General features: G+C 67.7%; 102 protein-coding genes, 2 tRNA genes and 1 pseudogene. 63 read left to right on the top strand and 42 right to left on the bottom strand.

Annotated elements, in window-relative coordinates; all coding sequences use genetic code 11:
• The first annotated feature begins 391 nt into the window (after positions 1 to 391).
• The 9 genes from ahpC to gabT all read left to right on the top strand — a co-directional run bounded on the left by ahpC (position 392) and on the right by gabT (position 15,024).
• The gene (ahpC, locus tag V5F48_RS06685; RefSeq protein ID WP_394108215.1) at positions 392 to 955 is read left to right on the top strand and encodes an alkyl hydroperoxide reductase subunit C; all 564 of its coding nucleotides are present in this window, start codon (positions 392 to 394) and stop codon (positions 953 to 955) included.
• A gap of 153 nt (positions 956 to 1,108) precedes the next feature.
• Entirely contained in the window at positions 1,109 to 2,698 is a 1,590-nt protein-coding gene (gene ahpF / locus V5F48_RS06690) for an alkyl hydroperoxide reductase subunit F (protein WP_394258072.1), read from the top strand.
• Between the two features lie 58 nt (positions 2,699 to 2,756).
• Positions 2,757 to 3,665: a LysR substrate-binding domain-containing protein gene (locus V5F48_RS06695; protein WP_394258073.1), complete on the top strand. Its 909-nt coding sequence runs from the start codon at positions 2,757 to 2,759 to the stop codon at positions 3,663 to 3,665.
• 362 nt (positions 3,666 to 4,027) lie between these two features.
• Entirely contained in the window at positions 4,028 to 5,923 is a 1,896-nt protein-coding gene (locus tag V5F48_RS06700; protein WP_394258074.1) for an autotransporter assembly complex protein TamA, read from the top strand.
• Positions 5,924 to 5,931: 8 nt separating this feature from the next.
• Positions 5,932 to 10,227, top strand: a complete 4,296-nt coding sequence (locus tag V5F48_RS06705; protein ID WP_394258075.1) for a translocation/assembly module TamB domain-containing protein — start codon at positions 5,932 to 5,934, stop codon at positions 10,225 to 10,227.
• A gap of 198 nt (positions 10,228 to 10,425) precedes the next feature.
• A complete protein-coding gene (locus V5F48_RS06710) occupies positions 10,426 to 11,706 on the top strand; it encodes an efflux RND transporter periplasmic adaptor subunit (RefSeq protein WP_394258076.1) in 1,281 nt (426 codons plus the stop codon).
• Positions 11,703 to 12,929, top strand: a complete 1,227-nt coding sequence (locus V5F48_RS06715) for an ABC transporter permease (protein WP_394258077.1) — start codon at positions 11,703 to 11,705, stop codon at positions 12,927 to 12,929. The genes V5F48_RS06710 and V5F48_RS06715 overlap by 4 nt, the downstream gene beginning before the upstream one ends.
• Positions 12,922 to 13,647, top strand: coding sequence for an ABC transporter ATP-binding protein (locus V5F48_RS06720; RefSeq protein WP_394108221.1), 726 nt, complete (start codon positions 12,922 to 12,924; stop codon positions 13,645 to 13,647). The genes V5F48_RS06715 and V5F48_RS06720 overlap by 8 nt, the downstream gene beginning before the upstream one ends.
• A gap of 90 nt (positions 13,648 to 13,737) precedes the next feature.
• Complete coding sequence (gabT, locus tag V5F48_RS06725) at positions 13,738 to 15,024, top strand: 4-aminobutyrate--2-oxoglutarate transaminase (RefSeq protein WP_394258078.1); 1,287 nt, start codon at positions 13,738 to 13,740, stop codon at positions 15,022 to 15,024.
• Positions 15,025 to 15,143: 119 nt separating this feature from the next.
• On the opposite strand, the gene V5F48_RS06730 is transcribed toward gabT, so the two are convergent.
• From V5F48_RS06730 to V5F48_RS06750, 5 genes are all read right to left on the bottom strand, one after another.
• A tRNA-Asn gene (locus V5F48_RS06730) sits at positions 15,144 to 15,219 on the bottom strand.
• Between the two features lie 125 nt (positions 15,220 to 15,344).
• Entirely contained in the window at positions 15,345 to 17,207 is a 1,863-nt protein-coding gene (locus V5F48_RS06735; protein ID WP_394258079.1) for an ABC transporter ATP-binding protein, read from the bottom strand.
• A 211-nt stretch (positions 17,208 to 17,418) separates the two neighbouring features.
• Positions 17,419 to 17,492 (bottom strand) — tRNA-Cys (locus tag V5F48_RS06740).
• 16 nt (positions 17,493 to 17,508) lie between these two features.
• Positions 17,509 to 18,591, bottom strand: coding sequence for a glycosyltransferase family 2 protein (locus V5F48_RS06745; RefSeq protein WP_394258080.1), 1,083 nt, complete (start codon positions 18,589 to 18,591; stop codon positions 17,509 to 17,511).
• Positions 18,592 to 18,938: 347 nt separating this feature from the next.
• Positions 18,939 to 19,379 (bottom strand): group III truncated hemoglobin, encoded by a 441-nt coding sequence (locus V5F48_RS06750; protein WP_394108225.1) that lies wholly within the window; start codon positions 19,377 to 19,379, stop codon positions 18,939 to 18,941.
• Between the two features lie 484 nt (positions 19,380 to 19,863).
• Here V5F48_RS06750 and V5F48_RS06755 point away from each other — a divergent pair, with 484 nt between their 5' ends.
• The 5 genes from V5F48_RS06755 (at position 19,864) to V5F48_RS06775 (ending at position 27,627) form a co-directional block, all read left to right on the top strand.
• Complete coding sequence (locus V5F48_RS06755; RefSeq protein WP_394258081.1) at positions 19,864 to 20,526, top strand: protein-L-isoaspartate O-methyltransferase family protein; 663 nt, start codon at positions 19,864 to 19,866, stop codon at positions 20,524 to 20,526.
• 200 nt (positions 20,527 to 20,726) lie between these two features.
• Positions 20,727 to 22,076 (top strand): TolC family outer membrane protein, encoded by a 1,350-nt coding sequence (locus V5F48_RS06760; protein WP_394108227.1) that lies wholly within the window; start codon positions 20,727 to 20,729, stop codon positions 22,074 to 22,076.
• 180 nt (positions 22,077 to 22,256) lie between these two features.
• On the top strand, positions 22,257 to 23,189 hold the full coding sequence (locus V5F48_RS06765; RefSeq protein WP_394258082.1) for a PopZ family protein: 933 nt from the start codon (positions 22,257 to 22,259) through the stop codon (positions 23,187 to 23,189).
• Between the two features lie 243 nt (positions 23,190 to 23,432).
• The gene (locus tag V5F48_RS06770) at positions 23,433 to 26,225 is read left to right on the top strand and encodes a valine--tRNA ligase (RefSeq protein ID WP_394258083.1); all 2,793 of its coding nucleotides are present in this window, start codon (positions 23,433 to 23,435) and stop codon (positions 26,223 to 26,225) included.
• Positions 26,226 to 26,694: 469 nt separating this feature from the next.
• Positions 26,695 to 27,627 carry a tetratricopeptide repeat protein gene (locus V5F48_RS06775; RefSeq protein WP_394258276.1) on the top strand — a complete coding sequence of 311 codons (933 nt, stop codon included), beginning with the start codon at positions 26,695 to 26,697 and terminating at the stop codon, positions 27,625 to 27,627.
• A 7-nt stretch (positions 27,628 to 27,634) separates the two neighbouring features.
• Here V5F48_RS06775 and V5F48_RS06780 read toward each other — a convergent pair whose 3' ends face one another.
• Entirely contained in the window at positions 27,635 to 28,039 is a 405-nt protein-coding gene (locus V5F48_RS06780) for a GFA family protein (protein WP_394258084.1), read from the bottom strand.
• 7 nt (positions 28,040 to 28,046) lie between these two features.
• A complete protein-coding gene (gene xth / locus V5F48_RS06785) occupies positions 28,047 to 28,835 on the bottom strand; it encodes an exodeoxyribonuclease III (RefSeq protein ID WP_394258085.1) in 789 nt (262 codons plus the stop codon).
• Between the two features lie 167 nt (positions 28,836 to 29,002).
• Between xth and V5F48_RS06790 the strand changes: the two genes are divergently transcribed.
• Together V5F48_RS06790 and V5F48_RS06795 are read left to right on the top strand one after the other, a co-directional pair.
• Positions 29,003 to 30,409 (top strand): MBOAT family O-acyltransferase, encoded by a 1,407-nt coding sequence (locus tag V5F48_RS06790; protein ID WP_394258086.1) that lies wholly within the window; start codon positions 29,003 to 29,005, stop codon positions 30,407 to 30,409.
• Positions 30,410 to 30,421: 12 nt separating this feature from the next.
• Positions 30,422 to 31,588 carry an alginate O-acetyltransferase AlgX-related protein gene (locus V5F48_RS06795; protein WP_394258087.1) on the top strand — a complete coding sequence of 389 codons (1,167 nt, stop codon included), beginning with the start codon at positions 30,422 to 30,424 and terminating at the stop codon, positions 31,586 to 31,588.
• A 115-nt stretch (positions 31,589 to 31,703) separates the two neighbouring features.
• Here the strand turns inward: V5F48_RS06795 and V5F48_RS06800 are convergent, their stop codons facing one another.
• Positions 31,704 to 32,078 (bottom strand): HesB/IscA family protein, encoded by a 375-nt coding sequence (locus V5F48_RS06800; RefSeq protein WP_394258088.1) that lies wholly within the window; start codon positions 32,076 to 32,078, stop codon positions 31,704 to 31,706.
• Between the two features lie 151 nt (positions 32,079 to 32,229).
• On the opposite strand from V5F48_RS06800, the gene V5F48_RS06805 reads away from it, so the two are divergent.
• The 3 genes from V5F48_RS06805 to V5F48_RS06815 all read left to right on the top strand — a co-directional run bounded on the left by V5F48_RS06805 (position 32,230) and on the right by V5F48_RS06815 (position 37,158).
• Positions 32,230 to 33,435 carry a deoxyguanosinetriphosphate triphosphohydrolase gene (locus V5F48_RS06805; protein ID WP_394258089.1) on the top strand — a complete coding sequence of 402 codons (1,206 nt, stop codon included), beginning with the start codon at positions 32,230 to 32,232 and terminating at the stop codon, positions 33,433 to 33,435.
• 35 nt (positions 33,436 to 33,470) lie between these two features.
• Positions 33,471 to 35,231: an arginine--tRNA ligase gene (argS, locus tag V5F48_RS06810; RefSeq protein ID WP_394258090.1), complete on the top strand. Its 1,761-nt coding sequence runs from the start codon at positions 33,471 to 33,473 to the stop codon at positions 35,229 to 35,231.
• A 109-nt stretch (positions 35,232 to 35,340) separates the two neighbouring features.
• Positions 35,341 to 37,158: an SPOR domain-containing protein gene (locus V5F48_RS06815; RefSeq protein WP_394258091.1), complete on the top strand. Its 1,818-nt coding sequence runs from the start codon at positions 35,341 to 35,343 to the stop codon at positions 37,156 to 37,158.
• Positions 37,159 to 37,236: 78 nt separating this feature from the next.
• Here the strand turns inward: V5F48_RS06815 and V5F48_RS06820 are convergent, their stop codons facing one another.
• Entirely contained in the window at positions 37,237 to 38,130 is an 894-nt protein-coding gene (locus V5F48_RS06820; protein ID WP_394258092.1) for an ATP-binding protein, read from the bottom strand.
• A 209-nt stretch (positions 38,131 to 38,339) separates the two neighbouring features.
• Here V5F48_RS06820 and V5F48_RS06825 point away from each other — a divergent pair, with 209 nt between their 5' ends.
• On the top strand, positions 38,340 to 38,981 hold the full coding sequence (locus V5F48_RS06825; protein ID WP_394108239.1) for a hypothetical protein: 642 nt from the start codon (positions 38,340 to 38,342) through the stop codon (positions 38,979 to 38,981).
• Positions 38,982 to 38,987: 6 nt separating this feature from the next.
• Here V5F48_RS06825 and V5F48_RS06830 read toward each other — a convergent pair whose 3' ends face one another.
• The 11 genes from V5F48_RS06830 to V5F48_RS06880 form a co-directional block, all read right to left on the bottom strand.
• Entirely contained in the window at positions 38,988 to 39,824 is an 837-nt protein-coding gene (locus V5F48_RS06830) for a sulfite exporter TauE/SafE family protein (protein ID WP_394258093.1), read from the bottom strand.
• A gap of 143 nt (positions 39,825 to 39,967) precedes the next feature.
• Positions 39,968 to 40,960 carry a tRNA dihydrouridine(20/20a) synthase DusA gene (gene dusA, locus V5F48_RS06835; RefSeq protein ID WP_394258094.1) on the bottom strand — a complete coding sequence of 331 codons (993 nt, stop codon included), beginning with the start codon at positions 40,958 to 40,960 and terminating at the stop codon, positions 39,968 to 39,970.
• Between the two features lie 327 nt (positions 40,961 to 41,287).
• Positions 41,288 to 42,586, bottom strand: coding sequence for an MFS transporter (locus V5F48_RS06840; RefSeq protein ID WP_394258095.1), 1,299 nt, complete (start codon positions 42,584 to 42,586; stop codon positions 41,288 to 41,290).
• A complete protein-coding gene (locus V5F48_RS06845) occupies positions 42,583 to 42,936 on the bottom strand; it encodes a PadR family transcriptional regulator (RefSeq protein WP_394258096.1) in 354 nt (117 codons plus the stop codon). The genes V5F48_RS06840 and V5F48_RS06845 overlap by 4 nt, the downstream gene beginning before the upstream one ends.
• A 309-nt stretch (positions 42,937 to 43,245) precedes the next feature.
• Positions 43,246 to 44,163 (bottom strand): SMP-30/gluconolactonase/LRE family protein, encoded by a 918-nt coding sequence (locus V5F48_RS06850; RefSeq protein WP_394258097.1) that lies wholly within the window; start codon positions 44,161 to 44,163, stop codon positions 43,246 to 43,248.
• A 27-nt stretch (positions 44,164 to 44,190) separates the two neighbouring features.
• Complete coding sequence (locus V5F48_RS06855; RefSeq protein WP_394108245.1) at positions 44,191 to 45,183, bottom strand: LacI family DNA-binding transcriptional regulator; 993 nt, start codon at positions 45,181 to 45,183, stop codon at positions 44,191 to 44,193.
• Positions 45,184 to 45,274: 91 nt separating this feature from the next.
• Positions 45,275 to 46,084, bottom strand: a complete 810-nt coding sequence (locus V5F48_RS06860; RefSeq protein WP_394258098.1) for an NAD-dependent epimerase/dehydratase family protein — start codon at positions 46,082 to 46,084, stop codon at positions 45,275 to 45,277.
• A gap of 20 nt (positions 46,085 to 46,104) precedes the next feature.
• On the bottom strand, positions 46,105 to 47,214 hold the full coding sequence (locus V5F48_RS06865) for an ABC transporter ATP-binding protein (protein WP_394258099.1): 1,110 nt from the start codon (positions 47,212 to 47,214) through the stop codon (positions 46,105 to 46,107).
• Positions 47,215 to 47,250: 36 nt separating this feature from the next.
• Entirely contained in the window at positions 47,251 to 48,117 is an 867-nt protein-coding gene (locus V5F48_RS06870) for a carbohydrate ABC transporter permease (protein WP_394258100.1), read from the bottom strand.
• Entirely contained in the window at positions 48,114 to 48,968 is an 855-nt protein-coding gene (locus V5F48_RS06875; protein ID WP_394258101.1) for a carbohydrate ABC transporter permease, read from the bottom strand. Before V5F48_RS06875 ends, V5F48_RS06870 begins: the two co-directional genes overlap by 4 nt.
• A gap of 115 nt (positions 48,969 to 49,083) precedes the next feature.
• The gene (locus tag V5F48_RS06880) at positions 49,084 to 50,388 is read right to left on the bottom strand and encodes an ABC transporter substrate-binding protein (protein ID WP_394258102.1); all 1,305 of its coding nucleotides are present in this window, start codon (positions 50,386 to 50,388) and stop codon (positions 49,084 to 49,086) included.
• 635 nt (positions 50,389 to 51,023) lie between these two features.
• Between V5F48_RS06880 and V5F48_RS06885 the strand changes: the two genes are divergently transcribed.
• The 8 genes from V5F48_RS06885 (at position 51,024) to V5F48_RS06920 (ending at position 57,752) form a co-directional block, all read left to right on the top strand.
• Complete coding sequence (locus V5F48_RS06885) at positions 51,024 to 52,289, top strand: alpha-hydroxy acid oxidase (RefSeq protein WP_394108251.1); 1,266 nt, start codon at positions 51,024 to 51,026, stop codon at positions 52,287 to 52,289.
• Positions 52,290 to 52,326: 37 nt separating this feature from the next.
• A complete protein-coding gene (locus V5F48_RS06890) occupies positions 52,327 to 53,052 on the top strand; it encodes a molybdate ABC transporter substrate-binding protein (RefSeq protein ID WP_394258103.1) in 726 nt (241 codons plus the stop codon).
• Positions 53,053 to 53,080: 28 nt separating this feature from the next.
• The gene (locus V5F48_RS06895; RefSeq protein WP_394108253.1) at positions 53,081 to 53,743 is read left to right on the top strand and encodes an aspartate/glutamate racemase family protein; all 663 of its coding nucleotides are present in this window, start codon (positions 53,081 to 53,083) and stop codon (positions 53,741 to 53,743) included.
• Positions 53,744 to 53,980: 237 nt separating this feature from the next.
• Positions 53,981 to 54,925, top strand: coding sequence for a dihydrodipicolinate synthase family protein (locus tag V5F48_RS06900; RefSeq protein WP_394258104.1), 945 nt, complete (start codon positions 53,981 to 53,983; stop codon positions 54,923 to 54,925).
• Between the two features lie 49 nt (positions 54,926 to 54,974).
• Positions 54,975 to 56,255, top strand: a complete 1,281-nt coding sequence (otnK, locus tag V5F48_RS06905; protein ID WP_394258105.1) for a 3-oxo-tetronate kinase — start codon at positions 54,975 to 54,977, stop codon at positions 56,253 to 56,255.
• Between the two features lie 70 nt (positions 56,256 to 56,325).
• Complete coding sequence (locus V5F48_RS06910; RefSeq protein WP_394258106.1) at positions 56,326 to 56,508, top strand: class II aldolase/adducin head domain-containing protein; 183 nt, start codon at positions 56,326 to 56,328, stop codon at positions 56,506 to 56,508.
• A 44-nt stretch (positions 56,509 to 56,552) separates the two neighbouring features.
• Positions 56,553 to 57,344: a hydroxypyruvate isomerase family protein gene (locus V5F48_RS06915; protein WP_394258107.1), complete on the top strand. Its 792-nt coding sequence runs from the start codon at positions 56,553 to 56,555 to the stop codon at positions 57,342 to 57,344.
• A gap of 18 nt (positions 57,345 to 57,362) precedes the next feature.
• Positions 57,363 to 57,752 carry a recombinase family protein gene (locus tag V5F48_RS06920; RefSeq protein WP_394258108.1) on the top strand — a complete coding sequence of 130 codons (390 nt, stop codon included), beginning with the start codon at positions 57,363 to 57,365 and terminating at the stop codon, positions 57,750 to 57,752.
• Between the two features lie 17 nt (positions 57,753 to 57,769).
• Here V5F48_RS06920 and arsJ read toward each other — a convergent pair whose 3' ends face one another.
• From arsJ to pstS, 4 genes are all read right to left on the bottom strand, one after another.
• Positions 57,770 to 59,044 carry an organoarsenical effux MFS transporter ArsJ gene (arsJ, locus tag V5F48_RS06925; RefSeq protein WP_394258109.1) on the bottom strand — a complete coding sequence of 425 codons (1,275 nt, stop codon included), beginning with the start codon at positions 59,042 to 59,044 and terminating at the stop codon, positions 57,770 to 57,772.
• The gene (locus tag V5F48_RS06930; RefSeq protein ID WP_394258110.1) at positions 59,044 to 60,084 is read right to left on the bottom strand and encodes an ArsJ-associated glyceraldehyde-3-phosphate dehydrogenase; all 1,041 of its coding nucleotides are present in this window, start codon (positions 60,082 to 60,084) and stop codon (positions 59,044 to 59,046) included. Before V5F48_RS06930 ends, arsJ begins: the two co-directional genes overlap by 1 nt.
• 69 nt (positions 60,085 to 60,153) lie before the next feature.
• Entirely contained in the window at positions 60,154 to 61,041 is an 888-nt protein-coding gene (locus V5F48_RS06935; protein ID WP_394258111.1) for a metalloregulator ArsR/SmtB family transcription factor, read from the bottom strand.
• 45 nt (positions 61,042 to 61,086) lie between these two features.
• Positions 61,087 to 62,115 (bottom strand): phosphate ABC transporter substrate-binding protein PstS, encoded by a 1,029-nt coding sequence (gene pstS, locus V5F48_RS06940; protein WP_394258112.1) that lies wholly within the window; start codon positions 62,113 to 62,115, stop codon positions 61,087 to 61,089.
• A 347-nt stretch (positions 62,116 to 62,462) separates the two neighbouring features.
• Here pstS and V5F48_RS06945 point away from each other — a divergent pair, with 347 nt between their 5' ends.
• Together V5F48_RS06945 and pobA are read left to right on the top strand one after the other, a co-directional pair.
• Complete coding sequence (locus tag V5F48_RS06945) at positions 62,463 to 63,002, top strand: MarR family winged helix-turn-helix transcriptional regulator (RefSeq protein ID WP_394258113.1); 540 nt, start codon at positions 62,463 to 62,465, stop codon at positions 63,000 to 63,002.
• A gap of 487 nt (positions 63,003 to 63,489) precedes the next feature.
• Positions 63,490 to 64,662 carry a 4-hydroxybenzoate 3-monooxygenase gene (gene pobA, locus V5F48_RS06950; protein ID WP_394258277.1) on the top strand — a complete coding sequence of 391 codons (1,173 nt, stop codon included), beginning with the start codon at positions 63,490 to 63,492 and terminating at the stop codon, positions 64,660 to 64,662.
• Positions 64,663 to 64,759: 97 nt separating this feature from the next.
• Here the strand turns inward: pobA and pcaQ are convergent, their stop codons facing one another.
• Entirely contained in the window at positions 64,760 to 65,674 is a 915-nt protein-coding gene (gene pcaQ, locus V5F48_RS06955) for a pca operon transcription factor PcaQ (RefSeq protein ID WP_394258114.1), read from the bottom strand.
• Positions 65,675 to 65,896: 222 nt separating this feature from the next.
• Here pcaQ and pcaC point away from each other — a divergent pair, with 222 nt between their 5' ends.
• Genes pcaC through pcaG form a run of 3 tightly spaced genes read left to right on the top strand, consistent with a single transcriptional unit; the run spans position 65,897 to position 67,585 of the window.
• Positions 65,897 to 66,277, top strand: a complete 381-nt coding sequence (gene pcaC, locus V5F48_RS06960; RefSeq protein WP_394258115.1) for a 4-carboxymuconolactone decarboxylase — start codon at positions 65,897 to 65,899, stop codon at positions 66,275 to 66,277.
• A complete protein-coding gene (pcaH, locus tag V5F48_RS06965) occupies positions 66,270 to 66,995 on the top strand; it encodes a protocatechuate 3,4-dioxygenase subunit beta (protein ID WP_394258116.1) in 726 nt (241 codons plus the stop codon). The genes pcaC and pcaH overlap by 8 nt, the downstream gene beginning before the upstream one ends.
• Positions 66,995 to 67,585, top strand: coding sequence for a protocatechuate 3,4-dioxygenase subunit alpha (gene pcaG / locus V5F48_RS06970; RefSeq protein ID WP_394258117.1), 591 nt, complete (start codon positions 66,995 to 66,997; stop codon positions 67,583 to 67,585). The genes pcaH and pcaG overlap by 1 nt, the downstream gene beginning before the upstream one ends.
• Before the next feature lie 279 nt (positions 67,586 to 67,864).
• Here pcaG and V5F48_RS06975 read toward each other — a convergent pair whose 3' ends face one another.
• On the bottom strand, positions 67,865 to 68,971 hold the full coding sequence (locus V5F48_RS06975; protein ID WP_394258118.1) for an alpha/beta hydrolase: 1,107 nt from the start codon (positions 68,969 to 68,971) through the stop codon (positions 67,865 to 67,867).
• 315 nt (positions 68,972 to 69,286) lie between these two features.
• On the opposite strand from V5F48_RS06975, the gene V5F48_RS06980 reads away from it, so the two are divergent.
• Both V5F48_RS06980 and V5F48_RS06985 read left to right on the top strand, forming a co-directional pair.
• Entirely contained in the window at positions 69,287 to 70,123 is an 837-nt protein-coding gene (locus V5F48_RS06980; protein ID WP_394108268.1) for an aldo/keto reductase, read from the top strand.
• Between the two features lie 125 nt (positions 70,124 to 70,248).
• Entirely contained in the window at positions 70,249 to 70,794 is a 546-nt protein-coding gene (locus V5F48_RS06985) for a carboxymuconolactone decarboxylase family protein (RefSeq protein ID WP_394258119.1), read from the top strand.
• A gap of 118 nt (positions 70,795 to 70,912) precedes the next feature.
• Here the strand turns inward: V5F48_RS06985 and V5F48_RS06990 are convergent, their stop codons facing one another.
• The 3 genes from V5F48_RS06990 to cobS are packed head-to-tail and all read right to left on the bottom strand — an operon-like array spanning position 70,913 to position 72,857.
• Positions 70,913 to 71,635 (bottom strand): TIGR02281 family clan AA aspartic protease, encoded by a 723-nt coding sequence (locus V5F48_RS06990; protein WP_394258120.1) that lies wholly within the window; start codon positions 71,633 to 71,635, stop codon positions 70,913 to 70,915.
• A gap of 4 nt (positions 71,636 to 71,639) precedes the next feature.
• Positions 71,640 to 71,903, bottom strand: a complete 264-nt coding sequence (locus V5F48_RS06995) for a DUF1289 domain-containing protein (protein ID WP_394258121.1) — start codon at positions 71,901 to 71,903, stop codon at positions 71,640 to 71,642.
• Between the two features lie 60 nt (positions 71,904 to 71,963).
• Positions 71,964 to 72,857 (bottom strand): adenosylcobinamide-GDP ribazoletransferase, encoded by an 894-nt coding sequence (cobS, locus tag V5F48_RS07000; RefSeq protein ID WP_394258122.1) that lies wholly within the window; start codon positions 72,855 to 72,857, stop codon positions 71,964 to 71,966.
• Between the two features lie 334 nt (positions 72,858 to 73,191).
• Here cobS and V5F48_RS07005 point away from each other — a divergent pair, with 334 nt between their 5' ends.
• The gene (locus tag V5F48_RS07005; protein ID WP_394108273.1) at positions 73,192 to 73,488 is read left to right on the top strand and encodes an FAD assembly factor SdhE; all 297 of its coding nucleotides are present in this window, start codon (positions 73,192 to 73,194) and stop codon (positions 73,486 to 73,488) included.
• Between the two features lie 36 nt (positions 73,489 to 73,524).
• The gene (gene mfd / locus V5F48_RS07010; protein ID WP_394258123.1) at positions 73,525 to 77,031 is read left to right on the top strand and encodes a transcription-repair coupling factor; all 3,507 of its coding nucleotides are present in this window, start codon (positions 73,525 to 73,527) and stop codon (positions 77,029 to 77,031) included.
• A 128-nt stretch (positions 77,032 to 77,159) separates the two neighbouring features.
• Here mfd and V5F48_RS25215 read toward each other — a convergent pair.
• The 3 genes and pseudogenes from V5F48_RS25215 to groES form a co-directional block, all read right to left on the bottom strand.
• Positions 77,160 to 77,300, bottom strand: a pseudogene (locus V5F48_RS25215) (DUF1236 domain-containing protein); the annotation flags it as partial.
• Between the two features lie 879 nt (positions 77,301 to 78,179).
• On the bottom strand, positions 78,180 to 79,811 hold the full coding sequence (gene groL, locus V5F48_RS07020) for a chaperonin GroEL (protein WP_394108276.1): 1,632 nt from the start codon (positions 79,809 to 79,811) through the stop codon (positions 78,180 to 78,182).
• A gap of 68 nt (positions 79,812 to 79,879) precedes the next feature.
• On the bottom strand, positions 79,880 to 80,194 hold the full coding sequence (gene groES, locus V5F48_RS07025) for a co-chaperone GroES (protein WP_394108277.1): 315 nt from the start codon (positions 80,192 to 80,194) through the stop codon (positions 79,880 to 79,882).
• A 386-nt stretch (positions 80,195 to 80,580) separates the two neighbouring features.
• On the opposite strand from groES, the gene V5F48_RS07030 reads away from it, so the two are divergent.
• The 7 genes from V5F48_RS07030 (at position 80,581) to tgt (ending at position 85,514) form a co-directional block, all read left to right on the top strand.
• Complete coding sequence (locus V5F48_RS07030; RefSeq protein ID WP_394108278.1) at positions 80,581 to 80,868, top strand: usg protein; 288 nt, start codon at positions 80,581 to 80,583, stop codon at positions 80,866 to 80,868.
• A 116-nt stretch (positions 80,869 to 80,984) separates the two neighbouring features.
• Complete coding sequence (locus tag V5F48_RS07035) at positions 80,985 to 81,566, top strand: DJ-1/PfpI family protein (RefSeq protein ID WP_394108279.1); 582 nt, start codon at positions 80,985 to 80,987, stop codon at positions 81,564 to 81,566.
• Positions 81,567 to 81,801: 235 nt separating this feature from the next.
• Positions 81,802 to 82,173: a ribbon-helix-helix domain-containing protein gene (locus V5F48_RS07040; protein WP_394258124.1), complete on the top strand. Its 372-nt coding sequence runs from the start codon at positions 81,802 to 81,804 to the stop codon at positions 82,171 to 82,173.
• Between the two features lie 127 nt (positions 82,174 to 82,300).
• Complete coding sequence (locus tag V5F48_RS07045; protein ID WP_394258125.1) at positions 82,301 to 82,903, top strand: exopolysaccharide biosynthesis protein; 603 nt, start codon at positions 82,301 to 82,303, stop codon at positions 82,901 to 82,903.
• Between the two features lie 42 nt (positions 82,904 to 82,945).
• Positions 82,946 to 84,034 carry a tRNA preQ1(34) S-adenosylmethionine ribosyltransferase-isomerase QueA gene (gene queA / locus V5F48_RS07050; protein ID WP_394258126.1) on the top strand — a complete coding sequence of 363 codons (1,089 nt, stop codon included), beginning with the start codon at positions 82,946 to 82,948 and terminating at the stop codon, positions 84,032 to 84,034.
• A complete protein-coding gene (locus V5F48_RS07055; RefSeq protein ID WP_394030470.1) occupies positions 84,031 to 84,360 on the top strand; it encodes a hypothetical protein in 330 nt (109 codons plus the stop codon). Before queA ends, V5F48_RS07055 begins: the two co-directional genes overlap by 4 nt.
• 8 nt (positions 84,361 to 84,368) lie before the next feature.
• Positions 84,369 to 85,514, top strand: a complete 1,146-nt coding sequence (tgt, locus tag V5F48_RS07060; protein ID WP_394258127.1) for a tRNA guanosine(34) transglycosylase Tgt — start codon at positions 84,369 to 84,371, stop codon at positions 85,512 to 85,514.
• Positions 85,515 to 85,588: 74 nt separating this feature from the next.
• On the opposite strand, the gene V5F48_RS07065 is transcribed toward tgt, so the two are convergent.
• Entirely contained in the window at positions 85,589 to 85,879 is a 291-nt protein-coding gene (locus V5F48_RS07065; protein ID WP_394258128.1) for a GIY-YIG nuclease family protein, read from the bottom strand.
• A gap of 227 nt (positions 85,880 to 86,106) precedes the next feature.
• Between V5F48_RS07065 and V5F48_RS07070 the strand changes: the two genes are divergently transcribed.
• From V5F48_RS07070 to thiL, 11 genes are all read left to right on the top strand, one after another.
• Positions 86,107 to 87,279 carry an isovaleryl-CoA dehydrogenase gene (locus tag V5F48_RS07070; RefSeq protein ID WP_394258129.1) on the top strand — a complete coding sequence of 391 codons (1,173 nt, stop codon included), beginning with the start codon at positions 86,107 to 86,109 and terminating at the stop codon, positions 87,277 to 87,279.
• Positions 87,280 to 87,641: 362 nt separating this feature from the next.
• Entirely contained in the window at positions 87,642 to 88,661 is a 1,020-nt protein-coding gene (gene exbB / locus V5F48_RS07075; RefSeq protein ID WP_394258130.1) for a tonB-system energizer ExbB, read from the top strand.
• A 6-nt stretch (positions 88,662 to 88,667) separates the two neighbouring features.
• Entirely contained in the window at positions 88,668 to 89,165 is a 498-nt protein-coding gene (gene exbD, locus V5F48_RS07080; RefSeq protein ID WP_394258131.1) for a TonB system transport protein ExbD, read from the top strand.
• Positions 89,162 to 89,995 (top strand): TonB family protein, encoded by an 834-nt coding sequence (locus tag V5F48_RS07085; RefSeq protein ID WP_394258132.1) that lies wholly within the window; start codon positions 89,162 to 89,164, stop codon positions 89,993 to 89,995. The genes exbD and V5F48_RS07085 overlap by 4 nt, the downstream gene beginning before the upstream one ends.
• Positions 89,996 to 90,169: 174 nt before the next feature.
• Positions 90,170 to 91,483, top strand: coding sequence for a serine hydroxymethyltransferase (gene glyA / locus V5F48_RS07090; RefSeq protein WP_394258133.1), 1,314 nt, complete (start codon positions 90,170 to 90,172; stop codon positions 91,481 to 91,483).
• Between the two features lie 95 nt (positions 91,484 to 91,578).
• Complete coding sequence (gene nrdR, locus V5F48_RS07095) at positions 91,579 to 92,106, top strand: transcriptional regulator NrdR (protein ID WP_394108290.1); 528 nt, start codon at positions 91,579 to 91,581, stop codon at positions 92,104 to 92,106.
• Positions 92,103 to 93,254: a bifunctional diaminohydroxyphosphoribosylaminopyrimidine deaminase/5-amino-6-(5-phosphoribosylamino)uracil reductase RibD gene (gene ribD, locus V5F48_RS07100; RefSeq protein WP_394258134.1), complete on the top strand. Its 1,152-nt coding sequence runs from the start codon at positions 92,103 to 92,105 to the stop codon at positions 93,252 to 93,254. The genes nrdR and ribD overlap by 4 nt, the downstream gene beginning before the upstream one ends.
• A gap of 1 nt (position 93,255) precedes the next feature.
• Positions 93,256 to 93,867, top strand: coding sequence for a riboflavin synthase (locus V5F48_RS07105; protein WP_394258135.1), 612 nt, complete (start codon positions 93,256 to 93,258; stop codon positions 93,865 to 93,867).
• 59 nt (positions 93,868 to 93,926) lie between these two features.
• Positions 93,927 to 94,427: a 6,7-dimethyl-8-ribityllumazine synthase gene (gene ribH, locus V5F48_RS07110; protein WP_394258136.1), complete on the top strand. Its 501-nt coding sequence runs from the start codon at positions 93,927 to 93,929 to the stop codon at positions 94,425 to 94,427.
• On the top strand, positions 94,424 to 94,927 hold the full coding sequence (nusB, locus tag V5F48_RS07115) for a transcription antitermination factor NusB (protein ID WP_394108294.1): 504 nt from the start codon (positions 94,424 to 94,426) through the stop codon (positions 94,925 to 94,927). Before ribH ends, nusB begins: the two co-directional genes overlap by 4 nt.
• Before the next feature lies 1 nt (position 94,928).
• Positions 94,929 to 95,939 carry a thiamine-phosphate kinase gene (thiL, locus tag V5F48_RS07120; protein ID WP_394258137.1) on the top strand — a complete coding sequence of 337 codons (1,011 nt, stop codon included), beginning with the start codon at positions 94,929 to 94,931 and terminating at the stop codon, positions 95,937 to 95,939.
• 18 nt (positions 95,940 to 95,957) lie between these two features.
• Here thiL and V5F48_RS07125 read toward each other — a convergent pair whose 3' ends face one another.
• Positions 95,958 to 96,395, bottom strand: coding sequence for an EamA family transporter (locus V5F48_RS07125; RefSeq protein WP_394258138.1), 438 nt, complete (start codon positions 96,393 to 96,395; stop codon positions 95,958 to 95,960).
• A gap of 68 nt (positions 96,396 to 96,463) precedes the next feature.
• Here V5F48_RS07125 and V5F48_RS07130 point away from each other — a divergent pair, with 68 nt between their 5' ends.
• The 4 genes from V5F48_RS07130 to V5F48_RS07145 all read left to right on the top strand — a co-directional run bounded on the left by V5F48_RS07130 (position 96,464) and on the right by V5F48_RS07145 (position 101,788).
• Entirely contained in the window at positions 96,464 to 96,694 is a 231-nt protein-coding gene (locus V5F48_RS07130) for an AbrB/MazE/SpoVT family DNA-binding domain-containing protein (protein ID WP_282639237.1), read from the top strand.
• Positions 96,695 to 96,704: 10 nt separating this feature from the next.
• Entirely contained in the window at positions 96,705 to 97,109 is a 405-nt protein-coding gene (locus V5F48_RS07135) for a type II toxin-antitoxin system VapC family toxin (protein WP_394258139.1), read from the top strand.
• Between the two features lie 98 nt (positions 97,110 to 97,207).
• Positions 97,208 to 100,660, top strand: coding sequence for a DNA polymerase III subunit alpha (dnaE, locus tag V5F48_RS07140; RefSeq protein ID WP_394258140.1), 3,453 nt, complete (start codon positions 97,208 to 97,210; stop codon positions 100,658 to 100,660).
• A 99-nt stretch (positions 100,661 to 100,759) separates the two neighbouring features.
• A complete protein-coding gene (locus tag V5F48_RS07145; RefSeq protein WP_394258141.1) occupies positions 100,760 to 101,788 on the top strand; it encodes an AI-2E family transporter in 1,029 nt (342 codons plus the stop codon).
• On the opposite strand, the gene V5F48_RS07150 is transcribed toward V5F48_RS07145, so the two are convergent.
• Both V5F48_RS07150 and queF read right to left on the bottom strand, forming a co-directional pair.
• The gene (locus tag V5F48_RS07150; RefSeq protein ID WP_394258142.1) at positions 101,775 to 102,800 is read right to left on the bottom strand and encodes a hypothetical protein; all 1,026 of its coding nucleotides are present in this window, start codon (positions 102,798 to 102,800) and stop codon (positions 101,775 to 101,777) included. The genes V5F48_RS07145 and V5F48_RS07150 overlap by 14 nt on opposite strands.
• A gap of 164 nt (positions 102,801 to 102,964) precedes the next feature.
• The gene (queF, locus tag V5F48_RS07155) at positions 102,965 to 103,417 is read right to left on the bottom strand and encodes a preQ(1) synthase (RefSeq protein ID WP_394258143.1); all 453 of its coding nucleotides are present in this window, start codon (positions 103,415 to 103,417) and stop codon (positions 102,965 to 102,967) included.
• Between the two features lie 241 nt (positions 103,418 to 103,658).
• Between queF and eno the strand changes: the two genes are divergently transcribed.
• Positions 103,659 to 104,942 (top strand): phosphopyruvate hydratase, encoded by a 1,284-nt coding sequence (eno, locus tag V5F48_RS07160; protein ID WP_394108302.1) that lies wholly within the window; start codon positions 103,659 to 103,661, stop codon positions 104,940 to 104,942.
• 54 nt (positions 104,943 to 104,996) lie between these two features.
• On the opposite strand, the gene V5F48_RS07165 is transcribed toward eno, so the two are convergent.
• The 6 genes from V5F48_RS07165 to hemB form a co-directional block, all read right to left on the bottom strand.
• Positions 104,997 to 106,034 carry a 3-hydroxyacyl-CoA dehydrogenase NAD-binding domain-containing protein gene (locus V5F48_RS07165; protein WP_394258144.1) on the bottom strand — a complete coding sequence of 346 codons (1,038 nt, stop codon included), beginning with the start codon at positions 106,032 to 106,034 and terminating at the stop codon, positions 104,997 to 104,999.
• Positions 106,035 to 106,137: 103 nt separating this feature from the next.
• On the bottom strand, positions 106,138 to 106,821 hold the full coding sequence (locus V5F48_RS07170) for a MarC family protein (protein ID WP_394108304.1): 684 nt from the start codon (positions 106,819 to 106,821) through the stop codon (positions 106,138 to 106,140).
• 21 nt (positions 106,822 to 106,842) lie between these two features.
• Positions 106,843 to 107,592, bottom strand: a complete 750-nt coding sequence (locus V5F48_RS07175; protein WP_394258145.1) for an arginyltransferase — start codon at positions 107,590 to 107,592, stop codon at positions 106,843 to 106,845.
• An 80-nt stretch (positions 107,593 to 107,672) separates the two neighbouring features.
• Positions 107,673 to 108,218, bottom strand: a complete 546-nt coding sequence (locus V5F48_RS07180) for an RDD family protein (protein ID WP_394108306.1) — start codon at positions 108,216 to 108,218, stop codon at positions 107,673 to 107,675.
• Positions 108,219 to 108,371: 153 nt separating this feature from the next.
• Positions 108,372 to 109,637 (bottom strand): threonine ammonia-lyase, encoded by a 1,266-nt coding sequence (locus V5F48_RS07185; RefSeq protein ID WP_394258146.1) that lies wholly within the window; start codon positions 109,635 to 109,637, stop codon positions 108,372 to 108,374.
• 22 nt (positions 109,638 to 109,659) lie between these two features.
• Complete coding sequence (hemB, locus tag V5F48_RS07190) at positions 109,660 to 110,709, bottom strand: porphobilinogen synthase (RefSeq protein WP_394108308.1); 1,050 nt, start codon at positions 110,707 to 110,709, stop codon at positions 109,660 to 109,662.
• Positions 110,710 to 110,924: 215 nt separating this feature from the next.
• Here hemB and V5F48_RS07195 point away from each other — a divergent pair, with 215 nt between their 5' ends.
• The 3 genes from V5F48_RS07195 to V5F48_RS07205 are packed head-to-tail and all read left to right on the top strand — an operon-like array spanning position 110,925 to position 113,140.
• Positions 110,925 to 111,995: an enoyl-CoA hydratase/isomerase family protein gene (locus V5F48_RS07195; protein ID WP_394258147.1), complete on the top strand. Its 1,071-nt coding sequence runs from the start codon at positions 110,925 to 110,927 to the stop codon at positions 111,993 to 111,995.
• The gene (locus V5F48_RS07200) at positions 111,992 to 112,423 is read left to right on the top strand and encodes a DUF6163 family protein (protein ID WP_394108310.1); all 432 of its coding nucleotides are present in this window, start codon (positions 111,992 to 111,994) and stop codon (positions 112,421 to 112,423) included. Before V5F48_RS07195 ends, V5F48_RS07200 begins: the two co-directional genes overlap by 4 nt.
• Positions 112,424 to 112,474: 51 nt before the next feature.
• Positions 112,475 to 113,140 (top strand): O-methyltransferase, encoded by a 666-nt coding sequence (locus tag V5F48_RS07205; RefSeq protein ID WP_394258148.1) that lies wholly within the window; start codon positions 112,475 to 112,477, stop codon positions 113,138 to 113,140.
• Positions 113,141 to 113,311: the final 171 nt, after the last annotated feature.

The raw sequence follows: 113,311 nt of genomic DNA on the forward strand, positions 1-113,311 counted from the left end.
CACGCGGGAGAGGGGGCGACGGCGCTGAGTTTCAAGCGGATGTAAATCCTCCCAGCCGTCATCCCCCGGCTTGACCGGGGGATCCATGGAGTGGCCGGGGCAGCGCTGCGCTGGCCGGGTGCCAAGCTAGCCGCTGTGGGACCGCGCCATCGTCTTTCCTGGCGATAATCGTGCGCAAATGTCGCACCGCACCTTTGGCTGCGCTCCCGCTCCCCCGGCCCCCCTGTTTCACGGGCTTTCGCCGCGAAATGAAGCGGTTGGGCGCTTTAATGATAGCTAAAATCTATCGATATCGACAATCTTATCTATTTCATTTATCCATAGCTCGGCCCTATGTTGCGTCGCGAAGGCCAAGGCCTCTCGCACCGCAACAGCCACCCAAGGAATTGCCATGTCCCTCGTCAATACTCCGGTCAAGCCTTTCAAGACCACCGCTTTCAAGCAGGGCAAGTTCATCGACGTGTCCGAGGCCGACCTTGTCGGCAAGTGGTCCGTGTTCTTCTTCTACCCGGCCGATTTCACATTCGTCTGCCCCACCGAGCTGGGCGACCTTGCCGATCACCACGACGATTTCGCCAAGCTCGGCGTGGAGATCTATTCCGTCTCCACCGATACCCACTTCACCCACAAGGCGTGGCACGATTCGTCCGAGACCATCGGCAAGGTGCAGTACGCCATGCTCGGTGACGCCAACGGCACCATCACCACCAATTTCGAAGTGATGCGCCCGGGCCTCGGCCTCGCCGATCGCGGCACCTTCATCGTGGACCCCAACGGCATCATCCAGGCCGTGGAAGTCACCGCGGAGGGCATCGGCCGCGACGCCTCCGAGCTTTTGCGGAAGATCAAGGCTGCGCAGTACGTCGCCTCCCATCCTGGCGAGGTATGCCCGGCCAAGTGGCAGGAAGGTGAGGCGACCCTCGCCCCCTCGCTCGACCTCGTCGGCAAGATCTGAGGCACGCGTTCGGGTCCTTCCATTGGGAAGGACCCATCCTCTCCGCCGCGCGTCCTGCGCGTGGCGGATCTGGGGTGGCATCTTACGCGCGTCCCGCGCGCGGCGGATGCGGAGCCCCTTGTTGTTTTCCAAAGCATTCGTCGGAGAATTGCCATGCTCGACACAGCCATGAAGACCCAGCTCAAGGCGTATCTGGAGCGGCTGGTTCGACCCGTCGAAATCACCGCATTCGTGGATGATGGCGCGAAGTCCAGGGAGATGCTGGAACTGCTCTCCGACATCACCGACTGCTCGGCCAAGGTCTCCGTCGCCGAGCGCCGCGATGGCGATGCCGCCGGCGCCCGCGTGCCCTCCTTCGCCCTGTCGAGCCCCGGCGAGAGCATCGCGCTCACCTTCGCCGGCCTGCCCATGGGCCACGAATTTACTTCGCTCGTGCTGGCGCTGCTGCAGACCGGCGGCTATCCGCCCAAGCTCGAGCCGGAAGTCATCGAGCAGATCGAGGCGCTGGACGGCGACTTCGTCTTCGAGACCTATTTCTCCCAGTCCTGCCAGAACTGCCCGGACGTGGTGCAGGCCCTCAACCTCATGGCCGTGCTGAACCCGAAGATCCGCCATGTGGCCATCGACGGCGCCCTGTTCCAGAAGGAAGTGGACGCCCGGCAGGTCATGTCGGTGCCCACCGTCTATCTGAACGGCGAAGTGTTCGGGCAGGGCCGCATGGGCGTCGAGGAGATCGTCGCCAAGCTGGACACGGGCGCTGCCGCCCGCGACGCCAGGCGCATGGCCGAGATGAACCGCTTCGACGTGCTGGTGGTGGGCGGTGGCCCTGCCGGCGCCACGGCGGCCATCTATGCAGCGCGCAAGGGCATCCGCACCGGCGTTGCCGCCGAGCGCTTCGGCGGGCAGGTGCTGGACACCATGGCCATCGAGAATTTCATCTCCGTGCCCTACACCGAGGGGCCGAAGCTTGCCGCCGCGCTGGAGCAGCACGTCCGCGAGTATGAGGTGGAAATCCTCAATCTCCAGAAGGCGGTGAAGCTGGTGCCCGGCGCCGACATCGTCGAGGTGGCGTTCGCCAACGGCGCGAGTCTCCGCTCCAAGACCGTGATTTTGGCCACCGGCGCCCGCTGGCGGCAGATGAACGTGCCGGGCGAGGACACCTATCGCAACAAGGGCGTGGCCTACTGCCCCCATTGCGACGGCCCGCTGTTCAAGGGCAAGCGCGTGGCGGTGATCGGCGGCGGCAATTCCGGCGTGGAAGCGGCCATCGACCTGGCCGGCATCGTCGCCCATGTGACGCTGATCGAGTTCGACAGCGCGCTGCGCGCCGACGACGTGCTCCAGCGCAAGCTCAAGAGCCTGCCCAACGTCACCATCCTCACCTCCGCCAAGACCACCGAGGTCACCGGCGACGGCCAGAAGGTGAACGGTCTCGTGTACGAGAACCGCAACACCGGCGACAGCGTGAAGGTGGAGCTGGAAGGCATCTTCGTGCAGATCGGCCTTCTGCCCAACACCGAGTGGCTGAAGGGCGCGGTGGAATTGTCCCCCCGCGGCGAGATCGTGGTGGATGCCCACGGCCAGACCTCGGTGCCCGGCGTGTTCGCCGCCGGCGATTGCACCACGGTGCCCTACAAGCAGATCGTGATTGCCCTGGGCGAAGGCGCCAAGGCCTCGCTGTCCGCCTTCGATCACCTCATCCGCTCCAGCGCGCCGAAGGAAGAGGCGGTGAAGGCCGCGTGACCGGCCGGGCACGCCACTTCATCTTCCTCCGGGCGACCTCCCACGGGGGCCGCCCGCGATGACCCTGCGCGAACTGCAATATCTCGTCGCCTTGGCCGACCACCGCAATTTCCGGCGGGCGGCCGAGGCGTGCCTCGTCAGCCAGCCCACCCTCTCCACCCAGCTGCGCAAGCTGGAGGAGGAATTGGGCGTGCCGCTGGTGGAGCGGGCGCCGCGACGTGTCATGCTCACCCCCGCCGGGCGCGAGGCGGTGGAGCGGGCGCGCCGCATCCTCGACGAGGTGGAGCAGTTGAAGGAGGGCGCCCGCCGCAGCTGCGCGGCGGAGGCCGGCACCCTCAAGCTCGGCGTGTTCCCGACGCTGGGGCCCTATCTTCTGCCCCATGTGGTGCCGCTGATCCGCGCCCGCTTCCCGGACCTGGAGCTGTTGCTGTTCGAGGAGAAGAGCGCCGCGCTCATCTCCCGGCTGAACTACGGCACGCTGGATGCCGCCTTCCTAGCGCTGCCGGTGCACGACAGCCAGTTCCATAGCGAATTCCTGTTCGAGGAACCCTTTCTCCTCGCCGTGCCGGGCACCCATGCCCTCGCCACCCGCGACAAGCTCTCCATCACCGAGCTGTCGCGCTACAATCTGATGCTGCTGGAAGACGGCCATTGCCTGCGCGACCAGGCGCTGGACGTGTGCCAGATGGCCGGGGCGCGGGAGAAGTCGGAGTTCCGCGCCACCAGCCTTGAGACCCTGCGCCAGATGGTGGCGGCGGGCGTGGGCATGACGCTCCTGCCCATGCTGGCGACGCGCAATCCGGCCCAGCCGGCCGAGAACATCCATCTCTTGGAATTCAGCGATTCCAAGCCCAGCCGGCAGATCGCCCTGCTCTGGCGCAAGACCTCCGCCATGGGCCGGCTGCTGGCCGAGGTGGCGCGGGTGTGCCGCGCCCTGCCGCAGGAATTGCTGGCGCCCCGGCACTGACCTGCGGCCGCGCGCGCTTCTGCCCCCTTCAGGACAACGCGATGGGTTCGTGGCCCGCCGCGATGCGCGTGTCCAGAAGCGCGCCGGTACGGGCCAGCACCGGATCGGCGGCGGCCACCACATGGGAATTCACCAGCTTCAGGTTCCCGCCCCTTGCGGCGATGCGTGGTAATTGCTTAAGGCTAAATGGCGTACAGGGTGGCGTAAGGGCAGCCCATCGTGTAGGCTAACCCGTGATAAAATAATCATATCTTCACCGTAGCAATGGCTTAAACTGAGGGCGTTGGGCAGGGCTGGTGACGATATCTGCTGCATATTATTGGACCCGGCTGCGTCCGTTACTGCTTGCAGCCGTGGCTGTAATGCTCTCGGCTGTGCCGTCGCATGCGCAGAGCGACGATTTCTTCGGTTCGATCGCCGCGTTGTTCAATCCGAATGCGACCTCCCGCCAGACCCCCGTCATCGATGCCACGCCCTATACTTTGAACATGGAGGTGCAGGGCGGCGACGGCGGCCTGAAGAGCGCCATTACCCAGGCCTCGAACCTTGAAAGCCTGAAGGATCGCCCGCCCTCCGGCGCCGCCGGCCTGGTGCGCCGCGCGCTCTCCGATTTCGAGCGCATCACCGCCGCGCTCTATGGGGAAGGGCGCTATGGCGCCAGCATCCGCATCACCGTCGCCGGCATGGCGCCCAATGCGCCCAACATCTTCGACGTGGTGGAGCGGGCCCGCAAGGCCGGCCCGGTGCCGGTGCGGGTGGATGTGGACCCCGGCCCGCCCTTCGTCTTCGGCGACATCCGCATTCTCGATGCCTCGACCCGCCGCCCCCTCGCCGACGGCCCGAGCCTGCGCGCCCTGGGCCTGGAGCCGGGCGAATCGGCGCGGGCCGATCGCGTTGTCCGCGCCGAGGCGGTGCTGGTGGATTTCTGGCGCGAGCGCGGCCACCCCTTCGCCCGCCTTACCGGCAAGGACGTGGTGGCCGACCATGCCACCCACCGGCTCAACGTTACCCTCCTGATCGAGACCGGGCCGGTGGCCACCTTCGGCACTTTCACCGTCTCCGGCGCCGACTTCCTGCCGCCGAACTTCATCGAGGATCGCGTCGAGATCCCGCCCGGCACGCCCTATTCGCCGGATCGGCTCACGCGCCTGCGCAAGCGCCTGTTGACCATTCAGGCCATCGCCAGCGTGCGCCTCCGCGAGGGCGAGCGGCTCGATGCCCAGGGCAGGCTGCCCATCTTTATCGAGGTGCGCCCGCGCGATCCGCGCTATGTGGGCTTCTCGGCCAAGTATTCCAGCACCGACGGCTCGTCCATCAACGGCTTCTGGGGCCACCGCAACCTGTTCGGCGGCGGCGAGACCCTGCGGCTGGACGCCTCCGTGTCCTGGTTCGGCGGGGTGCCGGAGGCGGTGCCCAATGCCGACCCGTTCGGCTACAAGCTCGCCGCCAGCTTCGTGAAGCCCGGCATCTGGACCGCCCAGGACGACCTGATCGTCAATGCCGCCATCCTGCGCGAGGTGACCAACGCCTATGTGCGCGAGGGCGTGGTGGCGCTCCTCGCCGTGCGCCACCGCTTCGACGACCAGCTGTCCATGCAGGTGGGCCTCGACTTCGAGGACGGGCAGGTGGAGGACACCACCGGCACCTACAACGCCCTCGTTACCGGCATTCCCGTCGATATCTTCTACGACACCACCGACAATGCGCTCGATGCCTCCCGCGGCATCCGCCTCAACGCCACGGTGGAGCCCTTCGCCTATCTCGGCGACAGCGGCGCCGGCCCGGTGATGCTCAAGGCCGCGCTGTCCGCCTATCACGCCTTCGACGACGACCGCCGCATCATCCTCGCCGGCCGGGTGGCCGCTGGCAGCCTGGTGGGGGTCGGCGACCTCTACGACGTGCCGCCGCAGCGGCGCTTCTATGTGGGCGGCGGCGGCTCGGTGCGCGGCTACGATTTCCAGTCGGCCAGCCCGCGCAATGCGTTCGGCCAGATCGTGGGCGGCCTCTCCTTCTTCGAGGCTTCGGCGGAAGTGCGCGTGCGCATCACCGATACCATCGGCATCGTGCCCTTCTTCGACATGGGCTCGGCCTTCGCGAGCGAGTATCCGGACTTCAACGGCCTGAAATACGCGGCGGGCATCGGCCTGCGCTACTACACGCCCATCGGGCCGCTGCGGCTGGATTTCGCCGTTCCGCTCAATCCCGGCCCCGACGACGGGTCCTTCGGCGTTTACGTCAGCCTGGGGCAGGCCTTCTGATGGCAATCATGCGCACCCTCGCCAAATGGACCGGCCTCGCGCTCGCGGGCGTGCTGGTGCTGCTCGCCGTGGCGTTCGGCGCCATCCAGACCCCGCCGGGCAAGGCGCTTCTGGCCCGCGTGGGCTCGGCGCTCGCCTCCTCCGGCGGGCTGGGCGTCGAGGTCTCCGGCATCACCGGCTTCGTGCCGGCCACCATGGCGGTGGCGCGCATCCAGCTCTCCGATGCCAGGGGTCCCTTCGCCGAGGTGGAGAACCTGAGCCTCGACTGGAACCCCCTGTCGCTTCTTTTCGGCACCCTCGACATCAATGCCGCCGGCGCCACCCGCGTCGCGCTCCAGCGCAAGCCCGAACTGCCGCCGGCCCCCCCGGAAACCCAGAGCGCCAGCAGCAGCGGCGGGGGCTTCGCCCTGCCGGTGCGGGTCGGGCGCTTTTTCCTCGACGAGATCGTCATCGACGAGCCGGTGCTCGGCCATGCCGCCGTGCTGTCGCTGGTGGCCACCGCCGAGCTGCGCGCGCTGGAGCGGGGCCTGTCCGGCGCCTTCAATCTCAAGCGGCGGGACCAGCCGGGCAGCCTCACCGGCCGTCTCGGCTATGTGCCGCAGACCGAGCATCTCGACCTCGACATCACCGCCGAGGAGCCGGCGGGCGGCCTCGTGGCGCGGGCCGCCGGAATCGCCGACCTGCCGGCCATCACGGCGACGCTCAAGGGCGTGGGGCCGCTGGACGCTTGGGACGGCCGTCTCGACGTTGCCGCCGGCGCGGCCGCCAAGGTCAATGGCACGGCCGAAGTCCGGGCAACCGGGGCAGGGCGGCGCGTGAGCTTCACCGCCGAGGCCGATATCGCCCGGCTGCTTCCGGCCCAGATCGCGCCCCTGCTGGAGGGCGGCTTGGAACTCGCCGGGGCCGCCACCGTGGACAAGGCCCGGCGCATCGCTATCGAGAGCGCGACCGCCCGTGCGGTCGGCTTCGGCGCGGGTGTGCATGGCACCGTGGATGCGGGCGCCATGACCGCCGATCTCGTGTTCGGCCTCAAGGCCGGCGAGGCGGCCCGCTTCGCCGCGCTCGCGCCGGGGATCACCTGGAAGGCGGCGGGGGTGGACGGCACCCTGAAGGGCGCGTTCGCGGCCCCGGTCCTGTCCGCCCGCGCCACGGCCGAGGGCCTGAAGGGCGCCGGCTATGGCGCCGCCACCGTCGAAATCAACGCCGCCACCCTCCCGGATGCCGCTCGGAACCTTGCCTTCACCCTCGACGGGCGGGCGGACGGGCTTTCCGCCGACGACCCCAAGGTGGCGCAGGCGCTGGGCCGCACCGCCCGCTTCCATGTGGCCGGCACCCAGCCCAAGGGGCGGGCGCCGTCCGTCACCGCAGCCACCGTGGAGCTGGCCGCCCTCACCAGCCGCTTCAGCGGCAATGCGTCGGCGGAGAAGATCGCCGGCACGCTCAAGCTGGACAAGCTCGATCTCGCCGCCTTCTCCCCCCTCGCCGGTCGCCGGCTGGCGGGCACGGCGGCGCTGGACGCCACCATCGACGCCAGCGGCGATCTTTCCCGCGTGGATGCCACCATCACCGGCGGCAGCAAGGACGTGGCCACCGGGATCGCGGCGGTGGACGGCCTGTTCGGCGGCGCCACGACGCTTTCCGCCAAGCTGGCGCGGGACGGGCAGAACGCCATCCGTGTCGACCGCTTCAACCTCGCGTCCGACAGCCTGACGGTGACCGCCGACGGCACCATCTCCCGCACCAGTGCCGATCTTGCGGCCAAGCTCGCGCTGGTCGATGTGGCCAAGCTCGATCCCCGCGTCTCCGGCGCGGTGACGGGCGAGGCGGCGTTCCGCGGCAGCCTCGATAATCTCGGCCTCACCGCGCGGCTGCTGATGCCCGCCGGCACGGCCATGAAGCAGAAGGTGGAGGGCCTGAGCCTCGCGGTGACGGCCTCCGACCTCACCGGCAACCCTGCGGCGCAATTCACCCTCGACGGCCGCGTGGCCGGCAAGCCCGCCACCGGCTCGGGCGCCTTCGCGACGCTGGCCGACGGGGCGCGACAGCTGAAGGACCTTGCAATCGCCATCGGCTCGGTCTCGGCCAAGGGCGACGTGCGGCTCGATGGGAAGGGCCTCGTGGACGGGACGCTTACTGTCGCCGCCGGCGACCTGAATGATCTCTCGCCCCTCGCGCTCACCGAGCTGGCCGGGCGGCTCAATGCCGATGTGCGTCTCGACGCCACCGGCGGGCGCCAGCGCGTGGCGGTGAAGGCGGATGCGGCCAATGTCTCTGCCGCCGGGCAAAGCGTGGGCAGCGCCCGCATCGATGCCACCGTGGTGGACCCCACCGGCGCGCCGGTGCTGGACGGCACGGTGCGGCTGCGCGCGGTGAATGCCGGCGGCATGGACATTTCCCAGGCCAACCTCACCGCCACCGGCGCGGCGGCGGGCAATGGCGCGGCGGGAACCAGCCTCAATCTCGATGCCGTGGTCAATGGCGCGACCCTCACCACCGCCGGCCTCCTGACCCCGCGCGACGGCACCATCGGCTTCCGTCTCGATCGCCTTACCCTGGCGCGTGGCGGCACCAGCATCACCAATGCCGCGCCGGCCAATTTTCGCTGGTCTGGAGATACCCTCGCCATCGATCGGCTGACGCTCACCACGCGCGGCGGCAGCGCCAGCGTGTCCGGCCGGGCCGGCTCCGCGCTGGCGCTCGACGTGACGCTCACCACCCTGCCGCTGGCGCTGGCGGACCTCGCCGCCCCCGGCCTGGGGCTGGCCGGCACGCTCTCGGGCACCGCGCGGCTCGACGGGCCGGCGGCGGCGCCCACCGGCACCTATTCCCTCACAATTGCCCGGGTCAGTACCCGGGACCTGTCGGCCAACGGCATCGGCCCCCTCGATGTCCGCGCCGATGGCCGGTTCGCGGATGGGCGGGTGAGCACGCGGACGACCGTCACCGGGCGCTTCCTGTCGGACTTCACCCTCACCGGCTCGGCGCCCTTGGGCGCGGGCGACCTCGACCTTGCGATCCGGGGCGCGCTGGACCTTGGGCTCGCCAATCCCATGCTCGCCACTTCCGGCGCACAGGTGCGCGGGCGCGCGGCCATCGATGCCACCGTGCGCGGCACCGCCGCCGCGCCGCGGGCGGGTGGCACGGTGCGCATCTCCGGCGCCCGCTTCGATGATGGCGTGAACGGGGTAAACCTCTCCAACATCGAGGGCGTGATCACCGGCACGGATCGCTCGGTGACGCTGTCTTCCCTCACCGCGCGCACGCCCAACGGCGGCGGCCTCTCGGCGCGCGGCACGGTGGCGCTGGACCCGGCGCAGGGCTTTCCCGGCCGCATCGACGTGGACCTCACCAATGCCGGCCTCGTCAACAGCGACCTCATGCGCCTCGTGGCCGAGGGGCGGCTGGCGGTGGAAGGGGCGTTCGCCAACAATCCGCGCCTCACCGGCCGGATCGTGGTGCGCCACCTGGATGTCAATATTCCCGATCGCCTGCCCGGCGGCGGGGCCGCGCTGAACGTGCGGCACGTCAATGGCGGCCGTAACTGGAACGTCAGCACCAACCGGCCCGGCGGCAAGGCGGGCGCCACCGCGCCGCGCCGGAGCAATGCCGGCATGGCTCTCGACCTCACGGTCTCGGCGCCGAACAATGTGTTCGTCCGCGGCATGGGGCTGGAAGCCGAGCTGGGCGGCGACCTCAAGGTGGGCGGTACCACCGCCAGCCCGGCCACGCTGGGCGGCTTCGAGATGCGGCGCGGCACCTTCGACGTGCTCGGCCGGCGGCTGAATTTCACCCGCGGCAAGATCACCTTCAACGGCACCACGGACCCGGACCTCGACTTCGTGGCGGAAACCACCGCCAACGACATCACCGCGCAGATCCTGGTCACCGGGGCGGCCTCGCGCCCCGACGTGACCTTCAGCTCCACCCCCACCTTGCCCCAGGACGAGGTGCTCTCGCGCCTCATGTTCGGCCGCTCCGCCGGCTCGCTCACCGGCGCCCAGGCGCTGCAGATCGCCCAGACCATCGCGCAATTCTCCGGCGGTTCCGGGGTGCTCGACCAGATGCGGCGCTCGCTGGGCGTGGACAGCCTGGACGTGGGCACCAATGCGGCCGGCACCGGCGGCCAGGTGGGCATCGGCCGGCGCCTCAACGACCGCATGTACATGGGGGTGCGGCAGGGCACCACGCCCGGCTCCAGCCAGGTCACGGTGGACATGGACATCACCAAGAACATCCGCCTGCAGGGCGCCACCGGCGCCGACGGCTCGGCCGAGGTGGGCGTCGGCGCCCAGTGGGATTATTGAGCGCGCCGGGCGGGGGAAGGCGTGGCCGGATCGCGGTCGCGCATCCGTCCTATTGCTACGCTCAAGTTGAGCCATCGCCTTTAAGCGGTCAGCAATGCAGACCATGATGGTGCGACTCGCACCGCTGCAGGCTGGCGTCCAGCCTGCCGGGATGTGAGCCGCGTGCGTGCCGCCACGCCGGAACCGGTCAGGGATCAAGTGGATCAGCCCCTCCCCGCCGCCAACACCGTGTCGCGCGATCCCTCGAAGGACGCGGGACGCGGCGGCTTCATCTGCGTCCTGTGGCGCCTTAAGTGGCGGATCGCGGCCCTCGTGCTGGTTCTGGCCGGGGTGGCGTGGGGGCTGCTGCGCTGGTTCGCGGGGCCGGAGGTGGTGGTCTATCCGGTGGTGCAGGCCGAGCTGGTGCGCACCGTGGTTGCCACCGGCCATGTGGAAACGCCCTACCGGGTGGACATCGGCAGCCAGATCACCGGCACCGTCAAGGACGTGCTGGTGGAGGAGGGGCAGAGCGTGCGGGAGGGCCAGCCGCTGGTCGCCCTCGACGGCACCGAGCTCAACTCGGCGGTGGTGCAGGCCGAGGGGGCGGTGGCCCAGGCCGATGCCCGCATGCGTCAGCTGCGCGAGCTGTCCCGGCCCGCCGCCGAGGAAGCGCAGAAGCAGGCCCGCGCCAACCTGGAAAATGCCCAGACCGCCTTTGATCGCGCCAACAAGCTCGCGAAATCCGGCGCCGGCACCCAGGCCACGCTGGATGAGGCCACCCGCGCGCTCAATGTGGCCATGACCCTGTCGCGTACCGCCGAACTGCAGGTCTACACCACCAGCCCCGGCGGCAGCGACTACGTGATTGCCGAGACCCAGCTCAGCCAGGCCAGGGCCAACCTTGCCACCGCCCATGCGCGGCTTGGCTACGCCACCATCACCGCGCCGCGCGACGGTGTGCTCATCACCCGCAGCGTGGAACGCGGAAGCGTCGTGCAGGCGGGCAAGACGCTGCTGGTGCTGGCCCCGGCCGGCGCCATTCAGCTGGTGGTGCAGATCGACGAGAAGAACCTGAGGCTGCTGAAGCTCGGCCAGGACGCCGTCGCCTCCGCCGACGCTTATCCGGACCAGAGGTTTCCCGCCAGCCTCACCTATATCAACCCCTCCGTGGACATCACCCGCGCCTCGGTGGAGGTGAAGCTCACGGTGCCCGATCCGCCGGCCTATCTGCGGCAGGACATGACCGTGTCCGTGGACATCGCGGTGGATCGCCGGCCGGATGCGGTGGTGGTCGCCGCGCGGACCGTGCACGCTCCCACGGCGGCGGCGCCGTTCGTGCTGGTGGCGCGGGACGGGCGCGCGCGGGAACAGAAGGTGCGCCTCGGCCTGTGGGCCGGCGATCAGGTGCAGGTGCTGGAGGGGCTCACCCCCGGCGAACAGGTGCTGCCCGTGGCCTCGGGCGTGCGCGCCGGCCAGCGCATCCGGCCGGTGCCGCGATGAACCGCTGGCTGCCGTTCGAATGGATCGCCGCCCTGCGCTTCCTCGGCGAAGGCCGCATGCAGACCGCCTTCATCCTCGGCGGCATCACCATCGGCGTGGGCGTGATCGTGTTCATGTCGGCCATGCTGGCGGGGCTTCAGGCCAATTTCATCAAACGGGTGCTGACCTCCCAGCCCCAGATCCAGCTGCTGCCGCCGGACGAGGTGGCGCGGCCGCTGCGCTTCGAAAAGGGCGTAATCGAGGGCGCGGTGGTGCAGAAGCCGTCCCAGCGCATCCTCTCCATCGATCAGTGGCAGTCCATCGCCGTCGCCATGCGGGCGCGGCCCGACGTGGTGGTGGTGGCGCCCACGGCGTCCGGCTCGGCCCTGGCGGTGCGGGGCGATGCCAGCCGCAGCATCTCCGTCACCGGCATGGAGCCGGAGCAGTATTTCCGCATCGTGCGCGTGCCCGACTATCTGGTGGCGGGGGAGGTGCGCCTCGGCACCGACGACATCCTGGTGGGCACCGAGCTGGCGAAGGACCTCGGCGCCGGGGTGGGCGACAAGCTGAACGTGACCACCGCCAATGGCGGCGGGCGCATCCTCACCATCACCGGCATCTTCGATTTCGGCAACAAGGCCGCCAACGCGCGCAACACCTATGTGGCCCTGCGCACCGCCCAGAGCCTGCTCAACCTCATCGGCGGCGCCACCACCATCGACATGACCGTGACCGATACCTATGCCGCCGATACCATCGCCCGCGACATCGCCGCCGTGGTGCCGGTGGAGGCGGACAGCTGGATCACCACCAACGCCCAGTTCTTCACGGCGGTGCGGGCCCAGCAGACCTCCAACACCCTGATCCGGCTGTTCGTGGGCATATCGGTGGCCTTCGGCATCGCCGCCGTGCTGGTGGTGTCGGTGATCCAGCGCTCCAAGGACATCGGCATCCTGCGGGCCATGGGTGCCTCCCGCGGGCGGATCCTGCGGGTCTTTCTCATCCAGGGCGGGGTGCTCGGCCTGGTGGGCTCGGTGCTGGGGTCGGCGGCCGGCGCGGGCTCGCTGGTCCTCTGGCATCGCCTGTTGCGGCAGGTGGACGGCTCGGAGCTGTTCCCGCTGATCCTGGAGCCGAGCCTGTTCCTGGCCGCGGCATTGCTGGCCACCTTGACCGGCGTCGTCGCCGGCCTCGCCCCGGCGCTGCGCGCCGCCAGCATCGATCCGGTGGAGGCGATTCGTGGCTGACGTGCTGGCCCTTGAGGCGATCCGCAAATCCTACGCCATCGGCACGGCGGTGGAGACCGAGGTGCTGCACGGCATCGACCTCACCGTGCGGGCCGGCGAGTTCGTGGCCCTCATCGGCCCCTCCGGCTCGGGCAAGAGCACGCTGCTCAACATCATCGGCCTTCTGGACAGCCCCACGTCCGGGCGCCTTGCGGTCGCCGGGGCGGATACGACGCAGCTCGATGACGCCGCGCGGACCCGGCTGCGTGGCCACGCCATCGGCTTTGTATTCCAATACCATTACCTGATCTCGGCCTTCACAGCGGCCGAGAACGTGATGATGCCCATGCTGGTGGACCAGGGCCGGGCCGACCGGCGGATGGAGCAGCGCGCCGACGAGCTGCTGGAGTGGGTGGGCCTGAGCCGATGGCGCAACAACCGCGCCACCAACATGTCCGGCGGCCAGCAGCAGCGCGTCGCCATCGCCCGGGCCCTGGCCATGGAGCCGGCCCTTGTGCTCGCCGACGAGCCCACGGGAAACCTCGACACCGCTTCCGCCGACAGCGTGTTCGCGCTGTTGCGCCGGATCAACGCCGAGCGGGGCACCACCTTTCTCGTGGTCACCCACAACATGGCCCTCGCCGAGCGCTGCGACCGTATCGTCGAATTGGTGGACGGCCGGATCAACGCCGAGCGCGCCGGACGCACGCCCGAACCGGGAGCTGTTTCCGCAGGCTGAAGCCGGGGGATAGCGGGTGCCACCCGATCTATCCCATTCCCGCGGAACGCGATCACGTCTTATCCTGAGGCAACGATAAGGAGGAGCGCCATGTCCGAGAACGCCGCGCTGCAAGCCCGTCGAACCAAGGCCATTCCCCGGGGCATCGCCACCGCCTTTCCCGTGTTCGCGCAGAAGGCGGAGGGGTCGGAGGTCTGGGATGCCGACGGCACCCGCTACATCGATTTCGCCGGGGGCATCGCCGTCCTCAACACCGGCCACCGTCATCCGAAGGTGCTGGCGGCGGTGCGCGCGCAGCTCGACGCCTATACCCACACCGCGTTCCAGATCGTGCCCTACGAGCCCTATGTGGCGCTATGCGAGAGGCTGAACGCCATCGCCCCCTTCACCGGCGCGGCGAAATCCATCCTGTTCTCCACCGGCGCCGAGGCGGTGGAGAATGCCGTGAAGATCGCCAAGGCCGCCACCGGCCGCACCGGCGTCATCGCCTTTTCCGGCGGCTTCCACGGCCGCACGGCGCTGACCATGGCGCTCACGGGCAAGGTGCTGCCCTACAAGAAGAAGTTCGGCATCTCCCCGCCCGGCATCTTCCATCTTCCGTTCCCCTGCGCCGACCATGGCGTGAGCGTCGCCGACACGCTCAAGGCGCTCGACTATCTGTTCCGCGCCGATATCGGCCCGCAGGACGTGGCGGCCATCATCATCGAGCCGGTGCAGGGCGAGGGCGGCTTCCTGCCGGCGCCGGCGGAGCTGCTGGTGGCCCTGCGCCAGACCTGCGACGCGCACGGTATCGTATTGATCGCCGACGAGGTGCAGACCGGCTTTGCCCGCACCGGCCGCATGTTCGGCATCGAGCATTCCGGGGTCGAGCCGGACCTCGTCACCGTGGCCAAGTCGCTGGCCGGCGGCTTTCCCCTCTCGGGCGTGATCGGCCGCGAGGCGATCATGGATGCCGCCGAGCCCGGCGGCCTCGGCGGCACCTATGCCGGCAATCCCATCGCCTGCGCTGCGGCCCTCGCCGTGCTGGACGTGATCGCCGACGAGAAGCTGATCGAGCGCGCCAACGTGATCGGCGAGCGCATCAAGGCGGCCCTCGCCCGCATGGCCCTGCGCAACGATGGCGTGGCCATCGGTTCGATCCGGGGACCGGGCGCCATGGTGGCCTTCGACGTGGTGAAGAAGCGCGGTACCGTCGAGCCCGACGCCGATGCCGCCAAGCGCGTGACCCAGGCGGCGCTCGCCGACGGGCTGATCCTCATATCCTGCGGCGTCTACGGCAACACCATCCGCCTCCTGAACCCGCTGACCATCCCGGACGCCCTCCTCGACGAGGGGCTCGGCAAGCTGGAGCGGGCGCTGGTCGCGGCCGCAGCCTGAACGGGGGGCGACGATCGGAAGTGGGGTGGCGAGGCCGGAGGACCCGGTTGCACCTGAAACGCCGCACGGCCGAGCCTTCGCTCCGCTGGCGCCCCGTGGCGTGCTGTATCGGGTGGAAATGGCTCCCTGAGCAGGACTCGAACCTGCGACCATTCGATTAACAGTCGAACGCTCTACCAACTGAGCTATCAGGGACCGTGGGTCTCGCGACCGAGGCGGCGATATAGCAACCGCTTGCCCGCTTGTGAAGTCGAAACGCGCATTTTCTGCGCCCGCATTGCCGCACCCGGTTCGTGAACCGGGTGCAAAGCCTTGCGGCGTCAGGCGTGGAGACGCGCGCTGCCGGTCTCGCCAAGATTGTCCACAGGCGCGTCGGCGCTGTCCGCACCTGCCTGCTGCTGCTGCTCATGCGCGAATTGGGCGAAATAGAAGCCGTAATAGCGGCCGCGCCGGGCGATCAGCTCGTCATGGGTGCCGTATTCCACCACGCGGCCGTGCTCCACCACGCAGATCTTGTGGGCGCGCACCACGGTCTGCAGGCGGTGGGCGATGACGATGGTGGTGCGCTGGTGCTGCAGCTCGTTCAGCGCCCGCTGCACCAGGGCTTCCGATTCGGAATCGAGGGCGGCGGTGGCTTCGTCCAGCAGCAGGATGGGCGCGTTCTTCAGGAAGGCGCGGGCGATGGCGATGCGCTGGCGCTGGCCGCCGGAAAGCTGGGCGCCATGTTCGCCCACCGGCGTGTCGTAGCCGTTCTCGAAGCCCATGATGAAATCGTGGGCGTGGGCCGCGCGCGCCGCCGCGACGATCTCCTCGTCGGAGGCGCCGGGCCGGCCGAAGCCGATATTGTCCTTCACCGTGCCGGAGAACAGGTAGACGTCCTGGCTCACCAGGGCCACGTTGGCCCTGACCGACGAGCGCGTCACGCTGCGGGCATCGATGTCGTCGATGAGCACGGCGCCGCCCTGCGGATCATAGAAGCGCTCGATGAGGTTGATGATGGTGGTCTTGCCGCCGCCCGACTGGCCCACGAGGGCCGTGGTCTGGCCGGGCTCGGCCACCAGGTCCAGGCCGCGCAGCACGCTCTCGCCGGGGCGATAGCCGAACACCACCTCGCGCAATTCCACCCGGCCGCGGGGGCGGGGCAGGGCGGGGACGCCTGGAGCATCGCGGTCGGGCGCGGGGGCGTCGAGCAGCTCGAACAGCATGCGCGCGCCCATGACGTGGCTCGCGAGGTCCACATGCACGCGGGCAAGCCGCTTGGCCGGCTCATAGGCCAGCAGCAACGCGGTAAGCACCGAAAAGAACTGGCCGGGCGAGCGGCCCAGCTCGATCACATTGTAGCCGGCGTAGAGCACCACGCCGCCGATGGCGAGGCCGCCCAGCGTCTCCATGAGCGGGCTGGACTTGGCCTGGGTGCGCACGAGGCGGTTGGAATTGGCTTCCACGTCGTCGATGAACTTGTGGGTGCGCTCGCGCATCACCGGCTCAAGGGTATAGGCCTTGACCGTGCGCACGCCCTGGATCGCCTCCATGGCGATGGAGGACAGCTGCACCCCCGAGCGGAAGCCGGAGGTGAAGAGCGTCTTGGTCTTCTTGATCAGCTTGCGGGTGCCGATGACCGCCGCGGGCATCACCACCAGGGCGATGACGGCCAGGAACGGGTCCTGCACGATGGCCACGGCCGCCAGCATGACCAGGGACAGGGCGTCGCGCCCGATGCTGGTGATGATAAGGTCCAGCGCGCCGCGCGCGCCGTTGGCGCCGGCTGAGAAGCGGCCGGTGATCTCGGCGGTGTGGTGCCTGGCGAAATAGGACGCGTCCTGCATCAGGATCTGGTCGAACGCGCGCTTCTGGTTGTCGGCGACGATGCGGTTGCCCACCCGCGCCATGGTGATGCTCTGGCCGTAGGCGGACGCCCCCTTGACGATGGACAACAGCATGACGGCGCCGGACACCGCCCACACCGCCTGCGGCGTGGGGGCGACGAAGATGGCGTTCACCGCGTCCCGCATCAGATAGGCGAGCAATGCCGTGCAGGCGCCCATGAGGCCCATGAACACGAAGGCCAGAGCATAGCCCTTCCAGTGGGTGCGACCGTCCGAAAGGAGGAGGCGGCGCAGCACCGTCCTGGTCTCGTCCTTCGCGGCGCCCTGGCTCTGGCTCGGGGGGGCTTTTGCACTCATGCCTGTCTCCGGCGGCCAAAGGAACGGGCCGCATAGGGTTCATCAACCGCCGCCGCCTGCGCAAGTCAACGGTGTGTGGTATCCTGATATTGTGTCGCCGTGGCGAGAAGGCCCGGAACCGCCGCTTCGGCGGCGTCTGTGGCACGCAAGCCGCGCTCGGGCGCTGGCGGCGATGCCTCGGGACCAAGACTTGGGAATGGTCGGCGGGAAGTGGAGGCCACGCCCGGAATCGAACCGGGGTGCACGGATTTGCAGTCCGCTGCGTAACCACTCCGCCACGTGGCCTCACGAAGGCGCGTTCTTAAGGTGTTACCGCGGCGGGCGCAAGCAGAGCCTTCAGCTTGTCCCCGGTCCATTTATGCATGTCCTCCAGCTCCCGCTGCTCCCGCAGGACGTCGCGCGCCACATGGCGCATTGCGCGTCGCGACAGGGAACGGACAGGGGTGAGGAGTGTGGCCTCGACGACCGGGTGGACCCGCCGCATCCTGCGTTGCGCCTTGGGAGACATGGCTGGAATCACCTGTTGGATATCGCCCCAGGTGCGCAGCAGGCGTTCGGTATCCCCGGATCGGGAGGCGACCATGAACTCGCTCGTGAGGAGGCCAAGGAAACGCGGCGCAATGGCATCCCGACTGAGGAAAAGCCCGATGAGCGGGTCATCGGGAAACATCTCCACCAGCTTGCCGAAATAGATCATGCGCGAGCGCGCCATGCGCGGGCTGTAGGAGGTCGAGCCGGAATAGATGCGCCAGCGCGACACGGCCACGTTGAGGTAGATGCTGCGCATGCCGAGCGCGAACATCCGCACGAACAGGTCGTCGTCCTCGTAGCCGGACAGCCGTTCGTCGAACAGGCCGGCATCGATCATGGCCTGCTTCGACGCCAGGGTCGCCCCGGGCAGGATGAACATGTCGTGCCGCAAGCAGTCGCCGAGCGACCGCTTGGGCTGCGGCGACACGATCTGGCTCAGGCACCCCTGCATGAACAGGCGCCCCTTCCTGTCGATCAGATCGAGGTTGCCGTAGACGAAGCCCAGGCGGCGCACTTGGCCCTGCGTGAACGGCCGCTTGAGGATTTCCAGATGTTCCTCGTACCAGGCATCGTCCTGGTCGAGGAACGCCACGTGGCTGCACGTGGTGTGGCGGATGGCGAGGTTGCGCGCCGACGACTGGCCGCCATTCGCCTTGCGCAGCAAGGTGATGGGGTGATGGAGGGCCATCTCCTCGACGATGGCGGGGCCGTCGTCGGTGGATCCATCGTCCACCACGATGATTTCGTCCGCGGGCTCCGTCTGGCCGAGGACGCTTTCCAGCGCCTCCCGGATGAAGGGGGCCCCATTGTAAAGGGGAATGACCGCCGAAACGGTGATCGCATTGTTTCGCATATTGCCGCCCTGACAGCGTGTTACACGTTATAATTGTATAAAGTGTAAGGTATCAGGATAGCAACGGGTGGACCCGGACCAAATGCCGCAATGAAATCGGTTTCATGAATGGGTTTATTTTTAAGGGCTTACGGAGGGCGTCGGGTCTCGCCGCCGGCGGTGGGACCGCAACTGGCTGATGGTGGTCGTTCAACCCCTAGTCATATCGGGTGACAGCTCGGAGGGCCGGAGCGGGCGCACAGCGGGGCGGCCGCACCTGAGGGCGGCAGGAGCCAAAGCGCAGCAGGAGCCAAAGCGCCGGCAGGGTCGGGCGGGGATTGAGGCGCAGAGCCAGAAGCGGCGCCGACCTACCGGACGGGCGGCATGCGCGTGATGTCCTCGCCGGTGTGGAAGCCGATGGCGAGGCGGAAGGAATGGGCCATGCGTTCGGCATGGGCGATGGCCGCCTGGGCCGCGTCCGGCGGCAGCACCTCCAGCGCCGTGGGGCGGAACAGGGCGAGCCAGCGGGCGAACTGCGCCTCTCCGGCGTCCGATCCCAGCGCGAGGTGCGGCGGCAGGGGGCGGCCGTCGTAGCGTCCCGACTTCAGCAGCACGGAGGACCAGAAGTCGCACATCTTGGCGAGATGCACGGGCCAGGCATCGGCGGCAATGCGTCCGGAAAAAATGGGACCAAGCACCGCGTCCTCGTGCACGCGATCGTAGAAAAGGTGAACGAGCCGGCGCACGGCCTCCTCGTCAAGGCCGGCGGGGGCGGGACCGGCTGCGGCCGGGGGAAGGGAAGCGTCCATCCTGCGGGTCTCCCTGCGTCCTTCTTGGCTGCCTTCTCTTGGCTGCCTCCATTTGGCCGCCTTCACCAGCGACACGCGGCAGGGCGTCGCCCAGCGGGCGTCCGGCCGATGCGGGTTCAAGCCGGGGCAGGGGGCCAACCTGGCAAGGGGCCAACCTCCACCCGCAGCGGGTGCGGAACCATGCGACTTGCGGCCACATCGTCCGTCCCGCGACCGTCCCCGAGGTGTGGAGCGCCTTGCAAAAGGGGCGGCAATATGGCTCTTGAGCCGGGCGGTACAGGTATTCCGAACCCCATCGGCCTGCCGACCGCGCCAGCGCCCGATCCGGGCGGATCGTCTGGCGATCCGGTCGGCAGGAGGGTGTTCCATCAAGAGTTTCGGCACGGAGCCGCCGCCCGGGACGTTTCGGCCGGGCCGGTCCGGGCGTGGCACCCGAGTCCGAGCGGCAACGGAGCCTTCTAAAGTATTTGGCCGGAGACGCATCATGATCGATTTCGTCGAGCTTCGCCGCGGCATGGTGGACGGGCAGGTCCGCACCAACAATGTCACCGATCCGCGCATCGTTGCCGCCATGCTGGAGATTCCGCGCGAGAAGTTCGTGCCGGCGCAGCTGAAGTCGCTGGCCTATATCGACGACGATCTGGCGCTCACCTCCGGCAATGCCCCGCGCTATCTCATCGAGCCCATGATTCTCGCGCGCCTTGTGCAACTCGCCGACGTGCAGGAGCATGAGCACGTGCTCGATGTGGGCACCGGCACCGGCTATTCGGCCGCCGTGCTGTCGCGCCTCGCCCAGCAGGTGGTGGCCGTGGAGGAGGATGCCGGCCTCGCAGCGATCGCCAATACGACCCTCGCCGAACTGGGCGTCGCCAACGTGGCGGTGATGCAGGGGCCGCTGAACGCCGGCTGGGCCGCCGAGGCACCCTACGACCTCATCCTGCTCAACGGAGCGGTGGACGAGGTGCCGGCGAACCTCTTCGCCCAGGTGAAGGAAGGTGGCCGAGTCGTCGCCGTGGTGGGCCATGGGGGCGCCGGACAGGCCAAGGTGTTTACCAAGGTCGCGGGTGCCATGAGCGAGCGGGTGGCCTTCAACGCCGCCGTGCCCGCGCTTCCCGGCTTCAAAGCCGCGCCACGCTTCGTTTTCTAGGCACCTGTGGCGCGATTGCCGCGCTGACCCGAAAACGTCCGGGAGATCGAACCGGTCGGTTCCCGATTGCGAGCAGTGCAGATATCTTTCGGACAAGTTACCGCGCGGCATGAGTCGCTGCAGCTCGTCTGCATGCTGCGTCGGACCGGGAGATTGGGATGTCGGTTGCGAGACTCGTTCGCCGAAACGGATATGCAATTTTGGCGGGGGCCAGCATCATCGCGCTCGGCATGGGGAGCGCGTCCAGCCAGTCCCTCGATGCCGCTCTCGCCATGGCCTACGTCAACAATCCCACGCTGAATTCGCAGCGTGCGGGGACCCGGGCGGTGGACGAGAGGGTGCCGCAGGCACTCTCGGGCTATCGGCCGACCCTGGGGGCCACGGCATCGGCCGGGCCGGAGGCCTACCGCTACCAGCCCACGGGCAGCACCACGACCAGTGGCACGGCCTGGCCCCGCCAGTTCGCCCTGACCGCGGCCTATACCCTGTTCAACGGCTTCACCACCGCCAACCAGACCCGCACCGCCGAATCGCAGGTGCGTGGCTCGCGGGAGACGCTGCGCAACACCGAGCAGTCGGTGCTGCTGAATGGCGTGACGGCCTATATGAACGTCATCCAGGCCATTGCCCTGCTGGACCTTCAGCGGAAAAGCCTCGCCGCCTTCGAGCAGGAACTGCGGGCCACCCGTGACCGGTTCAACGTGGGCGAGGTGACGCGCACCGACGTGGCCCAGGCCGAGGCTCGGGTTGCCGATGCGCAGTATCAGGTGAGCCAGGCCGTCGCGAACCTCTCCTCGGCCCGTGCGGTGTACCGGCAGGTCATCGGTGTCGAGCCGGGCAAGCTGTTCAACCCCCGCTCCATCGAAACCATGCTGCCCGGCAAGGTCGATCGCGTGATTTCGAGTGGGCTGACCCAGCACCCGGCCATCAAGGCATCGGAATTTGCCGTGGATGCCGCGGTTTTCCAGGTGAAGGTCGCCGAAGGCGCGCTGCTGCCGAACCTGAGCCTTCAGGGCCAGCTCTCGCAGGCCTATGATTCGAGCATCGGCGTCGAGCGGGTTGGGACGGCCGCTGCCACCCTCAACCTTTCGGTTCCGATTTACCAGGGCGGCGTGGAGTACGCGAACATCCGCCAGGCAAAGGAACTGCTGTCGCAGGCGCGGATCGACGTGGACGTGAACCGCGACGCCATCCGCGCCCAGGCGGTTCAGTACTGGGGCGCGCTGGAGGCTGCCAAGGTGCAGATCCAGGCGGCGCAGGCGTCCGTTGCCGCCAACACGCTGGCGCTGGAAGGCGTGCGCGAGGAATGGCGCGTGGGCCAGCGCACCACCACCGACGTGCTGAACGCGCAGCGCGACCTCACCAATTCCCAGTCCGCCCTCGTGGTGGCGCAGCGGGACCGTGTGGTGGCCGCCTATTCGCTGGTCTCCATCATCGGCCGGCTCGATGCGATTTCGCTGGGGCTGAAGGTGGACGTCTACAATCCCCAGGTGCACTACAATCAGGTGCGTGACAGCTGGGCCGGCGTTCGCACGCCCGACGGAAAGTAGCCCTCAAAATAACGCTGCATTCGGGTGTGACGGGCTCTTTTGCAGCCCGATTTCCGGGTCAATACTTGCCTTCGCGTTTGGCGATTCTCGCCCGCCGGTGCGGCTGCACGGATAGGTGCGCCGGGACGCTTTCGGCCGAGGTCGAACATGGCTGCGATCCCAAAGGTGCAAGAGCCGTCAATGGAAGACATTCTCGCCTCCATCCGTCGCATCATGGCGGATGACGACGTGCCACCCGCCGCTGCGCGCCCGGCGCCCGAGCGGGCGGCCCGGCCCGGGCACATGGACCGCCGCAGGCCTGAGGCCCCCGAACCCGTCGCGGCCGAACGCGACGCCCCCGAACCCGACGCAGCCGAGCGTCCGGTTCGCCGCGCCGAACCCCGGGTCCAGGACCCGCGCGACGCCGGGCGCCGCGAGGGTCCCTCGCGTGCCGCGGCCGGCGACGGGCAGATGCGCGCCCGCGCCCGCATCGACCTTGAGGAGCTGAGCGAGCATTTGACCAACGAGACCCACGCGGGCGATCTGCCCGAAAGCGATCAGCACGACGCCCCACCGCCCGCCCACAGGCGTCCGCCCCATGGCCAGGCGGTCAACGGGCAGATGCCGCCGGAGCCGTCGGGCCGGGAGCGTGGCCGGACGCCCGACACCGGGCAGCGCGTGGTCCGGGAGTTCGAGCGGCGGGGCGCAACCCCCGCCGATCCGGAGCGCTTCGATGCGCCGCCTGCTGCCCGCCCCGCCCGCCTTGCCGAGCCGCCGGCCCCGGAGCATCGCGCCGGCCCGCGCAGTGAGGATCGCGCTGCGCATATGGCGCGGCGCGCCGCATCACCCGTTGCCGAGGAAGCCGCCGCCATGGATGCCCAGCCCGACGCCGACGACCGCGGCGAAGCGGTTCGCCGCCGCGATCTGCTCTCGCCGAATGTGGATGACGTGGTGGCCGCGGCCTTCCAGTCGCTGGGCGACCTGCTGCTGCCGCAGAAGCAGCGCACCATTGAGGATCTGGTGAAGGAGATCCTGCGGCCCATGCTGAAGGATTGGCTGGACCAGAATCTGCCGTCCATCGTGGAGCGGCTGGTGCGCGCCGAGATCGAGCGGGTGGCGCGCCGCCCGCGCTGACGTCCCCCTGACGCCATTTGCTTGCTTTGGTCTCAGGCCGCCGGCGCCAGTCGCCCGGCGGCCTTTTCGTCGCCGCCGCGCTTGGAAGCGGCACCAGGCGAAGGCGCTTCGCGCCGCGTGGTTGACGCCGGCCTCCCGGAACGGCTTTAACGCCCGCTGACCTGTCCCGTCCGTTGCGGAGGCAAGGCCGGTCGCGACGTGCGTTCCCGCACTCCGCCCGGCGCCATCCGCGGAGCCTGTTTCATGCTGGAAAAAGTCTTCGACCCCGCCGCCGTGGAAGAACGCATCGCCGCCCAGTGGGAAGAGGCCGGCGCGTTCCGGTGCGGCCGTCCCGAGCGCAAGGACGCCGAAGGCTTCTCCATCGTCATCCCGCCGCCGAACGTCACCGGCTCCCTGCACATGGGCCACGCGCTCAACAACACGCTGCAGGACGTGCTGGCGCGGTTCGAGCGCATGCGCGGCAAGGACGTGCTGTGGCAGCCGGGCACCGACCATGCGGGCATCGCCACCCAGATGGTGGTGGAGCGCCAGCTCGCCGCCCAGAAGCTGCCGGGCCGGCGCGACATGGGCCGCGTGGCCTTTGTCGAGAAGGTGTGGACGTGGAAGGCCGAATCCGGCGGCACCATCGTCAACCAGCTGAAGAAGCTCGGCGCCTCCTGCGACTGGTCGCGCGAGCGCTTCACCATGGACGAGGGCCTCAGCCGAGCCGTGCTGAAGGTGTTCGTGCAGCTCTATCGCGAGGGGCTGATCTACAAGGACAAGCGCCTCGTGAACTGGGACCCCAAGTTCCAGTCCGCCATCTCCGATCTCGAAGTGCTGCCGGTGGAGGTCAAGGGCAACCTCTGGCACCTGCGCTATCCCATCGAGGGCGAGAAGGACCGCTTCATCACCGTGGCCACCACCCGTCCCGAGACCATGCTGGGCGATACGGCGGTGGCGGTGCACCCCGAGGACGAGCGCTATCGCGACCTCATCGGCGAATATGTGATCCTGCCGCTGGTGGGCCGGCGCATTCCCATCGTCGCCGATGAATATTCCGACCCCGAGAAGGGCTCGGGCGCGGTGAAGATCACCCCGGCGCACGATTTCAACGACTTCGAGGTGGGCAAGCGTCATTCCCTGCCCATGATCAACGTGCTGGATGCCGAAGCGCGCATCGACCCGCAGGGCATCCTGGACGACTATGCCGAGCGTCCCGAGGCCTATGTGGACGCGCCCGACGCCGCCGGCCAGCTCTCCCACCTGAAGGGGCAGGACCGCTTCGCCGCGCGCAAGCAGATCGTGGAACTGCTGACCGGCCTTGAACTGCTGGAGCAGATCGAGCCGCACACCCACATGGTGCCCCATGGCGACCGCTCCAACGTGGTCATCGAGCCGTGGCTCACCGACCAGTGGTATGTGGACGCCAAGACCATGGCCCAGCCGGCGCTGGCGGCGGTGCGGGAGGGGCGCACCAGCTTCGTGCCGAAGAATTGGGAGAAGACCTATTTCGAGTGGCTGGAGAACATCCAGCCCTGGTGCATTTCCCGCCAATTGTGGTGGGGCCACCAGATTCCGGCCTGGTACGACGCCTTCGGCAATGTCTTCGTCGCCATGGACGAGGACGAGGCCTTCGAGCAGGCGCTGGCGCACAATGTGGGCAATGAGTCGCTCTCGCCCGAGGACGCCCAGGCGCTGATCGACGATGCCGACAAGCGGGCCGGCTTCCTCACCCGCGACGAGGACGTGCTCGACACCTGGTTCTCCTCGGCCCTGTGGCCCTTCTCCACCATGGGCTGGCCGGACGAGACCGCCGAGCTGAAGAAGTTCTACCCCACCAGCGTGCTGGTGACGGGCTTCGACATCATCTTCTTCTGGGTGGCCCGGATGATGATGATGGGCCTGCACTTCATGGATGGCGAAGTGCCGTTCAAGGATGTCTACATCCACGCCCTCGTCCGCGACGAGAAGGGGGCGAAGATGTCGAAGTCCAAGGGCAACGTCATCGACCCGCTGGACCTGGTGGAGAAATACGGCGCCGACGCCCTGCGCTTCACACTGGCCGCCATGGCGGCCCAGGGGCGCGACATCAAGCTCGCCACCGGCCGCGTGGAGGGCTACCGCAACTTCGCCACCAAGCTCTGGAACGCGGTGCGCTTCGCCCAGATGAACGGCTGCGTGCGGGTGGAGGGCTTCGACCCGGCCAAGGTGGAAGGCACCCTCAACCGCTGGATCATCGGCGAGGCCGCCCGCGCCTGTGCCGAGGTGTCAGAGGCGATCCTGGCCTACCGCTTCAACGAGGCGGCCGCCGCCATCTACCGCTTCCTCTGGAACGTGGTGTGCGACTGGCACCTGGAACTGGCCAAGCCCCTGCTCTCCGGCCCCGACGGCCCGGCCAAGGATGAGGCCCGGGCCACCACGGCCTATGTGCTGGACGTGGCCATGGCGCTGCTGCACCCCTTCATGCCCTTCCTCACCGAGGAATTGTGGGCCGAGACCGGCAAGGACGGCCCGCCGCGCGAGAGCCTGCTGGCGCTTTCCCCCTGGCCGGACCTCTCGGGCCTGGAAGCCCCCGACGCCGAGGCCGAGGTGGGCTGGGTGGTCGACCTCGTCACCGAGATCCGGTCCGTGCGCGCCGAGATGAACGTGCCGGCTGGGGCGCAGGTGCCTTTGGAGCATGTTTCGCCGAGCCCTGAGGTCAAGGCCCTCGCGATTAAGTTTGATGAACCTCTTCGACGCATTGGACGCCTCAGCGCAAATAACGTGGTGACCACCGCATCAGCTGGGTCCGTCCAAATGGTTGTTCGCGGCGATGTAGCAACGCTGCCGCTGGCCGGCGTGGTGGATCTTGCCGCCGAACTCGGCCGCCTGAGGAAGGAAGAGGCTAAGCTCGACCAGGAGGTGGCCCGCATCGACGCCAAGCTCGGCAATGAGAGCTTCGTCGCCCGAGCGCCGGAAGAGGTGGTCGAGGCCGAGCGCGAGAAGCGCGAGGAATATCTCAACCGCAAGGACAAGGTCCGCGCCGCCATCACCCAGCTCTCGGGCGGGGCGGCCTGAGACCGTATTGCGACGGGGGCCAGGCCCCCGTCCTTCAAGAGGTCGGCCGTGGAGTGTGGCGTCTTTGCCACGCTCCAGCGCCGCCACATCGCCCGATATAGTGTTCGCGCAAAGGAACCGGGTGGCTTCCGGTCTCAATATTGTGACAGCGAAGACACACTCCCGAGCCTTTGAAGTTGCTGCCCCGGCAGGGGCCCCAAGGTGCCGCGAAGCCGCCACAAAACCCCAGTGAAACAGAAAGCAACGCGCGACGTGAGCGTAGCTCGGAAAGTGTTTCCGAACGCCGCGCCTGGGGTGGGTCCTTATGGACGGACGTTGCATTCTCGAACGGGTGGCGCCGCTGGGCGTCGCGGAGCTTCGCTCCGGGCGACGCCTGAGGGAACGCTCGACAGGTTGCCGCTCCAACGCCGCGGCTCGGCCTTTCCACGGCCCCGATATTGCCGCCACGCTCCGGCACCTTCCCTCCATCATGATTTTGGGCGGCACAACGAAGATCACATATGCGGGCCGCGCGGCCGGGCGCCTCGGGCGGTCGGCGGGCGCGCGGCGCGCGTGCGCCGTCGTGCTCGCGGGGGCCGTGGCGGCGTGCCTTTCGGTGCCGCTGGCGCACGCCTTCGACGGCACGGCGCAGACGCTCCAGCCCTACGAGACCCAGCCGATGACGCCGCCGGCCAACGTGCCGCTGGCGCCCGCCGTGCGCCCCGTGGACGAGGCCTTCCGCACCGGGGCACAGGCCCTGCGTGCCGGCCAGACCGCCAAGGGCATCGACGCCCTCGGCTATGCCGCCGCCCAGGGCCACGCCATGGCCCAGTGGAAGCTCGGCCGCATCTATGCCGACGGCGATGGCGTGAAGCGCGACGACGCCAAGGCGTTCGACTATTTCTCCCGGATCGCCAACACCCATGCCGAGGACTATCCCGGCACGGCGCAATCGCGCTTCGTGGCCAATGCCTTCGTGGCGCTGGGCTCCTATTACCTTGTGGGCATTCCCTCCGCGGGCGTGAAGCGCGACGCCGGGCGGGCGCGGGACATGTTCTCCTACGCCGCCTCCTATTTCGGCGATGCGGATGCCCAGTACCATCTGGGCAAACTCTATCTGGACGGCGTCGGCGGCCCGCGCGATGCGCGCAATGCCGGCCGCTGGCTGACTCTGGCCTCGCAGAAGGGCCAGTTCCAGGCGCAGGCGACGCTGGGCCAGCTGCTGTTGCGAGGCGACGATGGGGTGCCGCGCCAGCCGGCGCGCGGCCTCATGTGGCTCACGCTGGCGCGGGATGCCGCGGTGCGGCCCGAGGACAAATGGGTGGTGGCGCTCCAGGAGGAGGCCTTCGCCGACGCGACGCCGGACGAGCGTGAAAAGGCGCTCGCCTACCTCGAGACGTGGCTGAAGACCGCCAAAAGGTGAGGCGGTCTTACTCCTCCCGCTCCGCCGTGTGGCGGGGCAGGCCGGCGCCGAGCCCGGCCGTCATCTTGAGTGCCGATTGCGTCCAGATGTGATGGCTGGGCACCACGGCGTCTGGATCGTCCAGCGTGCCGAGGGTCACGTCCACCCCGGCTTCCTTCGCCATGTCGAACAGGATCGGGCTGCCGCAAGCGCCGCAGAACAGGCGCGTCACGCCCGGCGAGGATGAGAATCGCGCCGGCGTGCCCGCCGTCACCTCGAAATCCGCCCGCGCCACGGTGAGCCAGGGCAAGGCGGCGGAGCCCGAGGCGCGGCGGCACATGGTGCAATGGCACCAATAAGCGCTCTGGATGTGGCGCGCCCGGTAGCGCAGGTGTCCGCACAGGCAGCCGCCGGTGAGCGATCCTTCCCACATGGCCGGCTCACGCCGCGATGGCGAAATCGGCCCAGACCGGCACATGGTCGGACGGCTTCTCCCAGGCGCGCACATGCTTGTCGATGCCGGTGGCGATGAGCTTGTCCGCCGCCTGGGGCGAGAGCAGCAGGTGGTCGATGCGGATGCCCATGTCGCGCTGCCACGCCCCCGCCTGGTAATCCCAGAAGGTGTAGAGCCGCCCTGCGTCGGAGGTGGCGCGCAGGGCATCGGTGAGCCCGAGATGGGTCAGGGACCGGAACGCCGAGCGGGTGCGCGGCAGGAACAGGGCGTCGTTGACCCAGGCCGAGGGGTCAGCCGCGTCGCGCGGCTCGGGGATGACGTTGAAGTCGCCGGCGAGGATCAGCGGCTCCTCCAGCTTCAGCCGGTCGGCGGCAAAAGCCTGAAGGCGCGCCATGAAGCCGAGCTTGTAGGGATATTTCTCCGTGTCCACTGGATTGCCATTGGGCAGGTAGAGGCAGGCGACGCGCACCACGCCGCCCTTCACCGACACCACCGCCTCGATGAAGCGGGACTGCACGTCGGTCTCGTCGCCGGCGAGGCCGTGGGTCACATCCTCCAGCGGCAGGCGGGAGAGCAGGGCGACGCCGTTGAAGCCCTTCTGCCCGTGCACTGTCACGTTATAGCCGAGCGCCTCGAATGCCTCCTTCGGGAAGGCTTCGGTCTGGCACTTGATCTCCTGGAGGCAGACGATGTCCGGCCGCGTCTCGCCCAGCCAGCGCACGGCGTGGTCCAGCCGCTGGCGGACGGAATTGACGTTCCAGGTGGCGATGCGCATGGGGCGGGCTCCTTCGGTGGCGGAGGATACCCCGGTGCCGCCGGGAGGCAATGGCCGTTCCAGCCGGCGCGCCTCAAATCAGGCCAAGGGCTGCGACGGCAAGGGTTGCGATGGCGGGCAAAGAATGGCAGGAACGCCCTCTTGTCCTTCAGTGGCGGCGCAGTGGCATGACGTTCGCGTCCATCGAGTTTCTGTTCTACTTCTTCCCGTTGTTCCTTGCTGCATATTTCTCCGCGAAGTCCATCACGACGCGGAATTATATCTTTCTGGCCTTCTCCCTCGTATTCTATTCTGTAGGCTATACGCCGCATATCCTCATTCTGCTGGCGTCGGTGGCGATCAACTTCGTGCTCGCCCGTGCCATCGATGATCGCGACGGCGCGCCGCGCCAGCGGCTGCTCATCTATGGCGTCGTCTTCAACCTGTTGCTGCTGGGCATCTTCAAATACACCGGCTTTTTGGTGGAGAACGTCAACGCGCTGATCGAGCCCCTGGGCGCCACGCTGCCCATGCCGCGAATCTCGCTGCCGCTGGGCATCTCCTTCTATTCCTTCCACGCCATTTCGTACCTTGCCGACATCTACAAGCGGAAGGTGCGGGCCAATCACGATCCGGCGCAGTTCGCGCTCTACATGTGCATGTTCCCGCAGCTCGTGGCCGGACCCATCGTGCGCTACGCCACGGTGGCGAAGCAGTTGTCCCAGCGGCGGACCACCATGGGGCGGTTCTCCGCCGGGGCGCGCCTCTTCGTCATCGGCCTTGCCTGGAAGGTGCTGATCGCCGACGAGGTGGCGCGGCTCGCGGACGGGGTGTTCGACACCACCACCCATCCCACCTTCGTGGAGGCCTGGCTCGGGCTCTATGCCTATACGGTGCAGATCTATTTCGACTTCGCCGGCTATTCCACCATGGCGGTGGGGCTCGGCGTGATGGTGGGCTTCGTGCTGCCGCGCAACTTCCGCGTGCCCTATACCGCCCACTCCATGACCGATTTCTGGCGGCGCTGGCACATGAGCCTGTCCGCCTTCCTGCGCGATTATCTCTACATCCCCCTCGGCGGCAACCGGCGCGGGGAGATGCGCACCTACCTGAACCTTTCCGTCGTCTTCCTGCTGTGCGGCCTGTGGCACGGGGCGAGCTGGAATTTCGTCATCTGGGGCGCGCATCATGGCGCCTTCCTCATCATCGAGCGCGCCTTCCTCGGCCGCTGGCTGAAGCGGGCGCCAGGCGCGGTGGCCCATCTTTATACGGTGCTGGCGGTGATGCTGGGCTGGGTGTGGTTCCGCGCCGACAGCCTCGGCGGCGCCACGGATATGTTCTCCGGGCTTGTCGGCCTCAACGGCTTCAGCCGGACCTCGCTGGCGCTGGGCTTCGGGTTGACGCCGCTCGCCCTTGCGGCGCTGGTGGTCGGCGGGCTCATCGGCTTCTTCCGCTGGCCGCGCTGGAAGGCGCTGGCCGGGCAGGGGGCCTTCGCGGTGGTGGCTGACTTCGCGTTCGTCGCCGTGCTGATGCTGGCGAGCGTGGCGTGGGTGGGTGGCACCACGGCAACGCCCTTCCTCTATTACCGGTTCTGAGGAGGCGCCGCCGTGACCCTGCTCTCGCGTCCGCGCCGCTACATCGGCCTCCTCGTCGCCGGCCTGTTCGGCTTCCTGCTGGTGTCCAACCTCATCCCCGATCCGCTGGCCTCCGGCCAGTGGCGGGTGCCGATCCCCGACAGCTTCAGCTGGAGCCAGAGGCTGAACTACAAGTTCCGCAACATCGGCATCTACCTCCAGGACAATTTCGGCTTCCGCGCCACTTTGCCCATCCTGCGCCGGGATCTGCGCGAGGCGCTCGGCTCCCCCGACAGCCGGCCGTTCTATACCGGTCGCGACGGCCAGCTGTTCTGGGGTCGCGAACAGACGCCGGCCCAGTCGGCGGGCGCGCTGGTGCGTACGGCCAATGTGGAGCGTTTCGTGACCATGGTGGGGGAGATGCAGCGGGTGCTGGCGCCCGCGGGCACCCGCATCGTGGTCGCCATCCCGCCCAACGCCCAGTCGGTGGAGATGGAGGCGCTACCCGAATGGTACGGCGCGTTGAACTACCCCGTCACCGAATATGACCTCGCCCTCGCGGGCCTGAAGGCGGAGGGCGTCACCGCCGTGGATCTGCGGGCGGTGCTGAGGGCCAGCCCGAGGCCGCGGTATCTGATGACCGATACCCACTGGACCAGCCGGTCCGGCGTGCTGTCCTTCAATGCGGTGATGGTGGCGGCGGGGCATCCGGACTGGCAGGTGGACCCGGCCGCGGTATTGGGACCGCCTGAGCCGACGGCGCGCGGCGATCTGCTGCGCACCACCCGCCTGCCGCCGAAGATGAAGGAGCAGGAGGAGCCCTTCAGGATCAAGGACCGTGCCGCCGCGCCGCGTTTGGATCCGGCGCTGAAGCACCACAACGAGCACGCGGCCTTCAGGTCGCTGGCGTATGATTACGCACCCACCGGCCAGCGGGTACTGATCCTCGGCGATTCCTTCACCGGCGGAGCGTGGCCGCGCCTGTTCCTGAATGCGGATGTGAGCGTGGTGGCGTGGATGCACGAATCCCGGCGCGTCACCGGATCATGCGACTTCAATTTCGACGATGTGAAAAACTTCGCCCCGGACCTGATCATCATGGCCCGGACCGAGCGCTTCTTCCCCTGCTACGGCGACGACTGGCCGGCCGGCCTGCCAAGGCCCTGGTCCCATGCCGTGCCGAAGAACGTGGCGCCGTGACGCTGTGCCCGGCGGCCAATGCCCTCGCGGTCAATGCCCTGGAGGAAGCACGACGCAAAGACCGACCGCCCACCCGGACACGCCGGGTGGTGACGCCTGCGAGACGCAAGAGCCCTCAGACCCCGAAGCTGGACCCGCAGCCGCACTTGGCGGTGGCCATGGGGTTCGAGATCTTGAAGGCGGAGCCCATCAGGTCCGCCTTGTAGTCGAGCTGGGAGCCCTTGATGTAGTCGATCGAGATGCGATCGACGACGATCTTGGCGCCTTCCTTCTCGATGACGAGGTCGTCCTCGCCCTGCTCGCGTGTCACATCATACTTGTAGGAAAAGCCAGAGCAGCCGCCGCCTTCCACGCTGATGCGCAGGAAGGTGCCCGCGGGCTCAGGAGAGAGGATCTGGCAGATGCGGCGCGCGGCGGCATCGGTCACGGTGAATTCGGTTTCGATCGCCGGGAGGTCGGCGGCCGGGGTCGGGGCGAGTGTTGTTTCCATGATATCGACTTTACGAATTGAAGCTGGCAATGGCCCATAAGGTAAGTCCAACGGCCCCCGAGTTAAAGGGCGGTGTCGGAAAAACGTCGGCGAGGCTGTCCCATCCGGCGGCCAGCGTCGGCTGCATGGGGTGGATGGGGAGGGGGCGAACATGGCGGTGAGCGGCGCGCGGCCCTTGGTATCGTGGGCCTGCGACGCGGAAATGGCGCGTGGCCGGCTGGTCCCTGAAGGGGAGATGCCGCCGCGCAGCCCGTTCCGGCGCGATTGCGACCGCATCATCCATTCCACCGCCTTCCGGCGGCTGAAGCAGAAGACTCAGGTCTTCATCTTCAACGAGGGCGACCACTACCGCACCCGTCTCACCCACACGCTGGAGGTGGTGCAGGTGGCACGGTCCATCGCCCGCGCGCTGGGGCTCGACGAGGATCTGGCGGAGGCCCTGGCGCTGGCCCACGACCTTGGCCACCCGCCGTTCGCCCATGCGGGCGAGCGGGCGCTGGATGCCTGCATGGCCGGGCAGGGCGGGTTCGACCACAACGCCCAGTCGCTGCGGGTCGTCACCCGCATCGAGCGGCGCTATGCCCAGTTCGACGGCCTGAACCTCACCTGGGAGACGCTGGAAGGCATCGCCAAGCACAACGGCCCGCTCACCGGCCGGGACGGCCGCGGCATCGGCCGCTACCTCGGCGGCCTGCCCCACGCCATCGAGGTGCATTGCGCCCAGCAGGACCTGGAATTGTGGAGCCACGCGTCCGCCGAGGCCCAGGCGGCCGCCATCTCCGACGACATCGCCTATGACGTGCACGACCTCGACGATGGCCTGAGGGCGCGCATGTTCACCCTCGACGAACTCGCCGGCCTGCCGCTGGTGGGCGAGGCGTTGGCGGAGGTGCGCGGGCTCTATCCCGGCCTCGGGGTGGCGCGGACGGTGAACGAGGTGCTTCGCCGCGTCATCACCCGCCTCATCGAGGACGTGGTGACCGAGGGCACGAGGCGCGCCGAGGCGGCGGGGGTGGCTTCGGCGGCAGACGTGCGCGCGCTCGACCATCCGGTCATCGCCTTTTCCGACGCCATGAAGCAGAAGGAAAAGGCGCTCAAGGCCTTCCTCTTCGCGCGCATGTACCGCCACGAGCGGGTCAACCGGGTGATGGCGGAGGCGCAGGGGGTGCTGCGCGACCTGTTCGGCCATTTCATCGCCAACCCCAAGGACATGCCGCCCTCCTGGCACGACGACCTCGACCAGCTCGACGCCCGGCGGCTCGCCCGCCGCGTGACCGACTACATCGCCGGCATGACCGACCGCTACGCCCTCGACCAGCACGCCCGCTTCTTTGACTTGACGCCGGACTTGCGTTAGGCGCCGGGCCAAGCAACCCGATTGGACCCCGCCCCATGAACGTTTACGCGATCTTCGCCGATCACGTGCGCGAAGCCGTCGCCGCCCTCGTCGCCGAGGGCTCCATTGCCAAGGACCTCGATCTTGCCCGCGTGGTGGTGGAGCCGCCGCGCGACGCGACCCACGGTGATCTGGCCACCAACGCCGCCATGGTGCTGGCCAAGGATGCCGGCCTGAAGCCGCGCGACCTCGCCGAGGCCATCGCCGGCAAGCTTCGCGCGGTGGCGGGCGTGAAGAAGGTGGATGTGGCCGGTCCCGGCTTCATCAACATCGCGCTGGACGGCAGCTTCTGGCCGGTGGTGCTCGCCGCCGTGCTGGAGCAGGGGCTGGATTTCGGCCGCTCGGCGCTGGGCGCGGGCGAGAAGGTGAACGTGGAATACGTCTCCGCCAACCCCACCGGCCCCATGCATGTGGGCCATTGCCGGGGCGCGGTGTTCGGCGACGCGCTGGCGCGCCTCATGGACTTCGCCGGCTTTGCCGTAACCAAGGAATATTACATCAACGACGCCGGCGCGCAGGTGGACGTGCTGGCCCGTTCCGCCTTCCTGCGCTACCGCGAGGCGGTGACCGGGGAGCCGGCGGACATTCCGGACGGGCTCTATCCGGGCGACTATCTCGTGCCCGTGGGCCAGGAACTGGCGCGGATGCACGGCGGCGAGTACATGGCGGCGCCGGAGAGCGCATGGCTGCCGATCTTCCGCAGCTTCGCCATCGGCGCCATGATGGTGATGATCCGCGAGGACCTTGCGGCGCTGGGCATCGCGTTCGAGGTGTTCTTCTCCGAGCGCTCGCTCTCGACGGGAGCGGTCGACAAGGTTGGCGCCACCATCGCGGCGCTGCGCGCCTCCGGCGAGGTCTATGAAGGCCGCCTGCCGCCGCCCAAGGGCGCGCCCATCGAGGATTGGGAGGATCGCGAGCAGACCCTGTTCCGCTCCACCGATTTCGGCGATGACGTGGACCGGCCGCTGATGAAGTCGGACGGCAGCTACACCTATTTTGCCGGCGACATCGCCTACCACAAGGACAAGGTGGACCGCGGCTTCCTGAAGATGATCGACGTCTGGGGCGCTGACCACGGCGGCTACGTCAAGCGCATGCAGGCGGCGGTCAAGGCGGTCTCCGGCGGCAAGGCGAGCCTGGATGTGGAGTTGATCCAGCTGGTGCGCCTGTTCCGCGCCGGCGAGCCGGTGCGCATGTCCAAGCGCTCGGGCTCGTTTGTCACCCTGCGCGAGGTGGTGGACGAGGTGGGGCGCGACGCGGTCCGCTTCATGATGCTGTTCCGCAAGAACGATGCGCCCCTCGACTTCGATCTCGCCAAGGTGATCGAGCAGTCGCGGGAAAACCCGGTCTTCTACGTGCAATATGCCCACGCGCGGGCCAAATCGATCCTGCGCAAGGCGGCCGAGGAGTTCACCGACCTGCCGCAGGAGCCGGCTGCCTTCGCCACCGCGCCGCTGGGCCTGCTCGACGACGAAGGCGAACTCACGCTGCTGCGCCGGCTCGCGAGCTGGCCGCGCCTGGTGGAGCAGGCGGCGGGGGCGCGGGAGCCGCACCGCATCTCCTTCTTCCTGCACGAACTCGCCAGCGAGTTTCACGGCCAGTGGAACCGTGGAAAGGACTTGCCTCATTTACGCTTCATTATCGAGAATGATCGAGAGTTGACCTTGGCTCGCTTGGCCTTGGTCCATGGCGTGGCCACGGTACTCGCCTCCGGTCTCAAGGTTCTGGGGGTGACGGCCGTAGATGAGATGAAATGATCGCTTGTCCCGTGGCTGCGGATGGAGCGGTTGACCCGACGGGTCAGACTTCTCGAAGCGGTTTCGAAGCCGCAGGTTCCACGGGCGGGCGACAACACATCGAGGCGATATGGTCGACGAAAGCAGGTTCCGCTACCGGCGTGATGAAGGCGCCGCGGAGAGTGGGTCGCGCCCCCGCTCCGCTCCGTCGACCGCCGCGACCGGGGGCGATCCCTCGGGCGATCCCCTGGCCGAACTGGCCAGGCTGATCGGCGACGACGACCCGTTCGACGATTTTTCGGGCCTCGATCGCGCCGAGCAAGATCGCACCCAGCAGGCTGCTGATCCGCGCGTGGCAGATCCGCGGGTGACCGCGCAGCGCCAGGCGCCGCCGGCAGCGCCCGCCTATCCTGATCCCCGCACGGCCGCGGCCCGCGCTCCCGCACGGCCGGTGCCGCCGCCGACTCCCACCTATTACGACGATGAGGACGACGAGGACTGGGACGCCGAGCCCCAGAGCGCGCGTCCGGCCGCCCAGAGCCCGTCTCAGGTGCCCGCGCGCTCTGATGCGGCGCGCTATGGCGATGCGCCGGCGCGTCCTGCTCCGGTGGCCGCCCCGCGTCCGTCCAGCCCCTCGCTTTATGCCCCGCCCTCCGCGTCGCAGCCGGCGGTGACGGCCGCCCGCGCGCCCCAGCCCCAGGCGGCGCCCTCTTTCGCTCCCGCCCCGGCGGCCGCGCGCGGCGTTCCCGACGCTGCGGTGCGCTCCGGCTATGGGTCCCTGTCCCGCGTCGCGCCGCCGGCCAGCGGGCAGGGCCGGGACGACGACGATTACGAGGATGAGTATGACGACCTGCCGCCCGCCCGCCCGGCGGGGGCCTCGGCCTATGGTCAGCAGGGCGGATATGCGCCCTCGCGGCAGGATGCGCGCCAAGATCCGCGCAACGCCCCCCGTGGCGATCAGCGGTCTCAGGCCGGCGCCCAGGGGCGCGGCAATGAGGCGGAGGACGACGAGGCCGGCTATGCCTATTCGGCCGCCCGCCGCGACGACGACGGCTATGACGACTACGATGACACCTACGACCCCGAATATGGGGAAGACGGCTACATGCCGCCCCATGGCGAGGAGATGTACGACGCCGAGCCGCGCCGTCGCAAAGGCCGCCTCGCGCTGATTCTCGGCGTTTCGGTGCTGGGTCTGGTGGTGGCCGGCGCGGCCGGCGTGTTCGCCTTCAACATGGCGGCGGGCAGGTCCTCCGGCACGGCTTCGGGGACAACCCCGGTGATCAAGGCGGACACAGCGCCCGCCAAGACGGCGACGCCCGCGCCGCAGTCCGCCGACGGCGGGCAGAAGATGATCTACGACCGCATGGGTGCCAATGCCGGCAACGAGCGCATGGTGTCGCGCGAGGAGCAGCCGGTGGACGTGACCGCCGCCGCCCGGGCCCTGCCATCGGACGCGAGCCCGTCGCCCGCCCCCATGCAGGCGACCCAGAACCTGACCGAGCCGAAGCGGGTGCGCACAGTGGCCGTGCGCGCCGACGGCAGCCTGGCGCAGACCGTGCCCGGCACTTCGGTCTCGGCCTATGCGCCGATGCAAAATCCCATTCCCGCCGGCCTGCCTGATCCCAACCCGGTCACCACGGTGCCCGCCGTCGCTCCGAGCCAGACGGCATCCACCACCCCGGCGCCGTCTTCGGCCGGGGCCTATGTGGTGCAGGTGGCGTCGCAGCGCTCGGAGGCGGACGCCATGGGCTCCTGGCGCGCCTTGCAGACCAAGTATCCCAACCTGCTCGGCAACTACCGGGCCACGGTGAAGAAGGTGGATCTGGCCGACAAGGGCATCTATTTCCGTGCCCAGGTCGGCCCCTTCGCCTCCCGCGATCAGGCCAACGAATTGTGCCAGTCCCTGCGCGCCCAGGGCGGCGACTGCGTCGTCAACAAGAACTGACGAAGCCGGTCGCTCGGCCGACCAGCATAGAAAAAGGCCGCCTTTCGAGGCGGCCTTTTGCATTTCAGGGCGGGGCGATCAGGCGGCCTTGAGCGGCAGGCCGAGGCGGCCCGCCAGATCCTGCACGAACTGGAAGGCGGTGCGGCCCGAGCGGGCGCCGCGGGTGGTGGCCCATTCCAGCGCCTGCGGCCGCCACTGCTCTTCCGGCACGCCAAGGCCGTGGTGGGCCACATAGCCTTCCACCATGGCGAGATATTCGTCCTGGCTGCATTTGTGGAAGCCGAGCCAGAGGCCGAACCGGTCGGAGAGGGAGACCTTCTCCTCCACCGCCTCGCCGGGATTGATGGCGGTGGAGCGCTCGTTCTCCATCATGTCGCGGGGCAGGAGGTGGCGGCGGTTGGAGGTGGCGTAGAAGATCACATTGTCCGGCCGCCCCTCGATGCCGCCTTCCAGCACCGCCTTGAGCGACTTGTAGGAGGTGTCATCCGAATCGAAGGAGAGGTCGTCGCAGAACACGATGAAGCGATGCGCCGAACAGCGCACGAGGCCCATGAGGGCTGGCAGCGCCTCGATGTCCTCGCGGTGGATCTCCACCAGCTTGAGGCGGGGCGCCTGTGCGGCGAGGTCGCGGTTGATCCGCGCATGGGCCGCCTTCACCAGCGAACTCTTGCCCATGCCGCGCGCGCCCCACAGGAGCGCGTTGTTGGCCGGCAGGCCGCGGGCAAAGCGGGAGGTGTTCTCCACCAGCTGGTCGCGCACCCGGTCGATGCCCTGGAGCAGGTCCATCTCCACCCGGTTCACCCGTGGCACCGGCTCGAAGCGGGGCGGCTCGTTATGCCACACGAAGGCGTCGGCGGCCTCGAAGTCCGGCGTGGGGACGGCAGGCGGGGCAAGGCGCTCCAGCGCATCGGCGATGCGGGCAAGCACCTCCAGCGTTGCGGCGGCGGACGCGGGGTCGCTCTGTTGTGTCATCTTGATCCTCCCGCCGGGGGATTAGGACGGGGGAGGGGCCGCCGCAAGGTGCAGCCGTGCCGGTGTTGCGCAAAAGCCATGCGGCGCGCGCATGCGCGGAAAATACCGCGCCGCAGCAATCTCGCCCTAACTTTTCCGCATCCATGATGAAAGTCGTGCCTCGCCGCTGCCCTGCGGCGCCGTATTTCAAAGCTGCCCGGAGGCCTTCGATGATGCCACGCACCACCGCCGCGCTGCTTCTGCCGGTCCTGCTGTGCGCCGCCGCGCCCGTCCGCGCCGACGGAGGCAGCGAGACGAAGAAGACCCTGAATGCCGACGGCAGCGTCTCCATGACCTATTGGAGCGCGGTGGAGGACATCGGCACCGTCTTCGGCATGGATCTCTCCAGGTCGGCCACCAGCGCCGCGCCCGTGGTCGCATCCGGCGCCAGCGACCTCGGCGGCACCGCCTATGCCAAGGTCACGCTTGCCCAGTTGCCCGACTGGCTGCTGTGGCAGAAGGGGACGGTGAACGTCTCCCTCGATCCCGCCGGCGCCACCGGCAAGGTGGCCACCACCTTCTCGCGCACCGTCACGCTGGCGAGCGGCCTCGACGCGACGCTGGCCGACACCTATCGCATGGCGTCGGGCGCGGAGGCCTGGGAGACGGACAAGTCCGTCAGCCTGAAGCTGGTGGAGACCGGCACCACCTTCTCCCTCGCCACCAAGGCCACGCAGGAGACGCCCACCCTGCTGCCCAGCCTCAGCGCGCAGCAGACGGTGCTGGGCGATATCACCGTCACCACCGCGGTCGCCGACACCGGCGCGACGCTCAACAAGAGCATCACCGCAGGCTTCACCCACCGCTGGTGAGCGCTCTCAGCCCCAGATGATGGCGACGAGGAAGCGCGAGGCCACCAGCAGCAGGAACAGGCCGAAGCCGATTTCCAGCTGCCGGCGTCCCAGCCGATGGGCGAGCCGCGCACCGAACGGCGCCACCAGCGCCGCCACCGGCGCGATGCAGACAAATCCGATCACCGAGACATAGCCCAGCGAGAACGGCGGCAGCTCCGACAGGTGCGGCCAGCCGGCGATGGCATAGCCGATGACGCCGGGGATGGGGATGATGATGCCGATGCCGGCGGAGGTCGCCACCGCCGCATGGATGGGCACGCCATAGAGCAGCAGGATGTTGGTGGCGATGCCGCCGCCGGAAATCCCCACCAGCGACGAGGCGAGGCCGATGACGAAGCCGTAGGCCCGCATGGCGCCCGGCCCCGGCAGGTGCTCCGCGAGGCGGATGTCGTTGCGCCCCAGCAGGCTTTTGAGGCCCAGCAGCGAGATGACCACCACGAACACCGCCTGCAGCACCCAGCCGGCCACCACCGCCGCGATGGCGCTGCCGGTGAGGATGCCGACGATGGCCGGCAGCCGCCAGTTGCGCACCACGCCGGGCAGCACGGCGCCCTTCTTCATGTGGGCGTTGTGGGACGAGATGGCGGTGGGAATGATGATGGCAAGCGAGGTGCCCACGCACAGCTGCATGCGCAGGCTGTCGTCCACCCCCATCACGCCGAAGACCTCGTACAGCACCGGCACGATGACGCCGCCGCCGCCGATGCCCAGCATGCCGGCGATGAGCCCCGTGAGCACCCCGCCCACCAGCATCGCGCCCACGAGGAAGACGATGTCGTGGGTCGAGATGGCGGCAAGCATGGGGCGGGGTCCGGCAAAAGGAGCGGTACAGGGGATGCCGCAGCAGTGGCGCGGATCGGCGCGCCTGTCCACCGCCACGCCCGCATGCGCGCGTTCGCGAGCCGCGCATGGCGTGCAGATCACACCGAAAGGGGCAGGGCCGCTCAGGCCGCGAGGGGCTGGCGCCGGCGCACCTCGTCCACCGCCGCGCGCAGCACGTCGAGGCCGGCACCGGGCCGGATGGCTTCGGTGGAGAGATGCCGGCGGAAGATGCGCGCGCCCTTGCGGCCGGTGAACAGGCCCAGCATGTGGCGGGTAATGTCCGAGAGCCGGCCGCCGGCTTCCAGGTGATGCGCCACATAGGGCTCGAACGCCACCACCGCGGCGAAGCCGTCCGCATGGGGGGCGGGCGTGCCGAACAGCAGCGGGTCCACCCCAAGCAGCAGTTCCGGGTCCTGATAGGCGGCGCGGCCCAACATCATGCCGTCGAGGCCGCGCGTTTCCTCCAGGCCCTGGGCGAGGCTGGCGATGCCGCCGTTGAGCGCGATGGGCACATGGGGCAGCCGGGCCTTCAGGCGGCGCACGCGGTCATAGTCGAGGGGCGGGACATCGCGGTTCTCGCGGGGCGACAGGCCCTTCAGCCACGCCTTGCGGGCATGGACGATGAGCGCGTCGGTGCCCGCCGCCACCACGGCGTCGGCGAGGCGGTCGAGGGCTTCTTCCGGGTCCTGCTCGTCCACCCCGATGCGGCATTTGACGGTGACGGGAATGGCGACGACCGCCTTCATGGCGGCGACGCAATCGGCCACCAGGTCCGGCTCGCGCATGAGGCAGGCGCCGAAATTGCCGCCCTGCACCCGGTCGGAGGGGCAGCCCACATTGAGGTTGATCTCGTCATAGCCGAAATCGGCGCAGACCCGCGCCGCCTGCGCGAGGTCCGCCGGATCGCTGCCGCCCAGCTGCACCGCCACCGGGTGCTCGTCGGGCGAGAAGCCGAGCAGGCGCGCGCGATCGCCGTGCAGGATGGCGGGGGCGGTGACCATCTCCGTATAGAGCCGCGCCTGACGCGAGAGGGTGCGGTGGAAGGCCCGGCAATGGCGGTCCGTCCAATCCATCATGGGCGCCACGGAAAATATAAGCTCTTGATTTTTCGACATTACATTCGTAACTTCAAAGCGTTAAGTCTCATCGTGCGTGCTCGATTTTACGCCACGATACGCCCCAAATTCCGATTTTTCGACGCGTGAGTGCGCCGGAGTGAACCCGGATTGGCCACCTTCACTAAACTAAAATCCGGCTCCTGGAGAGCCCAGATCCGTCGGAAGGGGCAGGCCAGACATTTCGATTCGATAACCAACGTGATTCCACGACCGGATGCCACGAGACTGAGACGTTTATAGCGCGCGACGCGCTGCGCCTTGACCCGGGGTTCGACTTCAACATCCCGGCTCCGGCGATCTACATGGCGTCGCAGGCCATTGGAATTAGCCGCGGTCCGGCATAGGAGCGGCCTTCTCGCGGCGCTCCATGTCCTCGTTCCGCGAGAAGGCTGCCGCGGCCCAGAAGGCACCCGCCAGCAGGACGCCTCCCGCAGCCATGGCAGAGAGGACCGCACCGTAAGACTGGGATTGCGCCCAGAGGAGCGCGGCACCGGCGGGTGCCAAAGCGCGGGCGAGCATGGCGGGCGCCGCCAGCGCGCCATTCACGGCGCCGTAGGCCTGCCGGGTCAGCATTTCAGGCACGGCGAGCCCGCGCACGATGGTCATGATGCCGTTGGCGCTGCCGTAGAGCGCCATGATCGCCGCCACTAGCGTAAAGCTGGGCGGCAGCCAGGCCAAGGCGAGAATGGCCGCCGGAAAGGCCAGCACGGCACAACTGCCGATGAGCCGCACCGGAGCGCGCGGCGCGAACACCGAGACGGCGATCCGGCCGGCCACCTGCGTCGGGCCGATGATGGCCATGGCCAGCACCACGCTCCCCGGCGTGAAGCCGCGTTCCAGCAGCAGGGGATAGAGATGGAAGGTGAAGGCTGAGAAGGTGGCGGCATAGGCGGTGAACGCCACCGCCAGGGCCCAGAAGGTGGGCCGTCGGGCGACGCGCCCCATGATCTGTCGCAGGGTGAGGGCTCCCGACAGGGCAAGAGTGTGGGCCGGCGAGGCCGCATGGTCGGCTGCGGGCCGGATCACCGCGGCATAGAGCGGCGCGCAAACCACGAGGTTCACGGCGCCCAGCGCCACCAGCGCGCCGCGCCAACCCACCATATCCAGCAGGATCTGGATCAGCGGTATGAAGACCGTGGAGGCGAATCCGCCCCACAGGGTGAGCGCGGTGATGCCCGCCCGGGCGTCGGCCGCTCCGGTCCTGCGCGCCACCACCGCGAACGCCGGCTCATAAAGCGTTGCCGCCTGCAGGATGCCGATGGCGGCCATCAGGCCATAGAACAGCCAGAGCTGCTGCACCTGCGACCAGGCCAGGAGGATGAGGCCGGCGAGGCCCGCGCCCGCCGCCATCACCCATCTGCCGTAGCCCCTGTCGATGGCGGCGCCCACGGGAAAGGCGGCAATGCCCCCGAGGGCGAGGCCGAGGGTTGCGGCACCGAACAGGTCCGGTTTGGACCAGCCGAGATCGCGCCCCATGGCTTCGGCCATCAGGGGAAAGCTGTAATAGAGCGATCCCCAGGAGCAGACTTGGCCAATGCCGAGGCCGGTGATGAACAGGCTGCGCCCCGAGAGCGGGCGCGCCGGCGCCGGTTGCGCGAGTTCGCCGCTCAGGCCGCTGGTCATGGGGCCGTACTGCAGCAGCCGGATGCCCCTGTCGTCAACGGCGCGGCGGCGATCATCTTCTCGGCGTCGACCAGGCAACGGGTGACGTCCATCCAGGCCTCCACCGCCACCTTGAAGGCGGCGCGGCCCTTGTCGGTGAGGGTATAGACCTTGCGCTCGCGGCCCGAGACCACTTCACTCGCCGCGGTGAGGTAGCCGCCTTCCTCGAACTCCCGCAGCACCGGATAGATGGTGCCCTCCGTGGGGGAGCAGCAGCCGTTGGTGGTTGCCTCCACCGCCCGTGCCACGTCGTATCCGTGCATCGGCCGCTGGTGCAGCACGCACAGGATGAAGAACTTGGACAGGCTCATCTTGATGGTGCCGTTCCAGTAGGCACGGCTCAGGAAATCGGGGCCCGGCTTCGGTACCGACGCGGGCGACGGCGGAACGGGTGGAGCGGCGGATGGGGAGGTTCGAGACATGTTGGATGATTATGCATCGATCATCGATACGTCAATCATCGATACGTCAATCATTGAGGTATGCTTGGAAGCGGTTCCCGCGCTTCAGCAAATACGCCGGCCATCGGCATCGATCACCACTTCTCCATCCGCCTTCGTAAACGGCCCCTTCTGCGGCGTGGGCATCCGGCTGGCGGAGGCTGTGCCGCGCGACATGATTCAGCTATGCGAGTACATCGGGCGGCCAGGCGTTGGCACATGCGCCGTCAGAATCTGCCCCGTCTCCGATTCGGTAATATAGAGCGTGCGCAGATCGTTTCCGCCATAAGCGAGATTGGTGGTTGCGAGCCCGGCGCAGGACGTCACGCGGGCGACAGGCTCCCCGATGGCGTTGACGATCCACACGCTGCCCAGCCCCAGATGCGCTATGGCGAGCCCGCCCGTCTCGTCGATGGCGAGGCCATCGGGACCATTGCCTCCCGACAGTCGAATATAGGCGCCGACCTTGAACGCCGCACCGGTGGCATTCAGGGGGACGCGCCACACCGCGTTGTCGCGCGTCACATTGAGGAAGACGACATCCTCGTCGAGATTGAGCACCAGTCCGTTGGGGCTGGGAATGCCCTGCAACAACATGTCGAGCCGGCCATCCGAAGCGCGCAGGCGGTAAAGGCGGCCACTGGGATCCTGGAAGCCGGTCAGGCCCTGGTCGGTGAAATAGAGGTCGCCGTTTGAGGCGAAGAAGAGGTCGTTCACGCCCTTGAACGGGCCGAACTCGGACATCTCCACCACCGGTTCGATGACACCGCGCTCGGGGTCGAGCCGCAGCACGCCGTGGCGATAATCGGCGACGAAGATCCGGCCGTCGCGGTGGATCTTCAGGCCGTTCGGCTCGCCGTCATATTCAATCAACAGCGTGAACACGCCGCTCGGCGAAATACGGAAGATGCGTCCCCAGGCGACGTCGACGACATAGAGATTGCCGTCCCGGTCGAAGGAGGGCCCTTCCAGGAAGACCGGCGTCGGCCGTCCGCCCCGCTGGACCTGCGCCCATTTCGAGGTGCGGCCATGGATACGGAAATGCTCGGGAACGCGCGCGAAGACCTCGGTCTTGATGACGGGGGGAGGTGCATACATGGATGTCTGCCGGAAATGGGAGGAGGATCAGCCTTTGCGCGGCGGCGCGGTGGTGTCGCGCACCATCAGGCCGACCGGAATCTCGATGGTTGCCGGCACAGGCTCGCCGGCGATGCGCGCGAGCAGGTATTCTGCAGTGCGCTCACCGATCTCGCGGGCCGGCACATGCAGCGTGGTCAAGGCCGGGCGGATCTGCGACGCGAAGTCGAGATCGTCGAAACCGGCGATCGAAAGATCCTGCGGAACGCGGATGCCCTGCCGCGCGCATTCGATGAGAGCGCCGAAGGCAAGCATGTCGTTGCCGCAATAGACCGCCGTTGGCGGGTTCGGCGCGCCGAGAAGCGCCCGGAGCGCCAATTGACCCTCGACGATCCGGTAGGGGCGCTCGATGAGCGCTTCCTGGCCGATCGTCAACCCGCGCTCGGCCAGCACCCGGCGTATGCCTTCGAGGCGCCCCCGCGCTCGGTCATTGTCGCGGGTGATGCCGGCAATCGCGCCGATGCGGGTATGGCCGAGGTCGAGCAGATGGGTGGCGATGCGCCCGGCCGCCTCTACATTGTCGAAGCCCACACAGGGCATGTTCGGGGAGAGCACCCACGTCACGACGAAGGGAATGTTGCGCTGTCTGAGGAAGTCCAGCGTCTGCGGATCGTGCTCGGCACCGACCAGCATCATGCCCTGGGCGCCATTCGTCACCAGCGCCATCACCCTTTCAAGTTCGTTCTTGCGGTCATAACCGCTGCTCGCCAGCATGAAACCGTAGCCGGATTCGCGAAGGCGGCTCTGCATGGCCTCGGCCCCGGCGGCGAAGTTGGGGTTCTCGAGATGCGGGATGATCGCCCCCATCACCGGCATCTGCCGCGACAGCGCGGTGCGCGCGGCGCCCTGCGGCACATAGCCCAGCCGGGTGGCGGCCGCCTCGATGCTGCTCTTCACCTCCGGTGCCACCGGCCCGGTGCCGTTGAGCGCCCGCGACACCGTCGCGCCGGAGACACCGACCGCCCGCGCAATGTCCTCCACCCGGACCCGACCTGACAGTGTACGCTTGGGCCGCACTCTCATTCCCCTTCGTCACATCCGTGTCGACCTTGGCCGAGGCGCGGAAGCAGTGTCAATCGATGAACAGCCCATGGTTGCCAAGGTCCCAGCCGCAATACCATCCGCCATGGAAGGGCTTGGCACCCTCCAGCTCCGGTGCGCCATCGGCCAGCACCTCGGCGGCAAAGTCCTCGGCATTGTCGAGCGGCCTGTAACCCAGAACGGCTGCCTCCCGGTTGTCCCAGATCGCGCGTGAATTGGCGGACATTCCGTAGGCCACGACGTAGTGCAGCAGCGGTGCCTCGATCGAGCAGCGCAGCAGTTCCACCATGTCGCGGGGGCTAATCCACACCGAGAGGTGGCGGATATCCGTCGGCTTGGGCCGATAGGCCCCGATGCGCAGGCTGACGACGCTCAGGCCGTATTTGTCGGCATAGAGCCGCCCGAGCGCCTCGCCCGTCACCTTGCTCACGCCATAGAAGCTGTCGGGGCGCGGCAGGGCCGCGCCGGTCAGGATTTCGCTCCGGCGATGATAGCCGACCGCGTGGTGGCTGGAGGCATAGACAACCCGCCGCACGCCTGCGCGCCGCGCCGCCTCGAACACGTTATACGTGCCGACGATGTTCGCCGGCAGGACTTGTTCCCAGGCATTGCTTTCGGGCTCCACCGAGACGCCGGCGAGATGGACGACGCAGTCCATGCCCTGCATCGCCGCCTCAAGCGCCGCCAGATCGCAGATGTCGACCTTGAGGCATTCTTCGTCCGGCCCGGCCGGATCGACCTCTTCCCTGTCGAGCAGGCGCAGGACGGAGTAACGGCCGGCCAGCTGGTGCCGCGCCTCGCGCCCGATCCCCCCCGCCGCACCCGTGATCACGACGCGCATTGCCGATTTCCCCTTCATCTTCAGGCCGCCAGCGCGCCGACCGCCGCCGGCGTGCGGATCGCCAGCTGTGTGTCGACATCGAAGAAGTGCATCTGTTCGGGCGCTATCGAGACCGTCACCCGGTCGTGAAGGCGGATCGGCGCGTCCGGCGCGACCCGCGCGACGGTAAGCGGTGCGCCGCCGAGCCGCAGGTCGAGGTGCATTTCCGAACCCAGCTGCTCGATCACGTCCACCACGCCGTCCACCTGATTGTTGGAGGCACCGAGGGCCATGTGCTCGGGACGGATGCCGACCATGACCTCGCGGCCGGCATAGCCGCGCAGCGCCGCCTTGTTGCGCTCGCCCACCTGCAGCGAGCCGCCTTCGATGTTGACGCGCTCGCCGGCGGCGTCGAGCCGGCCGCGGAGCACGTTCATTGCAGGCGCGCCGATGAAGCCCGCGACGAACAGGTTTTCGGGCCGATTATAGACCTCCAACGGCGTTCCGACCTGCTGGACAATCCCATCCTTCATGATGACGACGAGATCGCCGAGCGTCATCGCCTCCACCTGATCGTGGGTGACGTAGACCGAGGTCGCCGGCACGCGCTCGCGCAGGCGCTTGAGCTCGATGCGCATCTGCGCGCGCAGCTTGGCGTCGAGGTTTGACAGCGGCTCGTCGAACAGGAAGACCTGCGGGTGGCGGACGATGCATCGCCCGAGCGCGACGCGCTGCTGCTGGCCACCCGAAAGCTGCCGGGGACGGCGCTGGAGCAGCGGCTCGATGCTCAGGATCGAGGCCGCATGGGCGATCTTCTCGGCGATCTTCGCCTCGCTTTCCTTCCGGTTGCGCAGGCCGAAGGCGAGATTGTCGTAGACCGTCATGTGCTGGTAGAGCGCATAGTTCTGGAACACCATCGCGATATCGCGATCCTTGGGCGGCAGGTCGTTCACGACCCTTCCGCCGATGCTGATCGTGCCACCGCTGATGTCCTCAAGGCCGGCGATCATGCGCAGCGTCGTCGATTTGCCGCAGCCGGACGGGCCGACCAGGACGGCAAAGGCGCCATCGGGGATCTTCAGGTCGATGCTGCGCACCGCAGTCACGCCACCATAGCTCTTCACGAGCTTGTTCAGAACGACTTCCGCCATCGGTAAAACTCCAGAATTCGCACCAGGTGCGCGTGATCAGATCTTCAGGCCCGTGATGACGTATTTCTGGCCGAAGAAGGTGATGAGCAGGGCCGGGCCCAGCGCCATGATGGCGGTGGCGCTCATGAGATTCCATTCGATGCCGAGCTCGTGGACGAACTGAGCCATCACCACGGTCAGCACCGGGGTGTTGTGGCTGGTGAGCAGCAGTGCGAACAGGAACTCGTTCCAGGTCCACAGCCAGCAGAGCACGGCAAGCGCCGCAAGCCCCGGCACGGCGGAAGGCAGCGCCACGCGGACGAAGGCGCCCCAGCGGGTGCACCCGTCGATGAGCGCGGCATATTCCATCGACGGGTCGATACCGTCGAAGAATCCCTTCATCAGCCATGAGAAGAAGCAGATGTGGACCGCGATATGCGGAAGCAGCAGGCCGAGATAGGTGTCGTACACACCAAGGTTCTGCGTGAGGAGGTAGAGCGGCAGCACCCACGAAATATAAGGTACGCAGCGGAACACATAGATGATCGAGAACCAGCTGCTGGCGATGGGCCCGCGAAAGCGCGAGAGCATGTAGCCGCTGGTCACGGTGATGCCGAGAGAGAGGACCGTCGCCAGCGTGGCGATGATCGCGCTGTTCACATAGGCCTTGATAACCGTCCGGTTTTCGAACACCTCGGCGAAGTTATCGAGCGTGAACTCGGTGCCGCGATGAACATAGAACATGCCGGAGGCTGGGCGCAGAGAGGTCAGCAGCAGCCAGAGCACCGGAAACGCGATGGTGAAGGCGACGCCGATCACCAACAGGTAGAAGAAGACCCGACGCGCGCCCGGCGCCATCAGGGCGAAGAAGCCGCGCTCGGCCTTGTACACGGGGGAAGGCGTGTGGAGAGTGGCAAGGGTCATTTCGATACCTCAACGGCACGGTTGAGCAGCCGGTAGAGCACCAGGCCGAAGATTACGATCACGACGCCGCCAATCAGGGCGGCGGCGGAGCCCTTGCCGAAATTCATGCGCTGGAAGGCTTCGACATAGGCGTAGATGCTGAACATCTCGGTGGTGCGGGCCGGGCCACCACCGGAGATGACCCAGACCTGGTCGAACACGCGGAAGGCATCGATCGAACGGATCACGACGCACACTACGATGACCGGGCGCAGCATGGGCAAGGTCACGGAGCGGAAGACGCGCCAGCGGCCGGCAGCGTCGATGGCGGCCGCTTCGAACGGCTCCTTCGGCAAGCTCTGCAGCCCGGCGAGAAGCAGCACGGCGAACCAGGGGGTCCACAGCCAGACATCGGCGAGGACGATGACCATCATCGTGGTCCAGCGATAGGCGAGCCAGGCCACCGGCGGCAGGCCGACGCCCTCCAGCACCACGTTCACGATGCCGAACTGGTCGTTGAACATCCAGCGCATCATGATCGAGGCGATCACCGGGGCAACCATCAGCGGCAGCAGTATGATGGTGCGCACCACCGACTGGCCGACGAATTTGCGGTTGAGCAGCAGGGCGAGGCCCAGCCCGCAGGTCAGCGAGAGCGAGACGCTGAGCATGAGGAACAGCAGTGTGTTGGGAATGGCGAGGCCGAAGAACGCCGGATCGGTGATGACTTCGATATAGTGCTTCAGGCCGACCCAGGTCTTCTTGGGGTCGTAGAGCATCCAGTCGCGGAAAGAGGCGTTGACGCCCAGGACGATTGGCACCACCTGGAACAGAGCCATGGTGAGGGCGGCCGGCGCGATAAGCGCCAGCATGAAGCGCTCCTTCTCACCGAAAAACGAGGCAAGGCGTCTCATATTGTGCGGTCCCTACGCGGAAAGGGGGCGGAAGCCGTGTGGGGCTTCCGCCAAGTTCAGGTCTGGGGAGGGATCAGTTGGTCCGCGCCGCGGCTTCGTGGATGGCGGGAGCAGCCTGTTGCAACTTCTTCGGAATATCCTCGCGCGATCCGTTCAGGGCGCCGACGACACCGTCATTGTAAGCCTTGTGGATGGCCGGCCATTCCGGGGTGTAATAGCCGCCGGCGATGACCTGCATCACCTTGAAGACCACTTCATCGGCGCGGCGGAACAGCGGATCGATCTCGATCAGCGTCTTCCACACTTCAGTGTTCGGCGGCGGGCCGCCGGTGGCCTTCCACAGATCGATCTGCCCTTCCTTGTCGAGCAGCATGGCGCCGAGCATCTTCTTGGCAGCTTCCTGGCGTTCAGCCGGCACGCCCTTCGGAATCGCCCAGCCCCAGATGTCGTTCCATGCGACGTGTTCCTTGCGCGAAGGGCCCAGCGGCAGGAAGCCGATGTTGATCTTGCCAGCGACCTTGGACTTCTTGGGGTCGTTGAACTGCCCATAGAGCGTCAGATCCGCGACGGTGAAGGCGGCATCGCCCGCCTGGAAGATCGCGTTGGCGTCGTTGCGGGTATAGGAAATCATCGCCGGCGGGCTGATCTTGGTCTTGTTGATCGCGTCCCACCAATATTCGACCACCTGCTGTGAGCAGGGCTCGGCGATCATTGGCTTCCATCCATTGGCGGCCAGAACCTTGTTGTTGCGCTCATAGGCCGGGGCAAGCACGTCGCAATTGTTGGTCCAGTTGGCCCAGAACCAGCTGAACCAGCTGTGGTTCATGGACATGGAGCCGACGAAGCCCCACTTCACCTTGCCGTCCTGCTGCAGCTTCTGGGAGAGCTTCGACAGTTCATCCCAGGTCTTGGGCAGGTTCGCTTCGTTGACGAGGTCGGTGCGGTAGTAGAAAACGCCGAACGTGTGGGCCATGGGCACCACGGTCGGCTTGCCGTCATCGTTGAGGAAGGCGACGTCGACAGTCTGCTTCAGCACCGTATCCATGCCGGGCACGTCATTGGTCGTGGCAAGCCAGCTCTTCCAGAGCTGTCCCCAGTCGTCATTGTGCCAGATGATATCGTACTGATCGCCGCCGGAGGTCAGCGTAGCGGTGACCTTCTCCATGAAGATCTCGTAGGCCATCGGAATCTTGACGATGGTCACGCCGTTCTTGGCGGCCCATTTTTCCATGATGGCAATCGAAGCTTCTTGGATCGGATGCTTCATATAGCCGATCTTGATCTCGACCGCAGACGCCGCGCTCGAGGCCATAAGCGCGCCGATGCTTAACGCGCCGGCCGCCACGAACGCGCGGATCTGCGCAGTCCATCCCTTCATGGTCTTCTCCCTGAGATATGGGCGATGAACGCCCTTTTTTGTGATTGCTCTTACATTATTTCAGTCAAAATCCATCCGTCAAGTACGACGATCCAATTAATAGTCGTTATATTTCAATAATTTACATATTTACGCCGATTGTAAAATTTACAATGCACGGTAAAGTGCCGAATGTGCTCGCGATATGCGATGCAACGCGCAGCATAAACGGTGTATTTCGTATACCAGATCGCCTCACATGCGGATGGCGCTGCGAATCCAAGTTGCTGTCCAACACATCAGGTGCACCCCACCGCCGGCCGAACGACAGCTTTGCTGGAAGGAGTATGCCGAGGAATTTGGCGTAGATGAAAAGTTTACATACATCCGTAATCCATAAAATCATTATATTATATATATTTATTACCAAAATCATGACTCGAACGTCGCGGTTGACAGGCATTTGAAGCTGTGCGAGCTATGTACATCTTCCACAAGATCGCCCCATCAAGGTCGATATGGGTTCTCACTGATCTAAACGTGAGCAGCATGCATTCTATATTAAAAAAATATAATAATATCGACAAAGCACATAATTTCATTGTCGCGATGCTTGTCGATCAACGCTTTTGCATGCACTCGACGGAGCGTGAGTGATGAAGGACGTCGGTTCTGTGTCTCACCCTCATGTGGCGCGGGAGACCGTTGCCGAGGTCGCCCCTTTGCAGGCGGCCGTGCGAACATCGGCTCCCAGCACTCCGCGCCGGTTCCGCAGTTATCTCGCGCTGGATGATTTCGAGCAGGCGGCGCGGCGGCATCTGCCGCGGATGATCTATGGCTATGTGTCCGGCGCGGTTGAAACCGGCTCCGGCCTGCGGGAAGCACGTCAGGCTTTCGCCGATCTCGCGCTTCTGCCCCGCACCCTCATGGATGTCGCGGGTCGGCATCAGGCGCGCGAGCTGTTCGGCCGGTCCTATGCCAGCCCCTTCGGGATTGCCCCGCTAGGGGGTGCGGCCATGGTCGCCTATCGCGCCGACGTCGCGCTCGCCGCGGCCGCCCGTGCGGCCGGGGTGCCCATGATTCTCAGCGCCTCCTCGCTCATCAGGATGGAGGACGTGCAGCGTGAGAATCCCGATGCCTGGTTCCAGGCCTATCTCGCTGGCCATCAGCCACGTATCGACGCGCTGATCGACCGCGTGGAAGCGGCCGGGTTCGGTACGCTGGTCGTCACCGCCGACACGCCGGTTCCTGGAAACCGCGAAAACAACACACGCAGCGGCTTCAGTATGCCGTTGCGGATCACGCCCAAGGTCATGCTCGACAGCGCTCTGCATCCGCGCTGGCTGATCGGCACGGTCGTCCGCACGTTCCTGAACTATGGCGTACCGCATTTCGAGAACATGGACGCTGTGCAGGGCCCGCCCATGTTCTCGCGCGATTTTGTGCGCAACATGAACAGCCGCGACCAGCTGGCCTGGCGCCATGTGGAGGCGATCCGCAAGCGCTGGAAGGGCAAGCTCGTGATCAAGGGGCTGCTGGCCGCCTCCGATGTGCGGATGGCGCGGCAGATCGGCGCCGATGGCGTGATCATCTCCAGCCATGGCGGGCGCCAGCTCGACTATGCGCTGGCGCCAATGCGCGCGCTGCCGGAACTGCGGGCGGAAGCCGAGGGCATGGCGGTCATGCTCGATGGCGGCATCCGGCGCGGCACCGATGTGCTCAAAGCGCTGGCGCTCGGAGCCGATTTCGTCTTCCTCGGCCGTCCTTTCCTCTACGCCGCCTCGCTCGGCGGCGCGCCCTGCGTGCAGCACGCCATCCGGCTTCTGTCGGAGGAGATCCACCGCGACATGGCGCTGATGGGCCTGCGCGGGCTCGACGAAATATCCCCTGCCATGGTGCGGTCTATTCCGGGTGGACGCTGAGCGCCGCCCGCTGTGCAGGAACACGAAGGAGAAGAGCATGACGAACAAGGACGCCGGTTCCCTCTCCATCATGAGCGCGCTCGCGGTCGAGGTCGCGTTCAAGCGCTGGATCGTGCCGCGCTTCGAGCAGCAGACCGGAATCCGGCCCGGTATCGTGTGGGAACCGACCACCGTGCTGATGCGCCGTGTCGAGAACGGTGAGCGCGCCGACATCATCCTCGCCATCGACCATGCCATGGACCGGCTGGTGCAGGATGACATCGTCCGGCGCGAAACCCGCATTCCCGTCGCGCGGGCGATGGTCGGCCTCGCGGTCCGCAAGGGCGCGCCCCGCCCCGACATCTCCACGGTGGACGCCTTGAAATCCGTCCTGCGCGGCGCCCGTTCGGTCGCTTTTTCTCTCGGCGGCGCCAGCGGCATCTACTTCCAGCAGCTCATTCAGGATCTCGGTATCGCCGACGAGGTGAAGGCCCGCGCGGTGACTATCCCCGCCGGTTTCACCGCCGCCAAGGTTGCGAGCGGCGATGCGGAGTATGCGGTGCAGCAGATCAGCGAGCTGATGTCGATCGACGGCGTCGATGTCATCGGGCCATTCCCCGAGGAGATCCAGGCCTTCACGGATTTCTCCGCCGCCCTGTTCGCCGACGCCCGGCATCCAGCGGCCGCGCAGGCCTTTCTCGACCTCCTCGAGTCGGATGAGGCGATCGCTGCCTATGGCAATGGCGGGTTGGCCTCGCTGGTGCGCGCGCCCTCGGCGGCGTGATCGCCGCTCCACGGAAGGTTAAGAGCCCATGACAGCCACTCCCCGCATCGTCCTGCTCCATGCCACGCCGGTGGCGGTCGAGCCGATCCGCATCGCTTTCAGCCAGCGCTGGCCGACGGCAGAGACGGTGAACCTGCTCGACGACAGCCTGTCGGTCGACCGCGCCCGCGAGCCGGAGCTGACGGAGGCGTTGATAGAGCGCTTCGTTGCCTTCGGGCGCTATGCCCACCGTTCGGGCGCCGACGGCATCCTCATCACCTGTTCGGCGTTCGGCCCCGCCATCGACCGGTTGATCGCCGAACTGCCGATCCCCGTGCTCAAGCCCAATGAGGCGATGTTCCGCGCCGCTATCGGCCGGGGCGGTCAGATCGGCATGCTGGCCACCTTCGCCCCGGCGGTGGTGACGATGAACGAGGAGTTCAACGAGTTCGTGCGCCAGACCGGCGCGACGGCGCAGCTCACCACCATTGTCGTCGATCACGCCATGGCGCGGCTGCGGGGCGGCGATGCCGCCGCGCACAACAGTCTGGTGGCAGCGCGGGCGCCCGAGCTGAACAATGCCGATGCCATCATGCTCGCGCATTTCTCGACCTCCAGCGCCGCCGAGGCCGTCCGCAAGGCCGTCGACGTCCCCGTGCTGACGGCTCCCGAAGCCGCGGTCGATCTCATGAAGCAGATGGTGGCCGCCTGAGCCGCCACGGCAACGGCACGCGGCTTCGCGGCTGCAGGACGGGCGGCCTGCGGCGGCTTCCACTGGGCAGACGTTCCAGTTCCCCACCGCCGGCGCGGGTCACGTGCATGATCCATCCGTGCCGCCGTGCGTCCGCTGGCTTCGGCGATTTGCACCCGCTCGGCATGCGGTGCGGGCGCTGTGGCGCGCAGACGGTCGCTTCGCCGTCCTTGACACGGAACGCACAGGAAACCGCTCATGAAGCTCGACGCCACCGCCGCCGGCATGTTCCCCATCGCACCGACCCCGTTTCACCCCGATGGTCGCATTGACGAAGCCTCGATCGATCGCCTGATCGAGCGCTATCGCGCCGCCGGCGCAGATGGCGTCACCGTGCTCGGCATTCTAGGCGAGGCGCCCAAGCTGGAGCCCGAGGAATCGCTCGCGATCACCGCGCGCTTCATTGATGGCTTCGGTGGCCTGCCGGTCATTGTCGGCGTCTCGGCGCCCGGCTTTGCCGCGATGCGTTCGCTCGCCCATGCCGCGATGGAACGGGGCGCGGCGGGCGTCATGATCGCGCCCCCGCCCGCGCTGCGCGCCGACGAGCAGATCACTGGCTATTTCCGCCAGGCCGTTCAGGCCATCGGCGCGGACATTCCGTTCGTGCTGCAGGACTATCCGCTCACCCTCACCGTGCAGATGTCTCCCTCCGTCATCCGTCGCATCGTTGAGGAAAACCCCTCCTGCGTGATGCTGAAGCACGAGGACTGGCCCGGGCTGGAGAAGATCTCCGCCCTTCGCGCCTTCCAGAAGGAAGGGTCGATGCGCGCACTCTCCATCCTCACCGGCAATGGCGGGCTGTTCCTCGAATTCGAGATGGAACGCGGCGCCGATGGCGCCATGACCGGCTACGCCTTCCCGGAAATGCTCGCCGCCGTGGTGCGCCTGCAGAAGAAAGGACGCCGGGACGAGGCGCACGATCTGTTCGACGCCCATCTCCCGCTGCTGCGCTACGAGCAGCAGCAGGGCATCGGCCTCGCAGTACGCAAATATGTGCTCATGCGCAGTGGCACGCTGGCCTGCGACGCGCAGCGCCAGCCCGGCTCCGCGCTGTCCGCCACGGCGCGGGCCGAGGTCGACTACCTGCTGCAGCGGCTGCAACGCCGCGATGAACCGCTCGCCTCGTGGCTCGCCGCCTCGTGAGGGCGGGCCGGCGAGCCTGACGAAAACCAACAAGAACGGGAGGCTGCACATGGCACTGCTCGGCGTCATTGCTGACGATTTCACCGGGGCGAGCGACATCGCCAACACCATCGCCAAGGGCGTCGCGCCGGAAGGCGGGCTGAGGACCGTGCAATATCTCGGCCTTCCCGCCGCCGATGCGGCGCCGGATGTGGAAGCCTGCGTCGTCGCCCTCAAGAGCCGCTCCATCTCTGCGGAGGCGGCCTGTGCGCAATCGCTTCAGGCGCTGGACTGGCTGCTGCGCCAGGGGTGCCGGCAGATCATCTTCAAATATTGTTCCACCTTCGACTCCACGCCCGACGGCAATATCGGCCCGGTCGGTGAGGCGCTCGCCCGTCGGTTGGAGGCTCATGGCGTGATCGCCTGCCCGGCCTTCCCCGATGCCGGACGCACCCTCTACAAGGGCCACCTGTTCGTCGGCGACCGGCTGCTGAACGAATCCGGCATGGAGCACCATCCGCTCAACCCGATGACCGATGCGGATCTGCGCCGCTGGCTTGCGGCCCAGTGCTACGACCCCGTCGGTCTGGTGGACTGGGGCGTTGTGCAGAAGGGGCCCGCGTCCCTGCGCGCTGCGCTTGAAGATGCCGCCGGCCGGGGCGAGCGGCTCGTCATCGTCGACGCCATTTCCAATGACGACCTGTTGACCATCGCCGCCTCATGCCGCGACGCGCGCCTGCTCACGGGCGGCTCAGGCATCGCCCGCGGCCTGCCGCGCAACTTCATCTCCGCCGGGCTCGCCGGGGGAAGGGGGGCGGAGAGCCCGGTCATTGAGGGGCCGGAAGCGGTGCTGGTCGGTAGCTGCTCACGGGCCACACTGGCGCAGATCGAACACCACGCGGCCGGCCACCCGGTCTTCGCCGTCGATGTCGACGAGGTCATGCAGGGCGCGCTTGGCCCGGACGATGTCGTGGCATTCATCCGTGCCCATCATGGCCAGGTTCCGCTTGCCTACTCATCCTCGCGTCCGGAGGAGGTCGTTGCGCTTCAGCGCCGATACGGCCGCGACGCCGTGGCCCACCGGCTCGACGCGCTGTTCGCGGACGCCGCCCGCGCGCTTTATCGCCTGGGTGTCCGGCGGATCGTGGTCGGCGGCGGCGAGACCTCCGGCGCTGTCGTCTCCGCGCTCGGGCTCAGCTCCTTCCGCATCGGCCGGGAGATCGATCCCGGCGTGCCCGTGCTGACCGCCGAGGACGGCAACCCGCTCTGCATGGCCCTCAAATCCGGCAACTTCGGCAGTGTCGATTTCTTCGCGAAGGCGATCCGGGCGATGGGCGGAGGCGCGACGTGAACGCCATGAACGAAATGACCGCACGAACGGAGCTGGTGCGGCTCTCACGCTCGCATTACGGGCGCGGGTTTTGGTCGGCTCTGCCGGCAATCACGGCCCTGTTGTCACGGCAGCGGACCTTTCCAGTGCCGTCTATGCCGCCGAGGAACTTGAAGAAACGGCCAAGCTCCTGGTGCTGCTGCACGCCCGTCAACCGCGTCGGCTGACGGTCGCCCAGGTTGATGAACTCCACGCTGTTTTCGGCAAGTCGTGAGTGCACCGCCGGTGCACCGCCCAATCAACAGAGGATCACCCAGGATGAAGGGCTTCAGCGCTCACATTGGATATCTCTTCCAGGAATTGCCGCTTGAGCACCGCTTCGCTGCGGCGCGCGATGCGGGCTTTCGCATGGTGGAACACCCCTCGCTGTATGCTCTGCCGGCGACACGGGTGAGGCAGCTTCTGTCCGACTGCGGCCTTGGCATCGTCCAGTCGAGCTTCCCCGCCGGCGACATCGCGCGCGGCGAAAAAGGCTTTGCCGCCCTTCCGGACGAGATCGAGCGTTTCCGCGCCTCGGTTTCAGTGAGCCTCGACTACGCGGTTCAGGCCGGTATTCCCGCATTGCATTGCATGGCCGGCGTTCGCCCGCCCGGCGCCGATCCGGAGCGGATGTGGGACATCTACATCGCCAATATGCGCGTGGCGGCGGAAGCTGCCGCCGAGCGTGGCGTGCTCGTCCTGATCGAGCCGATCAGCAGCGGCAGCATCGCCGATTATTTCATCGAGGACCCGCTGGAGGCGGTACGCGCCATTACCGAAATCGGCGCTTCCAATGTCCGCCTGCTCTTCGATGTGTTCCACGCCACGATGATCGGCTCCGATCCCTTCGCCTTCATTCGCGACCATGCCGCGCTCATCTACCATGTCCACATCGCCGACCATCCCGGTCGCCACGAGCCCGGAACGGGAATCATCGATTTTGACCGGCTTTATACGACCTTAGAGGAAGTCCACTACGACGGCTTCGTCGGTTGCGAGTATTCCCCGCGGGGCGGCACGCTCGAGGGGCTGGGGTGGATGAAGCGGGCCGGTGCCTCGCGGCACGCATGAGCCTGAGGCCGGCCGATTTTGCTGTCAGCGGTCGGCTGCGATTTCGGAGGCCGACCGCCGAAGCACGATCCCCCGACGTGGACCGTCACCGACGACTGGCCCGAAACCGTGCCGGGCGCTTCGGCCACCAATGACTGCCGCCCCAAGTTCCAGCGTATGATCGATGCGAGCACATCGAAGCCCGCACCGTTCGACGTGCTGATCGTCCACGCGTTCAGCCGCTTCTTCCGCGATCACTTCGAACTGGAATTCTACGTCCCAAGCGGGCGAAGATGGTCCGCATCCCGCAGTCTTTCTCTCGCTCACGCCTGTTGCGGCTCTCGCCTATTTGCAGGCGTAGCTGACGCCCATGGCGTCGTCGATCTGCCGCACCACCGCCCAGGTCTCCTTGAAGGTGATGGGGGATGAACTTCTCCTGCGGCGGCTCAGTTGCTCGGTACGGCGCTGCCCGCGCCAGACTTCCCGGCGGCTTGAGCATGGGTGGGTAACAGCAGGGTGGTGAGCCAGCAAATGCCGAGCATGACGGCGGAGCCGGTGAGGCAGGCGGTGATGCCGCCCATCTGGTAGAGCAGGCCGGAAAGCAGCGTCCCGGCAAAGCGCCCCGCCGCATTGGCCGCATAATAGAAGCCCACGTCCTCCGCCGCCTTCTCCGACCCCGCATAGGCAAGGATCAGGTAGGAATGCAGCGAGGAATTCACCGCGAAGGCGGCGCCGAAAAGGGCGAGGCCGATGACGACCACGAGGTCCGGCCGCAGGGGTGTCACGGCGAGCAGCCCGATGATGACCACCGGGACCAGGGCAAGGCCGAGCGCCCACCAGCGCGCCGCCGGCACTTCCTTGGACAGGCCATCCGGGCTGCGGCTGACCACGGCGGGAGCTGCCGCCTGCACGATGCCGTAGCCGATGGTCCACAGCGCCAGGAAGCCGCCCACCATGGGGAAGGTCCAGCCGGTGCCGTAGAGGAACACCGGCACGCCCACCACGAACCACACGTCCCGCGCGCCGAACAGGGCCACGCGGGCGGCGGCGAGCAAATTCACCCCCCGGCTCTTGCCGAACAATTCCTTCGCCGAGCTGCTCGCCTTGGCCTTGCCCATCATGGGCGGCAGCGACAGCAGCACGCCGAGAAGAACGATCGCCAGCACGCCAGCCATGAGCCACAGCGACAGGCGGAAGCCGAACGCCTCCAGCAACACGCCGCCGAGGAAGAAGCCGAAGCCCTTCATGGCGTTCTTGGAGCCGGTGAACCACGCCACCCAGCGAAACAGGCGCCCCTCGGCGTTGCCCTTGGCCTGCGCCTCCGTCACCTTGATGGCGGACTTGGACGCGGTCTTGGTGAGGTCCTTGGCCACCCCGCACACGCCCTGCGCCGCCACCACCCAGGCCACCAGGAAGGCGGTCTCCCACGAGGGCGACATGGCGGAGAGCAGCAGGAAGCCGGCGATCTGGGTGGTGAGCCCCACGGTCAGCATGCGGGTGATGCCGAAGCGGGCGGCCAGCCAGCCGCCGATGAAGTTGGCCCCAATGCCCGCCGCCTCGTAGAGCAGGAACAGGAAGGCGAGGGTGAAGGGCGAGTAGCCGAGCTTGAAGAAGGTGAACAGCACCAGCATGCGCAGGGCGCCGTCGGTCAGGGTGAAGCCCCAATAGGCCGCCGTGACGATGGCGTAGTTGCGCAGGCCCGCGGAGGAGGACGCCGCCATCACAGGCCCGCCCGTTCGAGATGGCAGGCGAGGTCCACCATGCGGCAGGCATAGCCCATCTCGTTGTCGTACCAGGCATAGACCTTGAGCAGCGTGCCGTCGGTGACCAGCGTCGACGGCCCGTCGACGATGGCGGAGCGGGTGTCGCGGGCATAGTCCGCCGACACCAAAGGGCGCGGCTCGAAGCCGAGGATGCCGTTGAGCGATCCCGCGGCGGCCTCCACGAACAAGGCGTTCACCTCCTGTGCCGTGGTCTCGCGGTTGAGCTCGAACACGCAATCGGTGAGCGAGGCGTTGAGCACGGGCGCGCGCACCGCATGGCCGTTCAGCTTGCCCTTCAGCTCGGGATAGATGAGGGCGATGGCGGTGGCGCTGCCGGTGGTGGTGGGCTGCAGCGAGAGCATGGCGGACCGGGCGCGGCGCAGGTCCTTGTGGGGCGCATCCACCACCACATTGGTGTTCGTGGGATCGTGGATGGTGGTGATCTGGCCGTGGCGGATGCCGATGGCCTCGTGCACCACCTTCACCACCGGGGCGAGGCAGTTGGTGGTGCAGGAGGCGGCGGTGACGATGGGGTGCTTCTCCCGGTCGTAGAGATGTTCGTTCACCCCCACCACCACGTTGAGCACGGACGGGTCCTTCACCGGCGCGGCGACGATGACCCGCTTGGCGCCGCGCTTCAGGTGGCCTTCGAGCACGGCGGGGGTGAGGAACTTGCCGGTGGATTCCAGCACCACGTCCACGCCGAGATCGCCCCAGGGGATGTCTTCCGGATTGGGATGGGAGGAGAAGGACATGGCCTTCTCTCCAATGCGCACGCTCCCCTCGTCATGGGAGATGGGCGCGCGCCAGCGCCCCTGTACGCTGTCGAACTCCAGCAGATGCGCAATGGCCTCGGCGCCGCCCTTGATCTCGTTGAGATGGACGATGTCGAGCCGGTTGTTGCCGCGCGGGTCGTCGTCCGGGCGCTGCGCCGCCCCCATGGCCGCGCGCAGAGAAAGCCGTCCGATGCGGCCGAGGCCGTTGATCCCCACTCTCATGGCACCGTCAATCCTTGAAGTATCGAAATCGAAAAGGCGCGGCTGTGCCGCCATGCGTCGGGAACGCCATCATGCCGCCTGTCCCGAGAGGGTGAGGTCGGTTGCCCCCTCCATCTTCCCGATCTCGCCGATGCGCTCCTTCAGCGAAGCAAGATCGAGCTGCTCGAACGGCAGGTTGACGAAGGCGGAAACGCGCGCGGCGAGCCGGCGGTAGGTGGCGAGGAAGGCAGCCTTCTGCTCCGCCTCGCTCCCCTTCACCTTCAGGGGGTCAGGCAGGCCCCAGTGGGCCTGGAGCGGATGGCCGGGGAAGGCCGGACAGATTTCGCCGGCCGCCGCATCGCAGGTGGTGATGACGAAATCCATCTGGGGCGCATCCGGCCCGGCGAACCCGTCCCAGCTCTTGGAGGCGAGGGATGACGTATCGTAGCCAAGCGAGCGGAGCAGATTGAGCGCCATGGGGTGCGGCTTCGGCTTCGGTCGGCTGCCCGCAGAAAAGGCCCTGAACCGGCCGCGCCCCTCGCGGCTCAGCAGCGCCTCGGCGATCACGGAGCGGGCCGCATTGGCCGAGCAGACCAGCAGCACGTTGTAGACGCGATCGTTCGCGGCCGCCGGGCGCACCTGCGGAAAGGCGGCGGTACCCGTGCTGCGCCGAGGCGACACGGCAAAGCCCATTTCCGCCATCAGCTGGCTCAGCATCACACCTGCGTCCGACAGACGAACGGCATAGATGATGGATCGGCCTTCCCGCCGTGCCGTGACGAGGCCGGCGCGCTCCAGCACGGCGAGATGGGTGGACATGGTGTTGTGCGGCACCGCCAGCAGGCGGGCGATGTCGCCGGCCGGCAGTCCATAGGGCACATAGCGCAGCAGGAGACGATAGGTCTCGAAGCGCGTGCCCTGGGACAGCGCATCGAAGATCCGCGTGGCGTCTTCCGCATTCACCCGTGTCTCGTCCATCTCGCCTCGCTGTCGCAATGACCCCTCAAGCGTCCGGCCGGGCGTTCAGGCCCCGCCCTTGAAGGTCTTGACCCAATAGTCCTTCACCTGCTGAACCAGTACCGGCGGCAGGGGAACATAGCCAAGCTCGGAGGCGAGCTTTTCGCCGTCGCCGAGGGCGAAACGCCAGAACTCGAACGCCGCCGGGCTGTTCGCCGGAACCTTGGGCTCCTTGTACATGAGAGCGAATGTGGTCGCGGCGATGGGGTAGGCGCCTTCCGCCGGGGAATCGTTGATGATGACGAAGAAATCCTTGGCGGAAGCCCAGTCAAAGCTCAGGGCCGCAGCCTCGAACGACGCCGCGCTCGGAGCGATAAACTTGCCGGCGCGGTTCTGCACCAGGCCGTAGGCGAGCTTGACCTGCACCACATAGGTGTATTCGACATACCCGATGGTATTTTTGACGCGCTTGACCTCGGTGGCCACCCCCTCGTTACCGCGCGCGCCGGTTCCCACCGGCCAGGCGACCGCGCTGCCTTCGCCCACCTGCTGCTTCCACTCCGGGCTCGCCTTGGCGAGGTAGGACACCCAGTTGAAGGTGGTGCCCGAGCCGTCGGAGCGATGGACCACCACGATCTTGGCGTCGGGCAGCTTGAGATCGGGATTGAGCGCCTTGATGGCAGGGTCGGACCACATGGCGACCTTGCCGAGATAGATGTCCGCCAGAAGGGCACCGGTGAAGCGGATCTGGCCCGGTGCCACGCCCTCCAGGTTGACCACCGGCACGACGCCGCCGAACACGATGGGGAACTGGCCGAGGCCATATTTCTCCAATTCCGCCGACTTCAGCGGCTTGTCCGACGCGCCGAAATCCACCACGCCGTCCTTGAGCTGGTTGATGCCGGCGGACGAGCCCACCGACTGGTATCCGACGAGGGTGCCCGCGCGCTCGCGGAACGTCTGCGCCCACTTCCAGATGATGGGATAGGCAAAGGTGGAGCCGGCGCCCCGCACTTCCGCCGCGTGCGCGGCAGGCGCGAGCAGCGATAAGGCTGCAAGCGCAGCGGCGGCGGTCAAGGCAAGAATGCGATTCACGGCTGGCCTCCCTGGTGCCCTCGCGACACCTCGCCGGGCGCGTACCCTAACGAGTCAATATATCGAAAGGTATGGACGGATCGCTACATGGCATTCGTGTCACTTGTGTGACGCTCGCCGCCGCCATCGTTCGCGGCTAGAACGCGTCCTCTGTCACGACGCGGGCGGCGGCGAGCATCGACCTGGCCGATATGCAACTCGGAAGTCGTCATTTTACTTGACTATAAATACCCGATCTGCGCACCGATTCAGCTCGATCGCGCAAACAGAAGCCGTTTCCCCGCCCTGGTTGATTCAGTCAGGTCGGATCGGGCGCGATGAAAACGGCTGGAACGGAAACAGACTTCATGAGCGCAGATATTTCCCCGCTCCTTCCAAAACTTCTGCGGGCAACCTATTGGTTTGACGAGGCGCTGAGGATGTCGCAGGAGGCGCAGGGCCAAGTCCCTGTCACCAAGACGCAGGCGCTCCTTCTGATCAATATCGCGCTCGGCGAGCGCCGTCCGGTGCGTCTGGCGCGCGCCCTTGGCGTGACCAAACAGGCCGTCAGCCTCATGCTTGCAGAGTTGAGCGCTTCAGGAAGGATCGCCATCACGCCGGACCCGGAGGATGCACGGGCCTCGCTGGTTGGCTTCAGTCCGTCCGGCAGGGATGAGTTGACGTTCATTTTCGAGACGCTGTGTGCACTCGAAGACCATCTGGCGACGGTGATCGGTCGAGACCGCATGGAGGTTCTGCGGACGGCGTTCGAAATCGATTGGGGTCCGCCGCCGGTTCTGTCACCGGGCTCGGATCAAGCAGGCAGGCCCGCCCCGGTGCGAAAGACAGGAAAGGGTGGGCAGGTGCGGAAGGGCGGCGAGAGCCGTGCGCGGTCGCCGCGCAGATGAGGCGCCGTGACGCCCCGCGCCATTCGAGATAGTTCGGGAAATTGTCCTTTTCGGCAGTCCATTGCACGTCGAACGGGCCGCGCTACACCTTCCCCCAACCCGCGGGGCCGCTCGCCGAGGTCCACTCGTATCTTTCCGCCGTTCGGGTCCTGCTCGACATTCCGCCCCCGTCCCCCGCCCTCGTCTTTTGTCATGAAATTTAAGATAGCGTAGAAATCTCACACGATCAGTAAAGTATATCGATGTAATAATTATATATTATTTATGAGTAAGCGTGAGCGGCTGGGTGCGCCGTCGGCAGGGCATGACGCGTGCGCCTCGCTGAACGACGCCGGGTTGCATGCTGATGATAAACATGCCTGCCTGAATGTTCGATTTGTCCAATAACATGCCCGACCGGTCCATTCCGTGCAAGCGGCTTGAGGCGCAGGCTGCCGCGCAAGTCCGCCGCCATGACGAGCGGCGCGCGCTATGGGAGGAACAACCGGTGAGATATCAGCTATGCATCATTGGAGCTGGACCCTCCGGCCTGCTTCTGGGGCAGTTGCTGGCGAGGGCAGGCATTGATGCCGTCATTCTTGAAGCCAAGAGCGCCGACTACGTGCGCTCCCGGATCCGTGCCGGCGTGTTGGAGACCGGGCTGGTGGACCTGCTGCACCGCGCCGGATGCGGTGCGCGGCTCGAGGCGGAAGGTCTTGTTCACCACGGCTTTACCCTGGCCTTTGAAGGCCGCAGCCATCGGGTGGATCTGGCCGCGTTGACCGGGGGCAAATCGGTGGTGGTTTATGGCCAGACCGAAGTGACGCGGGATCTCATGGATGCGCGCGTGGCCACCGGTGCACCCACCATCTATGAAGCAGAAGATGTCACTCTTCATGATTTCGATGGTGAACGGCCGCGCGTGACCTATCGCAAGGACGGTACAACTCATGAGATCGCCTGTGATTTTATTGTCGGCTGTGACGGTTTCCACGGCGTCGCCCGGCGCTCAATTCCGGAGCAGTCAATAAAACTCTTCGAGCGCGTCTATGGGTTTGGCTGGCTGGGGCTTCTCGCCGATGTGCCGCCGGTGTCCGACGAGCTGATCTATTGCCGGCATGCGCGCGGGTTTGCGCTCGCCTCCATGCGCTCGCAGACCCGCAGCCGCTATTACATCCAGGTGCCCCTGTCCGATCGTGTGGAGGACTGGTCGGACGCGCACTTCTATGAGGAGTTCCGGCGTCGTCTGCCGCAGGATGCCGCCGCGCGCCTTGTCACCGGGCCGTCCATCGAGAAGTCGATCGCGCCGCTGCGCAGCTTCGTCGCCGAACCGCTGCGCTTCGGACGGCTGTTCCTGGCGGGCGATGCGGGCCACATCGTGCCGCCCACCGGCGCCAAGGGTCTGAATCTGGCAGCCAGCGACGTGCATTATCTCTCAGCCGGCCTCATTGAATATTACGGCGAAAAGTCCTGCGCCGGCCTCGACGCCTATTCAGCCCGGGCGCTCAGCCGCATCTGGAAGGCGGAGCGCTTTTCATGGTGGATGACCTCCATGCTGCACCTGTTCCCAGAGACAGGGGACTTCGGCGCGCGCATGCAGCATGCCGAGCTGGACTATATCGCCGGCTCGCCGGCGGCATCCACGACTGTGGCGGAGAATTACGTGGGCCTGCCGTTCTAAAGTCCGCATTGCCCGGCAAAGCGCAGTGCGTCGCGCGGTGCTTGGGCGGTGCTTGGGCGGAAAGGGTGACGGCGCCCGCCGCCACCCGCACGCTCCTTCAGAGCGCCCGCGCGATTTCGCGCACGGCGCGCATCAGCAGGTCCACTGCGGGCGACGGCACTTGGCCGGCCCGGGTCGTGAGCCCCACGGGGCCGCCGGAAGCGGATGAGGACATGGCCAGACGCACCAGCGTGCCATCATCGAGATCGCCGGCCACCACGCCATGGGAAATGATCCAGACCGCATCGCTCATGCGCACATAGGCGCGGGAGAAGCTGGGATCCGTGGCCTCGATTCGATCCCCCGTTCCGGCCACGCCGTCCAGGATGAAGAGGCGGTCGATTTCGGGGCGTATAATGGAGCCGCGCCCCGGCATGATGAGGGTGTAGCCGGCCAGGTCGACCAGTCTTGTCGGGCGGCCCGTTGCTGCCGGATGGCCGGGTCGCGCGACGAACACGATGGGCTCGGAATAGAGATGCTCGAAGGCGAGCCCCATCATGACCTGGGGCTCGGCGAGCCGGCCGACCACCAGGTCGAGCCGCCCCTGCTTGAGCTGGTCGATGAGCCAGCCGTTGGGTCCCGCCTCGATGGCGATACTTGCGGCAAGCCCGGTTTCCTTCGCCCGCTTGACCGCCTCGGGCATGATCCGGGCGGCAACCGTAGGCAGGGCGCCCACCGTGATTTCGCCGCCTGTGGCACCACCCGGCCGCTTCACCCGATCGATGCCCCGCCCGAGCTCGGCAAAGGCCGCTCCCGCATGGGTGCGGAACGCCCGGCCGTCCGCCGTGAGGACGGCACCACCGCGGCCGCGCTCGAACAGCGGCTTGCCGACGATATCTTCAAGTTCAGCGATCGCGCGTGATACCGCAGGCTGTGTGAGGTGGAGCGCCTCCGCCGCCCGGCCAAAGCCGGAACGTGACGCCACTTCAAGGAAGCAGGCGATATGGCGCAGCTTGATCCGGCCGTCGATCATGGGAGTTTACATATCAAAAACGTATGCATGGATGAGAAAGTATCACTTTCAATATCGTTATGCGTATGAAATTTTCGCTCGGCACAAGCAGGGAAAACGGAATGCGAATACGGATCGGCTGCGCGATTCGTCCAAGCTTAGCCTTTGCGTGCCCGTTCTGCCCGAAGAGGAGGCCATGCCTTGCCATCTCCCCAAGACCGCACCGCCCGTTGGACGACCGGGATGGCAACGCGCCGCGCCGTCCTCGGCGATGTCTATGTGGATGCCACCCAGGCCCGAACGACGCCGTTCGACGAAGGCTTCCAGTCCTTCATCACCGAAGGTGCGTGGGGCTCGGTGTGGTCGCGGCCCGGACTGACGCAGCGCGAGCGGTCCATGATCACCATCGCGCTCCTTGCGGCCCTCGGCCACGACGAGGAGGTGGCCATGCATGTGCGCGCCACCCGCAACACCGGAGCGAGCGCTGCGGACGTGGCCGAGGCGCTGCTGCATGTGGCGGTCTATGCCGGCGTTCCGGCCGCCAATCGGGCCTTCAAGATTGCCAAGCAGGTCTATGCCGAGCCGCCGGCAGACCCTGAAAAAAATGGAGGAAGCCATGAGTGAAAAGGGGGATTTCATCCGCCGGGACAGGGGCGGCCATCCGCCGGCCTTCACCCCCGGCTACAAGACGAGCGTGTTGAGGTCGCCGCGCTGCGCGCTGGTCTCGCTGGAACAGGGTATCGGAGAGAAGGCGGGGCCGATTTTCCCGCGCTCCGGCCTCGACCCGCTGGACAACGACCTCATCCGCAACTTCTCCCAGGGCGGCGAGGCCATCGGCGAGCGCATTGTGGTGCACGGCCGGGTACAAGATGAGAACGGCCGACCCGTGCCCCACACCCTTATCGAAGTGTGGCAGGCCAATGCCGGCGGACGCTACCGGCACAAGAACGACAGCTATCTCGCCCCGCTCGATCCGAACTTTGGCGGCGTCGGGCGCTGCCTCACCGATGGGGAGGGCCGCTACTTCTTCCGCACCGTCCGCCCCGGCCCCTATCCGTGGCGCAACAACGGCTCCGACTGGCGGCCCGCGCACATCCATTTTTCCATCTTCGGCGAGGCCTTTGTGCAGCGGCTGGTCTCCCAGCTCTACTTCGAGGGCGACCCGCTGATCCCGCTGTGTCCCATCGTCAATACCATTCCGGACAAGGCCGCCATCGACCGGCTCATCGCCCGCCTCGACATGGGCCAGCAGATGCCCTTCGACGCGCTGGCCTACCGCTTCGATATCGTGCTGCGCGGCCGCCGGCAGACGTTCTTTGAGAACCAGAGGGAGGGGCACTGATGCCGGTCGAATACCTGAAGGAGACGCCGTCGCAGACCGGCGGTCCCTACGTGCATATCGGCACCCTGCCGGCGGTGGCGGGCCTGCCGGTGCGCACGCAGCAAAACCTGTCCATCCTCGCGTCAGGCAGCGTGCCGGGCGAGCGGATCCGCATCCTGGGCAAGGTGTGGGACGGCTCCGGACATCCGGTCAAGGACGCGTTGGTGGAGCTGTGGCAGGCGGACGGCGACGGCCGGCACGACAATCCGGACTTCCTTGGCTTCGGCCGCGCGGCAGCGGATTTCGTCACGGGTGAGTGGACGTTCGATACCATCAAGCCGGGCGCGCTGCCCTGGCGGGACGGCCGCATTCAGGCGCCCCATGTCTCGCTGCTCGTCTTCGCCCGCGGCATCAACATCCACCTGCACACCCGCATGTATTTCTCGGACGCGGCGGAGGCGAACGCCGCCGATCCGGTGCTGAAGTCCATCGAGCACGCGGGCCGACGCGCCACGCTGCTGGGCCAGCGCTCGGACGTGGACGGGCTCGTGACCTACAGCTTCGACATCCGCCTGCAGGGTGAAGACGAGACCGTGTTCTTCGACGTGTGACGCAAAACGGCAGGCCGGACACCACCGCAGCAAGGGGGCGCCAGGGAGGAACCATGACCACGCCAACGGAGCGGACGAGCGACGTCCGCCCGCTTCTCGATGAGCAACTGCGGACCGGCCGGCTGCCTTGCTCGGCCATTGAACAGGAAACGCGACTGCGCACGTCTCGCGAAATGATCCCTGGCAGGCATTCAACAGAGCACCGGCTGGGCCCATCCGTCGGGCGGCAGAGTGCCTCAAACACAACGGCCTCCGCCAAACCCGGCGCGGTTCACCGCGTCAGTTGCGCCCGGCTGCGAATACCTGGATCGGCAGTTGGAAGGGGGCCGTCACCACCGTGCCCACGGCGCCGCCCACGGCCTGGACCGCGGTTGCGCCGGGCGTGACATCGTCTGAAATGCTCTGGCCGGCCATCAGCCGGTCGCCGAGCAGGCGCACCATATCCGGCTGGGTGGCGAACTTGCTGTGGTTCAGCGCGTCGCCGCCCTGCAAGGCGGTGAGGTCCAGAACCACAATGCCCGTCGCCTGTTCGAGGCGGGCGCTATAGTCGGGATTGGTGAGGTCCACCGCACCCACCCGCGTCACCTGTCCGGCCAGCAGGCGGGAAATGCCCAGGGCCTGGTCGTTGCGGGAAACGAAGAGGGTGAGGTGCGGCCGCTTCGGCCCCAATTCCTGCACCTGCCGCTCGAACACATCGATGTCGAGGTCGGGGGAGGCGAGCACCACATTGGTGATCTTGGCCGGCACCCGCCCTTCGCTCAAGGCAAGCTGGCGCAGGGATTCCATGGCAAGCCACGCGCCCATGGAATGGGCGAGCACCACCACCTCGTCCACCTGCGGGCTCTTCACCGCCGACGAGAGCACGTAGGCCAGGTCCGACCGCGAGAAATTGGCGCTTTCCCGATCGTAGATATAATCGGTAATCCGCCCGCGGGACGGCCAGGTGAACAGCACCGGCATGTAATCGGCGCTGGTATCGTGGATGAACTGGGCAAAGCGGAACACCGAGGCATCAAAGCGGGTGTTGAAGCCGTGGACGAAGATGAGCACCCGGTGCTTGGCGCGCGGCTGCTGCCTGTACCAGGACGAGACCTGCGTGTTGGGGATGGGGTCCACCCGCGTCACCGCGAATTCCCGCGCGGGGTCCGCCGGCACCCGGCTCGGCCACTGGATCGAGCCGACCTCCCGGTTGGGCGGGATGGAGACGACGATATTGGTGAAGGCGAGGCCGTCGCCCCGCTCGCCGGTGAAGAGCACGCCCTCGGCATTGCTCGGCGCGCGGGTGGTGGCCACCAGCATGTCCACCTTGCCGGCGGTGGGCGCGTCGATCGCCACCGGAACCAGCAGGCCTTCGGGGCGCGCACAGCCGGCAAGGGCCAGTATCATCAGGGGCGCAAGCAGGCGGGTCCATGCCGAAGCCTGTCGCCTGGAAACGTTCGCGCCGTCCAATAGTACCGTCCTTGGTTGGGAAAGCCGTGCCCGCCTTCCGAGCCCAACACTCCTTGTAAGGGATGAAAGGCACAAGGCAAACGGGGGACATGGGGAGGCCTTTCGCGCATGCCCCCATGGTGAACGGCTCCGAAAGCATTGTATCGCCCCAGTCGAGGGCGAGGCGAGGCGAGGGCGGTGGTCCGACGATGCTCTTTCGCCGCCCGCTCCGAGGTTTTAAGGTCGCCGCGGATCTCAATGCTGGAATACCATATGCCAAAGACCGTCACGCTCCCCAACGGCGAAACCGTGCCGGCCCTCGGCCAGGGCACCTGGTATATGGGGGAGAGCGCGTCGGCGCGGGCAGGGGAGGTGGCTGCCCTGCGCGCGGGGCTCGACCTCGGCCTCACCCTCATCGACACCGCCGAGATGTATGCCGACGGCGGCGCCGAAGAGGTGGCGGGCGAGGCCATGGCCGGCCGCCGCGACGAGGTGTTCCTCGTCAGCAAGGTCTATCCCCACAATGCCAGCCGGGCCGGGGTGCAGGCCGCCTGCGACCGCAGCCTCAAGCGGCTGAAGACCGATGTGATCGACCTCTATCTGCTGCACTGGCGCGGCAGCCATCCGCTCCGCGAGACCATCGCCGGCTTCGAGGCGCTGCAGGCGGCGGGCAAGATCCGCATGTGGGGCGTCAGCAATCTCGACACCGACGACATGGAGGAACTGCTCGCGGCGCCGGGCGGGCGCGCCTGCGCCGCCAACCAGGTGCTCTACAATCCCAGCCGGAGGGGGCCGGAATTCGATCTCCTGCCCTTCCTCGCCGATGCCGGCATTCCCGCCATGGCCTACAGCCCCATCGAGCAGGCCCGCCTGCCGCGCGGCGGGGCGCTGGGCGCGGTGGCGAAGAAGCACGGCGTGGACCCGTTCCAGGTGGCGCTCGCCTGGGTGATGCGCCGTGGTGACGTGATCGCCATCCCCAAGGCGAGCCGCCTCGCCCATGTTCAGATGAACGCGGCCGCCCGCGACCTCGTGCTGGATGCGGACGACCTTGCCGCTATCGACCGCGCCTTCCCCGCGCCGCGCCGCAAGGTGGGGCTGGAGATGCTTTAGCCAAGGGCGAAACGCCTGTCGGTGCGGGGTCTTCGGGCTGTGATGGAACTGGGGCGGGGCTGCGGCGTTAATGTCGCGTCGGAGAACGGCTGGAGGGCCGCATCCCTGAAAGGGGAGTTTCCGCCATGTCCCAGATCATCTACCGCCACGCGTTCGGCGCCGCGAGCCTCGGTATCGCGGTGGCCATCGCCTGCCTGCCCGTCGGTCCGGCGCAGGCCCAGTCGCCTGCGCAGGCCACGACGCGTTCCGTGAGCGCCGAGGAGACGTACCGCGACATCGAGCAGACTCTCGGCCTCGTGCCGAGCTTCTTCAAGGCGTTCCCCGATGCGGGCATCGCCGGAGCCTGGGCCGAGTTCAAGTCGGTGCAGCTCAACCCGCAGACCCAGCTGTCCGGCAAGGAAAAGGAGCTGATCGGGCTCGCGGTCGCGGCGCAGGTGCCGTGCAGTTATTGCGTCTATTTCCACACCGCCGCGGCCCGCCTGCACGGGGCGAGCGAGGCGGAAATCCGCGAGGCCGTCGCCATGGCCGCCATTACGCGCCACTGGAGCACGGTGCTGAACGGCATGCAGGTGGACGAGGCGCAATTCATGAAGGAAACCGACACCGCCATGGCCATGGCCGCCGCGAAGATGAAGGCCGGCGCGGCATCGACCCCGGCCAAGGGCCAATAGAGCGGTTTCGAGCGAAGCGGATGCCGCTCCGCGTGCAGAAAACGCGTCAAAGCCGGAGCGACTGCCGTGCGCCCTTGCGAACGGAAGACGCTCTGGAACCGCGCCGGTCGGAGGACGTTCAGCGCTCCGCGGCGCCGCGCATCAGCAGGCGGTCACCGCGGAACTCGAAGCCCTGGAGCCGCGACAGGAAGCTCATGCCGAGCAGGCTGGTGCGCAGCATGCCGGGTGGCGAGACGAGGGCCGGCACGTGGCGCTCCACGATGCCGCCGATGATGATGTTGTCGAGCACCACGGCGGCGGCGCGGGTGCGTCCGCCGGCGGTGTCCACCGGCACGTCGTATTTCAGGAAATCCACCGGCAGGCCCACGGCCTTCGCCGCCTCGTGGGTCAGCACCACGGAGGAGGCGCCGGTATCCACCAGCATGTTCACGCTGGTGCCGTTGATGGCGGCGCGCACGCCGAAATCGCCACCACTGGCGCGCGCCACCTCCACCGCGACGCTGCCCGGTTGGGCGACGTTCACCGCATAGCCCGGCGCCACCTCCGCCAGCACCCGCTGGCCCACCTGCTTCAAGGGCTCGCGATAGGTGTAGCCGAGGGCCAGCAGGCCAGCGAGCACCAGCCAGAAGGCGGCGGCCATCAGGGATTCGCCGATGCGGCCGCGCACCACTGACCACAGGCCGGCGCCGATGAAGACCGCGATGGCGAGCTGGCTCACCAGTGAGCCGAACTGGTTGAGGTCGATGCCCGCCACCTCGCCCTGCTCGTGATGGACGGCGAGCACCACCACCCCGCCCAACAGGCCGAGCAGCAGGATCCACAGGAGCCGGTCGCTGCGCATGGTGTCAGTCCGGAACACAATCTCGCGCTTCGGCCTTGAGCCGGGCGAGGCGCTGGGGGAGGGCGGCCATGACGGCGGCGCGCGTATCGGGCGAATAGGACATCCAGGCGCCGATTTCGCGCAGCGAGCGGCCGCAGCCGAGGCACAGTCCGCTGAGGGGCTCGATGGCGCACAGCTTGATGCACGGGGTCTCGATACACGGCGTCGCGATACCCGGCGTCGCGATGGCGTCCGTGTCAGGCGTCTGTCCGGGTGGTCTCAACGTCAAGGGCGCGGCGCTCGTTGGATAAGATCAATGGAAACCGGCGGCGGCGACTCGTGTCCCGCCTCACCTGCCTGGGAAGATAAGCACGCCGAGGAGGAAGACAATCACCGCCACCTGCTGGGTGGCACCGGCCACGTCCCCGGTCTGCCCGCCGATGAGCCGGCCGGACAGCCGCATCATGGCGACCAGCGCCACCAGCGGGGCGATCAGGCCGGCAAAGGCGGTGCTGATGCCGAAGCCCGGCACCAGGATCACCGCCACCAGCAGCGCCGCCACCAGCCCGCAGGCAAGACCCGCAGTTTCGGACGGGCGTCCCAACGAGGCGCCGGCGCCATCGGTGCGGGCAGGGGGCAGGGCGAGGAGCAGCAGCACCCCGGCCGCGCGCGAGGCCGCTTCCGCCGCCACCAGCACCAGCGCTGCGCGGAGCATGCCGGCCGACGTAACGAGGGCCTCCAGCGCCGCCACCCGCAGCAGCAGCGCCAGGACGAGGGCGCAGCCGCCATAGGTGCCGATGCGGCTGTCGCGCATGATGGCGAGGCGCTGGGCCTTGTCGCGCCCGCCGCCGAGGCCGTCCGCCGCGTCGGCAAGTCCATCTTCGTGGAACGCGCCGGTGGCCAGCACCAGGGCGGTGACCGCCAGAACCGACGCGAGAAACGCCGGTAGCTTCAGCGCCATGGCACCCACCAGCACCAGCGCACCGATCAGGCCGATCACCGCGCCCGCCAGCGGAATGGCATAGGCTATGCGGTCGAGGCTGGGCATGGCGAAGGCGTCGGGGTCGTCGCGTCCGGCGGGGAGCGGCAGCCGCGAATAGAAGCGCAGGGCGGCGGCGAGGTCTTGTCCGATCCGATCGAGCTGCATGGCGTTCCGGCTGGCCGTGGCGGTGGCGCGCCGGATGGAACCCGCCGCCCGCCCTTGGGACCCTGTCTTGCGGCCGGGGTCAAGGGGCGGGATCATTGTGATTGCCGCGGGCTCGTGTGCCGGACCAGCGACGGCGAAGCCGGAGCGCCGAGCCGGCACCCAGGAGACAAGTCCTGCGCAGCAGGCAATGGCTTCAACGGTTGAGGGGGGCAGGCAGCGCCTGCGGCGGACTTCCGCGCTGGGCCCAGCTCTCCTTGTACTTTTCCTTGGTACTTCTCCTTGCGCTGCCGCTTCAGTCGGCCGGGTCAAGGGGCAGCGCCCCCCGCGCCAGCGCGCCCCACTGGCCAAACCGCGCCCCATGCCCCTATATGCCCCGCACGGACGGGCTTTTTTGGCCCGGCCGACGCCGTGCTTTGGAGGCATCGAGATCATGACCGGCTTAACGAGGTCCAGCGACGGTCTGGACGAGCGCCGTCGCCGCATCCTGTTCCGCGCCTGGCATCGCGGCATGCGCGAGATGGACCTCATCCTGGGCGGCTTCGCCAATGCGGAGATCGATAATCTCTCCGACGCCGAGCTGGACGCCTTCGAGGAGTTGCTGGAGCCGGAAGACCAGAAGGTCTTCTCCTGGATCAGCGGCAGCGAGCCGACGCCGGCGGAATTCGACACGCCGCTGTTCCGCAAGATCTGCGACTTCCATCTGTCCGGACGCGGCCTGCCGGCCTGACCGCGCCGCCGCCTTGATTCATCCCGGAGTGCCCTCGTGAAGCGTCCCCAGCTCCTTGCCGACGCGCTGGCCGAAGGCCGGCCGCTCATCCTCTCCCGCGTCGCGGACGGCATGGAGGGCATGGTGGTGGCGGACCTCGCCCGGTCCCTCGCCGGGCGTAAGAACGCACCCTGGCCCAGCCTCACCGTCATCTGCCGCGACGGCCAGCGCATGGCGGCGCTGGAGCGGGGCCTTGCCTTCTTCGCGCCGGAGCTGGAGGTGCTGAGCTTCCCCTCGTGGGATTGCCTGCCCTATGACCGCGCCTCGCCCAACCCGTCCATCCTGGCCCGGCGCATGGCGACCTTGGCGAAGCTCGCCCGCATCAAGGGCGGCAACGCCAGCGTGCTGCTCACCACGGTGAACGCCACGGTGCAGCGGGTGCCGGCCAAGGGGCTGGTGGCGGCGCAATCGCTGGTGGCCGCGCCGGGCAATACCATCGACCTTGAGGGCGTGACCCAATGGGCCGAGCAGAACGGCTTCCTGCGCACCTCCACCGTGCGCGACACCGGCGAATATGCGGTGCGCGGCGGCCTCATCGACCTGTTCCCGCCGGGCCTTGATGCCCCCATCCGCCTCGATTTCTTCGGCGACACGCTGGAGACCATCCGCGCCTTCGATCCCGAGACCCAGCGCACCACCGGTCAGGTCCGTTCGCTGGAACTGGTGCCCATGGCCGAGTTCCAGCTGACCACGGACACCATGCGCCGCTTCCGCATGGCCTATGTGGCGCAGTTCGGCGCTGCCCGCAAAGGCGATACCCTCTATGAGGCGGTGAGCGAAGGCCGCCGCCACGCCGGCATGGAACACTGGCTGCCCTTGTTCCACGAGCGCATGGACACCCTGTTCGATTATTTGGAGGGCGGCACGCTGCTGCTCGATCCGCTGGCGGAAGAGGCGGGCGGCGAGCGCATCGCCCAGATCGCCGACTATTACGACGCCCGCAAGGGCGCACAGGAGCTGGGCGGTGGCACCATCTACAATCCGCTGCCGGCGGACCGGCTCTATCTCTCCGGCCCGGAATGGAACAAGCGCCTGGCCCGCCACAGCCTCGCCCGGCTCAGCCCCTTCGCCGCGCCGGAGGGGGCGGAGGCCCGCGTCATCGATCTCGGCGGCGTGCAGGGCCGCTCGTTTGCCGCCGAGCGGGCGGAGCCGGAGGCCAATGTCTTCGACGCCGCCATCGCCCATGTGCGCGAGCTGCAGAAGGTCAAGAAGGTCATCCTCGCCGGCTGGTCCGAGGGCTCGCGCGAGCGGCTGGGCACAGTGCTGGCCGACCACGGGCTGAAGGGCCTTGCCGCCATCTCCCGCTTCGACAGCCTCGCCGCCTTGCCCAAGACCCAGGCGGCGCTCGCCGTGTTCGGGGTGGAAGCGGGATTCGAGACGCCGGACTTCGCCGTCATCGGCGAACAGGACATCCTCGGCGACCGGCTGGTGCGCCCCAAGCGCAAGGCCCGCCGGCCGCAGGACGTGCTCACGGAACTCACCGCGCTCACCGCCGGTGACCTGGTGGTGCATGTGGACCACGGCATCGGCCGCTTCATCGGCCTGAAGACCGTGGAGGCCATGGGCGCCCCCCACGACTGCCTGGAGATCCACTATGCGGGCGGGGACAAGCTGTTCCTGCCGGTGGAAAATCTCGAACTGCTGAGCCGCTACGGCTCGGAGGACACCGAGGCCCAGCTCGACAAGCTGGGCGGCGGCGCGTGGCAGGCGCGCAAGGCGCGGATGAAGAAGCGCATCCGCGAGATGGCGTCCGAACTCATCAAGATCGCCGCCCAGCGCCAGCTCGGCGAGGCGCCCAAGCTGGTGCCGGCCATGGGCCTCTACGACGAGTTCCGCGCCCGCTTCCCCTATGAGGAGACCGACGATCAGGACGCCGCCATCGACGCGGTGCTGGACGACCTCGCCTCCGGCCACCCCATGGACCGGCTGATCTGCGGCGACGTGGGCTTCGGCAAGACGGAAGTCGCCCTGCGCGCGGCCTTCGCCGTGGCGCTCTCCGGCAAGCAGGTGGCGGTGGTGGTGCCCACCACGCTGCTCGCCCGCCAGCACCACAAGACCTTCTGCGAGCGCTTCAAGGGCCTGCCGGTGAACGTGGCCCAGGCCTCGCGCATGGTGACGGGCAAGGACCTCACCGCCGTGAAGAAGGGCATCGCCGACGGCACGGTGGACATCGTGGTGGGCACCCACGCCTTGCTCGGCAAGGCCATCAGCTTCAGGGACCTCGGCCTGGTCATCGTGGACGAGGAGCAGCATTTCGGCGTCTCCCACAAGGAGCGGCTGAAGCAGCTGCGCGCCGAGGTGCATGTGCTGACCCTCACCGCCACCCCCATTCCCCGCACCCTGCAACTGGCCATGACCGGGGTGCGCGAACTCTCCATCATCGCCACGCCGCCGGTGGACCGGCTTGCGGTGCGCACCTTCATCACGCCGTTCGATCCGCTGGTGGTGCGCGAGGCGCTGCTGCGCGAGCGCTATCGCGGCGGCCAGAGCTTCTATGTGGTGCCGCGCATCGAGGATCTGGCGGAGGTGCGCGAGTTCCTGGCCGCCTCCGTGCCCGAGGTGAAGGTGGCGGTGGCCCACGGCCAGCTCGCCGCCGGGGCGCTGGAAGATATCATGACCGCCTTCTACGACGGCCAGTACGACGTGCTGCTCTCCACCACAATTGTGGAGTCCGGCCTCGACGTGCCCAATGCCAACACGCTGATCGTGCACCGCGCCGACATGTTCGGCCTCGCCCAGCTCTACCAGCTGCGCGGCCGCGTGGGCCGGGCCAAGGCCCGGGCCTATGCCATCTTCACCGTGTCGGCGACAAAGCCCATGACGGTGCAGGCGGAACGCCGGCTCAAGGTGCTGCAGTCGCTGGAGACGCTGGGCGCCGGCTTCCAGCTGGCGAGCCACGACCTCGACATCCGTGGCGCCGGCAATCTCTTGGGCGACGAGCAGTCCGGCCACATCAAGGAAGTGGGCTACGAGCTGTACCAGGAGATGCTGCAGGAGGCGATCGCCCACCTCAAGGCCGGCATCACCGACTATGTGGACGACAAGTGGTCGCCCAACATCACCATCGGCATGCCGGTGCTGATCCCGGAAGACTATGTGGCCGACCTGCATGTGCGGCTCGCCCTCTACCGCCGCCTCGCGGACATCCAGGACGATGGCGAGATCGACGCCTTCGGGGCGGAGCTGGTGGACCGCTTCGGCCCCACGCCGGAGGAGGTGGGCCAGCTGTTGAAGCTCACCCAGATCAAGGCGTTGGCCCGCAAGGCCAACGTGGAGAAGGTGGACGCCGGCCCCAAGGGCGTGGTGCTGGGCTTCCGCGACAACGAGTTCGCCGACCCGTCCGGCCTGGTGAAGCTCATCGGGCAGGAGGGCAACCAGGCCAAGGTGCGGCCCGACTTCAAGGTGGTGTTCCTGCGCGACTGGTCCACCGCCGAGGCCCGCCTGAAGGGCACGCTGGTGGTGCTGAAGAAGCTCGCCGCGCTGGCGGCCAAAAAGGCGCTCTGAGAAGGCGCTCTGAGAGGGGGCTCTGAGCCGGCGTCCGTAGGGCTGCCGACATGAAAAGACCCGCCGGGGCGGCGCCGCGGCGGGTCTTGTTGTTCTGTGGCTGTGAAGCGGGAGGCTCGATCTTACTTGACGCCGAGCACGCCGCCGACGGCGCCGCCCACCGCGCCGACCGTGCCGCCCACCACGGCGCCCACGGGGCCAGCCGCTTTCTCGCCGGCGCGGGCGCCTTCCTTGGCGCCTTCGCCGGTGCCCTTGACGCCGCCGGCCACGCCACCGGTGACAGCGCCACCGACGCCACCCACGGTGCCGCCCACGGCGGTGCCCACCGGCCCGGCGGCCTTGTCGCCCACTTCGGCACCCTTGTTGGCGCCCTGCTCGGCACCCTTGACCACGCCCTGCGCTGACACGGCGGTGGCGCCCAGCGCCAGAACGAGGGCTGCCGCAACAATGGTCGTCTTCATGACTGATCCTTTCGTGCTCGACACTTCCCGATGGCCGGACGGACGGGCCGTCGCGACCGGGCGCGTGACCATACGGGGCGTTCTGGCCTGCTGTCCCTCGTCAACCATAGCTTGCCCGAGGGACACCCGCCATGGTGCCAGAGGAGGGATCAGCGGGAGTTGAAGGGAAGGGGTCAGGTGAAGCGCGGGCGGGGCTGGTGGGCGCAGGTGGCCGAAACGGCGTCGTCGGTTCCGGAGCACGGGGGTTGAGGGGGCACGGGCGCTTTCACCGGCACTACCGGCGTGTCTGGATACGGCCCTGCCCTCTCCCCAACCCTCCCCCGCAAGCGGGAGAGGGAGCGGCAACCGCGCTCCATTTCAAATTGAGGCACCGCCAAATAGAAACGGCCGGGCACGAGGCCCGGCCGTCCCAATCCAAATCCACCGCCGCCCGAGCAAACCGGCTGTTGCCGGTTTGCGTTACGCGAAGACGAGCCGGGCGGCGTCAGAGGCTTGTTCTAACCTCAGTAGTCCATGCCGCCGCCCGAGCAAACCGGCTGTTGCCGGTTTGCGTTACGCGAAAACAGCCGGGCGGCGTCGCAGGTGTACTCTAGCCTCAGTAATCCATGCCGCCGCCCGAGCAAACCGGCTGTTGCCGGTTTGCGTTACGCGAAAACAGCCGGGCGGCGTCGCGGACTTGTTCTAACTTCAGTAGTCCATGCCGCCGCCCGGCATGGCCGGGGCCGCGGGGGCGTTCTTCTTCGGCAGCTCGGCGATGAGCGCCTCGGTGGTGATCAGCAGGCCGGAGATGGACGCGGCATCCTGCAGCGCGGTGCGCACGACCTTGGTGGGGTCGATGATGCCGGACTTCACCATGTCCACATATTCGCCGGTCTGGGCGTTGTAGCCGAAGCTGTAGTCCGAGGACTCCAGGATCTTGCCCACCACCACGGAGCCGTCGTCGCCCGCGTTCTGGACGATCTGGCGGGCCGGAGCCTGGATGGCGCGGCGGACGATCTCGATGCCGGTCTTCTGGTCGGCATTGTCGACCTTCAGGCCTTCGAGCGCCTTGATGGAGCGCAGCAGGGCCACGCCGCCGCCGGGGACGATGCCTTCTTCCACCGCGGCGCGGGTGGCGTGCAGGGCGTCGTCCACGCGGTCCTTCTTCTCCTTGACTTCCACTTCCGTGGAGCCGCCCACGCGCACCACGGCGACGCCGCCGGCGAGCTTGGCAAGGCGCTCCTGCGCCTTCTCACGGTCGTAGTCGGAGGTGGTGGTCTCGATCTGGGCGCGGATCTGCGCGATGCGGGCCTCGATGTCGGCCTTCTCGCCGGAGCCGTCGACGATGGTGGTGTTCTCCTTCTCGATCACCACCTTCTTGGCGCGGCCGAGCATGGAGAGGTTCACGCTGTCGAGCTTGATGCCGAGATCGTCGGAGATCACGGTGCCGCCGGTGAGGATCGCGATGTCCTGCAGCATGGCCTTGCGGCGATCGCCGAAGCCCGGAGCCTTCACGGCCGCGACCTTGAGGCCGCCGCGCAGCTTGTTCACCACGAGGGTGGCCAGCGCCTCGCCTTCCACGTCCTCGGCGATGATCAGCAGCGGACGGGCCGACTGCACCACCGCCTCGAGCACCGGCAGAAGCTCCTGGAGACCGGAGAGCTTCTTCTCGTTGATGAGGATGTAGGGCTCCTCGAACTCAACGCGCATCTTCTCGGCGTTGGTCACGAAGTAGGGCGAGAGGTAGCCGCGATCGAACTGCATGCCCTCGACCACGTCCAGCTCGGTCTCGAAGGACTTGGCTTCCTCGACGGTGATGACACCCTCGTTGCCGACCCGCTTCATGGCCTCGGCGAGGAACTGGCCGACCTCGGCGTCGCCGTTGGCGGAGATGGTGCCGACCTGGGCGATCTCCTCGTTGGAGGTCACCTTCTTGGAGTTGGCGGCCAGGTCCTTGACGATGGCGTCCACGGCGAGGTCGATGCCGCGCTTCAGGTCCATGGGGTTCATGCCGGCGGCAACCGCCTTGGCGCCCTCGCGGACGATGGCCTGGGCCAGCACGGTGGCGGTGGTGGTGCCATCACCGGCCAGATCGTTGGTCTTGGAGGCGACTTCACGCACCAGCTGGGCGCCGAGGTTCTCGAAGCGGTCTTCCAGCTCGATTTCCTTGGCCACCGACACACCGTCCTTGGTGATGCGGGGGGCGCCGTAGCTCTTCTCGATCACCACGTTGCGGCCCTTGGGACCGAGGGTGACCTTCACGGCATTGGCGAGAATGTCGACGCCGCGCAGAACCTTGTCGCGCGCATCAACGGAAAATTTTACGTCCTTGGCAGCCATGTGGCCTGCTCCTTCAGAGTGGGACGGAAGACGGGATGTGGTTGAAAGTCGCGGTCAGCCGGGCTGACTCAGGCGGCCTTCTGGGCGTTGGCGGAAACGTCGAGCACGCCGAGGATGTCGCTCTCCTTCATGATCAGGAGCTCCTGGCCGTCGATCTTCACCTCGGTGCCCGACCACTTGCCGAACAGCACCAGGTCGCCAGCCTTCACGTCGAGGGCGACCAGCTCGCCCTTCTCGTTGCGGGCGCCCGGGCCCACCGAGACGACTTCGCCCTGCTGGGGCTTTTCCTTGACGCTGTCAGGAATGATGATGCCGCCGGCAGTCTTCTGCTCGGCTTCGATGCGCTTCACAACCACGCGGTCGTGCAGAGGACGGAAACCCATCGGGAAACCTCCGGTTCGATGCTTCAATTCAAGGCGCCGGGCTTAAGAGCACCCGGCCCGACCGCGATCTAAGGCCGCCGTTTTCGTCCCGCAAGGGGGGCGCCGCAAAAATTTAGCACTCGTGGGGATGGAGTGCTAGCAGGCCTGAAATCCAAACTAAATCAAGGAGGGGTGGGGTCCGGCCCGGTTTTCGAGCGCCTGCGCACTCATCGACGCGGCTGTCAGCAGTCTCGCGTCGAGGCTGCTAGATCATTGTTTTTGCATAAGGAAACTAATCTTTAGCCTTGGCCGTTGGAAACTTTGGAGCCGACAATGCATTTGTCTGGTCCCGACGCTCTTCACACAGGCGGTGAGACGTCCGGGACAGGGATATGGAGGTGTGCCCCATGGTGTCCCATCCGTCCAAGGTGTCGCGTGATTTCGTCCTGCAGATGGAGGGCTACGGCCTTGCCACGGCCGAGATCCTCTACCGGATGCCCGACCATCCCGCCGTGCTTCAGACCTATCTCTGGCAGGAATACGACCTCTGCCCGCGATTTCCCGAGCTGAACAAGTTTCTCGAGTTCTGGCAACGGGAGATCGAGGGCCGGCTCCATTCGGTGCGGGTGGCCCATAGCGGGCTGATCAAGCCGGCGGAGCTGAGAACCGTGGACGGGATGTTCCTGTTGAACTGATCGTTCCGGCGCCGGTGAGCTGTCGCAACCGGATAACACCCGGCGGGCGAGGCGCGTCCTAACCTGCCCCTCAACGTCGGCCGTGTTCGCGCGCCGACGCACCAGGGGAGCAGGCCATGGCGGGCAAGCGCATTTTGATGATCGTCGGTGATTTCGGCGAGGATTACGAGATCATGGTGCCCTACCAGGCGCTACTGGCGGTGGGGCACACGGTGCATGGCGTCTGTCCCGGCAAAAAGGCCGGCGACAAGGTGGCCACCGCCATCCACGATTTCGAGGGTCACCAGACCTATACGGAGAAGCCGGGCCATCTCTTCGCCCTCAACGCCACCTTCGCCGAGGTGGACGTTGCGAGCTACGACGCCCTGCTGGTGCCCGGCGGGCGCGCGCCGGAATATCTGCGGCTGTATCCCGAGGTGATTGCCGCGGTCCGGCACTTCTTCGACGCCGGCAAGCCGGTGGCGTCCATCTGCCACGGCGCGCAGATGCTGGCGGCCGCCGGCGTCCTCAAGGGCCGCACCTGCTCGGCCTATCCCGCCTGCCGTCCGGAAGTGGAGCTTGGTGGCGGCACCTATGCCGATATTCCGGTGGATGCCGCCGTCACCGAGGGCAACCTCGTGAGCGCCCCTGCCTGGCCGGCGCATCCGGCCTTTGTTGCGCAGTTCCTTACCCTATTGGGAACATCCATCTCGCTTTGAGCCGCCGGTCGGGTTATGGATGAGGCAGGGCGGCGATACGGCATGCGTGCACCGCGGGGGTTGCGCGCATGCCGGCCGCCCGGTCCATCCCATGCCATCGGCAGCGGTCCATCGGCGTCGGTCCATCGCCTTTTGCGTTGATCGATGCCGAGTGGGTACGCTCAAGCGCCGCGCGGGCTTGGCCAAAGGATCAGGCCAAAGGATCAGGGCGCAGGCGAGCGGGAGGGACCATCCCATGTGCCGTTTGTTCAGCGAGGCCGATGCCGCCCTGTGGGTCCAGGAGACCCGGGCGCTGCGCCTGAATGGCTTCAGCACCAGCGTGCGGCTTGAAGCCTTCTTCTGGAACGTGATCGAGGACATCGCCGCACGCGACGGCCTCTCCGTGAATCGGTTGTTGTCGCGGCTCTACGACGAGAAGGCCCAGGCCGGCCGGGACATCGACAATTTCACCTCTTTCCTGCGGGTGTGCTGCGGGCGCTATCTGGCGCTGCGGGCCCAGGGCCTTGTGCCCGAGGTGGGAGCGCTGGCGGCGCTCGACGTCGACCGCATCCTCCACGCCGAGCGCGACACGCCTCTCCCGGCCCGCCGGACATCTCCGGCGGCCTGAGGCGCGCAGGGGCGGCATCAGGGTGTGGATGCGTGAGGGGGGTGCGGCCCCGACGCCCTGACACCGCCGTTTTCGCGATGCTAAGAGGAAGGCGACCCATGGAAACGAGGTTGGAAACGAGGCCCCGTTGGATCACCGCACGCCCCGAACGTCCGAACTGCTCGCCGCCGTCCTCGCCGCCCAGGAAGAGGACAAGGTGGCCATTGGCGACCTCGTGAACGCCTTGCGCAACCGCGCCTTCGGCATTCTCTTCCTCATCTTCGGCATTCCCAACTGCATCCCCATGCCGCCCGGCATCCCGGTGATCTGCGGCATCATCCTCGGCCTCATCGGCCTGCAGATGGCCTTGGGCCGGCAGGAATTGTGGCTGCCGGAGAGCATCGCCCGGCGCACCTTTTCCCGGGCCATGCTGGAGAGCATCGTCACCCGCTCGCGGCCCTGGATCGAGCGGTTCGAAAAGATCTCCCGGCCGCGCTACGAGCAGTTCGCCGGCCCCACCGCCCGCCGTGTGGTGGGGGCGACGGTGGTGCTGCTGGGCTTCATCCTGCTTTTGCCCATCCCCTTCCTTGGCAACCTGCCGCCAGGCTTCGCCGTGTGCATCTTCGGCCTCGGGCTGGTGGAGCGGGACGGCCTCGTGATCCTCGCCGGCTTCGGTGCGACGGTCCTCGGGCTCCTGATCACCGCCGCCATGAGCTGGGCCATCTACCAGGGCGCGGTCGCCATCTTCTGACCCCGCCCGCTTCCCCGCCAAACGAGCCAGCAGCCCTCACACATGCGTGTTGACGCCTTCGACTTCGATCTCCCGGAGGAGCACATCGCCCTGCGCCCGGCCGAACCGCGCGACGCGGCGCGGATGCTGGTGGTGCGTCCGGGCGGGACGCCGGAGCTGTCCGACCTCAAGGTGCGCGACCTGCCGGGTTTCATCACTTCCAACGACGCGCTGGTGGTGAACGATACCCGCGTCATTCCCGCAGCGCTCGAAGGCGTGCGCGAGCGGGACGGCGGCTCGGCGGTGCGCATCGAGGCCAACCTGATCAAGCGGCTCGATGCCTCCCGCTGGCAGGCCTTCGCCAAGCCGGGCAAGCGCCTGCGCGTGGGCGACCTGGTGCGCTTCGGCGGGGAGGGGAACGCCTGCCTGCTCGGCGCCCTCGATGCCCGTATTGCGGCCAAGGACGAGGACGGCTCGGTCATCCTCGCCTTCGATCTGGCGGGCGCTGCGCTGGACGAGGCGGTGACGGCGGTGGGGCACATGCCGATCCCGCCCTATATCGCCGCCCGCCGGGCCGAGGACGACCGCGACCGCGCCGACTACCAGACCCTGTTCGCCCGCGTCTCCGGCTCGGTGGCCGCGCCCACGGCGAGCCTGCATTTCACCCCCGAGCTTCTGGCGCGCATCGCCGCCGCCGGGGCCGGCATGCACACGGTGACGCTGCATGTGGGGGCGGGCACCTTCCTGCCGGTGAAGGCGGAGGACACAATCGGCCATCGCATGCATGCCGAATGGGGCGAGGTGAGCGCCGACACCGCCGCCGCCCTCAACGCCGTGAAGGCGGCCGGCGGGCGCATCTTCACCGTGGGCTCCACCTCCACCCGCCTCATCGAGAGCGCGACGGGGGCGGACGGCCTCATCCGCCCCTTCGTGGGGGAGACGGACATCTTCATCACCCCCGGCTACCGCTTCCGCGCCGTGGACGGCATGCTCACCAACTTCCACCTGCCGCGCTCGACGCTGGTGATGCTGGTGGCGGCCTTCGTGGGGCATGAGGCGCAGAAGCGGGCCTATGCCCATGCCATCGCGGCAAGCTATCGCTTCTATTCCTATGGCGATGCGTGCCTGCTTCTGCCAGAAGGCGGGGCATGACTAAGATTGAATTCACCTACCACAATGAGCGGCTGATCTGTTCGGATCCGGATATCTATGTGATCTGCGGCGAACGCCGAAGCCGGGAAGGCGGGATGCTGCTCGTCGTCCATTTAAATGGAAAAATGGGTCGATTTTTTGTTTCTTGTAAGTACAAGTTTGAAAATGGAGATCACGTTGTTATTTGGAGCGATGTTCAAAAATTAACACCCTTTCAATTCTCGAGCGACCAAGAGATAATTGCAAGAAATGTTCTTCGCGATGCCTTATCCATTTACGATGGACTATTTAATCGTAGAAAAGAGACGATCAAGGTGATGTTTTGAGTTCGGTCATGAGCGAAGCACCTCTTTTCTCCTTCACCCTGTCCGCCACCGACGGTGCCGCCCGCACCGGCTTCGTCTCGACGCCGCGCGGCGCCATCCGCACGCCGGCCTTCATGCCGGTGGGCACGGCGGCGACCGTGAAGGGGCTCTATTTCGACCAGGTGAGGCAGACCGGCGCCGATATCGTCCTCGCCAACACCTACCATCTCATGCTGCGCCCCGGCGCGGAGCGGATCGCCAAGCTCGGCGGGCTGCACACCTTCATGCGCTGGGACGGGCCGATCCTCACCGATTCCGGCGGCTTCCAGGTGATGAGCCTGTCGAGCCTGCGCAAGATGAGCGAGCAGGGCGTCACCTTCCGCTCCCATGTGGATGGCGCCTATTTCGAGATGAGCCCGGAGCGCTCGGTGGAGATCCAGGGCCTGCTCGGCGCCGACATCCAGATGCAGCTGGACGAATGCGTCCGCCTGCCCTGCACGGATGAAGAGGCCGCCCGCGCCATGCGCCTCTCTTTGCGCTGGGCCGAGCGCTCCAAGCGCGCATTCGAGGCGCAGCCGAAGGGGCGGGCGCTGTTCGGCATCGTGCAGGGCGGGGCGGTGCCGGCGCTGCGGGTGGAATCGGCCCGCGCGCTCGCGGACATGGACTTCCCCGGCTATTCCATCGGCGGCCTTGCGGTGGGCGAGCCGCAGGAGGTCATGCTCGCCATGATCGAGACCGTGGAACCGCACCTGCCGGCCATGAAGCCGCGCTACCTGATGGGCGTGGGCACGCCGGACGACCTTCTGGAATCGGTGGCGCGCGGCATCGACATGTTCGACTGCGTGATGCCCACCCGTTCCGGCCGGCATGCTTTGGCCTTCACCCGCTTCGGTCGCATCAATCTGAAGAACGCCCGCCACGCGGAGGACCCTCGTCCGCTGGACGAGGAGAGCGACTGCCCGGCCCTGCGCGACTATTCCCGCGCCTATCTCCACCACCTCGTGCGCTGCGAGGAGATGCTGGGTTCCATGCTGCTCACCTGGGCCAATGTCCACTATTACGAGCAGCTCATGGCCGGCGCCCGCGCCGCCATCGGCGAGGGGCGGTATGGGGATTATCTGGCCGGGGTGAAGGACGGCTGGGCGCGGGGGGATATTCCGGTCTGGGCAGGGTAGGGCAGTGCCCCGGACCAGCGACGGCGCAGCCGGAGCGCCGATCCGGGGTCCAGCAGAAGAGTGCCGAAGGCGCCCTATTTCAGCAGGTCGTCGGCCAGATCGCGCCATTCGGGATTGTCGTGCTCAATCAGCGCCAGCTTCCAGGCGCGCTGCCATTTTTTGAGCCTTAGCTCGTGCTCCCGGGCTGCGGCGAGGTCGTCGAAAGCGGAGACGTGGACGAGCCGGGTCACATCGTATTGCCGCGTAAAGCCAGGGACCGCCCCCGACTTGTGCTCTGCCATGCGTCGGGCAAGATCATTCGTCACGCCCACGTAAAGCGTGCCGTTCCGGCGGCTGGCGAGGATGTAGACGAAAAAGGTGCTCACGAAATCGATGGTATCTTAAGACGGCCGCCTGCGGCGCAGTTTTGCGCTGGGCCCCGGATCAGCGCTCCGGCTTCGCCTTCGCTTGTCCGGGGAACTAAAATACCGTTTCGCCGCTCCCTCCCAACCCCATTGAATAAACGGACAACCGTTTTATTCTAGCCCCAGCTTCCCCGCTGGCGCCTGCGCCCGGCGCAACAAGATCCGGGGAGCGTGGGAGGGACAACAAGATGCTGCCGAACAGCCAAGCCGGTTTCGATTTCGACCTCGGCGAGACCGCCGACATGCTGCGCGACACGGTGCGGGATTTTTCGCAGGCCGAGATCGCCCCGCGCGCCGCCGAGATCGACAAGACCAACCAGTTTCCCCGCGACCTGTGGCCCAAGCTCGGCGCGCTGGGCCTGCTCGGCGTCACGGCGGAGGAGGAATATGGCGGTTCTAGCCTCGGCTATCTCGAGCACGTCATCGCCATGGAGGAGATTTCCCGCGCCTCGGCCTCGGTGGGCCTGTCCTATGGCGCGCACTCCAACCTGTGCGTCAACCAGATCAGCCGCAACGGCACGCCCGAGCAGAAGGCCAAATACCTGCCCAAGCTGATTTCCGGCGAGCATGTGGGCGCGCTCGCCATGTCGGAGCCGGGGGCGGGGTCGGACGTGGTCTCCATGCGCACCCGCGCCGAGAAGAAGGGCGACCGCTACATTCTCAACGGCACCAAGATGTGGATCACCAACGGCCCCATCGCCGAGACGCTGGTGGTCTACGCCAAGACCGATCCCGCCGCCGGCCCCAAGGGCATGACCGCCTTCCTGGTGGAGAAGGGCTTCAAGGGCTTCTCCACCGCGCAGAAGCTGGACAAGCTGGGCATGCGCGGCTCCGACACCGGCGAACTGGTGTTCGAGGATTGCGAGGTGCCGGAGGAGAACGTGCTCGGCACCGTGGGCAAGGGCGTCAACGTGCTCATGAGCGGGCTCGACTACGAGCGCGCGGTGCTGGCGGGCGGCCCCACGGGCATCATGCAGGCGTGCATGGATATCGTCCTGCCCTATGTCCACGAGCGCAAGCAGTTCGGTCAGCCCATCGGCACCTTCCAGCTGATGCAGGGCAAGATCGCCGACATGTATGTGACCATGAACGCCACCAAGGCCTATGTGTATGCCGTGGCCAAGGCCTGCGACCGTGGCGCCACCACCCGCCAGGATGCCGCCGGCGCCATCCTCTATGCCGCCGAGAAGGCCACCTGGATGGCGCTGGAAGCCATCCAGACCCTGGGAGGCAACGGCTATATCAACGATTACCCCACCGGCCGCCTGCTGCGGGACGCCAAGCTCTACGAGATCGGCGCTGGCACCAGCGAGATCCGCCGCATGCTCATCGGCCGCGAGCTGTTCGACAAGACGGCCTGAGCGCCCGTTTGGTCAACAACGAGGGCATTGCCGGCATCACCCTGTCATGCCCGGGCTTGTCCCGGGCATCCACGCCGACCCGCCCGGTTGGCCGGGGCAAACCCGGCCGTGACCATGGCGAGGGGCCGGATGGGGCTGCAAGCGCCCATGCGTGGGTTTTTCAAACGGTCGCAGAGCGGGCGCCGTTGCGGGCGCCGCTCCCGGCAATGGCGATCCACAGGTCCCTGCGGCATGCCGCCGCCTGACATGAGAGCGTCATAAGGGTTCGCGTCGAGGCCGAATGGGCTTATAAAGGAGGCAGCCAGCCAACCCCGTTGCCAGGGATCGCCAGCAAGTCTTGCAAATTTGATTGGTGACGCGCGATGCCTGTTCGGTCGATATTGCGCATGCCGTTTTGGCGTGCCTTGTTCCAGGTGCCTGCTGGCGCTGCTTTGTTTTTCCTGGCTTTCATGCTTGTGACGGGCGCATCCCTCGCCCAGCCGACCGCGCCTGTCGAGCCACTGCCCGCCGCGCCACTGCCCGCCGCGCCACTGCCCGCCGCTGCGCCCGTTTCAGCTTCGCCGACCTCGGCTGCTCCCCCTGCGCCCGTGGATGTGCCGGCTCCGGTTGCGGTCGCCGCTCCGGTCGAGCCTGCGGCGGAGCATCCGCCCGCCCACGAGAGCCCGTCCATCGACGCGCGGCTGCCACATGACTTGTCCCCCTGGGGCATGTTCATGGCCGCCGACCTGGTGGTGAAGGTGGTGATGGTGGGGCTCGCCTTCGCCTCCCTCGTGACCTGGACGGTGTGGTTCGCCAAGTCGCTTGAACTGGTTTTCGCGCGCCGCGCGGTCACGCGCACCCTCAATGCGCTGAAGGGGGCGCCGACCCTTGTCGATGCAGCTTCGGCCATGCCGAAGGACCGGGGGGCCGCGCCCGCCACCGTCAGGGCCGCGCTGGCCGAATGGAAGGTCTCCGAGGGGCTGCCGGTGGAGGGCATCAAGGAGCGCGTTGCCGTCGCCTTGAACCGGATCGAGGCGCGGGCCGGCCGTCGCCTGTCGGCCGGTACCGGCGTGCTGGCCACCATCGGCGCCACCGCCCCGTTCGTGGGCCTGTTCGGCACCGTGTGGGGCATCATGAATGCCTTCATCGGCATCTCGAAGTCCCAGACCACCAATCTCGCCGTGGTGGCGCCGGGCATCGCCGAAGCGCTGCTCGCCACCGCCATCGGTCTGGTCGCGGCCATCCCGGCCGTGGTGATCTACAATCTGTTCGCCCGCGCCATCACCGCCCAGAAGGCCCACCTCGCCGACACCTCGGCCGAGGTCATGCGCCATCTGTCCCGCGATCTCGACCGGGCGGCCAGCGGTGTCGAGCCCCGCCGCCTTCACGCCGCTGCGGAGTGATCCGCCATGGCCGCGAAGCTCGACGAAAGCGGCGGGGAAGACCTTGCCGAGAACCACGAAATCAATGTCACGCCCTTCATTGACGTGATGCTGGTGCTGCTCATCATCTTCATGGTGGCAGCGCCGCTCGCCACGGTGGACGTGAAGGTGGATCTGCCGGCCTCCAACGCCCAGCCCCAGCCGCGGCCGGACAAGCCCCTGTTCCTCACCGTCAAGAAAGACCTGTCCCTGGCGCTGGGGGATGATGCCCTGGCGCGAACGGCGCTGGCCCAGGCGCTCGACGGCAAGACCTCCGGCGATCGCCAGCAGCGGGTGTTCGTGCGCGCCGACAAGGCGGTGCCCTTCGGCGACGTGATGGAGGTGATGAACCTTCTGCGCTCGGCCGGCTACCTCAAGGTGGCGCTGGTGGGCCTGGAAGGGGAGGCCGCGCCCGTGCCCCCGGCGGCGGGATCTGTCCCGGCTCCGGCTCCGGCCACGGCCCCTGCTCCGGGAGCGCGCCCGTGAGCACGGTGCATCACTGGCACGATTTCGACCGCACCCACGTGCGTGACAGCGTGCTGCGCCTCGCCGCCGGCGCCTTGTTCATTATCACGGTGCATGCCGTGGCGGTCTATGCGGCCCTGTTCTGGCGCAAGGTGGAGGCGGGCGAATCGGCCCCGCCGGCCGCGATCATGATCGAGCTGGCCCCGCTCGCAGTGAGCGAGCAGCAGCAGGTCGAGGATGCAGCGCCGGGACCGCAGATGGTCCAGGCGCCCGAATCCGTCCCCGATGCGCCGGACATCCCGGCCGAGACCGCGCCGCCGCCTGAGCCGGTGGTGAACGAGGTGGTGGAAAAGCTGCCGGAGGTCGAGCCCTCCAAGGAGCAGGCCGAGGTGGTGCTGCCCAAGCCGGAGCCGAAAAAGGAAGAGGTGAAGCAGCCACCGAAGCAGAAGGTGGAGAAGCCGAAGAAGGACGCCAAGCCGACGCGGCGGCCCTCGGCTCCGGTCACTACCGCCGCGCCGCGCTCGGATGCGCCGGCGGCGCAGGCCACCGCCGCGCCCTCGCCGGGTGCCGCCGCGGTGCGTTCGGCGGCGGTGGCGGACTGGCGTTCGCGCGCCTTCGCCCACCTCAACCGCTACAAGCGTCCGCAGGGCAGCCTGACGGGCCGGCCCGGCGTGTCCATCTCGCTCAGTGCGTCGGGGTCGGTGACGGGCGCGCGGCTGGTCAGCGGCTCGGGCAACGAGGTGCTGGACCGCGAGGCGGTGGCCATGGCGCACCGCGCCTCGCCGTTTCCGGCGCCGCCGGATGGCAGGCCCCTGACCTTCTCGGTGGCGATCAACTTCACCTCGCGGTGAGGGACGCGCCGCCCGCGCCGGTTCGACCTGTAGCCGGCGCAGGGCTGCGGCGCTGCTGCCGCATGCCCAGGCTTTGGACTCCAGCTCGACCCTGTGTTAAGCGCAGGGTCCGCTCCTGAGGGCCGCTGGAACCGGCGTCCCGCCGGGGTGCCCCGACATTACCGGAGACCTGCCATGGCCTCGCAGGACGCGAACCGCTCCTCCATTTCGGAGGACATGAACCGCTTCTTCACTGCCCCTCTCGCCGAGAGCGATCCCGAGATCGCCGGCGCGGTGACGGCGGAGCTGGGTCGCCAGCGTGACGAAATCGAGCTGATCGCGTCCGAGAACATCGTCTCGCGCGCCGTGCTCGAGGCCCAGGGCTCCGTGCTCACCAACAAATATGCCGAGGGCTACCCGGGCAAGCGCTACTACGGCGGCTGCCAGTATGTGGACGTGGCGGAAAACCTCGCCATCGAGCGTGCCAAGAAGCTATTCGGCTGCGGCTTCGCCAACGTGCAGCCCAATTCCGGCAGCCAGGCCAACCAAGGCGTGTTCTTCGCCCTGCTGCAGCCGGGCGATACCTTTCTCGGCCTCAACCTCGCGGCCGGCGGTCACCTGACCCACGGCTCGCCCGTCAACATGTCCGGCAAGTGGTTCAAGCCCGTGCCCTACACGGTGCGCGAGGACGACCAGCGCATCGACTATGACGAGGTGGCGAAGCTCGCCGACGAGCACAAGCCCAAGCTCATCGTCGCCGGCGGCTCGGCCTATCCGCGCATCATCGATTTCCTGAAGATGCGGGCCATTGCCGACAGCGTGGGCGCCAAGCTCATGGTGGACATGGCGCATTTTGCGGGCCTCGTGGCCGGCGGAGCGCATCCCAGCCCCTTCCCCCACGCCCATGTGGTGACCACCACCACCCACAAGACCCTGCGCGGGCCGCGCGGCGGCATGATCCTCACCAATGACGAGGACCTGGCCAAGAAGATCAACTCGGCCATCTTCCCCGGCATCCAGGGCGGGCCGCTGATGCATGTCATCGCCGCCAAGGCGGTGGCCTTCGGCGAGGCGCTGCGCCCCGAGTTCAAGCTCTATGCGAAGAACGTGGTGGAGAATGCCAAGGCGCTGGCCGAGACCCTGAAGGGCCACGGCTTCAACATCGTCTCCGGCGGCACCGACACCCACCTGATGCTGGTGGACCTGCGCCCCAAGCGCCTCACCGGCAAGACCTCGGAAGGCGCGCTCGGCCGCGCGCACATCACCACCAACAAGAATGGCATCCCGTTCGACCCCGAGAAGCCGTTCGTGACCTCCGGCATCCGCCTCGGCACGCCGGCCTGCACCACGCGCGGCTTCGGGGTGGCCGAGTTCCAGCAGGTGGGTGATTTCATCGCCGAGGTGCTCGACGTGCTCTCCCAGAAGGGCGTGGACGAGGATTCGCTGGTGGAAGCCACGGTGCGCGAGAAGGTCTCGGGCCTGCTCGCCCGTTTCCCCATCTATCCCTGAGGGGCAAGTCCCAGGAGGGGCAAGTGCCAGCGCGTCTTCGTCTCGTGGACCGGTGTCCCCGCGCGAAGATGCCTGAGCGCCGGAGAGGGTGAAGCATGCGCTGTCCCTATTGCGGCGGTCTGGATACGCAGGTGCGCGATTCCCGGCCGACGGAAGACAACACCGCCATCCGCCGCCGCCGCATCTGCCCCGATTGCGGCGGCCGCTTCACCACCTTCGAGCGCGTGCAACTGCGCGAGCTGATGGTGCTAAAGCGCTCCGGCCGGCGGGTGCCGTTCGACCGCGACAAGCTCGCCCGCTCGGTGGACGTGGCCCTGCGCAAGCGTCCGGTGGATGGCGAGCGGGTGGAGCGCATGCTGTCCGGCATCGTGCGCCAGCTGGAGAGCATGGGCGACAGCGACATCACCTCCGAGACCATCGGCGAGATGGTGATGGAAGGCCTCAAGCAGCTCGACGACGTGGCCTATGTGCGCTTCGCCTCGGTCTACCGCAATTTCCGCGAGGCCAAGGATTTCGAGAACGCTTTGGCCGAACTTTCCCAGGACGGCGAGGTGAAAGCCGAGCCCGAAGGCCCCAAGGACAAGCCCAAGGCCGCCAAGACCCCGCCCCGGAGCGCCGAATGAGCGTTTCCCCTTTGTCCGCCCATCCCGTCACCTCTCCGGAGGAAGACGAGCTGTTCATGGCCGAGGCGCTGAAGGTGGGCCAGGGCGGCCTCGGGCGCACCTGGCCCAACCCCTCCGTGGGCGCCGTGGTGGTTCAGCATGTGGATGGCCGCCCGCACATGGTCGGCGCCGCCGCCACTGCGCCCACCGGTCGTCCCCATGCGGAGCCCATCGCCCTCGCCCAGGCGGGGGAGGCGGCCCGGGGCGCGACGCTTTACGTGACGCTGGAGCCCTGCTCCCACCACGGTCGCACCCCGCCCTGCGCCGGCGCAGTGATCGCCGCCGGCGTGCGCCGGGTGGTGGCCGCCATCGAGGACCCGGACCACCGGGTGAAGGGGCGCGGCGTCGCCCGCCTGCGCGCCGCCGGCATCTGGGTGACCGTGGGGGTGGGCGCCGAGCAGGCGCTGGCCGACCATGCCGGCCATATCCGCCGCGTCACCGATGGCCGGCCCCATGTGCTGCTGAAGATGGCGGTTTCCGCCGATGGCAAGGCCGCCCTCGCCGGGCCGCGGCCGGCGGTGGTCACCGGACCCGAGGCGCGGGCGCGGGCCCATCTCATGCGCGCCCATGCGGATGCCATCCTGGTGGGCCTCGGCACGGTGACGGTGGACGACCCCATGCTCACCTGCCGGCTGGAAGGCCATGAGGACCGCTCCCCGGTGCGCCTCGTGCTCGACAGCGGGCTCGATATTCCCCTTGAAAGCGCCCTGGTGCGCACCGCCTGCGATGTCCCGGTCTGGGTCATCGCGGCGGAGGATGCCCCGGCCGAGCGCGCCGCCGCCCTCATGGAAAAGGGCGTGGAGGTATTGCGCGCGCCGCGTGGCGGCATCGAGGGCCGGCTGCACCTGCCGGCGGTGCTCAAGCTGCTGGGCCTGCTCGGCATCACCCGGCTGATGGTGGAGGGTGGCCCCACCACCGCCGCCGCCTTTCTGGAGGCGAGCCTGGTGGACGAGGTGGCGGTGTTCCACAGCCCGGTGCTGCTGGGGCCGGATGCCTATGATGCTCTGGCCGGCCGTCCGCTCGGCCGCCTTTTCGCCCCCGTGGGCTTCGCCGAGGTGGAGCGCGCCGAGCTGGGCGCCGACCGCCTCGTGCGCTTGTGGAGACGCTGACATGTTCACCGGCATCGTCACCGACATGGGCGACCTCGTCGCCGTGGAGACGAAGGGGGAGGTCAAGACCCTCACCATCGCCACTGCCTATGAGGCGGCGGGCATCGATGTGGGCGCCTCCATCGCCCATGCGGGGGTGTGCCTCACCGTCACCTCGGTGACGGCCGGCGGCCCGCGCGGCACCCTCTTCACCGTGGATGCCGCGCCCGAGACCCTGGCGGTGACCACCGTGGGCGGCTGGACGCAGGGCCGGCGCATCAATCTGGAGCGCTCGCTGAAGATGGGCGACGAGCTGGGCGGCCACATGGTCTCCGGCCATGTGGACTGCACGGCCAAGGTGGTATCGCGCGAGGACCTCGGCTCCACCACGCGCTTCGTGTTCGAGGTGCCGGAACAGCTTGCCCGTTTTGTCGCGGCGAAGGGGTCGGTGGCCCTCGACGGCACCTCCCTCACGATCAATACGGTGGAGGGCAACACCTTCTCCTGCCTGCTCATTCCTCACACCCTGGCGGTCACCACCTGGGGCGGCGTGAAGGCGGGGGACACGGTCAATTTCGAGGTGGACCTGATGGCCCGCTATGCCGCCCGGCTTGCGGAGTTCCCCCGGGCCTAGTACGCCTCGCGACCAATTCCGGCGCCGCGCGGCGCCAAACGGTTCTGGAGAGACATCCCATGGTCACGACGCGCAAGGAAGGCGCGGGCGCCGCCTCGCTCAACGGGGGCCCGCTTGAAGGCGCCCGGGTGCTCATCGTCGAAGGCCGCTATTACGATGCGCTCGCCGACGAACTGTTGGCCGGCGCCCGCGCCGTGCTGGAGGCGGCCGGCGTCGAGGTGGAGGTGATCACCGTGCCCGGCGCGCTGGAGGTTCCCATCGCCGCCGAGATCGCGCTGGAAGCCGCCGAGGTCACCGGCAATGCGGTGGACGCGGTGGTTGGCCTCGGCGTGGTGATCCGCGGCGAGACCTATCATTTCGAGATCGTGGCCGGGGAATCCGCCCGCGGCCTCATGGATCTGGGCATGGCGCACGCGCTGCCCGTGGGCAACGGCATCCTCACCGTGGACACCGAGGCGCAGGCCTGGGAGCGCGCCCGCGTCTCCGAAGGCAACAAGGGCGGCGGCGCGGCGGAAGCGGCGCTCACTTTGCTGCGCCTGCGACGGCGGCTGGAAGCATGAAGGACGTGACCGCTCCCCAGGGCACCCCGGCCGGGCCCGTGAACAAGCCCATGAAGAAGAGCGCGGCCCGCCTCGGCGCGGTGCAGGCGCTCTACCAGATGGACCTCGCCCAGACCCCCTTGAACGACATTCTCGCCGAATTCGAAAGCCACTGGCTCGGCCAGGAGGTGGAGGGCGTGGAGTTTCCCGAGGCCGACGTGCGCCTGTTCCGCACCGTGGTGGAAGGGGTGCTGAACGACCAGCGCCGCATCGACCCCATGGTGGACAATGCCCTCACCAAGGGCTGGCCGCTGAAGCGCGTGGAAGCCGTGCTGCGCGCGGTGCTGCGCGCCGGCGCCTTCGAGCTCTCGGCGAAGCCGGACGTGCCCGCCCGCGTGGTCATCACCGAATATGTGAACGTGGCCGCCGCCTTCCTCGATCGCGACGAGACCGGCATGGTCAATGCCGTGCTGGACACGCTGGCCCACGACCTGCGCCCCGACGAGTTCAAGGGCAGCTGAGATGGCGGGCGGCAGCGACGGGGCAGGGGAGACGGGCGAGGATCGCTTCATCGCGCGCTTCCTGCGCCCCATCGCCGGCTCGTCCGCCGCCCTCGGCCTCCGCGACGATGCCGCCCTGCTGACCCCGCCCGAGGGCTGCGATCTGGTGCTCACCAAGGACGCGGTGGTGGCGGGGGTGCATTTCTTTGCCGACGATCCGCCCGCCTCCATCGCCCGCAAGGCGTTGCGAGTGAACCTCTCCGACCTCGCGGCCAAGGGCGCCGACCCGCTCGGCGCGCTGCTGGCGCTGGCCCTGCCCAAGGGCACGCCCGACGCCTGGATGGAAGCCTTCGCCGCCGCGCTGGGCGAGGATGCGGAGCGCTACCTGTGCCCCATCCTCGGCGGCGACACGGTCTCCACCCCCGGCCCGGTCACCATCACATTGACGGCGCTGGGGTCGGTGCCCCGGGGCGCCTTCGTGCCGCGCACGGGGGCAAAGCCCGGCCAGGCCATCCTCGTCACCGGCACCATCGGTGACGCGGCGCTCGGCCTGCGGCTACGGCAGGATCATGCGGGCGCAGCCTTCGCCGGCCTGAGCGACGAGCAGCGCGGCCATCTCCTTGACCGCTATCTGCATCCCCAGCCCCGGCTCGCCATGGCGCCGGTGCTGCGCCGCTACGCCAAGGCCGCCATGGACGTATCCGACGGGCTCGCGGGCGACGTGGCGAAGATGCTCGCCGCCTCCGGCTGCGGCGGGCGCATCGAGGCGCGGCGCGTGCCGGTGTCGGCCGCCGCCGCGGCGGTTATCGCGGCGGACGGCGGCCTGTTCGCCACCGCGATCACCGGCGGGGATGATTACGAGGTGGTGGCCTGCGTGCCCCATGCGCTGGTTCACGCCTTCACCGCCGAGGCCGCGCGGGTGGGCGTGCCGGTGACGCTGATCGGCGAGACGCGGGAGGCCGTGGGCTGCGAGGTGACCGACGCCGGCGGCCAGGCCCTCGACCTCGGTGCCGGCAGCTTCAGCCACTTCTGAGCCGACGGCTCCGGGGCACTATCCCAGCGCCACCAGCGCCGCCCCGGCGGCGATGAGGACGACGCCGAGGGTCGCCAGCGCGCTCAGGCGCTCACCCAGGAACACGATGCCGAAGATGGCGACCAGCACCACGCTCAGCTTGTCCACCGGCGCCACCCGCGCCGCGTCGCCGAGCTTCAGCGCGCGGAAATAGCACAGCCACGACGCCCCGGTGGCAACGCCCGACAGGGTGAGGAATATCCACGTCCGCGTCGGGATCTCTGCGGGCGGCTGCCACGCGCCGCCGGCCCAAACCATGGTCGCCACCAGGGCGAGGATGATGATGGTGCGCAGCAGCGTGGCGAGATCGGAATGGATGTTCGCCACCCCCACCTTGGCGAAGATGGCGGTGAGCGCCGCGAAGGCCGCCGATAGTAGGGCCCAGAGCAGCCAGGAGGTGGAAAGACCGGAGGGCAAAGGCGCAACACTCGCGGGCGCGAGGTCCCTATGGTAGGTAATGCGCATAGTGTGCGAGGTATTACCAAATGGCCAGCACGGTGACACGCAAGGGACAGGTGACCGTTCCCAAAAGGGTGCGCGATCTGCTCGGCATCACGCCGGGCAGCGCGGTGGAGTTCCGCCTGGAGGGTGACCGCGTCATCTTCACCAAGGTCGGGGAGAGCACGCATCACGGCCGGTTCGCGAAATTGCGCGGCCATGCGGGGGAAGGCCTCAGCACCGACGCCATCATGGCGCTCACCCGCGGCGAGGGATGAGCCGGCGGCGATGACCTTCGTGGATACCAACGTGCTGCTCGATCTGGTGACGGATGATCCGGTCTGGGCGGCGTGGTCGGAAGACCATCTTGAAGCGGCGGCGCTGGAAGGTCCGCTCCTCGCCGATCCCATGGTCTATGCCGAACTGTCCGTGCGCTATGCCCGTGTCGAGGCGGTGGACGAGTTTTTTGCGATGGCCGGCATCACCCTCGTCGAGACCCCGCGCGCGGCGCTGTTTCTGGCGGGCAAGGTCTTCGGCCGATACCGCAAGGCGGGCGGCGCCCGCACGGGCGTGCTGCCGGATTTCCTCATCGGCGCCCATGCCGCCGTCGCCCGTCGCCCGCTCCTGACCCGCGATCGCGGCCGCTACGCAAGCTATTTTCCCACAGTGACCTTGATCGCCCCTCCGCTCTAAAAACTTCGGGACGGATTCACCGATCAGATTGATTCAATCTGATCGGATCGCGCTCTAAGATCACCGGCAATCGACTCATCCTCGCACCGTCTTGGTCCATGTCCTCACCCGGCTTCATCCATCTTCACGTCCATTCCTCCTATTCTCTGCTGGAGGGGGCGCTTTCCATCGGCAAGCTGGCCGACCTGGTGAAGGCGGACGCGCAGCCGGCCATCGCCCTCACCGATACGGGCAACCTCTTCGGGGCGCTGGAGTTTTCCGAGAAGATGTCGGGCGCGGGCATCCAGCCCATCGCCGGGGTGTCCCTCGCCTTGGACCTGCCGGAGCCGCCCGGTCCGCGCGGGGCGATCCGGCCGAAGCGGCCGCGGATCGTGCTGCTGGCTCAGTCGGAGCCGGGCTGGCGCAACCTGATGCGCCTGGTCTCGCGCTCCTTCCTCGAAACCGCCAGCGAGGACGAGCCGCGCATCCTGATGGACTGGCTCGCCGAGGCCCATGACGGCCTCATCGCCCTCACCGGCGGGCCGGCCGGCCCCCTCGACAAGGCGCTGGTGTCCGGCCATCCGGAGCTGGCGGCGGAGCGGCTCGATCTGCTGGCCTCCCTGTTCGGCGACCGGCTCTATGTGGAGGTGCAGCGCCACGACACCGACGCCGAGCGCTTCGCCGAAGCCGGCCTGCTCGAACTCGCCTACGCCAAGGGCGTTCCGCTGGTGGCGTCCAACGAGCCCTTCTTCGCCAGCAAGACCGACTATGAGGCCCATGATGGGCTGCTGTGCATCGCCGAGGGCCGGTTGCTGTCGGAAGGCGACCGGCGCCGGCTGACCCCCGAGCACCGCTTCAAGACCCGTGCGGAAATGCTGGCCCTTTTCGCCGACCTGCCCGAGGCCACGGCCAATACGGTGGAGATCGCCCAGCGCTGCGCCCATCGGGTGCGCACGGTGAAGCCCATCCTGCCGCGCTTCACCTCAGGCTCCGGGGACGGCGACCCGCTGGCCGAGGAGGCCGCCGAGCTGGAGCGGCAGGCCAGGGAGGGCCTTGCCCAGCGCCTCGACAAGCACGGGCCGGCGCCGGGGCTGGACATCGCCACCTATGAGGAGCGCCTCGCCTACGAATTGTCCGTCATCACCAAGATGAAGTTCCCCGGCTACTTCCTCATCGTGTCGGACTTCATCAAGTGGGCCAAGGCCCACGACATTCCGGTGGGGCCGGGGCGCGGATCGGGCGCCGGATCGCTGGTGGCCTATTCGCTGCAGATCACCGACCTCGACCCGATCCGGTTCGGCCTGCTGTTCGAGCGGTTCCTGAACCCGGACCGCGTGTCCATGCCCGACTTCGACGTGGACTTCTGCCAGGAGCGCCGCGACGAGGTGATCCATTATGTGCAGGAGCGCTACGGCCGCGCCCAGGTGGCGCAGATCATCACCTTCGGTACCCTCCAGGCGCGCGGCGTGCTGCGCGACGTGGGCCGCGTGCTGGAGATGCCCTACGGGCAGGTGGACAAGCTGTGCAAGCTGGTGCCGCAGAACCCCGCCAATCCGGTCACGCTGAAGCAGGCCATCGAGGACGAGCCGCGCCTTCAGGCCTCCCGCGACCAGGAAGAGGTGGTCAAGCGCGCCTTCGATATTGCGGTGCGCCTCGAAGGCCTCAATCGCCACGCCTCCACCCATGCGGCGGGCATCGTGATCGGCGACCGCAAGCTGCACGAGCTGGTGCCGCTCTATCGCGATCCCAAGTCCGACATGCCGGTCACCCAGTACAATATGAAGTGGGTGGAGCAGGCCGGCCTCGTGAAGTTCGACTTCCTCGGCCTGAAGACGCTGACCACCATCGACAAGGCGGTGAAGCTGATCCACCAGCGCGGCATCGAGCTGGACATCTCCAAGATCCCGCTGGACGACCCCAGGACCTACGCCATGCTGGGCAAGGGCGAGACGGTGGGCGTGTTCCAGGTGGAAAGCGCGGGCATGCGCCGGGCGCTGGTGGACATGAAGGCCGACCGGATCGAGGACATCATCGCCCTCGTCGCGCTCTACCGGCCGGGGCCCATGGCCAATATCCCGGTCTATTGCGACTGCAAGAACGGCAAGGCCAGGCCGGACTATCTCCACCCCATGCTGGAGCCGTACCTGAAGGAGACGTTCGGCGTCATCATCTACCAGGAACAGGTGATGCAGATCGCCCAGGCCATGGCGGGCTATTCGCTGGGCGAGGCCGATCTGCTGCGCCGGGCCATGGGCAAGAAGATCCGCGCCGAGATGGAGAAGCAGCGCGAGCGCTTCGTGTCCGGCTCCGCCGGGCGCGGCATCGAGAAGGCGCAGGCGGACACCATCTTCGACCTTTTGGCCAAGTTCGCCGACTACGGCTTCAACAAGTCCCACGCCGCCGCCTATGCCATCGTCGCCTACCAGACGGCATGGCTGAAGGCGAATTATCCCACCGAATTCCTTGCCGCCTCCATGACCCTCGACATGGGCAACACGGACAAGCTCGCGGAATTCCGCCAGGAGGCCCAGCGCCTCGGCATCGAGGTGGTGCCGCCCAACATCAACCTGTCCGCCCGCGAGTTCGCGGTGAAGGACGGCAGGATCATCTACGCCATGGCCGCCATCAAGGGCGTGGGCGGGGCGGCGGTGGATGCGCTGGTGGCCGCGCGCGGCGAGAAGGCTTTCAAGAGCTTCGCCGATTTCGCCTCCCGCCTGCCGGTGAAGGTGGTGAACAAGCGCACGCTGGAAAGCCTGATGGCCGCCGGCTGCTTCGACTGCCTGGAGAAGAACCGCGCCCGCGCCTTCGCCGCCATCGAATCCATCGTGGCCGAGGCCCAGCGCGTGGAGGCGAACGCCCAGTCGGGGCAGAACGACATGTTCGGCTCCGGTCCCTCGGCGGCGTCCCTGCCGATTCCGGAGGTGGCGCCGTGGCTGCCCTCGGAGCGGCTGCAGCGGGAATACGATTCCATCGGCTTCTTCCTCACCGGCCATCCGCTGGATGATTACGCCGATGCGCTGAAGAGGATGCGGGTGCAGTCCTTCGCCGATTTTTCCCGGGCGGTGCGCTCGGGTGCCGCGGCAGGACGGCTCGCGGCAACCGTGGTGTCCAAGCAGGAGCGGCGCACCAAGTCCGGCACCCGCATGGGCATCGTCGGCCTGTCCGACCCCTCGGGCCATTACGAGGCGGTGATCTTCTCCGAGGGCCTCGCCCACTATCGCGACCTGCTGGAGCCGGGCACGCCGCTGCTGATGATGGTGGCCGCCGAACTCAACGGCGAGGATGTGCGCGTGCGCATCAATTCCTGCGAGAAGCTCGATCCCGTGACCACCCGCCACCAGAAGGGGTTGCGCATCTTCCTGCGCTCCCCCGAGCCCATCGAGGGCATCGCCCGCCGCCTGGCTGACGGCAAGGCCGGCGATGCGGGATCCGGCGAGGTCAGCCTCATCCTGCTGGTGGAGGATGCGCGGGCGGAGGTGGAAGTGAGCCTGCCCGGCAAATATCCCATCTCGCCGCAGATCGCCGGGGCCATCAAGGCCATTCCGGGGGTGGTTTCAGTGGAGGCGGCGTAGCAACGCCGGGGCGGACCCCGGCGTTCACCGGCCCATGTGCGAGGCCGTGCATTCGGGCTATACAGGCGGCACGGCGCTTTACCCCGCGAGAGAGACAACATGGCTTCCGACTGGCTCGTGGCGCGGCGCGTCGCCGTTGCCTGCATCGTCCTGGCGCTCGCCTATTTCTCCTTCAAGATCGTCGATGTGATCCTGCAGGTGTTCGCGGCCATGCTGGTGTCCCTGGCGCTGCATGCGCTGGCGGAGCCGTTCGCGCGCCTCACCCGCTTTCCCGAGCGCTATGCGGTGTTCCCGGTGGCTCTGCTGGTGTTCGGCGGCATCGGGCTCACCCTCTATCTGTTCGGCTCCACCATTCAGGTTCAGGTGGCCGAGCTGTTCAACGAGCTGCCCGCCGCCTGGAGCGCCTTCGAGAAGCGATTCCATCTGGAAGGCATGAGCGACGACCTGCTGCGCCGGGCCGAGGCATCGGCACCCTCCGGCGAGACGGTGATCTCGGCGGTGCAGGGCCTCACCAGCAACGTGTTCCAGGTGCTGCTGGGCAGCTTCCTGGTGATCGTCGGCGGCATCTACTTCGCCGCCTCGCCGGACCTTTACCGGCGCATGTTCCTGTCGCTGTGGGCCGCGCCGGACCGGCCGGCGGTGGCGCGGCGGCTCGCCGCCGTCTCCGAGGACCTGCGGCACTTCCTGAAGGCCCAGCTCATCGCCATGGTGGTGGTGGGCGTGCTCACCTTCATCGGCTTGACCATCGTGGGGGTGCCCTCGGCGCTGGCGCTCGCCCTGTTCGCCGGGCTCGCCGAGTTCGTGCCCATGATCGGCCCGGTGGTGGCGGCGGCGCCGGCGGTGCTCATCGCCCTCACGCTGGGTGTCGATACGGGGCTGTGGACCCTGCTGGTCTTCGTCATCGTCCAGCAGTCGGAGAGCAATGTGATCACCCCGCTGCTGCAGCAGCGCATGGTGTCGCTGCCGCCGGCGGTGACGCTGTTCGCGGTGGTGGCGTTCGGCAATGCGTTCGGTGCCCTCGGCGTGGTGCTTGCCACGCCCCTCACCGTGCTCGCGTTCGCCGCCTTCAAGGCCCATGGCGAGATGGAGGCGAAGCCGAAGCCGGTTTCCGAACCTAGTTCGGCATGACGAGGGTGCCGGCGGTCCGGTCGAACCGCCACATGGCGCCGGGCTTCAGATGGGTGCCGCCGATGGAGCGCTCTACCGCATTCTGGCAGGCGTGGTCGAAGCTGCCCTTCAGCGCCGCGGCCCCGGTGGGCGTGAGCGCGATCTCGGCCGTGGCATAGGCGCGATAGGAGCGTTCCGCCGCGCTTTCGTCGCCCGGGGAAAATTGCATGCCCGCCGCCTCGCTGGAGCGGAAGGGCAGGCCGAAAATCAGCGGCTCATGGGCAAAGGCAAGACCATCGAGCCGCAGGAAAAAGGGCAGGTCGGCGAGAAACTGCGCCTCGTCCATGGAATGGACGGCGGCATAGAGGCGGGCCACCTTCATGGGTCCATCCAGAAGATGCCGCAGGATCCGCTCCTCGGTGAGCGACAGCCCGCTTCGGGGCGCCGGAAGCTCGGCAATGAGCCGATGGAGCGCCGGCGCCAGATGGGGCAGCACCTCGTAGACGCGGGACACCTGCGACCGGGAGAGGAAGGCCGCGAGCGGCCGCGGGGTGGGAGCGGTGAACGCCTCCCAGGCCTCGCGCGCGGTTTCCAACTGGAGATGGGTCACCGGCATACGGTGCGCCTCCAGGGCGCGCATCTCGTCCGGCGCCATGACGCCGAGATAGTGGGAGGCCTGCACCAGGCTCAGCCCCATGCGCTCGGGCTCGTGGGCGAAATAGGCGAGGAGCTGGATCAGCTGGAGCTGGTCGAACAGGTCGTGCTCGAACCACAGCTCCACTTGCGCGTAGGCGATATGCACCTCCACCTGCGCGTCGCGATGGGCGAAATCCGCCCGCACCTCGTCGAACGGCAGGCCCAGCGCCTGGGAGAGGAAATCGGCGCGCACGTCCGACACCTCCTCAAGGCCGGTGCCCGGCGGAACCGGCCCGTCGTGGAGCATGTCCTGCCACGGCAGGATATGCCCCTTGATTCCCGCCGCGCGCAGTTGCTCGGCGGCGGAATCTCCATTGGTGACAATGAGCTTCGGCATGACCCGTGCCCTCCGTCCCGCTCTGGTGTCGTCTAGAGCGTTTTCGAGCGAAGTGGATACCGGTTCGCGTAAAGAAAACGCGTAAACTCAATAATCTAGAGCATTTCCCCGATTCAGTGAAACGGGGAAATGATCTGGCGTCGGCGGCTCCGGACGGGACAGCTTCACCCGCGACCGCGGTAGGGCGCAACCCCCGTATCCGGCAACCACACGCCCTCGGCCAGCTTTCCGGTCTGCCAGAACACGTCGATGGGAATGCCGCCGCGCGGATACCAATAGCCGGCGATGCGCAGGAAGCGGGGCTTCAGCAGGTCCACCAGCCGCTTGCCCACTGCCACGGTGCAATCCTCGTGAAACGCGCCATGGTTGCGGAAGCTGCCGAGGTACAGCTTGAGCGACTTGGATTCCACCAGGAAAAGGTCGGGCACATAGTCGATGACCATGTGGGCGAAATCCGGCTGGCCCGTCACCGGGCACAGCGAGGTGAATTCCGGGCAGGTGAAGCGCGCCACATAATCCACGTCCGGGTGCGGGTTCGGCACGCGGTCGAGCACCGCCTCGTCCGGTGAGGCGGGCAGGGCGGCGCTGACGCCGAGCTGGAGCGGGCGATCGGTCATATCTCTCAATCCTGCGGCGCAAGAGCGGGTGCTCTACCCGCGCCGGCCGCACTGTTCAACTGCCGTCCGGCCGATTTGCGGCGGCGTGCGCCTTCGCCCCCTTCGCAGGCGCAATAGATCGCGCTAGAAGCGGCACGCCCGCAAGGCTGGGGCTTTGGGCATCCCGGGTGCGGACGGGCAGGGGCGATGGCGATGCCTCCCTTTGCTGCACCGCACGGCACGACGCAGGGAAGGAGTCTTCATGACCGCCATCGTGGACATCATCGGACGCGAAATTCTGGACAGTCGCGGCAATCCCACCGTGGAAGTGGACGTGGTGCTGGAAGACGGCGCCCTCGGGCGCGCTGCCGTGCCCTCGGGCGCATCCACGGGCGCCCACGAGGCGGTGGAACTGCGCGACGGCGACACCAGCCGCTATCTCGGCAAGGGCGTCGGCATGGCGGTGGACGCGGTGAACGGCGAGATCTTCGACGCCATCGGCGGCTATGAGGCCGAGGACCAGGCCCACATCGACGCCGCCCTTCTCGCGCTCGACGGCACCCCCAACAAGGGCCGCCTCGGCGCCAATGCCATCCTCGGCGTGTCCCTGGCGGTGGCCAAGGCGGCGGCCGAATCCAAGGGCCTGCCGCTCTACCGCTATGTGGGCGGCGTGAACGCCCGCGTGCTGCCGGTGCCCATGATGAACATCATCAATGGCGGCGCCCATGCGGACAATCCCATCGACTTCCAGGAATTCATGATCCTGCCCGCCGGCGCCCCTTCCTTCGCCGAGGGCCTGCGCTGGGGCGCGGAGATCTTCCACACCCTGAAGAAGGGCCTGAAGGACGCCGGCCACAACACCAATGTGGGCGACGAGGGCGGCTTCGCCCCCAATCTCGCCTCCGCCGAGGCGGCGCTGGAATTCGTGATCAAGGCCATCGAGAAGGCCGGCTTCAAGCCGGGCGAGGACGTCTATCTCGGCCTCGACTGCGCCTCCACCGAGTTCTTCAAGGACGGCGTGTATAATTACGAGGGCGAAGGCAAGGTGCGCGATATCGAGGCGCAGGTGGCTTACCTCGCGGGCCTCGTGGCGGGCTATCCCATCGTCACCATCGAGGACGGCATGGCCGAGGACGACTGGGCGGGCTGGAAGATGCTCACCGACACGGTCGGCTCCAAGTGCCAGCTGGTGGGCGACGACCTGTTCGTGACCAACGTGGAGCGCCTGTCGCGCGGCATCAAGGACGGCGTGGGCAATGCCATCCTGGTGAAGGTGAACCAGATCGGCTCCCTCACCGAGACGCTGGACGCGGTGGAAATGGCCCACAAGGCCGGCTATCGCGCCGTCATGTCCCACCGCTCGGGCGAGACCGAGGACGCGACCATCGCCGACCTCGCGGTGGCCACCAATTGCGGGCAGATCAAGACCGGCTCGCTGGCCCGCTCGGACCGCACCGCCAAGTACAACCAGCTGCTGCGCATCGAGCAGGAACTGGGCGACAGCGCCCGCTACGCGGGCAAGGCCGCGCTGAAGGCGCTGGCCTGAGCCTTCACCTCGCGGACCCCCTCTCTTCCGGAAATGGGAGAGGGGGTCTGCCCCTCAGTCCACCTGGTGCACCGCCACCGGGTCGCTGGCGGGGAAGCTCTCCTCCAGCGCTTCATCCAGCCGAGCGTTCAGGTCCTGCTTCTCCTCAAGCACATCATGCGCGTGCTTCAGCGCCACGATCTGCGTCAAAAGCGTATCGCGCCGCTGCACCAGCTCGGCGATGGAGCGGCCGGCGGCTTCCGCCTTCACACCTTCAACCAGCCTGGCCTGAAGCTCCGGCGTCATGTCGGGCGCGCCGAAGTCATCCCACCAGGTCTCCACCGCCGGCAAAAGGTGGTGCATGAAATGGGCAAGGCCACCTGCGCCGCCGCCCAGGTGGAAGGTCATGTGCTGGCCCATGAGCGCCCAGCGCAGGCCGGGGCCTTCCGAAACGGCCGCATCCACGTCCGCCACCGAGACCACGCCCTGCTCCACCAGATGGATGGCCTCGCGCCACAGGGCCGCCTGCAGGCGGTTGGCCACATGGCCCTTCACCTCCTTGTGGATCTCGATGGGGCGCTTGCCCATGGCCTTGTAAAAGGCCATGGCGGTGTCGATGGCGGCACGGCTCGCCTTCTCGCCGCCCACCACCTCCACCAGCGGAATCAGGTGCGGCGGATTGAACGGGTGGCCGATGATGCAGCGCTCGGGATGGCGGCAGCCCTCGGCGATGCGGCTCACCAGCAGGCCGGAGGACGAGGAGGCGATCACCACCTCCGGCGGCAGCACCGCGTCGATGGCGGGAAACAGCTTCTGCTTCAGCTCGTAGCGCTCGGGCGCGTTCTCCTGCACGAAATCGACGCCCGCCACCGCCGCCACCGGGTCGGGCTCGAAGCGCCAGTTGGTGGGGTCGATCGCGCCTTCGCCGCCCAGTTCCATCAGGATGGGCCAGGCTGCGGAGATCAGGCGTTGGGTGGCTTCGGCAGCGCCGGGCGCGGGGTCGCTCACCACCACCTCGAGCCCGCGCGACAGGAACAGCGCGGCCCAGCTCGCGCCGATGGTCCCGGCTCCGATCACGGCGATGCGGCGAACGGGGTGATTGGGGTGGGACATGGGAAACTCCTGCCTGAGGCCGGGGGATTCCCTGTGTTTTAGCAGGGGGCGGGGCAGGCCGGCAAAGCTGCGACGGTATGACTGCCCTGTTCGACGGGAGGCCTCAGCGCCCCGGAATCTCACCGAGCAGTTCGCGCGCGCCGAGCCAGATGATCTGCACGCCGATGGCGAACAGGATGAAGGCGAACAGCCGCACCAGCACGTTGGTGCCGTTCTTGCCCAGCACGCGCTCGATGGTGGGCGCCTCCCGGAAGGCGAAATAGACGGTCAGCGCCACCGCGATGAGCCCCGCCACCGCCCCGAGCAGGGACGACACGGACATGGCCAGGTCCGTCTCGAAGGTGGATTTGTGGCTGGCGGCCAGCGCGATGGTGGTGGCGATGGAGCCGGGCCCCACCGTGAGCGGCAGGGTGAGGGGATAGAAGGCCTGGTCTTTGGCGTGGGCCTCGTCCAGCGGCGTGCCGTCGGCGCGCTTGGCCGGCTCGTCGCCCTGGTGCAGCAGGTTCCAGCCCACCGAGGTCACCACCACGCCGCCGGCCACCCGCAGCACCGGCAAGGTGATGCCGAAGAACAGCAACACCTGCGCGCCGACGATCAGCGAGCCGAGCAGCAGCAGGAAGCCGTAGACGGCGACGCTGCGCGCCAGCAGCTCCCGCGTCTGCGGGGTACAGCCGCGCACGAAATTGAGGAAGATGGGCGCCCCGCCGAGCGGGTTCACGATGGGGAAGAGGGCGGCGAAGACGGCAAGGAAGATATTGACGGAATTGCTGAAATAGCCCACGCGCATGCCCCCCGGCGCCCCGAAGGGCTATTTTTCCACCCGCTCCCAGCCGTGCGGCGTCAGGCGCTCCTGGGGCAGGTAGCGGCGCTTATAGTCCATCTTGCGCGAGCCCTGAACCCAATAGCCGAGATAGACATAGGGCAGCCCCATCTGCCGCGCCCGTGTGATGTGGTCGAGGATCAGGAACGTGCCGAGGGAGCGGTCCTGCACCTGCGGATTGTAGAAGGAATAGACCATGGACAGGCCGTCGACGAGCACGTCCGTCAGCGCCACCGCCATCAGGTCACCGGTGCCGCGGGGAATGATGCGGCTGTCCGGCCCGCGCTTGCGGTATTCCACCAGACGGGTGTGGACGTGGGTGTCCTCCACCATCATGGCGTAGTCGAGCACGCTCATGTCGGCCATGCCGCCGGTGCCGTGGCGGCCGGTGACATAGCTGCGGAACAGGGCGTATTGCTCGGACGAGGGGGTCGCCGGCTTGATCTGGCCGATGAGGTCCGCATTGTCCGCCTGGACCCGGCGGAAGCTGCGGCTCGCCGTGAAGTCGTCCACGCAGATGCGCACCGAAACGCAGGCCTTGCAGCCCTCGCACGCCGGCCGGTAGGCGATGGACTGGCTGCGCCGGAATCCGCCCTGGGTGAGCACGTCGTTGAGGCTGGCGGCCTTGTCGCCGACAAGGTGGGTGAACACCTTCCGCTCCTCCCGCCCCGGCAGGTAGGGGCAGGGGGAGGGGGCCGTGAGATAGAATTGCGGTGTATCGCGCTGGTGTTCGCTCACGGCGCTCTTGCCTCAGGAAAAGACAGCATCGCCGCTGCGCTGGACGAGGTCAAAGCCGAAGGTGGGATTGCGGCTAAAAATCAAGGCCGGCGCCGCAGGGAATCCGCGCGGATGGCGTTGTTCACCACCACGGTTCCAGCGAGGAAATCGTGCAGCAGCCGGCGCCGGTCGTTGAACAGGGCAACCAGCAGCACGAACGGCGTGAATATGGAGACCGACACCCAGAAGCACACCGCATGCACGGCGGCCAGCACCGAATAGCAGGGCGCGCCGTACCAGGTGCGCATTTCCAGATCCATGAGTCGCATGCCCAAGGTGGCCGAGGCCGGCGAGCCGAGGGTGACGGCGTTGTAGGTGAGCGCCACAATCACGAAGGTCGGCCAGATGAAGAAAAAGGCGATCCAGCTCAGGCCGAACGTCACAATCCCCATCACCAGGACGAAGACATAGAAGAGCACCACCGCGCCGACGATAATCATGGCATCCACGAGGAAGGCCATGAGCCGGCGGGACAGCACGCCCTCGAAATATTCCGGCTGGGTCACCGGATCATAGGCGCTGGGACGCGCACCGTCCGGATAGCCATAGGACGGCGGCTGGCGGGACGTGTCGCTGGTGTTGCTCATGGGTCGAAAGCTCCTTCCGACACATTCAAGTGGTGTGGCCCGGCCTGCGGCGCAAGATCGCGCCTCAGGCGTGCGTCACCAATCCGCGCCGCCGGCGCTCATCACCAGTCGGCGCCTCCGGCGCCCATCACCAATCCGCTCCTCCGGCGCAACTCACCAATCCGCGCCTCCGGCGCCCAGGCGCTGCACCGGCAGGCCCTCGCCTTCCAGCGCCCTCTGGATCAGCTCGGCATGGGCCTGGTCGCGGGTCTCCACGGTGAGGTCGAGCCGGGTGCCCTTGGCCGGCACGTCGAGGAAGGTGCGCCGGTGGTGCACCTCCAGGATGTTGGCGCCCAGCTTGCCGAGCAGCGTGGCGATGCGCCCCAGCATGCCCGGCCGGTCGAGAATGGTCAGGCGGAAGGAAACGATACGCTCTTCGCGCTCCAGCTCGCGCAGCAGGATGCCGGCGATCATGCGCGGGTCGATGTTGCCGCCGGAGACGACGAGCCCCACCGTCTTGCCGCGGAAGCGCTCGGGCTCGGCGAGGAGGGCGGCAAGGCCCGCGGCGCCGGCGCCTTCCGCCAGCGTCTTCTGGTGCATGAGGAAGGCGTTCACCGCCCGCTCCAGCGCGGTCTCGTCCACCAGAACCACATGGGGCACCAGGCGCCGCACCACCTGCGATGTCAGCACGCCCACGTCGCGCACCGCGATGCCCTCGGCCAGCGTCGGCCCGCCGCAGGGCCGCGCCTCTCCGGTCATGGCCGACCACATGGCGGGATAGAGCTGGGCCTCCACCCCCACCACCTGGGTCGCCGGCGAGCGCCCGGCGAAGGCCAGCGCCATGCCGGCGATGAGCCCGCCGCCGCCGATGGGCACCACCACGGCGTCGAAGGCCGGACCGTCCTCCATCATCTCCAGCGCCAGCGAGCCCTGGCCGGCGATCACGTCCACGTCGTCATAGGGGTGGACGAAGATGCGGCCCTGCGCCTTGGAGATGCGCGTGGCCTCCTCGAAGGCATCGGCCACCGTCTCGCCATACAGCACCACCTCGGCGCCGAAGGCTTCCGTGGCGGCCACCTTCACCTGCGGGGTGGTCTCCGGCATGACGATAAGAGTGGAAATCTTCAGCCGCGTGCCGTGATAGGCCACCGCCTGGGCATGGTTGCCCGCCGACATGGCGACAACGCCCCGCCGCGCCTCCTCGGGGGTGAGGCGCGCCAGCTTCACCAGCGCGCCGCGCTCCTTGAACGAGGCGGTGACCTGGAGATTCTCATACTTCACATACACGTCCGCGCCGGTGAGGGCGGACAGGCGCGGGGCGTGCAGGGTGGGCGTGTGCAACACCGCGCCGCGCACCAGCGTCCGCGCCGCCTCCACGTCCGCGAGGGTTACGGGAAGGTCGCCGTTCAGGTCGCTTTCGGCGACGGCGGGGGCTGTCATCTTGTCTCTCCCGGCGCGGGGCTCACCCCTGCGCGGCCAGCCGCTCGGCGACGCGCGGCGCGAAATAGGTGAGGATGCCGTCGGCGCCGGCGCGCTTGAAGGCGAGCAGGCTCTCCGGGACGATGCGGTCGCCGTCCACCCAGCCGTTGCGGATGGCGCCTTCGATCATCGCGTATTCGCCGGACACCTGATAGGCGAAGGTGGGCAGGCCGAAGGCCTCCTTCAGCCGGTAGACGATATCGAGATAGGGCAGGCCCGGCTTCACCATGAGCATGTCGGCGCCTTCCTCCACGTCGAGGGCGGCCTCGCGGATGGCTTCCAGCCCGTTGCCGGGGTCCATCTGGTAGGTGCGCTTGTCGCCGGAGAGGGTCTTGGCGGTGCCGATGGCGTCGCGGAACGGGCCGTAGAAGGCCGACGCATACTTGGCGGCGTAGGACATGATCTGCACGTCGGTGAAGCCCGCCGCGTCCAGCCCGGCGCGGATGGCGCCGATGCGGCCGTCCATCATGTCGGAGGGGGCGATCACGTCCGCCCCGGCCTGCGCCTGCACCACCGCCTGCTGCACCAGGATTTCCACGGTCTCGTCATTGAGGATGCGCCCGTCCTCCAGCAGGCCGTCATGGCCGTGGCTGGTGAAGGGATCGAGCGCGACATCGGTGATGAGCCCGATCTCGGGGATCTCGGCCTTGATGGCGCGCAGGGCCTGGCAGACGAGATTGTTGGTGTTCAGCGCCTCGCTGCCCACGGGATCACGCAGGGTCGGGTCCACGTAAGGGAAGATGGCGAGCGCGGGGATCCTCAGCCTGGCGGCCATTTCCGCTGCGCGCACCGCCTCGTCCACGGTCAGGCGCTCCACCCCGGGCATGGAGGGGATGGGCGCGCGCGTGGCGGTGCCGTTCATGACAAAGATCGGCCAGATCAGGTCGTCGACGGTGAGGGTGTTCTCACGCACCAGCCGCCGCGCCCAGTCGGTCTTGCGGTTGCGCCGCGGGCGGTGGACGAGGTCGAGGCCCGGAGCATGCGCCGGCTCGGCTTCGGAAACGGGACGGATGCGGGGCGTGGTGAAGGCCATGGTGCGCTCGTTGTTCAAGGGCGCCCGTCTGCGGGCGCGCTGCGCTCCTTATACCCGCCCGGGCACTGACCCGCGAGGGGCGGGGGCATCTTGGCCGGGATGTGCAGCCGCGCACGGTGGAAGTGCGCGCCGTCGCGTTGACGGTGCCCGGGGCCGCGTCTAACCCTGCCGGGGAGCCGCTCAGCGGCAACATGGCGGCAAAGGGGAGAGGCGCAGTGGCATCGGAACCTGAGGTTCTGCTGGAAGTGAAGGGCGCCGCCGGCGTCATCACCCTCAACCGGCCCAAGGCGCTCAACGCCCTCAACCTTGCCATGGTGCGCGAGATCCTGCCGCGCCTGCGGGCCTGGGCGAACGACCCCGCCGTCACCCGTGTCGTCATCAAGGGCGCGGGCGAAAAGGCCTTCTGCGCCGGTGGTGACGTGCGCTCCATCTACGACATGGGCCTTGCCGGCCGCGCCGACGAGGCGCTCGGCTTCTTCCGCGAGGAATATGTCCTCAACGACTATATCGGCAGCTTTCCCAAGCCCTATGTGGCGCTCATCGACGGCATCTGCATGGGCGGCGGCTTCGGCCTCTCCGCCCATGGGGCGCACCGGGTGGCCGGCGATCGCTATCTGTTCGCCATGCCGGAGGTGAATATCGGCCTGTTCCCGGATGTGGGCGGCACCCATGTGCTGCCGCGCCTGCCGGGCGCCTTCGGCGTGTTCCTGGCTTTGACCGGCACCCGCATCCGCGCCGCCGAGGCTTATGCCTGCGGGCTCGCCACCGACGTGGTCCCCTCCACCGCCTTCCCCGCGCTGGAGGAAGCCCTGGTCGCCGGTGGCGATGTGGACCGCATCCTGGCCGACCATCGCATCGATCCGGGGCCGGGCGCCTTCGCCGACCGCGCCGATTTCATCGCCGACGCGTTCGGCCGCCCCGACGTGGCCGCCATCCTCGCCGCGCTCGATGACGCAGCGGCGGCCGGCGGGACCCTTGGGGAATTCGCCGCCGCCACGGCGCGGGAGATGCGCCTGAGGTCCCCCACCAGCCTGTGCATCGCCATGGAGCAGATGCGCCGGGGCGGGGCGCTGGATCTTGGCGCCTGCCTGAAGCTGGAACTGCGGGTGGTGACGCGCGTCATGGCCGGTCACGATTTCTACGAGGGCGTGCGCGCCGTGCTGGTGGACCGCGACAATGCCCCCAAATGGCAGCCGGCGCGGCTCGATGAGGTGGACAGCGCCGTCATTGCGGCGCATTTCGATCCCATCCCCACCGAACTGGAATTACTGGCACCCGGCGCATGAGCCATTACGATCCCATTGATGCCAGCGCCCGCGCCCAGTGGGAGAAACTGACGCCCTGGCGGCGGCGGCTGTTCCTGTTCCTGCGCGGCGTCGCCGCCTTCCTGCTCATCGAGGGCATTATCCACTGGGCGGTGATCCTCGGCATCGGCGACGGGCCGGAAAGCCGCTTCGAGGCCATGCCCATGGCGGCGCAGGCGGCCATCGTCTGGGCCGCCATCGTCGATCCCATCGCCGGCGTCGGGCTGTGGCTGAGGGCGGGGTGGGCGGTGGTGCTGTGGCTCATCGCCACGCTGGCGCAGGTGGTGCTCGGCGCCTGGGCGCCGGCGGGCATGACCCGGCTCCTGCTGTTCACTTTGGTGGAACTGGCCCTGGTGGTGGCCTATGCGGTGCTCTCCATCCGCGCCGCGCGCGAAAGCGACCAGGACTAACGCGGTTTGGACTGACGTACTGAAATCCCCGGAAGGCACGGAGACGGGACCATGAGCGCGACCCTCTGGACCGAGTTGGACGCCTATTTCGTCGAGCGCCTGCTGCCCGCCGATCCGGTGCTGGACGAGGTGCTTTCGGCCTCTTCCGAGGCGGGGCTGCCGGCCATCTCCGTGTCGGCGGCGCAGGGTCAGATGCTGCATCTGTTCGCCCGCATGATCGGGGCGAAGCGCATCCTGGAGATCGGCACCCTGGGCGGCTACAGCGCCATCTTCCTCGCCCGTGCCCTGCCGGCGGACGGCAGGCTGGTGACGCTGGAATTCGAGCCGCGCCACGCCGAGGTGGCGCGCGCCAACCTCGCCCGCGCCGGCCTTTCCGACAAGGTGGACCTGCGGGTGGGCCGCGCCATCGACACCCTGCCGCAGCTGGAGGCGGAAGGGCAGGGGCCGTTCGACCTCGTCTTCATCGACGCCGACAAGCCCAGCAATCCGGATTATCTCCACTGGGCGCTGCGGCTGTCGCGTCCGGGCACGGTCATCGTCTGCGACAATGTGGTGCGCGGCGGCCATGTGCTGGATGCGCAGAGCACCGACGCCAACGTCATCGGCGTGCGGCGCCTCTTCGACCTGGTGGGCGCCGACCCGCGCCTGTCCGCCACCGCGGTGCAGACCGTGGGCGCCAAGGGCTATGACGGCTTCGCCCTGCTGCTGGTGGAGTAAGGCATCAAGCCCGCGTGGCGCGCCTGAGCGAAGCCTCTCGGCACCGGTCGAAGACCGGCGACCGGTCCTCAGAGCCTGTTTGGAAATTCGAAAGGGCACGATCGCGATCACCCCCGTCATGCCCGGGCTTGACCCGGGCATCCACGCCGCGCCGCTTGCGCTCACCTACGA

This window comes from Xanthobacter autotrophicus ATCC 700552, assembly GCF_043194565.1.
GTDB classification, from domain to species: domain Bacteria; phylum Pseudomonadota; class Alphaproteobacteria; order Rhizobiales; family Xanthobacteraceae; genus Xanthobacter; species Xanthobacter autotrophicus_F.

Excerpts from the sequence above, each read along its gene's own strand:
- ahpC (WP_394108215.1), top strand. The coding sequence starts at position 392 with ATGTCCCTCGTCAATACTCCGGTCAAGCCTTTCAAGACCACCGCTTTC.
- ahpF (WP_394258072.1), top strand. The coding sequence starts at position 1,109 with ATGCTCGACACAGCCATGAAGACCCAGCTCAAGGCGTATCTGGAGCGG.
- V5F48_RS06695 (WP_394258073.1), top strand. The coding sequence starts at position 2,757 with ATGACCCTGCGCGAACTGCAATATCTCGTCGCCTTGGCCGACCACCGC.
- V5F48_RS06700 (WP_394258074.1), top strand. The coding sequence starts at position 4,028 with ATGCTCTCGGCTGTGCCGTCGCATGCGCAGAGCGACGATTTCTTCGGT.
- V5F48_RS06705 (WP_394258075.1), top strand. The coding sequence starts at position 5,932 with ATGCGCACCCTCGCCAAATGGACCGGCCTCGCGCTCGCGGGCGTGCTG.
- V5F48_RS06715 (WP_394258077.1), top strand. The coding sequence starts at position 11,703 with ATGAACCGCTGGCTGCCGTTCGAATGGATCGCCGCCCTGCGCTTCCTC.
- gabT (WP_394258078.1), top strand. The coding sequence starts at position 13,738 with ATGTCCGAGAACGCCGCGCTGCAAGCCCGTCGAACCAAGGCCATTCCC.
- V5F48_RS06735 (WP_394258079.1), bottom strand. The coding sequence starts at position 17,207 with ATGAGTGCAAAAGCCCCCCCGAGCCAGAGCCAGGGCGCCGCGAAGGAC.
- V5F48_RS06745 (WP_394258080.1), bottom strand. The coding sequence starts at position 18,591 with ATGCGAAACAATGCGATCACCGTTTCGGCGGTCATTCCCCTTTACAAT.
- V5F48_RS06750 (WP_394108225.1), bottom strand. The coding sequence starts at position 19,379 with ATGGACGCTTCCCTTCCCCCGGCCGCAGCCGGTCCCGCCCCCGCCGGC.
- V5F48_RS06755 (WP_394258081.1), top strand. The coding sequence starts at position 19,864 with ATGATCGATTTCGTCGAGCTTCGCCGCGGCATGGTGGACGGGCAGGTC.
- V5F48_RS06765 (WP_394258082.1), top strand. The coding sequence starts at position 22,257 with ATGGAAGACATTCTCGCCTCCATCCGTCGCATCATGGCGGATGACGAC.
- V5F48_RS06770 (WP_394258083.1), top strand. The coding sequence starts at position 23,433 with ATGCTGGAAAAAGTCTTCGACCCCGCCGCCGTGGAAGAACGCATCGCC.
- V5F48_RS06775 (WP_394258276.1), top strand. The coding sequence starts at position 26,695 with ATGATTTTGGGCGGCACAACGAAGATCACATATGCGGGCCGCGCGGCC.
- V5F48_RS06780 (WP_394258084.1), bottom strand. The coding sequence starts at position 28,039 with ATGTGGGAAGGATCGCTCACCGGCGGCTGCCTGTGCGGACACCTGCGC.
- xth (WP_394258085.1), bottom strand. The coding sequence starts at position 28,835 with ATGCGCATCGCCACCTGGAACGTCAATTCCGTCCGCCAGCGGCTGGAC.
- V5F48_RS06790 (WP_394258086.1), top strand. The coding sequence starts at position 29,003 with ATGACGTTCGCGTCCATCGAGTTTCTGTTCTACTTCTTCCCGTTGTTC.
- V5F48_RS06800 (WP_394258088.1), bottom strand. The coding sequence starts at position 32,078 with ATGGAAACAACACTCGCCCCGACCCCGGCCGCCGACCTCCCGGCGATC.
- V5F48_RS06805 (WP_394258089.1), top strand. The coding sequence starts at position 32,230 with ATGGCGGTGAGCGGCGCGCGGCCCTTGGTATCGTGGGCCTGCGACGCG.
- argS (WP_394258090.1), top strand. The coding sequence starts at position 33,471 with ATGAACGTTTACGCGATCTTCGCCGATCACGTGCGCGAAGCCGTCGCC.
- V5F48_RS06815 (WP_394258091.1), top strand. The coding sequence starts at position 35,341 with ATGGTCGACGAAAGCAGGTTCCGCTACCGGCGTGATGAAGGCGCCGCG.
- V5F48_RS06820 (WP_394258092.1), bottom strand. The coding sequence starts at position 38,130 with ATGACACAACAGAGCGACCCCGCGTCCGCCGCCGCAACGCTGGAGGTG.
- V5F48_RS06825 (WP_394108239.1), top strand. The coding sequence starts at position 38,340 with ATGATGCCACGCACCACCGCCGCGCTGCTTCTGCCGGTCCTGCTGTGC.
- V5F48_RS06830 (WP_394258093.1), bottom strand. The coding sequence starts at position 39,824 with ATGCTTGCCGCCATCTCGACCCACGACATCGTCTTCCTCGTGGGCGCG.
- dusA (WP_394258094.1), bottom strand. The coding sequence starts at position 40,960 with ATGTCGAAAAATCAAGAGCTTATATTTTCCGTGGCGCCCATGATGGAT.
- V5F48_RS06840 (WP_394258095.1), bottom strand. The coding sequence starts at position 42,586 with ATGACCAGCGGCCTGAGCGGCGAACTCGCGCAACCGGCGCCGGCGCGC.
- V5F48_RS06845 (WP_394258096.1), bottom strand. The coding sequence starts at position 42,936 with ATGAGCCTGTCCAAGTTCTTCATCCTGTGCGTGCTGCACCAGCGGCCG.
- V5F48_RS06850 (WP_394258097.1), bottom strand. The coding sequence starts at position 44,163 with ATGTATGCACCTCCCCCCGTCATCAAGACCGAGGTCTTCGCGCGCGTT.
- V5F48_RS06860 (WP_394258098.1), bottom strand. The coding sequence starts at position 46,084 with ATGCGCGTCGTGATCACGGGTGCGGCGGGGGGGATCGGGCGCGAGGCG.
- V5F48_RS06865 (WP_394258099.1), bottom strand. The coding sequence starts at position 47,214 with ATGGCGGAAGTCGTTCTGAACAAGCTCGTGAAGAGCTATGGTGGCGTG.
- V5F48_RS06870 (WP_394258100.1), bottom strand. The coding sequence starts at position 48,117 with ATGACCCTTGCCACTCTCCACACGCCTTCCCCCGTGTACAAGGCCGAG.
- V5F48_RS06875 (WP_394258101.1), bottom strand. The coding sequence starts at position 48,968 with ATGCTGGCGCTTATCGCGCCGGCCGCCCTCACCATGGCTCTGTTCCAG.
- V5F48_RS06880 (WP_394258102.1), bottom strand. The coding sequence starts at position 50,388 with ATGAAGGGATGGACTGCGCAGATCCGCGCGTTCGTGGCGGCCGGCGCG.
- V5F48_RS06885 (WP_394108251.1), top strand. The coding sequence starts at position 51,024 with ATGAAGGACGTCGGTTCTGTGTCTCACCCTCATGTGGCGCGGGAGACC.
- V5F48_RS06890 (WP_394258103.1), top strand. The coding sequence starts at position 52,327 with ATGACGAACAAGGACGCCGGTTCCCTCTCCATCATGAGCGCGCTCGCG.
- V5F48_RS06895 (WP_394108253.1), top strand. The coding sequence starts at position 53,081 with ATGACAGCCACTCCCCGCATCGTCCTGCTCCATGCCACGCCGGTGGCG.
- V5F48_RS06900 (WP_394258104.1), top strand. The coding sequence starts at position 53,981 with ATGAAGCTCGACGCCACCGCCGCCGGCATGTTCCCCATCGCACCGACC.
- otnK (WP_394258105.1), top strand. The coding sequence starts at position 54,975 with ATGGCACTGCTCGGCGTCATTGCTGACGATTTCACCGGGGCGAGCGAC.
- V5F48_RS06915 (WP_394258107.1), top strand. The coding sequence starts at position 56,553 with ATGAAGGGCTTCAGCGCTCACATTGGATATCTCTTCCAGGAATTGCCG.
- arsJ (WP_394258109.1), bottom strand. The coding sequence starts at position 59,044 with ATGGCGGCGTCCTCCTCCGCGGGCCTGCGCAACTACGCCATCGTCACG.
- V5F48_RS06930 (WP_394258110.1), bottom strand. The coding sequence starts at position 60,084 with ATGAGAGTGGGGATCAACGGCCTCGGCCGCATCGGACGGCTTTCTCTG.
- V5F48_RS06935 (WP_394258111.1), bottom strand. The coding sequence starts at position 61,041 with ATGGACGAGACACGGGTGAATGCGGAAGACGCCACGCGGATCTTCGAT.
- V5F48_RS06945 (WP_394258113.1), top strand. The coding sequence starts at position 62,463 with ATGAGCGCAGATATTTCCCCGCTCCTTCCAAAACTTCTGCGGGCAACC.
- pcaQ (WP_394258114.1), bottom strand. The coding sequence starts at position 65,674 with ATGATCGACGGCCGGATCAAGCTGCGCCATATCGCCTGCTTCCTTGAA.
- pcaC (WP_394258115.1), top strand. The coding sequence starts at position 65,897 with ATGGCAACGCGCCGCGCCGTCCTCGGCGATGTCTATGTGGATGCCACC.
- pcaH (WP_394258116.1), top strand. The coding sequence starts at position 66,270 with ATGAGTGAAAAGGGGGATTTCATCCGCCGGGACAGGGGCGGCCATCCG.
- pcaG (WP_394258117.1), top strand. The coding sequence starts at position 66,995 with ATGCCGGTCGAATACCTGAAGGAGACGCCGTCGCAGACCGGCGGTCCC.
- V5F48_RS06975 (WP_394258118.1), bottom strand. The coding sequence starts at position 68,971 with ATGATACTGGCCCTTGCCGGCTGTGCGCGCCCCGAAGGCCTGCTGGTT.
- V5F48_RS06980 (WP_394108268.1), top strand. The coding sequence starts at position 69,287 with ATGCCAAAGACCGTCACGCTCCCCAACGGCGAAACCGTGCCGGCCCTC.
- V5F48_RS06985 (WP_394258119.1), top strand. The coding sequence starts at position 70,249 with ATGTCCCAGATCATCTACCGCCACGCGTTCGGCGCCGCGAGCCTCGGT.
- V5F48_RS06990 (WP_394258120.1), bottom strand. The coding sequence starts at position 71,635 with ATGCGCAGCGACCGGCTCCTGTGGATCCTGCTGCTCGGCCTGTTGGGC.
- cobS (WP_394258122.1), bottom strand. The coding sequence starts at position 72,857 with ATGATCCCGCCCCTTGACCCCGGCCGCAAGACAGGGTCCCAAGGGCGG.
- V5F48_RS07005 (WP_394108273.1), top strand. The coding sequence starts at position 73,192 with ATGACCGGCTTAACGAGGTCCAGCGACGGTCTGGACGAGCGCCGTCGC.
- groL (WP_394108276.1), bottom strand. The coding sequence starts at position 79,811 with ATGGCTGCCAAGGACGTAAAATTTTCCGTTGATGCGCGCGACAAGGTT.
- groES (WP_394108277.1), bottom strand. The coding sequence starts at position 80,194 with ATGGGTTTCCGTCCTCTGCACGACCGCGTGGTTGTGAAGCGCATCGAA.
- V5F48_RS07030 (WP_394108278.1), top strand. The coding sequence starts at position 80,581 with ATGGTGTCCCATCCGTCCAAGGTGTCGCGTGATTTCGTCCTGCAGATG.
- V5F48_RS07035 (WP_394108279.1), top strand. The coding sequence starts at position 80,985 with ATGGCGGGCAAGCGCATTTTGATGATCGTCGGTGATTTCGGCGAGGAT.
- V5F48_RS07040 (WP_394258124.1), top strand. The coding sequence starts at position 81,802 with ATGTGCCGTTTGTTCAGCGAGGCCGATGCCGCCCTGTGGGTCCAGGAG.
- queA (WP_394258126.1), top strand. The coding sequence starts at position 82,946 with ATGCGTGTTGACGCCTTCGACTTCGATCTCCCGGAGGAGCACATCGCC.
- V5F48_RS07055 (WP_394030470.1), top strand. The coding sequence starts at position 84,031 with ATGACTAAGATTGAATTCACCTACCACAATGAGCGGCTGATCTGTTCG.
- tgt (WP_394258127.1), top strand. The coding sequence starts at position 84,369 with ATGAGCGAAGCACCTCTTTTCTCCTTCACCCTGTCCGCCACCGACGGT.
- V5F48_RS07070 (WP_394258129.1), top strand. The coding sequence starts at position 86,107 with ATGCTGCCGAACAGCCAAGCCGGTTTCGATTTCGACCTCGGCGAGACC.
- exbB (WP_394258130.1), top strand. The coding sequence starts at position 87,642 with ATGCCTGTTCGGTCGATATTGCGCATGCCGTTTTGGCGTGCCTTGTTC.
- exbD (WP_394258131.1), top strand. The coding sequence starts at position 88,668 with ATGGCCGCGAAGCTCGACGAAAGCGGCGGGGAAGACCTTGCCGAGAAC.
- glyA (WP_394258133.1), top strand. The coding sequence starts at position 90,170 with ATGGCCTCGCAGGACGCGAACCGCTCCTCCATTTCGGAGGACATGAAC.
- nrdR (WP_394108290.1), top strand. The coding sequence starts at position 91,579 with ATGCGCTGTCCCTATTGCGGCGGTCTGGATACGCAGGTGCGCGATTCC.
- ribD (WP_394258134.1), top strand. The coding sequence starts at position 92,103 with ATGAGCGTTTCCCCTTTGTCCGCCCATCCCGTCACCTCTCCGGAGGAA.
- V5F48_RS07105 (WP_394258135.1), top strand. The coding sequence starts at position 93,256 with ATGTTCACCGGCATCGTCACCGACATGGGCGACCTCGTCGCCGTGGAG.
- ribH (WP_394258136.1), top strand. The coding sequence starts at position 93,927 with ATGGTCACGACGCGCAAGGAAGGCGCGGGCGCCGCCTCGCTCAACGGG.
- nusB (WP_394108294.1), top strand. The coding sequence starts at position 94,424 with ATGAAGGACGTGACCGCTCCCCAGGGCACCCCGGCCGGGCCCGTGAAC.
- thiL (WP_394258137.1), top strand. The coding sequence starts at position 94,929 with ATGGCGGGCGGCAGCGACGGGGCAGGGGAGACGGGCGAGGATCGCTTC.
- V5F48_RS07130 (WP_282639237.1), top strand. The coding sequence starts at position 96,464 with ATGGCCAGCACGGTGACACGCAAGGGACAGGTGACCGTTCCCAAAAGG.
- V5F48_RS07135 (WP_394258139.1), top strand. The coding sequence starts at position 96,705 with ATGACCTTCGTGGATACCAACGTGCTGCTCGATCTGGTGACGGATGAT.
- dnaE (WP_394258140.1), top strand. The coding sequence starts at position 97,208 with ATGTCCTCACCCGGCTTCATCCATCTTCACGTCCATTCCTCCTATTCT.
- V5F48_RS07145 (WP_394258141.1), top strand. The coding sequence starts at position 100,760 with ATGGCTTCCGACTGGCTCGTGGCGCGGCGCGTCGCCGTTGCCTGCATC.
- V5F48_RS07150 (WP_394258142.1), bottom strand. The coding sequence starts at position 102,800 with ATGCCGAAGCTCATTGTCACCAATGGAGATTCCGCCGCCGAGCAACTG.
- queF (WP_394258143.1), bottom strand. The coding sequence starts at position 103,417 with ATGACCGATCGCCCGCTCCAGCTCGGCGTCAGCGCCGCCCTGCCCGCC.
- eno (WP_394108302.1), top strand. The coding sequence starts at position 103,659 with ATGACCGCCATCGTGGACATCATCGGACGCGAAATTCTGGACAGTCGC.
- V5F48_RS07165 (WP_394258144.1), bottom strand. The coding sequence starts at position 106,034 with ATGTCCCACCCCAATCACCCCGTTCGCCGCATCGCCGTGATCGGAGCC.
- V5F48_RS07170 (WP_394108304.1), bottom strand. The coding sequence starts at position 106,821 with ATGCGCGTGGGCTATTTCAGCAATTCCGTCAATATCTTCCTTGCCGTC.
- V5F48_RS07180 (WP_394108306.1), bottom strand. The coding sequence starts at position 108,218 with ATGAGCAACACCAGCGACACGTCCCGCCAGCCGCCGTCCTATGGCTAT.
- V5F48_RS07185 (WP_394258146.1), bottom strand. The coding sequence starts at position 109,637 with ATGACAGCCCCCGCCGTCGCCGAAAGCGACCTGAACGGCGACCTTCCC.
- hemB (WP_394108308.1), bottom strand. The coding sequence starts at position 110,709 with ATGGCCTTCACCACGCCCCGCATCCGTCCCGTTTCCGAAGCCGAGCCG.
- V5F48_RS07200 (WP_394108310.1), top strand. The coding sequence starts at position 111,992 with ATGAGCCATTACGATCCCATTGATGCCAGCGCCCGCGCCCAGTGGGAG.
- V5F48_RS07205 (WP_394258148.1), top strand. The coding sequence starts at position 112,475 with ATGAGCGCGACCCTCTGGACCGAGTTGGACGCCTATTTCGTCGAGCGC.